This window comes from Cryobacterium sp. TMN-39-2 (assembly GCF_004402745.1).
Lineage (GTDB): Bacteria > Actinomycetota > Actinomycetes > Actinomycetales > Microbacteriaceae > Cryobacterium > Cryobacterium zongtaii.
Genome location: NZ_SOFX01000047.1, coordinates 1 through 111,996, shown reverse-complemented (window position 1 = coordinate 111,996; position 111,996 = coordinate 1). Strand labels below are relative to the sequence as shown.

Sequence of the window (111,996 nt, the reverse complement as noted above, 5' to 3'; positions counted from 1 at the left end):
AACGCCCGGTTGGACGACCGGGAGGTGCGCAGCGGAGCCACCACACTGTACGGGGTGCCGCTGGTCGGCAGCGACGCCGAGGGGTCACCGGGGAAGCTGATCCCGGCGAGTGCGGCGGCGTTCGGGACCTCGGCCACCGGGCGGCCGAAGAGCCAGCCCTGCCCGTAGGTGGCTCCGAGCGCGCGAGCGGTCACCCGGTGTTCCTCGGTCTCGATGCCCTCGGCAAGCACCACGGCCCCGGTGCGTTCGGCGTGCGCGGCGACGGCGCTCATCACCCGGGCGGCGTCCTGGTCGGGACGCTCACGGATGAGCGCCATGTCGAGCTTGATCAGGTCGGGCGCCAGCAGCGGCAGCAGGGCGAGCGAGGCCGGATCGGCGCCGAGGTCGTCCACGGCGATGCGGTAACCCATCGCCCGGGCCCGGGCGATGGCGTAGAACAGTCCGGCCGGGTCGTTCATCAGTGCGCGTTCGGTGACCTCGAGCACAGCGGGCGCCGGCGGATGCGGTGCAGTGGTGAGGTCGGCACGGCGCAGCGATCCCGGCTCCACATTGACGAAGAGCGTGTGCGGAGTGGTGAAGCCCTGTTTGGTGGCGGTGTGCACGCTCGACAGCCAGCAGGCCAGGTCGAGATCGCCGACCCGGCCCAGCTCGTGGGCGCGGTCGAAGAGCGCGGCCGGATTGTGGAACACGGTGTCGACCGGACCCCGGCTGAGGGCCTCATAGGCGACGACGGTGCCGGAGTCGAGCTCGACAATGGGTTGGAACCTGCTGCTGATCAACCTGTCGGCGAGAATCTCGCTAAACAGGGCGTCGGACTCGCGCTCGCTCGTCGTCGTGCCCACAGCATCCCCCATCAGCGCCGGGGCGCATCGTTCTGGCAGTCTACCGACGCGCTGAGCCCCAGGCGCCCTGACCCGCAGATCGCCGCCGCCGGCATCCGCTCGGCTCAGGCGGGTGGCGGCGCGTCGGGCGCGAAACGGTAGCCCATACCGGCCTCGGTGAGCAGGTAGCGGGGCCGGGATGGGTCGGGCTCGAGCTTCTTCCGCAGCTGGGCGAGGTAGAGCCGCAGGTAGCCGGTGTCGGTCATCTTGTGCTGGCCCCAGACCTCGGCGTAGAGCGCCTGCCGGCTCACCAGTTTGCCCGGTGTGCGCAGCAGCAGCTCGAGGATCTGCCACTCGGTGGGGGTCAGCCGCACGTGTTCCGGCCCGGCGGCCGTGGCTCGGGTGATGGTCTTGGCCGGCAGGTCCACCGTGATGTCACCGAAGGTGACCACCGGTTCGTCGCCGCTGGTGGGCATCCGGCGGGTGAGGGCCCGGATGCGCGCCAGCAGCTCGTCGATCGAGAACGGCTTGGTGACGTAGTCGTCGGCGCCCCGGTCCAGGGCCTCCACTTTGTCGGAGGCACCGCTGCGGCCGCTCACCACCAGGATCGGCACGCTGTTCCAGGCGCGGACAGAGTCGATCACAGCGAGCCCGTCGAGGTTGGGCATGCCGAGGTCGAGCATCACCAGATCGGGGTGCTGCTCCACGATCGCGGCCAGCGCGGTACGACCGTCGTGTGCGGTGACGATCTCGTAACCGCGGGCGCCGAGAGTGATGCGCAGGGCCCGCAGGATCTGCGGGTCATCGTCGGCGATCAGGATCTTCATGGGCTGACCTCGTTGCTGGCAGGGACTGCGGTGGACGTGACGGCCGGCAGGGTGATCACCATGGTGAGCCCGCCGCCGGGGGTGTCATCGGCTTCGAGGGTGCCGCCCATGCCCTCGACGAATCCCTTAGACAGGGCCAGGCCGAGACCCAGGCCGGTGGCGTTGTCGGTGTCACCGAGCCGCTGGAACGGCACGAACACGTCGCCCCGCCGGTCGGCCGGGATGCCGGGTCCCTGGTCCATGATGCGCAACTGCACGGTGTCGGCGAACCGGCTGGCTGACACCCTGGCGGGTGTGCCGGCCGGCGAGAAGCGGATGGCATTGGTGAGCAGGTTGACCACCGCGCGTTGCAGCAGGCCGGGGTCTGCGAGCACCGGTGCGGTCTCGACCGGCAGGTCCAGCTGCACGGTGTCCGGCCCGAGGCCGAGCTCGTCGAGGGCCGGCAGCACCACGTCGGCGAGGTCGACGGGCCCCAGCGCCACGGCCAGCGCCCCGGCCTGCAACCGGCTCACGTCGAGCAGGTTGGTCACCAGCGAGGCGAGGGTGTCCAGGCTTTCGCCGGCCGTGGCGAGCAGCTCGGTGCGGTCGCTGTCGGTGAGGGTGATGTCGGTGGCCCTGAGCCCGCTGATGGCCGTGGTCGCGGCGGCGAGGGGCCGGCGCAAGTCGTGACCGACGGCGGCGAGCAGGGCGCTGCGCATCCGGTCGGCCTCTTCGAGCGGGCCGAGTTCGCTGGCCGTCTGGGCGAGATCGCGGTGCTCGAGGGCTGCATCGATCTGGCTCGCGATCACGCTGAGAAGCCGGCGTTCGGATGCGGCAAGGTCGGGTCCGGAGAGCTCCAGGGTGGCCCGGCTGCCGATGGGCACCATCGTGGCCGGGGGTGCCGGAACGTCCGAAGCGCCCGGCGCCGCCGCATCCGCCGCGCTCGCCTCGACCAGCACCGCGCCGCCGGCGAGCAGCCGCACCCTGTCGAGGCCGAACGCCTCCCTGGTGCGGGTGACCAACGCCTGCAGGGCGTCCTCCCCGCGCAGCACACTGCCGGCCACGGTGGCCAGCAGCTCGGATTCGGCCGCCGCCCGCCGGGCCGTACGGGTGCGTCGGGCCGCCTGGTCGACGACGTAACTCACCAGCAGGGCGTTGACGAGGTACAGCGAGAGGGCGAAGAGGTGCAGCGGTTCGGCGACGGTGACCGTGTACAGCGGTTGCACCAGGAAGTAGTCCAGGGTGAGGCCGGACAGCAGGGCCGCGAACAGGGCCGGCCAGAGCCCGCCGACAAGCGCGACGACCACCACGAGCAGCTGGTAGCTGAGCACGTCGCTGGTGATCGACTCCTCGCTGCGGAAACTGACCAGCAGCCAGGTCAGCAGCGGCCCGCCGATCAGGGCCAGGGCGAAGCCGGCCAGGCGCCGCCGCACGGTGAGCGACCCGCCGAGCCTGGGCAGCACGAACTTCCCGCCGGCCGCGGAGTGGGTGACGATGTGCACGTCGATATCGCCCGATTCGCGGGTGATGGTGCTGCCGATGCCCGGCCCGGACAGCGCCGCGGTGAGCCGGTTGCGTCGGCTCACGCCGATCACGAGCTGGGTGGCATTGGCGGCGCGGGCGAACTCCACCAGCGCACGGGGGATGTCGTCGCCGACGACCTGGTGGTAACTGCCGCCGAGCTCCTCCACCAGCGCCCGCTGTGTCGCGAGCGCGCCCGGATGCGTCGCGGCCAGGCCGTCCTGGCTGATCACGTGCGCGGCGACGAGCTCACCGCCGGCCGAGCGGGCCGCGATGCGGGCGCCCCGGCGAATGAGGGTGTCGCCCTCCGGCCCCCCGGTGAGCGCAACGACCACGCGTTCGCGGGCCTCCCACTTGGTCGAGATACCGTGCTCTGCCCGGTAGCTCTGCAGGGCGGTGTCGACCTCGTCGGCCAGCCAGAGCAGCGCCAGCTCACGCAGGGCGGTGAGGTTGCCGAGCCGGAAATAGTTCGACAGGGCCGCGTCGATGCGGGCCGCCGGGTACACATTGCCCTCGGCGAGCCTGTCGCGCAGCGCCTGCGGGGCCAGGTCGACGACCTCCACCTGGTCGGCGGCGCGCAGCACCGCATCCGGCAGGGTTTCGCGCTGCGGCACCCCGGTGATCTGCTGCACCACGTCGTTGAGCGATTCGATGTGCTGGATGTTGACGGTCGAGATCACGTCGATGCCCGCCGCCAGCATCGCCTCCACGTCCAGGTAACGCTTGGGGTTGACCGAGCCGGGCGCGTTGGTGTGCGCGAGCTCGTCGACCAGGGCGATCTCGGGCCGGCGGGCGAGCACGGCCGCCAGGTCGAGTTCGCTCAGCTGGATGCCGCGGTGCTGCACGAGCATCCGCGGCACCACCTCGAGTCCCTCAGCCAGGTGCGCGGTGGCCGCGCGGCCGTGGGTTTCCACGATCGCCACGACCACGTCCGCGCCCTCGCCCTGTAGTCGGCGGCCTTCTTCGAGCATACTGTAGGTCTTGCCGACGCCGGGGGCGGCGCCGAGCAGCACGCGCAATCGACCGCGTTTCATGGGTTACCTCACCTACCGGAATCGAGCGTTGCGAGCTCGAGGTTCAAGTTGAGCACATTCACGGTCGGTTCGCCGAGATAGCCGAGGTCACGGCCCTGTTCGACGGCTTCGACCAGGGCGCGCACCTCGGCCTCCGGCAGGTCGCGGGCCGCCGCGACCCTGGGCACCTGCAGCAGGGCGTAGGCCGGGCTGATGTGCGGGTCCAGGCCGGACGCGGACGCGGTGACGGCATCCACGGGGATCTCGTCGGCCGGCACCCCGTCGAGGTCTTCGATGGCGGCCTGCCGGTCGCCGATCGCCTGGATCAGGTCGGGGTTCTCCGGCCCCCAGTTGCTGCCGCTGGAGCTGTGCGCGTCGTAGCCGTCTCCGGCCGCGGACGGGCGGGACTGGAACCACTCGGGCAGGGCCGCGCCGTCGGCATCCGTGAAGGACTGCCCGATCAGGCTGGAGCCGACCACGGGTGACCTGTCGCCGGCTGAGACGAGCGAGCCATTGGCCTGCCCGGGCATGCCCAGCTGGCCGACCAGGGTGATGCTCAGCGGGTAGGCCACGCCGAGCACGACGGTGAAGACGAGCATGGCCCGCAGGGCCACCCAGTAGGGCCGGGCCAGGGTGCCGGTGCGGGGTCGGGAGGCGCTCATGAGGTGATCCGTTTCGGTTGGTAGGGCAAGGAGAACGAGAGCATGGTGGTCAGAATCCCGGCAGCAGCGACACAACGAGGTCGATCAGCTTGATGCCCACGAACGGGGCGATCACTCCGCCGAGCCCGTAGATCAGCAGGTTGCGGCCGAGAACGCTCGACGCGCTCGCCGCCCGGTACTTCACGCCGCGGAGCGCCAGCGGGATCAGCACGACGATGATGATCGCGTTGAAGATGATGGCCGACAGGATCGCCGAGGCCGGTGAACTCAGCTGCATGATGTTGAGCACCGCCAGGCCCGGGAACACCCCGGCGAACATGGCCGGGATGATCGCGAAGTACTTGGCGAGGTCGTTGGCGATCGAGAAGGTGGTCAGCGCCCCGCGGGTGATCAGCAGCTGCTTGCCGATCCGCACGATGTCGATCAGTTTGGTGGGGTCGGAGTCGAGGTCGACCATGTTGCCGGCCTCCTTCGCGGCGGAGGTGCCGGTGTTCATCGCCACCCCCACGTCGGCCTGAGCCAGCGCGGGCGCGTCGTTGGTGCCGTCGCCGGTCATCGCCACGAGGTTGCCGCCCTCCTGCTCCCGGCGGATGAGGGCGAGCTTGTCCTCAGGGGTGGCCTCGGCGAGGAAGTCGTCGACGCCGGCCTCGGCCGCGATGGTGGTGGCGGTGAGGGCGTTGTCGCCGGTGACCATGACGGTGCGGATGCCCATCGAGCGAAGCTCCGCGAAGCGCTCCTTGATGCCCTCCTTGACGATGTCCTTGAGGTAGATCACGCCGAGCACGGTGCGCTCGCCGGATGCTGCGGGGGTTTCTGATGCGCCGGTGGCGACCACGAGCGGGGTGCCGCCCAGCCGGGAAATGCGCTCCACCTCGAGGGTCAGCTCGGCTCTCACGCTCGCCGGCACCGGGCCGGCCTCGCCCACCCAGGCCAGCACGGCGGAGCCGGCGCCCTTGCGGATCTGCCCGCCACCAGCGCCGTCACCAGCCAGGTCGATGCCGCTCATGCGGGTCTGCGCCGTGAACGGCACGATGTCGCCGGCCAGGCTCTCCGGCCGGTGGAAGCCCCGTTCGGCGGCGAGGTCCACGATCGACTTGCCCTCCGGGGTGGGGTCGCTCAGTGAGGAGAGCGCGGCGGCCCGCACCAGCTCGGCCTCGGTCACGCCGGTCAACGGCGCGAACTCGCGGGCCTGCCGGTTGCCGTAGGTGATGGTGCCGGTCTTGTCGAGGAGCAGGATGGTGACGTCGCCGGCCGCCTCGACGGCCCGGCCCGACATGGCTAGGACGTTCCGCTGCACGAGCCGGTCCATGCCGGCGATGCCGATCGCCGAGAGCAGGGCGCCGATGGTGGTGGGAATCAGGCAGACCAGCAGGGCGATGAGCACGGGCAGGCTCACGGTGGCGGCGGAGTAGCTCGCGATCGGGTTGAGGGTGAGCACCACCACCAGGAACACGATGGACAGGCTGGCCAGGAGGATGTTCAGCGCCATCTCGTTGGGGGTCTTCTGTCGGGCCGCACCCTCGACGAGGGCGATCATTCGGTCGACGAAGGTCTCACCGGGCTTGCTGGTGATGCGCACCACGATCCGGTCGGAGAGCACTCGGGTGCCGCCGGTGACGGCGCTGCGGTCGCCGCCGGATTCCCGCACCACGGGGGCGGATTCGCCGGTGATCGCGGATTCGTCGATGGAGGCGATGCCCCAGACGATGTCGCCGTCGCCCGGCACGAGTTCGCCGGCGGTGACGATCACGGTGTCGCCGAGGCCGAGGTCGGCCGAGGAGACGGTCTGCACCCTGGCGCCCTCGGCGCCGGGGTTGGTGTCGGGCTGGTAGTCGAGCACCTGGGTCGCGTTGGTGCTGGTGCGGGTCTGCCGCAGGCTGTCGGCCTGCGCCTTGCCGCGGCCCTCGGCCACGGACTCGGCCAGGTTGGCGAAGATCACGGTGAGCCAGAGCCAGAAGGCGATGCCCACGGTGAACGAACCGGGCACGGCGGAGCCGCCGGAGTCGCCCGGGCCGCCGAGGAACGGTTCGGCCACCGCGAGAACGGTGGTGAGCACCGCGCCGATCTCGACGATGAACATCACCGGGTTCCGCCACATCAGGCGCGGATCGAGCTTTCGCACCGCGCCGGGTAGCGCGGCCACGAGCTGGCCGGAGCTGATCGCCTTTTTGGGTGCCGGCTTGTGCGACGGCTGAGTGGGGGTGTCTATGAGAGTGGTCATGGCTTACTGCAGCCCTTCCGCCAGGGGACCCAGCGCGAGTACGGGGAAATAGGTGAGAGCGGTGATGATGATCGTCACGCCGAGGAGCAGGCCCACGAACAGGGGCCGGTTGGTGGGCAGGGTGCCCGCGGTGGCCGGCACCCGGTCCTGCGCGGCGAACGAGCCGGCCAGGGCCAGCACGAACACCATCGGCAGGAAGCGGCCGAGCAGCATGGCCACGCCCAGCGCGGTATTGAACCAGGGCGTGTTCGCGGTGAGGCCGGCGAACGCGGAGCCGTTGTTGTTGGCCGCAGAGGTGAAGGCGTAGAGCACCTCGGAGAGCCCGTGCAGGCCGGGATTCCAGATCGACGTGGCCTCCACATCCGCTCGCACGGCGGGGATCGCAAAGGACAGCGCGGTGCCGGCGAGCACCAGGGTCGGCGTGATCAGGATGTACAGGCTGGCCAGTTTGATCTCCCGCGGGCCGATCTTCTTGCCCAGGTACTCCGGGGTGCGGCCCACGAGCAGGCCCGCCACGAACACCGCGATCACGGCGAGGATGAGCATGCCGTAGAGGCCGGAGCCGGTGCCGCCGGGGGCGACCTCGCCGAGCATCATGTTGAGCATCGGCATCATGCCGCCGAGCGCCGTGTATGAGTCGTGCATCGAGTTGACCGCACCCGTGGAGGTGAGGGTCGTCGAGGTGGCGAACAGGGTGGAACCGAGAATGCCGAATCGGGTCTCCTTGCCCTCCATCGCACCCCCGGCCAGCCCGGGGGCGGTGCCGGCGCCGTTCAGTTCGAACAGGGTGAGGGCGGTGAGCGAGACCACGAAGATCGTGGCCATGGTGGCCAGGATGGTGTAGCCCTGCTTCTTGTCGCCCACCATGGTGCCGAAGGTGCGCGGCAGGCTGAACGGGATGGCGAGCATCAGCACGATCTCGAACAGGTTGGTGAAGCCGTTCGGGTTCTCGAACGGATGCGCTGAGTTGGCGTTGAAGAAGCCGCCGCCGTTGGTGCCGAGCTCCTTGATCGCCTCCTGGGAGGCCACCGGGCCGCCGGGGATCGACTGGGTGGCCCCGGTCAGTGTCGTGACATCGGTGAATCCGGTGAGGTTCTGGATGACGCCGCCGAAAAGCAGCACGATCGCGCCGATCACCGCCAGCGGCAGCAGCAGCCGCAGCACCCCGCGGGTGAGGTCCACCCAGAAGTTGCCGATGGTGCCCGAGCGGCGCAGCATCAGGCCCCGCACCAGGGCGATCGCCACGGCCAGGCCCACGGCGGACGAGACGAAGTTCTGCACCGCCAGCCCGGCCAGCTGCACCGTGTAGCCCAGGGTGACGTCGGGGGAGTAGGACTGCCAGTTGGTGTTGGTCACGAACGACACCGCGGTGTTGAACGAGAGGCCTTCCGGCACCGCGTCGAAGCCCAGCGAATAGGGCAGCACGGCCTGGGCGCGCTGGAGCGCGTAGACGAACAGCACTCCCACCAGCGAGAACGCGAGCACACCGCGCAGGTACGCCGACCAGGTCTGCTGGCCGCGCGCATCCACCCCGATCAGCCTGTAGAAACCGCGCTCGACGGCGAGATCCTTGTGCGAGGTGTAGATGGTGGCCATGTAGTCGCCGAGCGGGCGGTGCAGCACCACGAGAACGGCCACGAGGGTGAGGGCCTGCAGGATGCCCAGCCAGAGCGCCATTAGAACCGCTCCGGTTTCACGAGGGCGAAGACCAGGTAGACGATGGCGCCCACGGCGAGTACGGCGGCCACGATGTCGAACACGATCACAGTTTCGCCACCCCCCAGGCCACAAGGCCGATCAGTGCGAACACGGCGATCACGCCGAGCACGTAGACAAGGTCGAGCATGCGATTCTCTCCATCCGTAGGCCGCCGGTGTACCGGTCGGCATCCGCGCTCCGCACGAGCACGAACCGAGTAAACACCCGTGCCGTGCCGCCCCACTGTTTCCTAACGAACCCCTAACGCCCGGCCTGCATCCGGCCGACACCGGCCGGTGTGCGCGGCCCGGCCACGTCCTGACCGTTCACCCGACGCCGGCCCGGCATCGGGCATAACTCCTGATGGATTGCCCCGGCCGGGCCGAACAGGCCGTTTGGTTCACCTCCCGGATCTAGGGTGGGGGCATGAGGATGCCCAGAACGGTGCGGAGGGGCGGCGCGGGGTTGGTCCGCACTGGGTTGGTCCGCACTGGGTTGGTCCGTGCAGGGTCGGTCTGCATCGGGCTGGTCTGCGTCATGGGCGTGGCCGGCTGATCGGCGTCGATCGCCGCGTCCGCGTACGACGGGATGCTGCCCGACGAGGCGATCACGACGCCCGCGCCGGCAGATGAGGAGGCCAACCTGCTGGCACCGTTCCCCACCGCGGGTTGGCTCGATGGCGGCGACCGGTTCGCGATCGTCCTGGGTGGCAGCTCGAGCTGCCCCAGCTACCCGGTGTCGATGGTCGTCGATGACAGTCGCACCCTGAGCATCGAGATCGGGCAGAGCGGCGGCCCGACCTGCACGGCCGACATGAAGCTGCGCACCCACGTGCTCACGACACCGGCCGGGCTGGACCCGACCGGGGAGATCACCATCCGCTACAGCGAGTCGGAAACCGCGGTTCTCCCCGCGCTCTGAGCCCCTGCCTGGCGGGCGGAGGCGCCCGGGCGTAAAAAAGCCCCGGCACCGCTCACGCTTTGGGGGAAAGGGAGCTGGCACCGGGGCCAATCGTTGGAGTGGGGGAACTCCAGGTGTAACCGTACGCCCTGTGCGCTGAATGTGCGCTGCACGCCGCCTTAGAGTTTTCTATGTGCCGGCCGTGGGCGGCACTGCTCCGGCGGTGTTCCCCGGTCGGGTGGGGCTAAATGCCGGTGCCGGCGAGTGAGCCGGTGGTCTTGTTCTCCGCCATGGCGAGGCAGAGAATTTCTCGGTCTCCGCTGTCCCAGCTGCCCTCGCTGGGGGAGAGGTAGTTGAAGTCCAGGGTGGATTCTTCGTAGGACTTGCCGATAAAGGTGGCGAACTCGGCGACACAGCGTTCCTCCGCGATCTGGGCGAGGGCCTCGTCACCGGGGAAGGCGCCATCCTCGCTCACGTCGAAGGCGAAGTAGGCCTCGAAGTCATGGGCATCCGCACACGGAATGGCCGTTACGCTCTCGACCGCGTCGGCGTCCTGGTCGTTGAAGCAGTCGCCGACCGCCAGCGAGAAGACATCGGCCTCACCGGCCTCGCTGATCTCCTGAGTCTCGGCATCCCGTGCCGCTTGCTGGGGAAACAGGTCGCTGATCGCGGTGCACCCGGAGAGGGTCAGCGCGCCGACCGAGAAAGCGGCGATGATTAAACCGGTGCGCAGGCGTGCGGTATTGCGGGACATAGTGGTGCCTTTCAACCGATGCTGGGGTCCAGAGCGCAGGGCGGTGTGCGCACACAGTCAGAAAATGCCACCCGGTGCGCGAACCCCAAGAAAATTGGCACTGGTGGCGCCTCCATCTTGGCCGACGCCGAAACACCAGCGCAAGCCACACCCGCGGCGCTGACTCGCAGGAATCGCCGAAGCTCTCATCGCAAAAGCCCCGAAAACCCCGGCCGGAACCGAGAGCGTCCTGAGTCGCGGTTTTGTCGGCGACCGCTGCTAGTGTGTGCTCTCAGAACAGGCGGGGCATCGGCCGACCATTCGGCCGAAATCCATTCCCGCCGGTGACGAAGGGAATTCCATGAAGGCATCCGCAGAACTCGGCAGCAACCTGCAGTCGGTCCTGGTCGACCTGATCGAACTGCACGTCCAGGGCAAGCAGGCGCACTGGAGCGTCGTGGGAAAGAACTTCCGCGACCTGCACCTGCAGCTCGACGAGATTATCGACGACGCCCGAATCTTCACCGATGAGCTGGCCGAGCGGATGCGCGCCCTCGACGCCCTGCCCGACGGCCGCACGGAAACCGTCACCAAGACCACGCACCTGCCCAAGTTCCCCGCTGGCGAGGTCGACACCACCGAAACCGTGGGCCTGGTCACGGCGCTGCTCACCGCTACCGTCGACAACATCCGTGAAATTCACGAGGCTGTCGATGAAGAAGACCCGGCCAGCGCCGATATCTTGAACGGCTTCATTCTGAAGCTCGAGCAGTACATCTGGATGGTCAGCGCGGAGGACCGGAAGCCCCGGAAGCCCACCGCGAAGGACTCGACCCGCCCGGTCGGCAAGGCGTAAGTCGCCTCCGGCGGCCGGATTCGGCTAAGAATTCGGCCGCCGCCGTGACGAATGGGCGCGTGAATGCGTCATAGGTAAGACGAACACATCGCACTACCCAGTCCGCCCACCCGGCTGTGACCCGTCCGCCAGACCTGATCGGCGAGACCGAGTCATGATCGGTAAGACGGGGCGCCCGCTCAAGGAATAGAGGATGAATCCCGTGACCCAGGTAATCGAGACAATCGACGTAGACGTTCCCGTGCGGACCGCGTACAACCAGTGGACCCAGTTCGAGTCTTTCCCGCACTTCCTCGACTTCGTCGAGAGCATCACGCAACAGGACGACACCCACACGCACTGGAAGGTGAAGATCGGCGGAGCCGAACGTGAGTTCGATGCTGAGATCACCGAGCAGCACCCCGACGAGCGCGTCGCCTGGAAGAGTATCTCCGGTGACGAGAAGCACGCCGGCGTGGTCACCTTCCACCGACTCAGCGACACGACGTCCAGGGTCACCGTGCAGCTGGACTGGGAGGCCGAAGGCTTCCTCGAGAAGGTCGGTGCCGTGTTCGGCGTCGACGACCACGTGATCCGCAAGGACCTCAAGCAGTTCAAGACCTTCGTGGAGAACCCGGCCAACCAGGCCGGCGGCTGGGGCGGAGACGTTTCGGTCTGACCCACCCGCGGTTCGCTCCATCGTCGACCCTCTGGCCGCGGTTCCCCCGCCAGACTATGCTCCGTGCGAGAGGCCTAGCAGCAAGCTAGATTCCCTCTCGAGCCGTGCAACGGATGGGCCGACCGGTGACCGAACTGCAGCACACGACGGGCATTGCCCGGCATGGACGACTGAAGAGGCCCCACGCCGTGACGGGGGTGCTGAGCGCGGTGGCCCTGGGCCTGGCCGTGCTCCTCGTCAGCGGCGGGGCCGTCACGGCGTTCGCGCTCTGGCAGTTCCGCAGTGCGGTGGTCGCCAACTCGATCGACATCGACGGTCCCGACGCCGACGCCGATCCGCCCCCGGGGATCGGCAGCTACGAGAACGGTTTCAACCTGCTCATCGTCGGCGTCGACAACGACTCGGCCCAGGGCGCGACGTACGGCGTGCGGGAGACCACCCTCAACGACGTGAACATCCTGGTGCACGTGTCAGCCGACCACAGCAACGCCGTGGTCGTGAGCATCCCCAGAGATCTCGTGGTGGCGCATCCCGAATGTATCGATACCGCCACCGGCGCGGTGGTCGGCGAACTGGCTGCCGCCCCGGTGAACGAGGCGATGGGCCGCGGCGGTCTGCCCTGCGTGGTCAGCACCGTGGAAGAACTCACCGGGCTGGAGATCCCCTACGCGGGACTGACCTCATTCGCCGGTGTGGTTCGACTCAGCGATGCCGTCGGCGGCGTGCCGATCTGCCTGTCCGAACCCGTCGACGACCCGAAGGCGGGCCTCTCCCTGCCCGCCGGCACCAGTGTCGTGTCCGGCGATACCGCCCTGGCCTTCCTGCGCAGCCGTCACGGCGTCGGCGACGGCAGCGACCTGGCCCGTATCTCGTCGCAGCAGCTGTACCTGGCCTCGCTCATGCGCACGGTGCGGGGCGACGGCACCTTGACCGACCTGCCCAGGCTGTACACCCTGGCCAATGCGGCGGCCGGCAATATCAGTCTCTCCACGAGCCTCGCCCACACCGACACCATGGTGTCGATGGCGCTGGCGTTGGCGGACATCGACCTGGACAGGCTGGTCTTCGTGCAGTATCCGGGCACCACGGAGGATCCGGCCTTCCCCGGCAAGGTGGTTCCGCTGCAGGGCCTCGCCGACACGATGTTCGCCAAGATCGCCGCCGACGAGCCGTTCACCCTCGGTGCAGCCCCGCCCACCGACGAACCGCTCGTCCTCGGACCGCCGGCCGAGACCCCAGAGGCCCCCGGCGAAACGGATGCCGCGGCGCCGCCCGCGACACCGACGCCGCCTCCCGTGGCGTTGGACGGTCTCACCGGGCGCACGGCCGACGACGAGTCCTGCGCAGAAGTGAACGGCGGCTGAGCGACTATCTCAGTTCGGCCGGCTGCACGTGGTCCATGTCGTCGAAGGCCTTGTTCTCGCCTGCCATCGCCCAAACGAATGAGTAACTGCCGGTGCCGAATCCGCTGTGCAGTGACCAGCTCGGGGAGATGATCGCCTCGTTGTTGGCCACGACCAGGTGACGGCTTTCGGTCGGTTCGCCCATCAGGTGGATAACGCGGTGTTCCGGAGCGAGGTCGAAGTACAGGTAGCACTCGGTGCGACGGTCGTGGGTGTGGGCCGGCATGGTGTTCCACATGCTGCCGGTGCTCAGCACCGTGACGCCCATCACAACCTGGCAGCTCTGCACGCCATTGGCGTGGATGTACTGGTTGATGGTGCGCTCGTTGGAGGTGGTGGCGTCGCCCAGCTCGCGCACGGTGCCCTGGCCCTTGCCGACCAGCGTGGTCGGGTACGCGGTGTGGGCGGTGGCGGAGAACAGGTAGAACGCGGCCGGTGCGGCCCCGTCGGCGCTGGCGAATACCACATCCCTCACTCCGCGCCCGATATAGAGGCACGCTCCCGGCTCGAGGTCGTAGGCGGTGCCGTCGACCGAGATGGTGCCGGCGCCGCCGACGTTGACGATGCCCGCCTCGCGGTTTTCGAAGAACGTGTCAGTGCGGAGCGCGTCGTATCTTCCGAGCGTGATCGGGCCGGTCACCGGGCGGGCGCCGCCGAGCACGATGCGATCTTCATGGGTATAGGTGGCGCGGAACTCGTCATCGGCGAAGAGGTCGTCGACGAGGTAGTTCTCGCGCAGGGCCGCGGTATCGAAACTGCGGATTTGGGCGGGATTGGTGGAATGACGCAACTGCATTGTTTTTCTCATTTCCTCTGGAGGTATGGGTCATCTGCTGGCGGATGCCGCGGCAGAGCCTGACGTTCCGTCTCGCGGAACAACCTACCAGTATTTAACCGGGGAGCGGAACTCTTTTTGCGAAAATAGGACTTTAGTCCCGTTTGAATCAGGCGTAGCACACCTACTCTAAGTCTGTACCACGGCCATGCGTTCCGCCCAGCGGAATCCGCTTCTTGGCACTGAAGCTCAACGAGGAGGAACCAGTGAACGCGCACGCATCCACGCCCACCTCGCCGGCGCTCGGCGCCCGCACCAGCTTCGGCTGACCACGTCCTCCCTGCTGCCCCGGCCACGCCGGCGGCCGCGCCTGGAACCCTTCCGGCCTGCCGCTCACGGCAACGTCGCCCGCACTACCCACTGATTGCAACCGAAAGAGTGATAGCGCCCCATGAGTATCCAAGACAACATTGACGTCGTCCCGGACGCAGCGCCCGTCGTCGCAGCTGATGAGGCTGAAGGAACCCTGACCGGGAAGGAGAAGGTGGCTTACGGGGTCGGTGACCTCGGTAACGGGTTCATGTTCGACCTCGGCCAGGTCTATCTGACCAAGTTCTGGATCGACACGGCCGGCATCGGCCCGGCAGTTGTGGCGCTGATCTTTGTTCTGGTCAAGCTCTTCGACGCCGTGATGGACACCGTCGCGGCGCTCTTCATCGACGGCCGCAAGGTCGGCAAGCGCGGCAAGTTCCGCCCGGTCATGATGGTCTCCGCCTGCATCCTTGCCGTGATGACCGTCGTCACCTTCACCATGCCCGACGTGTCGCTGGGCTGGAAGATCGCCTTCGCCGCCGGTTCCTACGCCATCTGGGGCGCTACCTTCTCCTTCGCCAACGGCCCGTACGGTTCGCTCGCCTCGGTGATGACCCGCAACATCAAGGAACGCGCCCAGCTGGCCACCTCCCGCCAGGCCGGTTCGCTCGGCGCCCAGTGGATCTGCGGCATCGCCTTCATCCCGATCATGATGATGCTCGGTGGCATGACCTCCCGGAACTATATGTGGGCCGCCGTCGTCATGGCCGTGCTCGGCATCATCTGCTTCTGGATCTGCTACAAGGGCACCAAGGAACACGTCGTCGTGAACCGGGAAGCCAATAAGGAGAAGACGAGCCTCAAGGACTACGGCCGCGCCGTGCTCACCAACCGCCCGCTTCTCGGCCTGGTGTTGATGAGCCTGTTCACCATCTCCTCGATGAACGTGAACAACATGATGATGATCTTCTTCGCCGAGTTCAACCTGGGCAACATCGCCCTGATGGCCGTGCTCAACTTCGTGATGATCGGTGCCTCCATCGTGGGCATCATGTTCATCCCGAAGCTGGTCGTGCGCTTCGGCAAGAAGCGCACCGTCATGGTGAGCTTCGCCGTCGCGGTTGTCGCCAACGGCTTGAACTTCATCATCCCGACCAACCTGTGGACGTTCATGATCCTCGTCACCATCGGGTACGTCGCGCTGTCGATCCCGAACGGCATCACCTGGGCCTTCGTCTCCGACACCATCGACTACGGCGAGTGGCACACGGGCGTGCGCCGCGAAGGCATGACCTACGCCGCCTTCAGCTTCTCGCGCAAGGTCTCCCAGTCCCTCGCCGCCCTAGTCGGTGCCGGCATGCTGGCCGTCTCGGGCTATGTCGCCCAGGCGACCAGCCAGTCGGAGGGGACACTGCTCGGCATCAAGGCCGTGATGACGCTGTACCCGGCCGTCGCTCTCACCATCGCCGCCGTCATCGTCTACTTCGTCTACAACGTGAGCGATGACAAGTACCGTCGCATCGCCAAGGACCTGAACGAGGGTCGTTGGGAACACGGCATCATCGGCGAGAGCACCCGCGCCACGCTCGCCACGAAGTAACCCAGCACCCATAGGAGGGGCGCCGTGTGCACGCACGGCGCCCTGTTCGTCTTTTCACTCCTCTTTCGGAAAGTAGCTCATGCGCATCGCCAGGCTTGACACCCCCGCCGGCCCCCGTCACGCAGTCGCCCTGGGTGACCGCTGGCACGTGATCGCCAGCCCATTCGCCGCGCCCCTGGTCTACACCGGGGACTCGATCCCGGCCGACGAAGCCGTGCTCCTCGCATCCGTCGACCCGCGCGTGGTGGTCGGCATCGGCCACAACCAGCCGGGCCACCCCCTGCCCATGCAGGCCTGGCACAAGTCGGTGCACTCCGTCGCGGGCTCCGGCGACGACATCTACGCGGTGCGGGACGTGGGCACCGTGAACATCGAGGGCGAGCTCGCCGTCGTGATCGGCACCTCGGCCACGAACCTCACTCTCGAGAATGCCTTCGAGGCCGTACTCGGCTACACGGTGGCCAATGACGTCACCAACGTGGATCAGTGCCCGATCGACCAGCGCAACTTTCAGGGCAAGAGCGGCAAGAACTACACCCCGCTCGGCCCGTGGATCGAAACCGAACTGGCCGACCCGGAGAACGTCGCCACCGAGGTGGTCATCAACGGAGCCGTCGTGGCCAACTCGGGCTCGTTCAACCTACCCTCCTCGGTCGCTGCCACTCTCGTCTACGTGACGAAGTGGCTCACCCTCGAGCCCGGCGACGTGGTGCTCACCGGAGCCCCCGGCACCGACCTCCCCGTGCAACCGGGCGACACCGTCGACATCACCCTCGCCGGCATCGGCACCCTGAGCAACACCATCGCCTGAGCCAAAAAACCCAACTTGCCTGCCGATTCAGCGGGCGACAACAATAAGGAGCACACATGCCCAATATCACCGTTCAACTACTCGCGGGCCGCGACATCAACCAGCGCCGGGCTTTTGTTCAAGACGTCACCAACAGTGCCGTTCTGACCCTGGGCGCTCGTCGCGACGACGTCCGGATCGTTTTCGAGGAGATCACGCCGGACATCGTCGCGAACGGTGGAGTCTTCGCCAGCGAAGACGAAAGCCGCGCAGAGGTCGTCAGTCGTTTCGTCCCCGAGGCCAGCTCGTAGCAACACCCGCCGGCGACGAGTCCTGCGCTCAGGCCTACAACGGCTGAGCGGACCCGCCGCCGCGAGATCGCTAGCCGGTGACGACCGCGATCTCGTTCGGCGTGGTCGGCAGCTCCACAGAGGTGACGACCTTTCCGGTGGTGAGGTCGACGGCGTGCAGCGAGTTCGTGGCCGGTTCGGTCACGTAAGCGGTGCTGCCGATCACGACGAGCGCCGGGTGGGCATCCTGCCACTCGACAGGGCTCTCCCAGGCACCGATCACCGGGAAGGAATCGCCGAGCTCGCCGGTCTCGGGGTCAAGCACGTAGAGCGAGCCGTCCGAGGCCAGGATCAGGGCCTCGTCGTTCGGGCCGCGGGAAACGCCCCGCCAGGTGTATTCCACGCCGGTCGGCAGGTCGATCACCGTGGAGGTCTTGGCCACGGTGTCCACGAGCACCAGCTCGCTCAGCAGGTAGCCCTCGGAGTCGGGGTCGGAGTTGTAGTCACCCACGGCAATGGTGGAGGTCTCGGAAACGTACATATTGCCGGTGCGGCCGTAGGCGTCCGGCGCCGCGATCTTGCTGATCTTGCCGTCGTCGTAGACCAGCACGCCGTCGCTGCAGCCGAACACGGCCACCTCGTTCGCGGCCGCGCCTTCGCCATGTACCGAGGGGCACTCGGCGTTGCGGGCGGTCTCCTCCCGGTCGGCGTTCAGCACGCGGATGCCGGTGCGAGCCTCCGAGGTGCCGACCGTGCTGAGCAGGGTGCCGTCTTCAAGCTCGATGGACACGCCGTGGTGCGCGGCTTCGGCGGGAATGACCTCGGTGGCCGGCAGTTTGTCGGGGGCTTCGAGCAACGCTGTGGTCTCGAAGATCGTGGTGTCGCCGGTGCCGTCGGCGTAGAGGATGGTCTTGTCGCCGTGCCTGACCACATGCCCGGCGGCCGGAGCCTCGAAGACCAGGTCGGTGAGCGCGGGGTCCGCGGTCTGGGCATCGCCGGAGGAATCGGTCCAGGTGCCGGTGTCGAGCACCCGGAAACCGTCGGCGGTGGTGACCAGCACGTGCCGGCCGTCCCCGGCGGTGTTCAGTCTGTTGAACCCGGCCAGGGGCAGGTCGGCTTCGAGGTCCAGGGTGTCGCCGTCGAGCACGTAGAGCCCGCCATCGTAGGTGAGGGCGACCCGGGGTTGCGCGGCGGTCGTGGTGGTGCCGGTGGCCGAGCCGGAGTCTCGCGGGGCGGCATCCGTGGAGGCGCAGGCGGACAGGAGGACGGCCGAGGCGGCGATGACGGCTGCGAAGGCCGTGCTGCGGTGCTGTGTTCTCATGTTTTCTTTTCTGTGTTGGAGGGCGCCCGATTAGGGGGAGAGCCCGGTGGTGATGCGCTCGGTGTTGGTGCGCATCATGGTGAGGTAGCTGTCGGCGCCCGCCCCCGGTTCGCTGAGCGATTCGGTGAACAGTTCCACCACGGCCACGTCGAGGCCGGCCTCGTCGGCGAGCACTTGCACGAGCCGGTCGGGCTGGGAGGACTCGGCGAAGATGGTGGCGACGCCGGCGGTGTCGATCGCGTCGACGAGGCTCTGCAGGTCTGAGGCGCTCGGTGCGGCGAGGGTGGAGCCGCCCGGGATCACGGCGCCCACGACGGTGAAATCGAACCTGTCGGCCAGGTAGCCGAAGACGTGGTGGTTGGTGACCAGGTTGCGGCGCTCGGACCCGATGGTGGCGAAGGCCGTGGTCATCTCGGCGTCGAGGGCCTGCAGCTCGGTCGTGTATGCCGCGGCCTGCGCCTCGATCAGGGCGGCATCGACGCCCGCCACGTCGGTCCGCACGGCCGCGGTGACGGCCTCGACGACCTCGACCATGCGGGCCGGATCGGTCCAGAAGTGCGGGTCGGCCGTGTCGCTGCCGGTGCCGCTGGCGTAGGGCAGCGGGTCGATCACGGTGCCCGCGGCAAGCATCGCCACCCCCGCCGTATCCGCCGCGTCGAGCTGCTGTTGCAGGCCCTCCTCGAGTCCGAGACCGTTGGACACCACGAGGTCGGCGCGCAGGATGCGCGCGGCCTCCTGTGCGGAGATCTCGAACGAGTGCGGGTCGGAGTTGGGGCGCATCAGGGTGAGAACCTCGGCCTGGTCGCCGACGATGTTCCCTACGACGTCGCCGAGGATGTTGGTGGTCACCACGATGAGCGGCCGGTCGCCGGCCGGGGCGGCGCAGCCGGATAGGGCGCCGAGGCCGACGGCCGCGGCGAGGGCCAGGGAGAGGGAGCGGATGGAGCGCATCGGTCTACCGGCCCGTCTCGGCGAGGAAGCGTGGTTCGCCGTCGATGGGGAAGGTGCGGGCGATACGCGCGCCGTCGGCGTAGTCGATCTCGTAGACCAGCCCGTCGGCTGGGGCGTTCAGGTAGGCCCGGCCGGCGTCCACGGTGAGTTCGACGCCGGCGAGCAGCGCCTCGGCACCGGCGGCGGCGAGGGTAGCGGGCAGCAGCGGCTCGGTCGCGGCAAGGGTGCTGCCGGTCGCCGCCTCAAGAACGAGCACCCGCCCGTCGTCGGCGAGGGCCACGACGTGTTCGGCGGAGTCGTCGACCGCCGACACCTGCAGCAACGGGGTGTCGGTCACCAATGGCGACCAGCGGCGCTCCCGGGTGTCGAGCAGCCAGGCGCCGGTGTCGCCGGCGACGGCGGCCACGGTGGGCCGGCCGGCGCGGTTGGCGAACTCGAGGGCCCGGTCGGTGGCGGCGACGCCGGCGGGGTACGGGATGCGTTCGAAGGTGATCGTGGACTCTGCCGCCCCTTCGCCTGCGCTGGCGGTGTCCGCCGTGGCTAGCAGGGCTCCGTCGGAACAGCCGAACACCACCCCGACGGCAGTGCTGATCGTTCCGGAGAGCTCGGCGCAGTCCGCGGTCGCCCCGGCGATCGGGGCGCCGGACGACGTGAGCACCTGCACGGCGTCGATGCCGTTCGTGGCGCTGCCAGGCGCATCCGTACGCCCGGCGATCACCCGGTCGCCCACCGGCACCAGCATGCCGGGGCCTGGCTCGACATCGATTCGGGCGAGCTCGGTGATCGTGCCGTCGCCGAGGTCGCCGGTGTCAAGGATCACGGCGGTGCCGGAGTCGGCGAAGCGCACCGTGGTGAGGGTGCCGCCGCCGGAGGTGACGCCGGCGCCGCTGCCGGTGACGGTGCCGACCACGGCAGGATCGGCCCGGTAGTAGTGCTGGTGGTCTTCGTGGTCCACGGTCCAGGCGCCGCTGTCGACGATCGTGACGGCGCCCTGCTCGGCGGCCGCGGCGAACACGAAGCGACCGTCGGTGGAGACGCCGCTCACCTGGTCGAGGGTGGTGACCGAGGTGGAGGTGCCGTCGAGCAGATCGAGCAGGTCGAGGCGGCCGGCGGAGTTGACCGTGGCGAGGTGCAGCTGCGGTTCGGCCATTTCGGCGGCGCCGGCCACGTATCCGTGCGGAGCGGTGCTTGCAGTTGGCGCGGGCGCTGGGCTCGCGGCTGGGCTGGAGCAGGCGGTGATGCCCAGCAAAGCGGCGGCGCCGAGCACGGATGCGACGGTTCGGGTGGTCAGGGGAGCGGTTGTCAGGGAACTACTGGGAGGCACTGGCGACTTTCTGGTCGGGCATGGAGGGGGCGATGGCCGGCCGTGCGGCCGTAGGGAAGGCGGAGTGCGCACGAACGAGGCTGACGAGCCGGCGCCCGGCTGCCGAGACGGCGACGAGGCCCACGGATGCGGCGGCGATCGTGGCGCCGGCTGCGGTGCCGGCATGCCAGGAGACGAGGAGCCCGACGACCACGGCTGCCGCGCCGAGCAGGGCGGCGAGCAGCATGATCGCGGGGATGCGGCGTAGCCAATGTCCTGCGGCGACGGCGGGCGCGAGCAGCAGGCCCACTACGAGCAGGGAGCCGACGGCGCCATAGGAGGCGACCACGGCCAGGGTGACCAGGCCGACCAGCACCAGCTGGGCCAGGCGCGGTCGGAGGCCCAGGGTGCGGGCGAGGCGCGGGTCGAAGGCCAGCGCCACGAAGGCACGGTGGAACAGAGCGGCCAGGACCACGGTGACGGCGAGGGCGATGGCCAGCCCGGCCAGGTCGCCGGCCTGGATGGCGAGCACGTCGCCGAACAGGATCGCGGTGAGGTCCACCGCGAAGCTGCGCGAATGCGACACGATGATCACACCGAGGGCGAGCATCCCCACGAAGAGCAGGCCGATGCTGGTGTCGGAGGAGAGCCGCCCGCGGCGGGTGATCAGGCCGACACCCAGGCTCATCACCAGCGCACTCACGGCGGCGCCCACGATCACCGGCAGGCCCAGCAGTGAGGCGAGAGCCACACCGGGCAGCATGCCGTGCGCCATCGCCTCACCGAGGAACGCCATGCCCCGCACGACCACCCAGGTGCCCACGACGGCGCAGATCGCGGCCACGAGCACACCACCGAGGAGGGCGCGCAACATGAAATCCGCTGAGAGCGGGTCGGTGAGCCAGGTCATGACAGCGACTCTAACTGATAATGGTTCTCATTATTGATAAGGTGGGTGCATGCAACCCACCCGGACCTCCCCTCAGATCCCCGTGAATCCGCCGCGGATCACCGTCCGGAACATCCGGGTGACTCATGGGCACACTGTTGCCCTCGACGGCGTGTCGGCCGCTATCGAGCCCGGCCGGGTGACCGCTCTGGCCGGCGCGAACGGGTCGGGCAAGTCCACCCTGCTCGGGGTCCTGGCCGGAATCCAGCCCTGGCAGGCAGGCGAGCGCCACGCGGTGGGCGCCGGCCGGATCGCGATGGTGGTGCAGCGGAGCGCGGCCCCCGACACGCTGCCGCTCACCGTGTTCGAGACCGTGAGCATGGGGAGGTGGGCACGCCGGGGCCTGTGGCGGCCGCTGTCCGGCGAGGATCGCGCCATCATCGCCGACAGCATCGGCGCCCTCGGCCTGACCGGGCTCGAGCGGCGCTCGCTCGGGGAGCTCTCCGGCGGCCAGCGCCAGCGCGCCCTGGTGGCCCAGGGGCTTGCCCAACGGGCGGATGTGCTGTTGCTCGACGAACCTGCCGCCGGGCTCGACGGTGACGCACTGCTGCTCATCGACCTGGCCATCCGCGCCGAGGCCGACCGGGGCGTCGCCGTCGTCTGCGCCACCCACGACCCTGCGGTGATTCGCCGAGCCGACCGGGTAATTCGGTTAGCGGCGGGTGTCGTCGTCAGCCACACAGCCACGGGAGAGCTTGGCGAGAGGAGTTGACGCGACGGCGCTCAGCCGGCCTGAGCCCAGGCCTCGCGCAGGCAGGCGAGCACGCCGGGTTCGAGATCGTCCGCGGAGTGCAGCTCGAGATGGTGCATGAAGTGGTTGAGCGTGGGCTCGACCACCTCCTTCCACCGCGACGAGGTGTCGAACCGGTCCAGGTCGACCGTGAGCACGAGCGGGGCCACGCTGCCGGAGAGGTACTGGCCCGGTAGCCAGGTCCACGCGAAGGAGCGTTGCCGGCGGAATGCGATCTGGCTCGTCGTCACGCGGACCTCGGCGTCACCGATCGACAGGACGGCCGCAGAGACCGCATCGAAGAGCGTCCGCGCGAGCGGATCGCGGCCCGCGAAGTACTGCTCGAGCGGGATGGTCTTCGCCAGTGCGGTCATGTGCGCCAGGGTAGCCCCGTCCGCCCGGTTGCGCCCGAACCGCCGGTTGCGCCAGCACCCGCACCTCTGGTTGAGCTTGCACCCGCTGGTTGCGCCTGTCGAAACCGGGTGAGTTGCCCGCCCTGACCCGCCACGGGCGCCCCGACGGGAGTAGCTTGGCCGCGGTAGGGCCGGCGGCCCGGCGCATCCGGGCAGAGCGGGTGCGCATCCACTAGCTGAGGAATGACCCGCCATGTTGCGAAAACTGGGCGTGAGCGTCGCCCGCCACCGTCTCATCGCCCTGCTGTGCTGGGCGGTGGCGCTCGCCGCCTGCCTGGCCACGGCCCTGCTCGGGGTCACCGGGGAGAGTCTCTTCCAACGGCTGTCCAGCGCAGGCCCGTCGGTGGACGGTGAGGCCCAAACCGCCACCGACCTGATCGAGGGCCCGGCCGACCAGCAGACCGAATCACTCTCCTTGCTTGTGCACCCCACCGACCTGGCCTCACCCGACCTCGCCGCGATCCTCGACTCCGCCACCCTGCGACTCGAACAGGTCGACGGGGTCGCCCAGGTGGTCAATCCGCTCGTCATCCCGCCGCTGCCCGACGGAAGCCCCAACCCGGCGGCCGCGCCACTGCTCTCCGCCGACGGCGCGGGGATGCTCCTGACCGTGGCCATGGACACCACAGACGGAACCGTCAGCGATCCGCTGCTCACCTACGTTCAGCGCCGCCTCCAGGTGGCCGCCGACGAGATCGGCCAACTGGACCCCAACGCCCAGGTGGAGGTCGGCGGAGCGCCCCTGATCGTGGAGTCCCTCGTCGCCGTCGCCGAGTCAGACCTGCAGAAGGGCGAACTGATCGCGCTGCCGATCGCTCTGCTGGTGATGCTGATCATCTTCGGCGGTTTCCTCGCCGCCGGCATCCCGCTGGTCGGTGCGATCGCGTCGATCATCGGGGCGCTCGGGATGCTCTACGCCTTCACCTACGTGTCGGACATCGGCATCACGGTGATGAACGTGATCACCGTGATCGGGCTCGGCCTGTCCATCGACTACGGCCTGCTGATGGTCAGCCGGTTCCGGGAGGAGTTCCGGGCCCGGGTGGGCGGCGGCGGCCCCGGCGCCCCGCCGGGCCCGCACGGCGAGCCGTTCGCGGACCTGCCGCCGCTGAAAACCGGGGAGCTGGCCACCCTGCCGCACCACCGGCACAGTCGTCACGAATTGATGCTCCAGGCCGTTGGCGCCACGGTCAACACGGCCGGACGCACCGTGTTGTACTCCGGGCTGACCTTCGCGATCGCCACCGCGGGGCTGCTCGTGTTCGAACCGTCGATCATCCGGGCCATCGCCATAGGCGCCATCTGCGTGGTGCTCATCGCCATCCTCACCGCGCTGGTCCTGGTGCCGGCGCTGCTCGGCTACCTCGGCGAACGGCTGGTGCAGCCCGGCCTGCTCACCCGAATCCCCGGAGTCGGCCGGTGGCTCACCCGCTTCGGTGACATCGCGCCGGCGGAAGGCGTCTTCTCCAAGCTGGCCCGGCTCGTGCAGCGGGCGCCGGTGCTCGTCGCGCTCGGCGGCACCGCCGTGCTCCTTCTGCTGAGCAGCCCCGTGCTGTCGATGACGGTCGCCAACAGCGCCGGCGACGCCATCCCGCCCTCGTCCACCCAGTACGACTTCATCACCACCCTGAACGAGGAGTTCCCGCTGGCAACCGCGCCGCGGGTGCTGCTGGTGTCGAACACCGACGAGGCCGCAGCGGTCGCCTGGGCGACCGAGGTCGCCACCCTGCCCGGGGTGACGGATGTGGCGCCGCCGGTCGACCAGAACGGCTACTGGGTGTCCAGGGTGGAGGTCGACACCCACCAGGGTGACGACGTGGTGCGCCAGATCCGCGCCGACCGGCCGGCTTTCGACAACTGGGTCGCCGGCGCCGACGCGCAGGCCGTCGACTACCTCGACTCGCTGGCCGGGGGAGCGCCCTGGGCGGTGCTGATCATCGCGCTCGCCACCTTCGTGCTGCTGTTCCTGATGACCGGATCGGTGATCATCCCGCTCACCGCCCTGGTGATCAGCGCGATCTCGCTGGGCGCGGCCGCCGGCGTCCTGGTCTGGGGGTTCCAGGAGGGCAACCTGTCCGGCCTGCTCAACTTCGACCCCGTCACCATCTCCGGCGTCGACGCCCTCGTGCTCACCCTGGTGCTCACCTTCGGGTTCGGTCTCGCCATGGACTACGAGATGTTCCTGCTCGCCCGGATCAAGGAGCACCACGACCGCGGCGAGAGCACCCGCTTGTCCATCGAGACCGGCCTGCAGAGCTCTGGCCGTATCATCACCTCGGCCGCGCTGATCATCGTGCTGGTCTTCGCGGGCTTCGCCACCGGGGAGCTGATGCAGATGAAACAGATCGGCACGGCCCTGGCCGTGGCGGTGCTGCTGGATGCGACGCTGGTGCGGATCGTGCTCGTGCCCGCCGTGATGACCTCCCTCGAGCGAGTCCTCTGGTGGGCCCCGCGCTGGACCGCCCCCATCCACTCCCGCTTCGGCCTCAGCGAATAGCAACACGTGCCGCGCCCGGGCCCGGGCAGGCCCGGCCGGGCCGGCGTGGTTGACTTGCGGCATGGGTACTCGGGGGCGCACGGCGCAGGACCGCGCCCCGGGCGGTGCCGGTCCGTTCGCCTTCGCGCCGTTCCGCTGGCTGCTCACCGCCCGCACCATCGCCACCCTGGGCAACGCCGCCGCCCCGATCGCCCTCGCCTTCGCGGTGCTCGACCTCACCGGGTCCGCGGTGGACCTCGGCATCGTCGTAGCCAGCCGCTCCCTCGCCAACGTGGCCGTGCTGCTGTTCGGCGGGGTGATCGCCGACCGGCTGCCCAAGCACCTGCTGCTCGTGGGCACCTCCCTCGCGGCCGCGGCCACCCAGGCCGTGGTGGCCGCGCTCGTCCTGTCGGGCTCGGCCACCATCCCGTTGCTCGTGGTCCTCAGCATCCTCAACGGGGCCGTGGCCGCCGTCAGCTTTCCGGCCTCGGCCGCGATCGTGCCGCAGACCGTGCCGGTCACCGAGTTGCGCCCGGCCAACGCTCTGCTGCGGCTGAGCCTCAACGGCGGCGCGATCCTCGGTGCCAGCCTCGGCGCGATCCTGATCGCGGCGGTCGGGCCCGGCTGGGGACTCGCGCTGAATGCCGCATCCTTCGCCCTGGCCGGCATCGTCTTCGCGTTCGTTCGCACGCCCAACGCACAGCGCACCGTCGCTACCGGCGCCGCCGCGCCCCCTGCCAGCGTCTTCCGGGAGCTGCGGGAGGGCTGGCAGGAATTCTCCAGCCGCACCTGGGTGTGGGTGGTCGTGGCCCAGTTCGCCCTCGTGAACGCCGCGTTTGTGGGAGCGATCGCGGTGCTCGGCCCGCTCGTGGCCGACGAGAGCTTCGGCCGCGCCGCCTGGGGCCTGATCATCGCCGCCGAAACCGTGGGCCTCGCTCTCGGCGGGATGCTCGCGCTGCGCTGGCGACCCCGGCACGCCCTGGGCATCGGGGTGGGTCTGGTCGCGGTGACGGCCTTGCCCATCGTGGGACTCGCGCTGGTGCCGTTGGTGCCGCTGCTCGTCATGGCCTTCCTCATCGGCGGGGTGGCCATCGAGCAGTTCGGGGTGGCCTGGGACCAGTCGCTGCAACAGAACATTCCGCAAGGCAAGCTCGCCCGGGTGTACTCCTACGACGCGGTCGGCTCGTTCATCGCCATCCCGGTGGGGGAGATCCTGGTGGGACCGCTCGCGCATGCCTGGGGCACCACGCCGGTGCTGCTCGGCTGCGCCGCGGTGATCGTGGTCGCGAGCCTCGCGGCGCTCTCCGTCCCCAGCGTCCGCCGGCTCACCGTCGGCGTGCCCACGGCCGATGCCCCGCCCGCCCAGGCTGCCGGCACCGATGCTGCTGTGCCTGCCGACCCCGCGCCAAGCCAGCCTTAACTGTTCCCGTTGCGGACATTTGCACCCGGTACGCCGGGTGCAAATGTCCGATTCGGCAACAGTTGCCACCGAGGTCGGCGGGCGGGCGGCAGCAGCGGGGAGGTCGACGGTCAGTCGCCGATGCCCAGGATGCTGACGCCGGCGTCGCGCAGGCCGGCCAGAGTCGGATCGTCGGCCGCGGTGTCGGTGACGAGGCCCGCGATCTCGTCGAACGGCAGCACCCGGTAGGGCGAGGCCACCCCGATCTTCTCGGCACTCGCCAGCACGTAGGTGTCGGCCGCCCGGCCCGCCAGCGCCCGCTTCATCGCGGCCTCCTCCACATCGCCGGTGGTCAGGCCGGCGGTGGGATGCACCCCGGTGACGCCGAGTAGGAACAGGTCGGCGGTGATCGCCTGGGCGGCCTCGACCGCGGCGGCGCCACAGGTCACCGCGGAGTGCTTGAACAGCCGGCCGCCGAGCAGGAAGACCTCGACGCCGTCGTGCGGCACCAGCGCGGCGGCGATGGTGGGGCTATGGGTGATGATCGTGCAGGTCAGGGTCGAAGGCAGCGCCTGCACCACCGCGAGGGTGGTCGTGCCGCCGTCGAGGATCACGGTGCTGCCCGGCATGATCAGCCGGGCCGCACGCGCGGCGACGCGGTCCTTGCTGTCGGGTTCCACGAGCCTGCGCTCGGCATACTGCGCCAGTGCGGGCGACACCGGCAGGGCACCGCCGTAGACCCGCTGGCATAAGCCCGCGGCGGCGAGTTCGCGCAGGTCGCGGCGCACGCTGTCGTCGGAGAGGCCCAATTCCGCGGCGATCTCCTTGGCCACGACCTTGCCGTCCCTGGCGAGGCGGTCGAGCAGGAGGGCCTGGCGTTCCGCAGCGAGCATTTCACGTTCCTTCCGAGTTATGCATGTTTCTGCACGTTGTATTACTGTAGCGGACATGACCAGCTCCCTGATGATCCTGATCGCCGGCCCCTACCGTTCGGGCACCGGCGACGACCCCGTGCTCCTTCGCCAGAACCTCGCCCGCCTCGAGGAGGCGGCCTGGCCGATCTTCCAGGCCGGCCACCTGCCGATGATCGGCGAGTGGGTGGCGCTGCCGGTTCTCGCCAGCGCCGGGGTGACGGATGTGGCCCACCCGCTGGCCGCCGACGTGATGTATCCAACGGCCGAGCGCCTGCTCGAGAGGTGCGACGGCGTGCTGAGGCTGCCCGGCGACTCCCGCGGCGCCGACCAGGACGTCGCCATCGCCCGGCGCCGGGGCATCCCGGTGTACACCAGCATCACTGAGATCCCGGGCCTCGTCGAAGCATCGGCGCACCGGTGACCCCGGTCGCACTCGGGCGGCTCGGCGTCGACCTGCCGGACGGTCGGGGGCGTACCGGCCTGGACCAGGCCGGCACCGGCCTGCATGGCAACCCGGCCGTCACGGTCGAGCGGGTGGAGGTGACCTCCGACGGATGGCATGTGCTGCGGCGCACCACCTTCGGTTACCGGCGGCGCAATGGCCAGGTCGTCACCGAGCAGCGGGAAACGTACGACCGCGGCAACGGCGCCACCATCCTGCTCTATGACCCGGACCGGCGCACCGTGCTGCTCACCCGGCAGTTCCGCTACGCCGCCTACGTCAACGGCCACGCCGACGGAATGCTCATCGAAACCGCGGCCGGGCTGCTCGACGACGACGCCCCCGAGGTGGCGATCCGCCGGGAGGCCGGCGAGGAGTTCGGCGTGAGGGTCGGCGCGGTGCGGCACGTCTTCGACCTGTACATGAGCCCGGGCTCGGTCACCGAGCTGGTGCACTTCTATCTGGCCGGGTACGGGCCGGCCGACCGGGTCGACTCCGGGGGCGGTCTCGCCGAGGAGGGCGAAGACATCGAGGTGCTCGAGGTGCCCATTGACGACGCCCTGGCCATGGTGGCCGACGGCCGCATCGTCGACGGCAAGACAGTCATCCTGCTGCAGTGGGCGGCACTGGCCGGCATCTTCCAGGCCTGCGCGAACCCGGCGTCCCGTACGGTGGCGAGGTCCGACTAGTCGGCCGGATGCTGACCGCGCGTGGCCACCTCGGCCTCGGCGAGCTGGGTGAGCTTCTCGAGGCTCAGGGGCCACTGTTCGCCGAACATACCGGCCCACTCATCGTCCACGTCCACATCCACCGTCAGGGTGGTGACCCCGTCGGCCTCGGTGAAGGTGTAGTTCTCGTGGGTGCCGATCAACCGTTTGGCGGCGTCACTGGTGGTGTCCTCGATGCCGTTCACGATCTGCCCGCGGTACTCGATGGAGAGGAACTCGTGCGGGCGGTGCTCGACGATCACCCCGACCATGCCGCCCTCGTCCCCGTCCTCGTCGCTGCCGAAAAACCGGATCTCGCTGCCGGGCAACCAGCTGCCGAGGAAATATGACCCCGGGTTGAACACGCTGGTCCACTGCCGGTAGGTGGCGTCGTCGAGCATCGTCTCCCAGACGATTTCGGCCGGGGCATTGATCTGGGTTGAGAAATGCATGGTTTCCATGGCGGGAGTGTAGCTCCGGTCACGCGTCCGCGCAGCCGGTTCGGCTGCCCGCTGCGCCCAGGCTGCCTCTGCCAGACCCTTGAGCTTGGCCAGCCCCTTTGGCCACAGCTCACCGAACAGTTCGGCGTAGGTGTCCGCGGTGTCCACGTCGATCGTCACCGTCGTCACCCCGTCGACCTCGCTGAAAGAGTAGGCCTCGCGCGCGCCGATCAGTTGCCTGGCCTCCCGGCTGGTGGTGTCATCGACGTCGTTCACGATCTGGCCCTGGTACTCGATCAGCACGAACTCGTACGGACGATGTTCGGTGATCACCCCGTACATGCCGTTCAGGCCGTTCAGTTCACCGCCGGGATTGCTGCCGAGAAACCGGATCTCGCTGCCGGGCAACCAGTCACCCTCGAAGTAGGAGTCCGGGTTGAACACGCTCGTCCACTGCCGGTAGGTGGAATCGTCGAACATCGTCTGCCAGACGATGGCGGCCGGTGCATTCACCACAATTGAGAAATGCTGCGTTTCCATGCGGTGAGTGTAGCTCCGGCCGCATCGCGCTCCTAGGGCTCGGCACCGGGCCCGAATACCGGGAGTACGAGATTGTTCGAAAGTACTTTCCCATTCCAACCTGTGGATAACCCTGTGGACAGGGTGTGGAAAACCCCGGAATCACCGCGCTGAGGCTGTGGATTGGGCTGTGGAAAAGCTGGGGAGAGAGCTGTGCACTTCTCCGAAACGGTCCGGCGCGGCGAAGTCCGCCACACGCCTCCCGCGTGCTAGCACTCTCGAAAGCGGATTCGTCTGCGCGCGGTTCGGGGGCCGCCCGGAATTTCGTGGTCACGGCCGGAGGCGTGGAAGGTCTAGCCTGATCCTCAGCGGCACTGTGGCCGCGGGGGGCACGCACCGGCGCGGAGGCCCCGGAAAGCGGCCAGTGAGTTCGACGGATATGACACGATCGGCGGAATTCGATGCCTTCGGCCCCTGGGTGGACCGGGTGCACGACGCCACAGAGGTCCCCGGCCTGTACCGGGACTACCCGGTGGATTTTGTCACCAGCCGGCTTGTGCTCAAGGTGCCCCGCAACATCAGCCGGCGCGATGCGCTGCCCACGATGGACCTGTACGACCACCTGATCATCGCGGCCCCGGAGACGCTCGTCGTGCTGAGCCGTGCGAACGCCGACACCAGCGGGAGCCCCCGCGGCTACACCGAGAGGACCCTCGGCTACGGCGACGTCGCTGCGGTCACCGAAACCATCGACATGGTGGACGGCCGCCTCGACATCCTGGCCCGCACGGGCGAGACCCTCACCGTGCCGTACAACGGGTCGTCGCAACAGGTGATCACCCGCCTCATCGACGTGCTGAGCGAACTCACGCTGGCGGCGCTGCGGCCCACGCCCGCCGTGACGATCCCCGAAGCGGATGCCCCGCCCGCCGACCTCGATCTGCTCGACCTGGGCAAGGAAGATGTGGGCCTGGTCACCTCATACTTCGACGTGATGCGCCACGAGCTCGGGGCGATCCTGCTCGCCGCCCACGGCCGGATGGTCTTACCGCCCCGCGGCGGCCTGGTCAATCGGGCCGTGCACGCTTTCTACCCGATGACCCTGCACGGAGCGGTGCTGTGCCGCACCGACCGTGAGCTGCACATCGTCGGCCGCAAGGGCTGGCTGGTGCGCGGAAGCACCCCCGATCTGTCGCGCTCGCACACGAGCATCCCGTTGGCCGCGATCGATGAGATCGTGCTGGCGCCGCACCCGACCTACCTGGGCGCATCCGTCGTCACCGTCCGTCTGGGCGCGGCGCGGATCGACCTGGTGCTGCCCGAAGGATCGGCCGCCGTGCAGGCGCTCGTCGGGTAGCAGCTGCCCGGCCGAGGTCATTCCCAAGACCCCGCCGCGCGGTTATCGTCGGTGGCATGAAGCTCATCACCTACGCCGGTGGCACCATCCTCACCGGCGACGACGTCGCGGAAGCCTTACTCGACTACGTCACCGCGCACTCCCAGGGTGAGGAGAGCATTGCGGTGGAGATCCAGGTGCTCGAACCCGACGGCAGCACCCGCACGCACACTCTCGTGCTCGGCCCGGCCACCGAACTGAATGTGGCCGATGTCGCGGAGGACTCGCTCGCGGGTGAGATCGCGCTCTTTCCCCTGCCGGTCTTCCCGCCCAGCCACATCCTCGCGGTGAAGGAGCCATCGGCCGAGACCGAGGCAGAGGCCGAGGAGCACGCCGCGGACTTCAACAGGGCAGTCGAGGAAATCGACCAGGGCAGCGACGGGTTGTTCGACCGGTGACGACCGGCGGGTGCCGAGTGTCATAGCCAGCGAAGCCACCTCGGCCTACACTCCGTCGTGAGACAGCAGTCCGCGCCGGTCCTCGCATCGTGCGGGCCCTCCGGTCACAACGAGGAATGTGCAAAACGAGGAATGTGATGGGCAAGTTCATCTACGGGACGCCGGCGATCTCGGTAGAGATCGACGACCGCACACTCGCGCACCTCAAGGTCGTGATCGTGGCCAAACTGCGCCGGGGCGAGAGTTTCGCATTCTCCTGGGAACGGTCCAAGGACTCGGGCAGTGGCCACAGCTCCATCTGGCTGAACCCCGCGGTACCCCTCGATTTCGAGTTCTCCGGCAAGCGGGAGCCCACGCTCAACCGCACCTGGATCGATGAACTCGTGCAGGTGGCGAACACCCCGGCCGGCCTGCGCATCCTCCCCGAACCGCCAGAGCGGACCCCGCGAGCCGAGTGACCCACGCGCCTCAGGTGAGGTCGTCGAAGTCGCCGCGCACCCAGCCCCAGTGCCGGTCGGCCGATCGGCGCACCACGGCGCGGGCATCCGCCGCGATCACGGTGTCGAAGTTGCCGTACAGCCGGTCGAAGGTCAACCGCTCGAGGGTGCGGGCGATCCGCTCCACCACCGGACCCGACAGCGGCAACCGGTTGGGGTAGCTGCGCATGAAGCTCACAGAGGTGCGGTCGGGGTTGGCGAACACTGTGTCGCCGCTGAGCAGCACGCCGCGCCCCGCCGCGCCGGCCGCCCAGTGCAGTACCCCGCTGCCGGGGAAGTGGCCGCCCACCTGCATCAGCGTGACGCCGGGCAACAGGCGCACCTCGCCCGACCATGCCCGGATCACCGGGTCGGGTCGGGCCACCCAGGCCAGGTCGGCCTCGGCCACCAGCACGGGCACACCGCCGAGCGCCCTACTCCACTCCACCTGCAGGCCGAACATGTGCGGATGGCTGGCCACGATCGCGCGCACCGGCCCGCGTTCGAGCACCCGGCCGGCGATGTCGTCGTCCACGAAGCCGATCGGGTCCCAGAGCACGCTGCCCGTGGGGGTGCAGAGCAACTTGGTCTGCTGGCCGATGCCCACGGTCGGGGTGCTCTCGATGCCGAACAGGTCGGGTTCGAGCTCGAGGAGCTCGGCCCGGTAGCCCGCCTCGTACAGGTCGGCCAGCGTGGTCCACCGCTGGCCGTCGGCCGGCACCCACTGCCGTTCATCGGCGCAGATGGCGCATACGCCGGTGTTCTCGGCGTGCTCGACGCCACAGGTGGCACAGATCCAGAAGCTCACGGGGTACCTTCCGCAGGTGTCACAGACGGATGTTGCCGTCAGTATGCCGCCGCGGCACCGGGTTGCCCACCCGCGGACGAGCAGCCCCGCCCCACCATGTTGCCGTCCGTCTGGCCGCTCAGCGCGGGGTGAACGCCGCGTGGAAGAGACCCCATGCCCGCCGGGCCACATCCGGGCGGTCGGCGGCGTCGCTGCGGGCCAGCACCCCGGCCAGCATCGACACCGCGAGGATCACATCGGCGGTACCGACGTGTTCGCCGATCCGGCCGGCCGCCTGCTCGCGCACGAGGAGACGCGCCACGACGATGTCGAGCCGGTCGGCCAGGTGCACCGCGCGGGGATCGTGGGCATCCGCCATCACCAGGTCGATGAGCGCCGTCGAGGCCAGCGCCTGTTCGATCACCCGGTCCAGCAGGTCGTCGAGGGTGCTCTCCGGCCGGTCCACGAAGGTCTCGAGCGCCGCGAGGTTCTCGTCGAAGATGGCGATCGCCAGGGCGGTGCGATCGGGGAAATGCCTGTAGAGACTGCCCTGGCCCACGCCGGCCCGGCGGGCCACCGCGCTCAGCGGCGCGGAGAAGCCGTCGGCGGCAAAGACCTCCCGCGCGGCGGCGAGGAGCGCCCGGCGGTTTTCGGGTCCGGCACTCGGCCCCCGATTCGCTTTGGAATTTGTGCCCACCGAGGTAGGTTACATCCGGACAGTGTTGTCCGGATCGAGGAGGAGTCATGACCGCCCACTGGGATCGCGAAGTTGACGTACTTGTAGCAGGATCGGGCGCCGCGGGATTGACCGCCGCCATCACCGCCGCCGACGCTGGACTCACCGCCCTCATCGTCGAGAGCACCGGCCGCTGGGGCGGCACCACCATGCTCAGCGGTGGCGGCCTGTGGATGCCGAACAACCCGTTGATGAAGAAGCTCGGCATCCAGGACTCCCGCGCCGACGCCCTCGCCTACATGGCAGCGGCAATCGGTGACGCCGGCCCGGCCAGTTCCATCGAGCGTCGAGAGGCCTTCGTGGATGCCGTGCCGCGGGTGTTCGGCCTGCTCGCCGGCCTCGGTGTGCGCTGGTGCGCGGCGAAGGACTACCCCGACTACTACCCGGACCGGCCCGGCGGCAGGGTCGGCCGTGGCATCGAGGTGCAACCCTTCGATGCCAAGCGCCTGGGCGACTGGGTGAAGTCCTCCCGCGCCGATGAGGGCATCCCGGCACCGTTGAAGACCGACGACGTCTGGCTGCTGTCCAGGGCCTGGTCCACGCCGAGCGGCTTCGTGCGCGGCGCCCGCTTCGTCTTCCGCACTCTCGGCGGCATCGTCACCGGCAAGCGCCTGCACGGGCTCGGCGGCGCCCTGGTGATGTCGCTGATGGAGATCGTGCGCAGGCAGGGCACCGAGGTGCTCCTGGACTCCCCGGTCACCGAGCTGGTGCTCGAGGACGGCCGCGTGGTCGGCGCGATCGTCACCACCTGGGCCGGACCGGTGCGCATCCGGGCCCGGGCCGGCGTGGTTCTCGGCGCCGGCGGCTTCGCCCAGAACCAGGAGTGGCGCCAGAAGTACCACGGCATGCCCGGCAACAGCTCGGCGGCCGCCGGCGACCAGGGCACCGCCATCGACGTGGGCGTCAAGGCCGGCGGTGCGCTGGCGATGATGGACGACGCCTGGTGGGGCTCCGCCGTGCCGATGGTCGACGGCACGGCCCAGTTCATGCTCTCCGAGCGGTCGATGCCCTTCGGGATCATCGTCGACCAGGCCGGCTCCCGGTACACCAATGAGTCCGAGAGCTACATCGACTTCGGCCACGACATGATCGAGCACCACCGGCACACGCCGACGATCCCGTCATGGTTGATCGTGGACGTGCGGCACCGCCGCCGGTACCTGTTCTCGCCGCTGCTGATGGGCGGCAAGGCCCTGCGGGCCAACGGCATCGTCGTCACCGCCGACACCCTCGAGGAGCTCGCCGACCGGCTGAACATCGACCCGGGAGCGCTGCGGGCCACCGTCGAGAGGTTCAACGGCTTCGCCCGAAGCGGGGTGGACCTGGACTTCGGCCGCGGCCGAACCGTCTACGACAACTACTACGGCGACCCGAGCGTCAAACCCAACCCCAACCTCGGCCCGCTCGAAAAAGGCCCGTTCACGGCGGTCAAGGTCGTGCCGGGTGACCTCGGCACCAAGGGCGGCCTGCTCACCGACGAGAACGGCCAGGTGCTCACCGAGGCCGGCACCCCGATCCCGGGACTCTACGCCGCCGGCAACACCACGGCCTCCGTGATGGGCCACACCTACCCGGGTCCCGGCTCCACAATCGCCCCCGCCATGGTGTTCGGCTACCTCGCCGCCCTGCACGCGGCCGCAACTTCCGTCTCCGTCAACCCCGCGGAGACGGTCATCCCGAAAGAAAAGGAACCACTCGCATGACCCAGAGCATCCTCACCGCCGATTCCTCCGTAGGCTCCTGGCTCGACGACCCGATCGGCGGACCCATCCTGCGCGACCTGCTCGCCCAGGGCGGCCAGAGCGCCGACGCGCTGCGCCCGGTGCGCAAGCTCGCGATCAAGCGTCTGGTCAAGCTCAGCAAGGGTCAGTTCCCGCCCGAGCTGATCGACGACCTGGTGCGCCGGGTCGCGGCCGGTGACGTGCCGGCCTCCGCCGCGGCAACGGATGCGCCGCCCGCCGCCCCGGCAACCGCCGGCCCCGCCGCCGTCGAACGCCCCGAGTGGGTCGAACGCATCGACGCGGGCCGGTTCACCGGCAAGACCGTCATCGTCACCGGAGCCGGTTCCGGCATCGGCCGGGCCACCGCCGCCAGGGTCGCCCGGGAGGGCGGCCGGGTGATCGCCGTCGACATCTCCGGGGAACGCCTCGACGATTTCGTGGCCGAGCTCGCCGGCGCCGACATCGTTCCGGTGGTGGCGAACATCACCGACGACACCGCCATCGCCGCGATCGTCGAAGCCGCCGGCGGCCAGATCGACGCCCTCGCCAACGTCGCCGGCATCATGGACGACATGACCCCGGTGCACGAGGTGACCGACGCCGTCTGGCAGCGGGTGTTCGCGATCAACGTGGACGGCAGCATGAAGCTCATGCGCGCCGTGGTGCCCGGAATGCTCGAGCGCCAGTACGGCTCCATCGTCAACGTGGCCTCAGAGGCGGCACTCCGCGGCTCTGCGGCCGGCGTGGCCTACACGGCGTCCAAGCACGCCGTCGTGGGGCTGACCAAGAGCAGCGCGTACATGTACGGACCCAGCGGCATCCGGGTGAACGCGGTGGCCCCCGGCCCCGTCATCACCAACATCGAGGCGAAGTTCGCGTCTGAGCTCGGTGCCCAGCGGGTGCGCGCCGGCATGGCGGTGCTGACCGACGCCGTCGAGGCGGATGCGCTCGCCGCGTCGATCACCTTCCTGCTCAGCGACGACGGCGTGAACGTGAACGGCCAGGTGCTGGCCAGCGACGGCGGCTGGTCGGTGGCCTAGCCGCCAGGTCTCGACAAACTCCACCGGACTGGTCGTGACCCCGGATACGTCGCCTGTGGGCGGTCAGGCGGACGCGACCAGCCCGGCGGACACGTCCCACAGCCGGCGGGCGGTGTCGGGGTCGAGCGCGTGGGGGAGCACCCCGTGGATGCCGTCGACGATGGCGGGCACCACGGCCGCCGGGTGGCAGTCCTCGTAGTAGCCCGGCGTTCCCGCCCCGAGCGTCGCCCGGGTGGCTACGAACACCGAGGTCGCGGCTCCCTGCGCAGGGCTCTTGCCCGGATACCGGCTCGTCATCCCCGCCAGCACCTCGGGGTCCCAGTGCCGCTGCAGGTTCGTCCAGATGCCGCCCGGCATCAGGGCGGCTGCGGCGATGCCGTCGTCCGCCCACCTCCGGGTGGCCTCGAGGGCGAACAGCACGTTCGCGGTCTTCGACTGCCCGTACGCCAGCGATGAGTCGTAGGCATCCCGCTCAAAGAACAGGTCGTCGAACCGGATGCCGCTCGAGCCGTGCCCGCTGGAGCTCACCGCCACGATCCGGGCCCCGTCGGCGGCGGCCAGCGCCGGGTGCAGCGCCGTCGCGAGAGCGAAGTGGCCCAGGTGGTTCACCGCGAACTGCATCTCCCACCCGGAGAGCGTCCGCAATTCCGGGGTGTGCATGATGCCGGCGTTGTTGACCAGGATGTGCAACGGGCCCGACCACCCCGCCGCCAACGCCCGCACCGTGCCCAGGTCGGCCAGGTCGAGGTGGGCCACCCGCACGGCACTGTTGCCGGTGCTCGAGCGGATCTCCTCCGCGGTGCGGGCGCCGGCCGCCAGATCCCGCACCGCGAGGGTGACGCTCGCGCCCGCGGCGGCCAACGCCCGCGCGGTCTCCACCCCGATGCCGGAACTGGCCCCGGTCACCAGGGCGGAGCTTCCGCCCAGGTCGAGGCCGCGCACCACGTCGAGTGCGGTCGATTCGGCCCCGAAGGGCGATCGGGAATCGGGGGACAGGGGCTGGGGCCGGGGCTGGGGCTGGAGTTCACTATTGGACTTCACGGTCCATTCGTACCACACCCTGGACCGTGCGGTCCAGTACGCTACGATCGACGCATGGAGGAGACGAAGATCACCGCGCGGGGCCGGGCCACCCGCCAGCGGATCATCGAGGCCACCGGAGAGCAGATCCTCGCCGCGGGCATCGGCGGCACCACCCTGGACACCGTTCGCGCCGCCACCCTCACCAGCAAGAGCCAGCTCTTCCACTACTTTCCCGGCGGCAAGACCGAACTGGTGCGCGAGGTCGCGACCTGGGAAGGCCAGCAGTTGCTCGCGGCGCAGGAGCCCTACATCCACGACCTGAGCACCTGGGAGTCTTGGAACGCGTGGCGCGCCGCGCTGGTGGATTACTACCTCGGCCTCGGCCGGTGGGCGTGCCCGATCGGGTCGCTGGCGACGCAGGCCGCGATGACCGACCCCGACCTCGAAGCCTTCTTCAGCGCCAGCATGGCCCAGTGGCGGGACACCCTGGCAGCGGGCGTGACGAAAATGCAGGCCGGCGGGCTGATCGACCAGGCGGTCGACCCCCAGCGCATCGCCGTGGTGATCCTCGCCGCGATCCAGGGTGGTCTCGTGCTCAGCCAGCCGATGCGCTCGGCCTGGCCGCTGGAAGCGGCCCTCGACTCCGCGCTCGAGCCGTTGCATCAGGCGGCAACCTAGTCCGGCCTCCCGGTGCCGCGTCGACGCCGAGTGGTCGCACAGTGCCGCATGGTGAGCGTCCAAGGGGCGCTTCGCCCGAAGTCGCCGAGCGGAATCTTCGCCAGTTGCCGAAAACACCTCGTCGGGCGTCCCGAACGGGGAATGTGAAGCAACTCGGGGTGGCGCGCGAACCGGCAGCGTTACCTCGCTGAGCCGGCACCGACGGTGCTCGAGCGGCGGAGCCGGTACCGGCCCGAGAGCACGCCGATCAGCCACTCGATCGGGCCCTTGCCCACAAACCGCCACCAAAGGATCCCCACGATCGGCACGCCGATCACGAGCACAAGCCAGGCGACCGGGTCGGTGCTGCCGTAGCTGATCCCGTTGCCGGCCATCCACCCCACCACGGCCACCTGGAACACATACAGCGACAGCGAGATCGAGCCGATCGCCTCGAACGGCAGGAACACCGCACGCACCACGGCCGCGGTTCGCCGCCCCCGCAGCGACGCGAGCAGCATGATCACGCCCAGCACCCCGAGCACCAGCCCGGCATCGTGCAGGGTGTCGAGGTAGCTGCCCGACGGGCTGAACTCAGCCCCGGTCGCGCCGCGCCAGAGCGGCCCGAGCCACCAGGCGGGCACGGCGATCGCCATCAGAATCCAGCCCGCCCGGCGGCCACCGAAACGGATGCGGAACAGCAGGGCCCCGAACAGGAACCAGGGCAGCAGATTGGTCACCCGATAGTGCGGGCTGAGGAAGAGCCACTCGAGGAGGAAGCTCGCCGGGGTGCGCTCACCCAGGGTGATCAGCGGACCGGTGGCGGCCAGCATCAGCTCATTGAGGGGGGCACCGAGCACCAGCACCGCCGCCAACACCGCGACCAGCGCCCGGGTGCCCAGCAGCACCAGTGGGGTGCCGATGGCGAGCACGATGCCCAGGAAGGAGAGCACTATCGCGATCCAGCTGCCCCAGGTGGACAACAGCAACCCGAGCAGCACCAGGACGGCGCCCCGGATGACGTTCTGCAGGATCACCGTTCGTTGGGCGGACGCGGTGCCGGCCTTGGCGAGCACGATCGCCGCGGCGGCGCCCATGGTGGTGGCGAACAGTGGGGAGGCCACATCGTTCAACTGGCCCTGCAGGAAGGCCGTTGCGGCGGGCTGGTCGAACATCAGCGGGCCGGCGTGCGCGATGAGCATGGCCAGGATGGCGACGCCGCGTGCCACATCGGGCACCAGGAACCGGTCCCGCTGCAGACGGGGCGCGACCGGGGTGACTACGGCGGAACCGGCCATCCGTTCACCTCTCGAGTGTGGTCGTTCGGGAGAACACGCCAACGCGGTCCCGATTGCATGTGCGTTCACCGTACTGCAGGTTGTGGCCCGTGGCCCGAGGTCGCTGGCAGGACCCGAGAGCACCTGCTCCGACAGAGCCTGCACCGATGCCGCACGCGGGCTGTGGCTGGAGACACCAGGGCCACCTCGACGGCGTAGTGATCGCTCCGCCGCGGCTGTTCGCGGCACGGTTTATGCCCGGCGGCAGGGTTTATGCCCGGCGGCACCCGCTAGAGCGCGTGCCGCGGGGACGAGCGCGTGCCGCGGGGACGAGCGCGTGCCGCGGGGACGAGCGCGTGCCGCGGGGACGAGCGCGTGCCGGGCCGGGCCGCCCGAGCGGGCGAGGTCAGCCCAGCGCGACGAGCACCGTGAGGCCGGCCAGCACCGCGCAGAGGGGCGCCATGGTCCACCGCTCCGGCCGCGACCGTGAGGCGGCATTGAGCACGATGCCGAGCAGGAAGTAGCCGGCCAGGACCCAGGTCGCAACGATGACGAACCCGGGCCACGGGATGATGTCGGCCAGTCCGGCGCGCTGCACAACGAGCACCCCGAAGATCAGGTAGAGACCGATCGACGTGGCACTGCCCAGGCGCTTCCGGATGGGCAGCACCCGGTCCTGCCCGCCCCAGGCGAACTGCCCCAGTGGTGCCCCGGCGATGAGTGCGGCCTGGAAGACAATCAGACTGGCCATGAGCACACAGAACAGCACGGCCGCGCCGGTCACCACCCCGGCGCTCACCGGGGCACCCCCGTCGGCCCGGCCCGTGGGCCTTCTCGCTCACTGAGCGCCAGAAGCAGCGTCAGACCGAACAGCACGGCCGTGAACGGGGCCCAGCCGAACCGTTCCCAGGGGCTGGATGAGGCCAGGTTCATGAGCACGCCCAGCGCGAGATACCCCACCAACACCCAGGTGCCCCAACGGCTCAACGCGGGTGGCACGCGCATCCCGAGCCCACCCCGAGCGAGCACGATGACCGCGGCGACAACCCAGATCACCGCGCTCACGGCGCTGACCATCCGCAGCTCGGCCGGCAGGGTGCCCGCATTCGCGCCACCGAGCGCGGCGGCGCCGAACGGTGCACCGAGCATCAGGCTGATCTGGAAGATCACGACAACGAGGAACCCGAGTGCGACGGCAATCGCGGTTCGCCGCCGTGGGAAAAGACGGCGCGAGACGGTCGAACCGGCGCTCATGAGTGCTTCCGGGCGGGGGTGGCGGCGGAGTTGGCAGCGGGCGGGGCCGCCGACGCCAGGCCGTCGAGAACACCCAGCGCCTCATCCGCCCAGGCGAGCGAGGCGCGCGCGGCATGCTCGCCGGCCAGCACGGTGAGGAGAATGTACGGCGCATCCGGTCCGGTGTCGGCCTCCAACTCCTCGCGGATGCGGCACATCCCGGCGAGTTCGGCCTCGGCGGTGGCCCGCGTGTCCGCCACCAGTTTCCGGCAGGCCTCCTGACCGAGTTGGCGCCCGAAGAACAGCCGCAGCAGCACACCGTTTCGCGGCTTCACCGGCTGAGGGGCCTCGGCGAGCAACTCGCGCAGGCGCTCAGTGCCCAGCGGGGTGAGGGCGAACGTGGACGAGCCGGCGCGGAGGGCCGCCTGGCGCTCGATGAGCCCGTCGCGCTCGAGTGCGGTGAGCGCGGGGTAGATCTGCCCGAAGCTCTCCGCCCAGAAATGCCCGAGGGCATCCCGGATCTGCTCACGCAGGGCGTACCCGGTCATCGGCGCGATGCTCAGGCCGCCGAGGACGGCCATCCGGGTCTGGTCTGTCGTAGCCATCAATGGACTCCTTATATCTTCTAGTTATATCTATCAGATAGTCGGGCCGAAAACCAGCTTCCGCCGCACATCGATACACTCGTCATAACGTTACGAGCCGTAACGTTATTAGGGAGATACGTGATGGCACCGGACGACCTGGCCGCCCGACCGCAACGAGGGTCGGCGCGGGAGCGCGGGCGCCCGCGGCATCCCGATGTCGACGCGGCCATCATCGCCGCGGCCCTCGATCTGCTCGGTGAGGTCGGCTACGCCGGCTTCACCATCGCCGGGGTAGCCAGGCGGGCCGGGGTGGGCAAGCCGACCGTGTACCGACGGTGGCCGCACAAGTCCCAGCTCGTCGTCGAGGCGATGGCCACGCAGATGCCGGGGGAGACCGGCGTGCGCGTCGGCAGCGTCGCCGAACAGCTGCTCGATTACGCCACCCGGCTGTCGGTGACGCTCACACACGCGCCGCTCGGTCGGGTGCTGCCCGGACTCGTCGCCGAGATGGCGACCGACCCTCAGCTCGCCACGAGCTATCGCACCCTGATCATCGAGCCCACCCGACGGCTGTGGCGGGATGCCGTCCAGCGCGGCATAGCCACCGCTGAACTACTGCCGGACACCGATGTCGAGTTCGTGCTCGACGCGCTGGCCGGTCCGCTGTACGTGCGGGCGCTCATCACCGGGGCACCCGCGAACCCCGATGCGCCACGGCTCGCCGTTCAGCTTGTACTCGCCCGCTACGGGATGGCGCCGGCCCACGGCGCGCCCCGGCACCCGTTCCGCACCGCGAACGCCGGGGCCACGCCGTGACGGCCAACCACGTGCCGGGCGAAGCCCGGCAGGTGAGCGAGGCGTGGCGCCAGCTGGCCGCCCGCCCCAACCCGACCGAGGCCTTCGCGCCTGAGCTCGTGGCGCAACTGCCCGAACCCGCACGGCGCTGGCTCACTCACGCCATCCCCACGGGAACGCCCCTCTCCAGCTCGGTGCAGCTGACCATGCGCGGCGAGATCAGGCTCGGCGTCTGGCGGAGGTTCTCCGCCCGTCAGATCCTCGCTCCCGGCATCGGCTACATCTGGGCGGCCACGGCCTGGGTGGCCGGGCTGCCCGTGCGCGGCTTCGACCGGTTCACCACCGGCACCGGGGAGATGCGCTGGCGGATGCTCGGGCTCTTTCCCGTGGTCACCGCCGTCGGCGCCGACGTGGCCCGCAGCGCCGCCGGGCGACTGGCCAGCGAGATCGTGCTCGCCCCCATCGGCTTCCGCACGGCGGTCTGGACGGCCGGCCGTTCGGCAGATCACGTCATCGGCACGTGGCAGGTCGACGGCGAAGCGGAATCCGCCGAACTGTGCATCGGGCCGCGCGGTGAGGTGCAGTCCGTGTCCCTGTGGCGCTGGGGGAACCCCGGCGGGGCGCCTTTCGGACGATATCCCTTCGGCTGCACCGTGCACAGCGAGCAGGAGTACGCGGGTCTGACGCTGCCGGCCACGTTCACCGCCGGGTGGTGGTGGGGCACCGGTCGGCAAGGTGAGGGTGAGTTCTTCCGCGCCCGCATCACCGCGGTGGTGCTGGGCTGACGCCGAAGACGGTGAACCTCGGCCTGAACTCGGCCAATGATCCGCATTCCCTTGCATTCCCGGCGAATTCCAGTAGCGTATGACGTCAGACGTTCTACATCCCACTGACGAGAGGCGAAAATCATGCTTGCAAACCTCACCGGATGGCACATGGTCATCATCCTGGCGATTGTTCTGCTGTTGTTCGGCGCCCCCAAGCTCCCGGGCCTGGCCCGCAGCGTCGGCCAGTCGATGCGCATCTTCAAGAGCGAAGTCAAGACCCTGAAAGACGACGACGGCACGGATGCGCCCGACCCGGCCGCCGAGCTGACCCACCCCGGCACCCCGGTTGCCGAGCCCATCCCGCTCCCGACGCGCGCCTCCACCCGGATCTGACCCATCGTGACCACCGTCACGAAGGTGAAGTCCGCCCGGGACGGGAAGATGACGCTGGGCGGACACCTGATCGAGCTGCGCAAGCGCATCACCCGGGCGGCTATCGGAATCCTGTTGGGCGCCATCGTGGGCTGGATGCTCTCCGAGCCTGTGCTCGACGCGCTTCGTGTTCCGATCGGCAACATCGCCCAGGCCCAGGGCCGCGCCTCCGAGCTGAACTTCACCACCATCTCCGAGGCGTTCGACCTGCGGATGCAGATTGCGGTCACCGTCGGCGTGGTGATCTCCTCACCGATCTGGCTGTACCAGATCTGGGCATTCTTCATGCCGGGCCTGGCGCGCCGGGAGAAGCAGTTCGCGATCGCCTTCGTCGCCTCCGCGGTGCCGCTGTTCCTGGCCGGCTGCTCGGCGGGCTGGTTCGTGCTGCCCAACATGGTGGCGCTGCTGACCTCGTTCGCTCCGGAGGACTCGGCGGCGATCATCAGCGCCAAGGGCTACTACGACTTCGTGCTCAAGCTCGTGGTCGCGATCGGCATCGCCTTCGTGCTGCCGGTGTTCCTGGTGCTGCTCAACTTCGCCGGTGTGCTGAGCGCCACGTCGATCCTCGGCTCGTGGCGGATCGCCATCGTCGTCGTGATCATCTTCACCGCCGTCGCCACCCCCGCCGCCGACGTGATGTCGATGTTCATGCTCGCCGTGCCGATGATCCTGCTGTACTTCGTGGCCGGTTTCATCGCCTGGATCCACGACCGGCGGGCCCGAAAGGCCGCCGACCGGATCGACCAAGAACTGGCCGGCCTTCGATGACCGGCCGGTCGACAGCAGCGAAGGAGTTCCCGCCATGTTCGGATTGACGTTCGACAAGCTCATCATCATCGCGATCATCGCCGCGTTCCTGCTCGGCCCCGAACGCATCCCGCACTACGCCGCGATGCTCGGCCGGTTCGTGCGCAAGGCCAAGGAGATGGCCGACGGCGCCAAGGACCGTCTCAAGGACGAGATGGGCCCGGAATTCGACGACATCGACTGGAAGAAGCTCAACCCCCGCCAGTACGACCCGCGCCGGATCATCCGCGACGCCCTGCTGGACGAGTCCCCGCACGACCCCGCCACACCCGCCACACCCTTTATGAAAGGCTCCACCCCGTGAAGATCGCCCGCACCAGCACCCCCGGCCTCGTCGTAGGCATCGGCCACAACGCCGATCCGCAGGCGACCCTGCCCGTGCAGGCCTGGCTCAAGTCGGTGCGCACCGTAGCCAACGACGGTGACCAGATCGTGCTGGCGGCGGATGCGGGCACCGTTGTGGCCGAGGGCGAGCTCGCGGTCGTCATCGGCCGCACGGCCAGCCGGCTGACGGTGGAGAACGCCCTCGAGCACGTGCTGGGTTACACGATCGTGAACGACGTGACCAGTGCCGAGCGCAACGCCGTGGACAACAAGAACTTCGAGAGCAAGGCCGGTACCAACTACACCCCGCTCGGCGCCTGGATCGAGACCGAGATCGCCGACCCCGAGAACCTCGAGATCATCGTGGAGGTCAACGGCCAGGTCGTGGCCAGCTCCGGCACCTTCAACCTGCCCTCCCGGGTGGTCGACACCCTCGTCTACGTCACCCGGTGGATGACCCTCGAGCCCGGCGACGTGGTGATGACAGGGTCGCCGAACACCGCGGCCGAGCTCAGCGCGGGCGACGAGGTGGCGATCACCATCCCCGAAATCGGCACCCTGCGCAACACGGTCCGCTGAGAGCGCCCGCATGCTGTTGGACCTGCCCGAAGCCGAGCTGCACGACTACCGAAGCGCGCAGGTGAACCCAGACGATTTCGACGAGTTCTGGGCCGAGACCCTGCACTCCTCCCGCCGGCATCCGTTGGCCCTCGAGGTGCAGAAGATCGACGCCGGCCTGGCCACCCTCGACGTCTACGACCTCACCTTCTCGGGCTTCGAGGGAGAACGGATCAAGGCCTGGCTGCGGGTACCCGCAGGCACGACGGATGCCCTGCCCACGATCGTTCAGTTCCACGGCTACGGCCGCGGCCGCGGCGATGCCATCGAGAACCTGCTCTGGGCCTCCGCCGGCTACGCGCACCTGGAGCTGGACACCCGAGGACAGGCCTGGAGCGGCTCGCGGGGGAGCACCCCGGACAGGGCGGGCTCTGGGCCCCAGGTTCCCGGGTTCCTCACCCGGGGCATCGACTCGCGGGAGACCTATTACTACCGACGCCTGATCGTGGACGCCGTGCGCCTGGTCGACACCGTGACCGAGCTGCCGACCACGGATCCGGACCGGGTGATGGTCACCGGCATCAGCCAGGGCGGCGGGCTGGCCCTGGCCGTCGCCGGCCTCGTTCCCGGCCTGCGGGCCGTGGCCGCGCGGGTGCCGTTCCTGTGCGACTTCCCGCGGGCGATCATGATCACCGACTCCGACCCGTACAAGGAGATCGCCAACTATCTGTCCTGGTATCGGGGTAAGGCCGACGCCGTGCTGCACACCCTGTCGTACTTCGACGGGGTCAACTTCATCACCCGCGCCACCGCGCCGGTCTGGCTGTCCGCGGCGCTGATGGATCCGATCTGCCCGCCGTCGACGGTGTTCGGTGCCTACAACGCCTACGAGGGCCCCAAGGAGATCACGGTGTGGCCGTTCAACGGCCACGAGGGCGGCGGGGTCGACGACGAGCAGCTGGTGCTCGATATCGCCCGCCGGAGCCTCTCCGGCGACTAGCGGGCAGCTAGCCGGCGACGGTCTGCAGCGCCGCCTTCTCGAGGGAGCGACGCAGCGGTTGGTAGTGCGCGATGACCGCTTCGCGATACGCGTCGAGGTCGCCGGCCTTGGCCGCATCCAGCATCGCGCCGTGCGCACGCGCCGTGTCGTCGATATCGGTGGCCGGGGCGATGCCGAGCTTCGGGTACAGCACGGTGTTGATCTCCCAGAACGCCGTGACCAGCTGGCCGACCAGGGTGTTGTCCAGGTAAGCCAAGAGCCGGGTGTGGAAGGCCAGGTCTTCCTCGGCGAAGGACTCGCCGGTCGCGCTCTTGGCGACCATGGTGGCCACCAGGCCCTCGAGGATCTCGTCGGTTCCGCCGTGCAGCGCATCGATGATCTGCTGCGCCATGACGGTGTCGAGCGCCTCGCGCACCTCGATCACCTCGCGGAGCGCCGCGAAGTCGTCCTGCGGGCGGAGCACGCCCCGGAACACGAGCCCCTCCACCAGGGGAGCCAGCGACAACTGGCCGACATAGGTGCCGTAGCCGTGTTTGACTTCCACGATGTCCAGCGCAGCAAGGGTCCGAATCGCCTCGCGAACACTCGACCGGCTAACTCCCAGTTCAGCGCAAATTTCGGTTTCGGTGGGCATCAGGTCGCCCGATTTGAGCCCTTTGGTCAAGATAAAGTCTTTGATCTGGTCGGTCACGGAACTGCGTTTCCGCGACGTTTCGGATGCGAAAACTCCTGATTTCGACTTGTCATGATTTGGCATCCGATGCTTGACCTTTCACTCGAGTGTGTATAACTTCAGTTTATCACGTAGGACGTCTGACGTCTGATTTAGCTTTCCGAACACAAAAAAACGAGAGGCAATCTGATGCTCCAAGAATCACTTCAGGGGAAGACTAGCCGTAGGGTCTTCCTCCAGGCCGCAGGCGCCATGGGTTTGGTGGCGACACTCGCCGCCTGCAGCGGCCCCGCGTCTACCAACAGCGTGGCACCGACCAGCTCCGAGGGCCCCGGCATTGACAAGAACGGAACCATCGAGGCGGGCATCTCCTACGCCCTCTCCACCGGTTTCGACCCGATGACCACCACCGGCGCCGTCACGGTCGCCGCCAACTGGCACGTGCTCGAGGGCCTGGTCGAACTCGACCCGGTCACCCGCGAGGTGTACGCGGCGCTCGCCGCCGACCTGCCCACAGTGAGCGGCAAGACCGTCACCGCAAAGCTGCGTGACGGCGCTGTCTTCCACGATGGCACTCCGGTAACAGCAGACGATGTCGTCTTCTCGTTCCAGCGTGTGCTCGACCCGGCGAACGCGTCGCTCTACCTCACCTTCCTGCCGTTCGTCGACTCGATCGCCAAGGTCGACGCCAGCACTGTGAAGATCACGCTCAAGCAGGAGACCGCCCTCGCCCTGGAGCGCCTCTCGGTGGTCAAGATCGTTCCCAAGGCACTGGTGGAGGCCGACAAGGTCGCCTTCGACTCCCTGCCGACCGGAACCGGTCCGTACAAGATGCTGTCGGCCGTCAAGGACGACAAGATCATGTTCGAGCGCTTCGACGCCTACACGGGCGCCCGCCCGGCCCTGGCCGCCGCGATGACCTGGAACCTGCTCTCGGATGCCGCAGCCCGCGTCACCGCCGTGCAGTCCGGTCGGGTGCAGGCCATCGAGGATGTGCCGTACATCGACGTCGCCTCGCTGAAGGACGCCACCGTGGAGTCGGTGCAGTCGTTCGGCCAGCTGTTCATGATGTTCAACACCTCGGTCGCCCCGTTCGACGACAAGCGCGTTCGCCAGGCGTTCCGCTATGCCATCGACTACGAGAAGCTCATCAACACGGGCATGCTCGGCCAGGCCACCGCGGCCACCAGCTACCTGCAGAAGGAGCACCCGTCGTACCAGAAGGCCAAGACGGTCTACACGTACGACCTGGCCAAGGCCAAGAAGATGCTCAAGGCCGCCGGGGTCGACGGGCTGTCCATCACGCTGCTGGCCACCGACACCAGCTGGGTGAAGGATGTGCTGCCGCTGATCAAGGAGGACCTCGACGCCGCCGGCATCGCCACCACCATCGACTCCAACCAGTCCGGTGCCCAGTACAAGACCGTCGACGAGGGCAACTACACGGTGATGGTCGCCCCCGGCGACCCGTCGGTGTTCGGTAACGACGCCGACCTGCTGCTGCGCTGGTGGTACGGCGCCGCGACGGTCTGGCCCACCAAGCGGTACCGCTGGGCCGACTCCGCGGAGTTCGCCACGCTGACCGGCTACCTCGACGACGCCATGGCGACGTCGGATGCCGCCGAGCAGAAGAAGCTGTGGGGCAAGGCCTTCGACCTCATCGCCGACGAGTGCCCGGTCTACCCGCTCGTGCACCGCAAGCTGCCGACGGCTTGGAACGAAGACGCCATCACCGGCTTCAAGCCCGTGGCCTTCACGGGCCTGTCCTTCCTGGACGTCGCGCGCACCGCAGAGTAATCCACCCGGGGGCCGGCCGGTGGCCGGCCCCCACCCCATTTTCTTTCTAGAGGAGACAATTGTGACCGCGTTGCTCAGGCTCATGGCCCGACGAATCGCCGTGCTCCCGATTATGATCCTGGGCATCACCGCCCTCGTCTTTTTCGTTATGCAACTCGCGCCGGGAGATCCGGCCATCAACGCTCTCGGGGAGAGCTCGTCGGAGACCGCCAGAGAGGCCTATCGCGAAGACGCGGGTCTCAATGACCCTCTGATCGTGCGCTACCTCACCTTCCTGGCCAACCTGGTGCAAGGCAACCTCGGCGTCACCGTTCCGCCGGCGAGCAAGGTGACCACCCTGATCGGGTCGGCCTTCCCCCTCACCGTGCAGCTGACCATCATGGGCCTGCTGATCGCGGTGGTGCTCTCGCTCACGCTCGGCGTGACCGCGGCGCTGTACCGCGACCGCTGGCCCGACCAGCTCATCAGAGTGGTGTCCATCGCCGGCATCGCGGTGCCGTCCTTCTGGCTCGCCATCCTGCTCATCCAGAACTTCGCCCTGGGCCTGGGCTGGCTGCCCACCGGCGGGTACGTCAACATCAACGACTCCTTCACCGGCTGGCTGGGCACCATGATCCTGCCGGCGATCTCGCTCGGCATCCCCGTCGCCGCCTCCCTCACCCGGGTGGTGCGCACCTCGATGGTCGAGGAGCTCGACCGGGACTACGTGCGTACCGCCATCGGCAGCGGCCTGCCGCGCAGCGTCGTGGTGAGCCGGAACGTGCTGCGGAACGCCCTCATCACCCCCGTGACGGTGCTCGGCCTGCGGGTCGGTTACCTCATCGGAGGGGCCGTCATCATCGAGGTCATCTTCGACCTGCCCGGCATGGGCAAACTCATCCTCAACGGTGTGACCAACAACGACATCAACCTGGTGCAGGGCGTCACCCTCACCGTGGCGCTGGCCTTCGTGGTCGTCAACATCGTCGTTGACATGCTGTACCTGCTCATCAACCCACGGATTCGGACGGTGTAACGATGCGTCGATCACTCAACGCGCGACTGAGCGTGCCGGCCCAGCGCTTCGGCGCCATGCCGCTCGGCTCCAAGGTCGCCCTCGCCTTCTTCGGTCTCGTGGTGCTGCTCGCGGTCCTCGCGCCGGTCATCGCCCCGTTCGACCCGCTCAAGTCGGGCATCCCGGCGCTGCCGCCCTCGTTCGAGCACCTCTTCGGCACCGACCGCAACGGCCGCGACATCTTCTCCAGGCTGCTCTACGGCGCCAGGTTCTCCCTGGCCATCGGCCTGGGGGCCACGTCGCTGGCTCTCATCGCCGGTGCGATCATCGGGTCGATCGCCGCCACCGCGTCCAAGTGGCTGAGCGAGACCATCATGCGCATCCTCGACATCATCATGTCGTTCCCCGGCATCGCCCTGGCTATCGTCTTCGTTGCCGTCTTCGGCAAGGAGCTGCCGATCCTGATCTGCACGATCGCGTTCCTCTACGTTCCGCAGATCGCCCGGATCGTGCGCGCCAACGTGATGGCCCAGTTCGGCGAGGACTACGTCTCCGCCGAGCGGGTGATGGGTGCCCGACTGCCGCACATCCTGTTCTGGCACGTGGCCCGTAACTGTGCGGCCCCGATCATGGTGTTCGTCACCGTGCTGGTGGCCGACGCGATCGTCTTCGAAGCGAGCCTCTCGTTCATCGGCGCCGGCGTGCAGGACCCCGCCCCGTCCTGGGGCAACGTGATCTCCTCCGGCCGGAACCTGCTGCTCAGCGGCGGTTGGTGGGCCACCTTCTTCCCCGGCATGCTCATCCTGATCACGGTGTTGTCGCTGAACATCCTCGCCGAGGGCCTCACCGACGCCCTGGTGAAGCCGGCTGCGAAGAACGCCAAGGCCGTTGCCGCCGTGTCCGCTGCCGACAGCGCCACCACCACGACGGTGTCCGTGGTGGAGACCGCCGCGGCATCCGTGCCCCTCGAGATGCACCTCGCCCAGCTGCGGCTGATCGAATCGACCCGCACCGACCGGCTGGTGTACACCGGTGATGCGGCCCCGCTGCTCGAGGTGAAGAACCTGAGCATCCGCTTCCCGAACCGGCACGGTGACATCGCCATCGTCGACAACGTGAGCTTCTCGGTTCGGCCCAGCGAGACGATGGCCCTGGTCGGCGAATCCGGCTGCGGCAAGAGCATCACCAGCCTCGCCATCATGGGGCTGCTGCCGGACACCGCCGAGATCACCGGGCAGATCCTCTTCGAGGGTCGCGACCTGTTGACCATGCCGCGCAAGGAGCGCCAGGCGCTGCTCGGGCACGAGATGGCGATGGTCTACCAGGATGCGTTGAGCTCGCTCAACCCGTCGATGCTCGTCAGCACCCAGCTGGGCCAGCTGATCAAGCGCGGTGGCACCCGCAGCGCCACCGAGCTGCTCGAACTCGTGGGCCTGGACCCCGTGCGCACGCTGAAGAGCTACCCGCACGAGCTGAGCGGCGGACAGCGCCAGCGGGTGCTGATCGCCATGGCGCTGACCCGGGACCCCAAGCTGATCGTGGCCGATGAGCCCACCACCGCGCTGGACGTGACGGTGCAGGCGCAGGTCATCGACCTGCTCAACGACCTGCGCGAGAAGCTCGGCTTCGCGATGGTGTTCGTCAGCCATGACCTTGCCCTGGTCGCGGAGCTGGCGCACCGCATCACCGTCATGTACGCCGGCCAGGTGGTGGAGTCCGCTCCGACCACGGCGCTGCTGATGAGCCCTCGCCACGAGTACACCCGGGGCCTGCTCGGTTCGGTGCTGTCCATCGAGGACGGCGCCACCCGGCTGCACCAGATCCCCGGCACGGTGCCCTCGCCGCGTGACTTCGCCACCGGCGACAGGTTCGCGCCACGGTCGAGGAGCGGCGACGCGATCCGGGCCACCCGCCCGGAGCTGCGGCCGATCACCGGCACCCTGCACCTTGTGTCCACCCACAACGATGCCCTGCTGGCACCGGATGACGAACTGGAGACCACGCGATGAGCACCGGCACTGAGATTCTGCGACTCGACGACATCCACGTCATCCACACCGCCCGCACCGGAACGCTGTTCCGCCGGGACAAGGTGCACGCCGTCAACTCGGTGAGCCTCACCCTGAACCGCGGCGAGACCATCGGCATCGTGGGGGAGTCCGGCTGCGGCAAGTCCACCCTCGCCCGGGTGATGGTTGGGCTGCAGGAGCCGACCAGCGGCACGGTGTCGTTCAAGGGACGCAACATCGTCAAGCGCGACCGGGCCACCGCGAAGGCGTACGGCAAGGCGGTGTCCATCATCTTCCAGGACCCGTCCACCGCCCTGAACGCCCGCATGAGCGTGCACGACGTGCTGATGGACCCGCTCCGGGTGCACGGCATCGGCACCCTGGCGCAGCGGGAAGCGCGGGTGCGGGAACTGCTCGACCTCGTCGGGCTGCCCGCCTCCACCAGCGATGTGTTCCCCGGTCAGGTCTCCGGCGGCCAGCGCCAGCGGGTGGCCATCGCCAGGGCGCTCGCGCTCGAACCTGACATCATCATCGCCGACGAACCGACCAGCGCCCTGGATGTGTCGGTGCGCGCCCAGATCCTCAACCTGTTGAGCGACCTGAAGGTGGGCCTCAACCTCGGCATGGCGTTCATCTCGCACGACATCCAGACCGTGCGCTACGTGTCCGACCGGATCGTCGTCATGAAATCCGGACGCGTCGTGGAGGAGGGACCCGCAGAGCAGGTCTTCACCACCCCGAGCGATCCGTACACCCGCACCCTCCTCGGTGCGGCCCCCAGCCTTCTCATCCATAACTAAAGAAATCAGGAGCAACAACTATGTCAGCACCCACCTTCGGCGGAGTCGTTCCCCCTCTCGTCACCCCGCTCACTGCAGACGGAGCCGTCGACCTCGAGTCCTTCGAGCGTCTGGTCAACCACCTCATCGACGCCGGCGTCGACGGCCTGTTCGTCCTGGGGTCCTCCGGTGAGGTCGCCTTCCTCTCCGACGCGGACCGCACCGTCGTCCTGACCGAAGCCGTGCGCATCTCCGCCGGCCGGGTCAAGATCATGACCGGCGTCAACGACATGACCCCGGCCCGCGTCGTGGCGCAGATCCGCCTGGCCGAGGCCGCCGGCGTCGACGCCATCGTGGCCACCGCCCCGTTCTACACGCTGCCGAACCAGGCCGAGATCGAGACGCACTTCCGACTGCTCGCCGCCGCGACCACGCTGCCGATCTTCGCCTACGACGTGCCGGTGCGGGTGCACAACAAGCTCAGCCTCGACATGCTCATCCGTTTGGGCACCGAAGGCATCATCGCCGGCGTCAAGGACTCCAGCGGCGACGACGTCGGATTCCGCCGCCTGGTGATGGCCAACCGGGCCGCCGGCAGCCCCCTGGTCGTCTTCACCGGCCACGAGGTCGTCGTCGACGGCGCTCTGCTGCTCGGCGCCGACGGCGTGGTTCCCGGCCTCGGCAACGTCGACCCGAAGCGCTACGTCGACCTGTTCGCCGCGTCGAAGGCCGGCGACTGGGAGGCCGTGCGCCGCATCCAGGACGAACTGTCCGAACTGTTCGAGATCGTCTTCCAGGCCTCCGGCGTCAGCGGCGAAGCCGCCGGCCTCGGCGCGTTCAAGACCGCCCTGGCGCACCTGGACATCATCTCGACCAACCGGATGTCGCCGCCGGTGCCCGCCCTGGCCGGCGAGACCGTCGAGCGCATCCAGGCGATCGTCGACCGCGCGGGCCTTTTGGTGCGATGACCTTCACACTCGGCGTCGACCTCGGCGGCACCAAAATCGCGGCGGGACTCGTCGCCCCCGGCGGCGTCCTCACCCGGCGGATGTCGGCGCCGACGCCGGCCACCGAAGGGCCGGAGGCCATCCTCCAGACCATCGTCGACCTCGCCACCAGCCTCACCGCATCCGCACCCGGCGCCGCCATCGCCGGGTGCGGGATCGGCGCGGCCGGCGTTATCGACCCGGTGAGCCGCACCGTGCAGTTCGCCACGAACTCCCTGCCCGGCTGGACCGGAACCCGCCTCGGCGCCGAGATCGAGCGCCGGCTGGGTGTGCCGGTCGCCACCGTCAACGATGTGCACGCGCACGCCATCGGCGAGGCCGTGCACGGCGCCGGCCGGGGCGAGCGCACTGTGCTCGTCATCGCCGCCGGAACCGGGATCGGCGGAGCTCTCGTGATCGACGGCGTGCTGCAAGCCGGTCGCCACGGGGCCGCCGGCCACTACGGGCACGTCCCCGCCGCGGAAGCCGCGGGACTGGCCTGCACCTGCGGCGGGGTCGGCCACCTCGAGGTCATCGCCTCGGGACCCGCGATTCTGCAGGCCTATCTGCGCCGCGGCGGAAGCGTGCCCAGGGACACCCAGGAGATCTTCGCCAAGGCCGACGCCGGCGATTCGGTGGCGGCGGAGGTCATCGACGTCGCCGCCACCGCGCTGGGCAGCTCGATCGGCGGCCTGATCAACAGTCTGGACCCCGATCTCGTCATCGTCGGCGGCGGTCTCGCTTCCGCAGGCCCCCGCTGGTGGAACACCGTAGAGAGCCAGGCCCGCGCCGAAGCGATGGGCCTGCTGGCCGGCTGCCGGATCGTGCCGACCTCCCTGGGCGCGGACTCGGCCATCGTCGGCGCGGCGTCCCTGATCACCAGCTCCACACTTCTGACACCACAATCACTTTGAACTCTTTCTGAACGGATACCCGGAATGACGCATCCCTACCTCGCCGCGCTCGAAGGCGGCCTCATCGTGTCGTGCCAGGCCTACCCGGCTGAGCCCATGCGGCACCCCGAGACCATGACCCAGATCGCCGAGGCCGCCGTGCGCGGCGGCGCCGTGGGTATCCGGGCCCAGGGCATCGCCGACATCCGCTCGATCCACGATCGGGTGGCCCTGCCTCAGATCGGCCTGTGGAAGGACGGCGCCGATGACGTGTTCATCACGCCGACCCTCGAACACGCCCTGGCCGTGATCGCCGCCGGCGCACAGATCGTCGCGATCGACGGCACCCGCCGGGCCCGGCCAGACGGCCTGACCCTGGCGGAGACCATCGCCCGCATCCACGAGCAGACCAGCGCCCTGGTGATGGCGGATGTCGGCTCTGTCGCCGACGGTATCACCGCTCACGAGGCCGGCGCCGACTGTGTGGGCACCACCCTGTGCGGCTACACGGGGGAGCGGCCGAAGTCTGTCGGACCCGACCTCGAGGTGCTGCGCGAGCTCGCGTCGACGCTGCCGATCCCCGTGATCGCCGAGGGCCGCGTGCACACGCCGGCCCAGGCGTCGGCCTGCATCGATGCCGGCGCGTTCGCGGTTGTCGTCGGCACCGCCATCACACATCCGACGACCATCACCACCTGGTTCGCGGATGCCGTTGCGCGGTAGCGCGACATAAAGGGGTGCCGGGCCTACAAGGGTGCCGGGTCGGCGTCGGCCGTGGGTTCCGCCAGGCTCCTGGGCGAGCCGGTGAGGTAACTCATGCCGCAGCCCGCGAGCAGCGCGCCGGCACCTCCCCAGACCAGGTCGCCTATCGAGTCGTTGTAGCCGACGAAGATCTCCGGATCGAGGTAGGTGTGCCCGAACCACTCGAAGACCTCCCAGAGCACGCCCAGCGCCAGCCCCAGCGTCGTCGTCACCACGGCTGCCGAGAGCATGGGCCGGGGCAGGGTGTCGGCGTCGGCCAACACCCTGAACTGCACGAGCACGATGTAGAGCAGCGCGGCGCAGAGTCCGTTGGTGAGGAAGTGCACTGGCAGGTCCCACCAACGGGTGGTGAGGTAGATCCCCAGCACGCTGCTCCAGACCGCCACGAGCACCACCACGCCGAACGCGATGTCGACGCTCGGTCGCAGTCCCAGCAGCCGGGGGAGCAGCATCCCGCCGGCCACGAGCGCCAGGCTGATCCCGGACAGCGGGCCCCAGCCGACGCCGGCGACCACGATGCCGACCAGGGCCAACGCCCGCAGCGCGTCGGCGGTCGCCTCCGCGAGGCCGGACGGTCGCCGCAGCAATGTGTGGATCATGGCCAGCACACTAGCCGGATCGGCCGCCGGCAGTAGAGCTTGCCGGGCGCAGAACTGCCTGCACGGGCTCGTGGTCGGAGCCGGACCGACCGTCGAACCGTGCCGCGTTGATGCCCGTGCTCGCCACCTCGACGCCCGGCCCCACCAGGACGAAGTCGATGCGCGCCCCGCCCCGGCGCAGGCGCCGATAGCCCGAGAAGGTGCCCCACTGCGGGGTCAACCGTTCGGCGGCCGCCAGCCAGGCATCCCGGAGCGCACCCTCGCCAGTCAGCCGGCGGTAGACGAAGGAATCCACGGTGGCGTTGAGGTCGCCGGTGACCACGATTACGGCGTCGGGTTCCGCGGCGTGGGCGGAATTCACCAGGGTGATGATGAACGCCGCCGAGGTGAGCCGGGACCGCCAGGAGAGGTGGTCGAAGTGGGTGTTGAAGGCCAGCAGCCGGGCGCCGGTGGCGAGGTCGGTGAAATCGGCGGACACCACCACCCTGCTGGTGAGATTGCCCCAGGAGCGCGACCCGTGCACGTGCGGCGTGGCCGACAGCGCCCGTTGCTGCCAGGCGGTGAGCTGCAGGCGCCGGCTGTCGTAGAAGATCGGGTTGTGCTCGTCGCGCCCGGTGGCGTGCCGACCGCGGCCCACCCAGCGGTAGTGCGGGCCGAGGGCGGTGGCCACAAAATGCACCTGGTCCACCAGCGCCTCCTGCGCGCCGAGCAGTGTCGGCTGCTCGGCGACAAGCAGGCGCTTCAACAACAGCTTGCGGTTGTCCCACCGGTCGGCGCTGCCCCGCCGCAAAGTGGGCACCCGGCGACGGATGTTGTAGGTCATCACGTGCAGGTCGGGCGCGCTCACCGCACCGATCAGCGCCGCATCCGTCATGGGGCCCACGGTACCCGCGCGGTGGGGAAAGTGCGCCAGAGGAGGTGGCTGTCCGGTGGTTATCTCGCGGCTATGTGGCTGCTATTTGGCGGCGAGCAGCCGGGCCACGCGGGGCTTCACCTCGGTGGCCAGCAGGGTGAGCGACTCGTGCAGGTGCTCCGGCGGCAGACCGCCGAAGTCGCCCTGCAGGAAGTGCCGCATGTGGCCCAGGTAGCCGTGCAGGTGCACGATGCGCTCGGCGACGTCGTCGGGATCGCCCACGTAGTAGGCGCCGGGCGCCGCGACCTGGGCGTCGAACTGTCGGCGGTCGGGGGCGCCCCAACCGCGCAGCCGGCCCATCTCCACGTTGAGGGTGTGCCAACCGGGGTAGAACCGCTCCAGGGCCTCCGCCTTCGAGGGGGCGACCAGACCGAACGTGGCCACCGAAACCTTCACGTTCTCGGTGTGGTGCCCGGCCTGCGCGGCCGATCGGCGGTAGAGCTCCGTCAGCGGTGCGAACCGGTGCGGTTCGCCGCCGATGATGCCGTAGGAGACGGGTAGGCCCAGCCGTCCAGCCCGGGCTGACGACGCCGCGTTGCCTCCGGTGGCCAACCAGATCGGAAGCCGGCCGTTCACCGGGCGGGGCACCACGGCCAGGGCGTCGATCGCCGGGCGTACGCTGCCCGACCAGCTCACCGTCTCGGTGGGGCTGTTGTTGATGGTCATCAGCAGGTCGAGCTTCTCGGCGTAGAGCCTGTCGTAGTCGGCCAGGTCGTGTCCGAACAGCGGGAAGGTCTCGACGGAGGATCCTCGCCCCGCGGTGATCTCCACCCGGCCGCCGCCGGAGACGGCGTCGGCGGTGGCGAGCTGCTGGAATACCCGCACCGGGTCATCCGTGCTGATGATGCTCGCCGCGCTGCCGAGGATGATCCGGTCGGTCGCGGCGGCAGCGGCGGCGATGAGAGCACCGGGGGAAGACGCGGGCATGCTCACGGTGTGGTGTTCGCCGATGCCGAAGTAGTCCAGCCCCACCCGGTCGGCCAGGACGATGGCGTCGAAGAGGGTGCGGATGCCCTCCGCGGTGTTGCGGAAGCTGCCCTCGGGGTTCAGTGGGGTGTCGCCGAAGCTGTATGCGCCGATTTGCATGGGTCTGTCCGATGTCTGGTGGAACGGGGTGTCTGGTGGAACGGGGTGTCTGGTGGAACGGGGTGTCTGGTGGTGCGGGGTCTGGCGGAACGGGGAGCCTGCGGAACTGTGCCCGAACGGACATCTGCGCCCGGTGTGCCGGATGCAGATGTCCGCACCGGGAACAATTAGGCGGCGTCGTCCGCTGCGGCGGCGAACTCCAGCTCGGCCGTCAGCTCGGCCGCGGTGTGCCGGCCGCCGAACGCTGTCGAGCCCGGCTCGAACGCCGTCCCGGCCTCGAGCGGGCCGGCGTAGACGGCGTCGAAGCCGAACCGCTCGATGACCTCGGCCACGACGGATGCGGCCTGCGGTTCGCCCGCGATGGCCAGGGCGTGCCGGTCGGGATGCCCGGCCGGCCGGGCGTCGGTCTCCAGGTCGTGGTAGCCGATGTGGTTGAGGGTCTTCACCAGCCGGGCCGTGGCGAAGTGGTCGGCGACGATCTCGCTGCTTCCGCGGGGGTCGGTGGCGACCTCGGGGAGTTCGCCGTCGATGGGCTGCCAGTAGTTCATGGTGTCGATCACGATGGCGCCGGCCAGGGTGGCCGGGTCGACCGAGCGAAACTTGTGCATCGGCACGGCGAGCACCACGAGGTCGGCGGATGCGGCCACCTCCGCCGCCGACATCGCTGAGGCACCGGGGATGACGATGTCAACGATGAGCTGGATGTCGGCCGCGGGCCCGGATCCGGCGATGGTGACCGCGTAACCGGCCTTGAGCGCGGTGCGGGCGATGGCGGAGCCGACGCGGCCCGCCCCGAGGATGCCGATCGTGGTGACCATTGAGGGCCTTTCTGCGGGTGTTCACGGCGCCCGAATTCGCGCCGACATCCCACGATGCCAAACTCCGTCACCATTCGCCATCCGGAGGTAAGCTGCTAATCAATAGTTAGTGAGTCGGTCAGTAAGGAAGCGCAGCCAGTGAAACAAGACGTCAGCGAATCGACCTTCGCCCTCGACGAGGAAGAGTGCCGTCGGTTCCAGATCTCGGTGGAGTTGGCGGGCCGCAAGTGGAGCGCCGCGATACTGATGGCCGGCGCCCGGGGCGCTCGCCGCTTCTCCGAGTACCGCGCCCTCGTCGAAGGCATCTCAGACCGGGTGCTCGCCGCCCGGTTCAAGGAGCTCGAGCAGGAGGGCCTGATCGAGCGTGACGTGCAGCCCACGACGCCGGTGTCGATCAGCTACAGCCTGACGACGTCCGGCCGGCAGCTGATCTCGCTGCTGCATCCGCTGGTCACCTGGAGCCGCACCCGCCAGGGCACGGACACGCCGTAGCCGCCTCGCTGCCGCAACTACTTTGCGCGGCGCACCAACGCGGCCGTCGACCAGAGTGCCCAGGCGATCAGCAGCGGCTGTCCGAAGAGGCGGCCGATCCGCTTGGCGTCGGTGTCCAGCCCGAAGGCATCCTTGTGATGCACGGCCTGGGCGATGTTGCCGGGGAAGATCGCGGTGAAGAAGGCGGCGGCCAGCAGCCCGACCTTGCCGCGCAGGCCGGTCGGGGCGAACAGCAGCGCACTGCCGAGCGAGATCTCGGCGACTCCCGAGAGCAGCACCGTGGTGTCCTCGGGGAGCGGCACGAACTCCGGCACCTGTGCCCGAAAGTCGTCCCGCGCAAAGGTGAGGTGGCTGGTGCCGGCCAGGACCAGGATCGCGCCGAGCGCGATCCTGCCAGCGGTGCGGGCGGTGGAGGCGGGTGTGCTGGTCATGCGTGCTCCTTGTCGATACGTCATGGCCCGGTTCCGGGCTAGCGAATCCCGGCGATCCGCTCCAGGCCGGCGCGCAGGATGAGTTCTTCGGGGTCGGCGAGCAGGTGGTGGTTGAGGTAGAGCCCTTCCAGCCACTCGAGCACCTCTGCCTCGGGCAGGCCCACAGCGTCCCAGTCCACCCGGGGGCGGGCCGAGACGGCCGGCTGGCCGCTGGCCGGGTCGGTCCAGGCGGTGGCCAGGGGCAGGTCGGGCTCCTCGTGCTGCGCGTTCCAGAGCAGCGCGATCGGGTGGTTGGGCCCGTCGATGTGGTCGTGGCCCACGTGGCCGGCGCCCAGCCAGGGCAGCATCATCTGTTCGCCCTCGAGTTCGAGGTCGACGACCTCCAGCTGTGTCGGTTCGGGCGGGCTGGTGGCGTAGACGGTGAGGCCCAGCGCGCTCCACTCGGCAGCTTCGGCGGCATCCATGGTCAGTTCCTCGAGCAGCTCGCTGACATGACGCACGAACGGGCCGGCCCAGGCCAGCAGCTGCGCGGTATCGGCAGCCGGCCACGGGCTGATGTCACTGTCGACGCCGTCGACGTTGTGGAAGTGGTGCTCAATGCCCCGTTCCGACACGTCGAAGTGCAGCTCGCCCTCCTCGAAGCCGATGTAGATCGCGGCCCCGTCCTCGAGCCACTGCGCATCCAGCACCGGCAGGGCGAATCGCGTCGGCAGAGGGGGCGCCACCAGGGGCAGAACGCCGAGGTTGAGCACCGCGCAGAACTGCGTGTTGGGCAGGCGAAGGCTGGGGTCTGACACCGGTCTCATCTCCGTGGATCGTGGCGGGCGGGTGCCCATATCCAAGTATGGGGCAGGCTGCCGACTCCGGGCGATGCCCTCACGGCTGAGCCGGCGAGGTGCCGGCGCGCAACACCGCCTGCACAGGCTCGTGGTCGGAGGCCGCCAGGCCGTTGAACCGCATCGCGTTGATGCCGGTGCGCAGCACGGTCACACCTGGCCCGGCCAGGATGAAGTCGATGCGCTTGCCGCCGGGTGTCGGTCGTTTGTAGTGGCCGAAGGTGCCCCACTGCGGGGTGAGCCGATCGGCCGCCGCGAGCCAGGCGTCGCGCAGGGTGCCATCGATGGTCAGCCGCCGGTGCAGCGCCGAGTCCGCGTCGGCGTTGAAGTCGCCGGTCACCACGATCGCGGCGGCCGGCTCCGCACTCTGTGCCGCGCGCACCAGCCCCAACAGGGCGTCGGCGGCGCGCAGCCGGGAGCGCCAGGAGTGGTGGTCCAGGTGGGTGTTGAACGCGAGCACCCGCCCATTGGTAGCGAGATCGGTGAACTCGGCCGACACCAGCACCCGGCGCACCCGATTGCCCCAGGACCGGGAGCCGGGCACGTCCGGCGTGTCGGACAGTGCGCGTTGGGTCCAGTCGGTGAGCTCGAGGCGTCGGGAGTCGTAGAAGATGGTGCAGCGTTCGTCTCCTCCGTCGGCGTTGCGGCCCCGGCCCACGCCGCGGTAATGCGGCCCGAGGGCGCCGGCCAGCCATTCCACCTGGTCTGCCAGAGCCTCCTGCACGCCGAGCAGCGTGGGCTGCTCGGCGACCAGGATGCGCCGCACGAGCGGCTTGCGGCTCTCCCAGCGGTCAGGATTGCCGGGCAGCAGGTGGGCGAACCGCCGGCGGATGTTGAAGGTCATGACGTGCAGCTCGGGTGCGGCCACCGGGCCGATCAGTGCAACATCCGTCATCAGGCCAGCGTACGTCGTGTCCGACCCGCCAGTGCCGCGACCTGCGGCCCCGCACCTTCTAACGCGCAGCCTCTAACGCGCAGCCTCTACCCCGCGATCTCGACCTCCCCGGCCCCGCCCACCACGGTGCGGTCCCCAAGCGGCTGGGTCGGCCGGGCGTTGTGGTCGTGCGCGCCCGCGAGGGTGTCGATCTGCTCCGCCGACATCGAAATCGGTGTGCCCATCACCACCCACTGCACGTCCTCGGTGCACGGCGGGGTGGTCAGGCTGCCCGAGTACTCGTAGTTCTCCAGCGACGCCGGCAGAACGGCGGCCACATCCAGCGTCACCTCGTCCTCGTCGGCCAGGTGGCTGGCCGCCTCGATGAACGGCGTCAACGCGTCGGATGCCGCCCCCTCGGTCACCAGGATCCCGAGCACCAGCAGGTTGCCGTCCGCATCCGCGTGCACCAGGTGCAGCTCGGCCGCGGCGGGCTGTCCCGCCACGGTGTGCTCCGACGGCACGTGCGCGTGCAGTTGCTGCAGGCTGTAGTCATCGTCGGCGAACGTGAGGATCTCGCCCTCTCCGTCGGTCTCGATCTCCACGGCGTGGCCGCTGTCGAAGACGTCCCCCTCCGCTTCTTCGGCGCTCAGCTCGATGCTGGTGCTCGGTGCCGGAACGGCCGCCGGCAGGTCGATCGGGGACTGGTCCGTGCCGGCCTCGCAGGCCTGGAAAGCGTCGTCCAAGCCGGCCCAGGACTCCGGGCCGCTGTCTCCGTCGTACGACCAGTGGGCCGGCTCGGTCACTGGCCTCTCGGTCGGCGCAGTCTCGGCCGGAGCGGCCTGTGCGCAGCCGACAAGGGTGACGGCGGCCACCGTGAGAGCTGAAGCGGTGAGCCAGGATCGTGCGGACATGGGAACTCCTCGTACTGAGTGGACAACGCCACACCGAACATGTGGCGTGGCCGCCCTCTTGCGAGAGCCGCCTCCCCGAATGATCCTCTCGACGCGCACCGCCTGCCGCCGCTGCGCAGGGCCTTCCGACCTACCGCGCCGGGTTCCTTCCTCGTCGTGCAGTGAGCGCGCTGCTCGGGCTTTCGCCGCCGTGACCTACGCGCCGTGAACTACACAGCGGCGAGCTCGGCGCGGGTGGGCGGGTCGGCCCCGGGGCGAGACACCGTGACGGCGGCCGCCTCGGCGCTTCGCCGCATGATGCTCTCCAGTGCCCCCAGCGGCACGTCGCGGAGCGCCGCACGACGGTCGGCCCCGATCAGGTCCGCGTCGATCAGCCCGTCGACGAGAGCGCCCATGAAGGTGTCGCCCGCGCCGACGGTGTCGACCACCGTCACCCGGGGCGCCGACGTCCACACCCGTCCCTGAGCGGTGAGCGCGAACGCGCCCTCCCCACCCTGGGTGACCACCACCACGGCGGGCCCGGCGGTCAGCCAGGACGCGGCAGTGTCGGCGAGTTCGCCGTCGGGGTGTAGCCAGAGCAGGTCTTCGTCGCTGACTTTCACGACGTCGGCGAGGCGCACAAGCTGCTCCACGCGCGACCGGGCGGCCGCGGCATCGTCGATCAGCGCCGGCCGGATGTTCGGATCGAACGTGATGGTCGCCGTTGCGCGGCGGGCCTCTACCAGGCGTGCCACGTCGGACGCGCCCGGCTCGAGCACCGTGGCGATCGACCCGATGTGCAGCACATCGGCCGGGCCCGCCAGCGCCACATCCACGGCCCAGGCCAGGTCGAACTCGTAGGTGGCCGCCCCCGCGGCATCGAGCAGTGCCGTCGCGGTGGAGGTGTGCGCCCCTGTCGCGCTCCCCGCAGACACCTGTACCCCCGAGTCCTCGAGCCAGGTCCGCACCGCGTGGCCGCGGTCGTCCTCGCCCAGGCTGGTGAGCAGCTGCGGATGCCGGCCCAGCCGCCCCAGCGTCAGCGCCACGTTGGCGGGGCTGCCGCCGGGCGCCTCGTCCCGGGTGCCGTCGGCCCGTTGCACCAGGTCGATCAGTGCCTCGCCGACCACCAGCACTCGGCGCTCGGCCCGGTCGGCGCCGGTCGCCGCGGCGCCGCTCACAGCACCGCCGCTCACAGCACCGCCGCTCACAGCACCGCGGCGGCGAAGGCCGGCGCCTCGGCCGAGTCCAGCACCGGCCGGTGCACAAGCCCCCGCACCGGGTCGGCCGTGACCGGGATCGGGTCGCTGAGGGTGCCGACGAACTCGCCGTCGACGATGTTGATGAAGCCGAGCAGCACCCAGCCTCCGTCGGCATCCTGCAGCAGCCGGGCGGCGTAGAGGTCGGTGCGGTCGAACAGCACCGAGCCGGTGAAGTCCACCTGCTCCAGCCGTGCATCCACGGCCACGCTGTAGACGCCGCCCACCTCGCCGGCCGCCTGGCGCTCGGGCGAGAGCTCGGAGACACCGCAGCAGAACAGCAGGATCGGCACCCCGTCGACGATCTCGAACTGGAACACCTCGAGCTGGCCGAAGCCCTGGCCGGGCTGGCTGAGTGGCGGCTGCACCGTCCAATTGAGCAGGTCGGAGCTGGTGGCGTGGCCGAGCACGCCGCGCACCCGCGGGTCACCGGATGCCGCACGGGCGGTGATCAGCATCTGCCAGGTGCTCTCGCCGGGGAAGCGGAAGACCCACGGGTCGCGCCAGGCCTGGTCGTGCCAGACGGACAGGTCGAGCGTCTCGTAGAACGCCGGGTCGGCCTCCACGAGCGGCTCGGTCGACACCTTGGTCCAGGTGAGCAGATCGGGGGAGGTGGCGGCGCCGATGCGCTGCACCATGGTGTTCTCGGCGCGGGAGGTGCCGGTGTAGAGCATCCACCAGAGCCCGTCGTCGGCCTGGACCACCGAGCCGGTCCAGGTGGTGGCGTCGTCGAAGGCGGGGGCATCCGAGATGATCAGGGCGTCTTCAACGACGGTCCAGTTGGTGAGGTCGGTGCTGACGGCGTGGCCCACGATCGGGTGCCGGTGCCGGCGTTCGGGGTCTCCGAGGGCCTTGCTGGCGTGCAGGTAGTAGGCGTGCGTGAGACCGTCGACCTGAACGTACCAGGAGTCCCAGATCCACTTATCGGGCAGTTGGAGCGACATAAAACCGGCCTAACCTTTCACACCGCTGGACGCGATGCTGTTGACGAATGAGCGTTGGAAAGCGATGAACAGGGCCACCACGGGCAGCGTGATCAGCGTGGAGTACGCCATCACCTCGCCCCAGGAGACGTTGAGCTGGAAGAAGTACTGCACGCCCACCATCACCGGGCGCAGCTCCTCGGTTTGCACCACCATCAGCGGCCAGAGGTAGGAGTTCCAGGCGGGCAGGAAGGTGAGGATGGCGACGGTGGCGATGGCGGGGCCGGAGAGCGGCATCACCACCTGCCGGTAGATGCGGAACCAGCCGGCGCCGTCCATCCGGGCGGCCTCGTCGAGTTCCTTGGGGATCGATTCGAAGTACTGGTGGAACAGGTAGATCGAGAAGGCGTTGGCCACGAACGGGATGATCTGCACCTGGTAGGTGTCGATCCAGCCCTTGCTGAACATGAAGCCCAGCTCGGTCAGCTCGAACGAGGGCAGCTGGTTCACCCACCACACCAGCGGCAGCGCGAGGGTCTCGAACGGCACGATCAGGGTGGCGATGATCAGGGTGAGGATGACGGTCTTGCCGCGTACCCGCATCCGGCTCAGCGCGAACGCGGCGAGGCTGTTCACCAGGATGCCGGCGATGACGGTGATCGCCGAGATGCCGATCGAGTTGACCAGGAACCGGGCGGCGGGCACCCGGTCGAACACGGCGGCGTAGTTGTCCATCGAGATGTTGCCGATGGGCAGGAACGCGGCGATCGACGACAGGTCACCGAAGATCTGCTGGTCGGGCTTCAGCGACGAGACGAACATGAACAGGATCGGGAAGAGGAACAGCACGGCCAGGCCGATCCGGAGGATCCAGCCGCCGAGGCCGATCACGCGCTTCTTGCGGGCCGTCTTCTGGCCGAGCACCACGTGCGGGGCGGATGCCGGCGCGACGTCTGCGATGGCCGCTGGCGCTGTAGAGATGTGGGGAATCGCCATGATCAGGCCTTCTCTCTGCTGAGGAAGCGCTGCACGACGGAGATCAGCAGCACGATGACGAAGAACACGAGGGAGATCGCCGAGGCGTAGCCGGTCTCCTGCTGGGCGAAGCCGGATTCGACGGCTTCGTAGACCACGGTGGTGGTGGAGTTGAGCGGGCCGCCCTGGGTCATGACGCTGATCTGGGTGAACAGGCTCAGCGCCTGGATGGTGATGGTCACCAGGATCAGGCTGCGGGTGGCGGACAGGCCCGGCCAGGTGATGTACCTGAATCGCTGCCAGGGTGAGACGCCGTCGAGGTCGGCCGCTTCGTAGAGGTCGGCGGGGATGGTCTGCAGCCCGGAGAGCCAGATGATCATGTGGAAGCCCACGCCCTGCCAGACCGACATCAGGATGATCGCCGGCATCGAGGTGGTGGTGTCGTTCAGCCAGTCGGGCCCGGTGACCAGTCCCATCGTGACCCGGTCGATGATCACGTTGATCAGGCCGTCCTGGCGGTACATGAACAGCCAGAGCAGCGACACGACCACCATCGAGGTGACGACCGGGAGGAAGTACACGGTGCGGAAGAACGTGGTGCCGCGCACCTTCTTGTTCACCAGGATCGCCATAACGAGGGCGAGGCCGGCCTGCAGCGGCACGACGACCAGGGCGAAGTAGCCGACGTTGATCAGCGCGCGGAAGAATGCGGCATCCGCGAACAGCCTGACGAAGTTGTCGAGGCCGACGAAGGTGGCCGGGTAGGGCGAGATGAGCCGGGCGTTGGTGAACGCGAGCCCGAACGCGAGGATCGCGGGGACGAAGATGAACAGGGCCAGCAGCAGCACCGCGGGCGTGAGCATGGCCAGTCCGGCGAGGTTTTCGGTCTTGCTGGTGCGGTCCCGCTTGGGCCGGCTGGGCCGGGCCGGGCGGCCGGCGGCGGGGGCCGCCGGGGGTCGTTCGATCGTGCTGGTCATGAGAGTCTCCCTGAGCGAGGGCGGGGGCGCAGCGTCAGCCGCGCCCCCGCGGTCGACTACTTCTGCGTGTAACCGCCGTTGGACTTGATGTTGGCGTCGATGGCCGTGACCGCCGCGTCGAGGGTGTCTTGCGGGTCGCCGCCGTTGATGATGTCCTGGGTGGCCTTGGTGAACTCCGTCGCGATGAACGGGTACGCCGGGGTCTCGGGGCGGAGCACCGCGCTCTGGGCGGAGAACTCGCGGAAGATGGCGAGGTTGCCGCCCTCTTCGAAGCCGGGCACCAGGGCGGCGGCGGCATCCGTGGCGGGGATGGTGGCGGTGGCCACTGCGACCGCCGCGATGTTCTCGGGGGAGAGCGAGTAGGAGAGGTAGTCCATGGCTGCCTCCGTGTCGGCGCAACCGGTGGTCACGCCCCACTGCCAGGAGCCGCCGCCGATCTTGGTGCCTTCGCCGAGGTCGACGGAGGGCATCACGGCCAGGTCGTCGCCGAGCGCGGCGGCGTTGTTGGCGGCCGCCCAGCTGCCGCCGTACTGGATGGCGGTGACGTTGTTCTGGAAGTCGAGGGCGGAGTCGGCGCCGCTCTTGGTGGCGATGTAGCCGTCGGTGGCGAGGGACTGCATCCACTCGGCCCACTCGAGGGCCTCGGGACCGTTGAGAACGCCCTCGGCCGACTGGTACTCGTCACGCTCGATGAGGTCGCCGCCGAAGGACTGCAGCAGCGGGGAGAACGCGTAGGGGTACCACTCGCCGACATCGCCGGTGCCGATGTCGAGCGGGTTGGTCCAGGTGCCGGTGGCCTTGAGCTTCTCCAGGGCGTCACCGAACTCGGCCTGGGTCCACGGCTGGTCGATGGTGGCCTGGCGGATGCCGTTCTCGGCGAGCACCGACTTGCGGGCGAACATCGCCAGCGCCACGTCGTAGTAGCCCACCGAGTAGGTCTCGCCGTTCCAGATGCCCAGGGTGCTGGGCAGGTTCTCGTCCAGGTCCACGCTGAGGTCGAGCGGGGTGAGGTACTTGGCCCAGGCCCAGTTGGGCACGTTGGGGCCGTCGATGTCGACGATGCAGGGCAGCTTGCCGGATGCCGCGGCCGCGATGACCGAGTCGTTGTAGGAGGCCTGCGGGAACGCCTGCAGCTTCACCGTGGTCTTGTCCTGGCTCTCGTTGTAGCCGTCGACGATGGCCTGCACCGCGGCGAGCTCTTCGACGTTGCCGCCGTTGTGGGTCCAGACGGTCAGTTCGCCGTTGTTGCCATCGGAGCCGCCGCCAGCGGTGCCGCTGGCGCAACCGGCCATCGTGGCAACGAGACTCGTGGCGACTAAACTCGCTACGATCAGGCGCTTCTTTGCGTGTCGCATCTTCATTCCTTCTTATCGGTTGGGTTGGGGGTGTTTCGGCGGAGGCGCCGATCGTCGCGGCCGTTCCAGCGGTCGCGAAGTAGAGGAGGTCGGCTCGTCGCCGTGTTATCGCGGGGGCGGGCCGACTGACTGCCGCTGAACCAGTGGGCAGTGCATGCGGATCTGCTGCGGTGCCGACTCGGCGTCGCCGGCCAGTTCGGCCGCGAGCCGCTCGATGGCCCAGCGGCCCATCTCGTAGTGCGGCAGCGCAATGGAGGTCAGTCCGGGCAGCAGTGCGTCGGCCAGGACCTCGAAGTTGTCGATGCTCACGATGCTCAGGTCGTTTGGGATCGCCAGGCCGGCCAGCTGCGCCGCCTGGTACGCGCCCATGGCGATGCGGTCGTTGAAGCAGAACAGCGCGGTGGGCCGGTTGGGCTGGGCGAGCATCCGGCTGGCGGCGTCGCGGCCCGGTGCGGTCATCGACTCGCTCATGGTGACGAGGGACTCGTCGAAGGCGATGCCGTGTTCGGTCAGGGCGGCGCGGTACCCGGCCAGGCGGCCGCGGGTGGCGGGGATGTCGTCGATGTTGCCCAGGTAGCCGATGCGGCGGTGCCCGGCCTCGATGAGGTGCTCCATGGCCGTGTGGGCGGCGCCCTCCTCGTCGGGCACCACCGAGGACAGGTCGGTGCGGTCGCTGGATGCGTCGAGCAGCACGGTGGGGATGCCGCTCAGCGCTGCGGGAAGTTCAACGGCCTGGTGGTACATGCGGGCGTAGATGATGCCGTCGACCCGGTGCTGCAGCAGCGCTTCGATGCCGAGGTCTTCGACCTTGGAGTTGCGGTTGGAGTTGACGACCATGAGCACCTGGTCGTTGGCCGCGGCGGCTTCTTGAGCGCCGAGCAGAACGTTGCCGGCGTAGGGCGTGGTGGAGATCTCGTCGCTGACGAAGCCGATGATCTGCGAGCGCTTGCTGCGGAGGCCGCTGGCCAGCCGGTTGGGTGCGTAGTTGAGGCCCTCGGCCACCGACTTCACGCGTTCCCGGGTGGCGTCACTGAGCTGTCCGCCGCCGCTGAGCGAGTGCGACACGGTCGTCACGGAGACGCCGGCCGCGGCCGCGACCTCTCGAATTCCCACACGCTTGCTCATCGTTGAACCCATTCCCAAAAACGTTTTTGTTGATGTGGGTGAGAGCTTACATAAACGTTTTTGTGAATGTCAAGTGCGCAGGGCACAACATTCGATTTGATTGTGCAGGCGGTGGACCCGATGCGACGAACGGCCCCAGCCGGACCCCACTGCCCTCACCGTTCTGCGCGGTGAATTCAGGTCGGAGCTACGTCTGGGGCCGGCTAGGCGGCAGTGAATCAGTCGGTGCCGTGACTGCCGAACCACACAGTGGCCTCGCCCGGCAGCGAGCCCGCCTCGAGGGCGCGGCTGGCGAGCGCAACGTCGTCACGGTCGACCGGGTACGGCTCAGTGCCGAAGTTGGTCACGATCTCCCAACCGTTGGGCCGGCGGTAGCGCAGCACGTCCGAGCGCCCCGTGGGAATCCACTCAAGGTGCTCACCGGTCTGCAGCGTGCGCCGCAGCGAGAGGGCGCTGCGGTACAACTCGAGTGACGACAAGGGATCTGTGCTCTGTGCGGCAACGGAGTAGTCCCCGAACCACGCCGGTTGCGGCAGGTGCGACCCGCCGGTGCCGAAGCCGAACGCCGAACCCCCGTCGTGGCCGGTTTCCCACGGCAGGGGAACGCGGCAGCCGTCGCGGCCGAGGTCGGTGCCGGCGCTGCGGAAGAACGTGGGGTCCTGCCGGTCGCCCGCCGGGATCTCCGCGACCTCGTGGAGCCCGAGTTCCTCGCCCTGGTACAGGTAGCTTGAGCCGGGCAGGCCCAGCATGAACAGGGTCGCGGCGCGCGCTCGCCGCTCGCCGGCCGGCCGGTCGAGCACCGGCGTCACCCCGCCGGAGATCACCCAGTCGGCGCCGTGCTTGCGTGCCGGACGCCCGGAATCGTCCCGTGCAGGCTGCGGAAGTCCGTAACGGGTCGCATGCCGCACGACGTCGTGGTTCGACAGCACCCAGGTGCTCGACGAGCCTGACGTTTCCGCCAGGGTGAGGTTGTCGCGCACCACGGTCTCGAACTGGCCGGCGTCGAAGTCTGCTTCGAGTAGGTCGAAGTTGAAGGCCTGGCCCAGGCCATCGGGGCTGGCGTAGAGCGGCACCCGGGCCTTGTCCACCCAGGCCTCCGCCACCGCCGTGCGCGGCGGGTCGTAGGAATTGAACACCTGGCGCCACTCGGCGTAGACCTCGTGCACGTCGTCGCGGTCCACCATCGGATGCATGCCGTCCCGGGGGAGAGCATCCAACTGGGCTTGCGACGGCAGCGGCTCGGTGAGGTCCTTGGTGAGCATGTGGGCCACGTCGATCCTGAAGCCGTCGACTCCGCGGTCCGACCAGAACCGCAGGGTTGTCAGGAAGTCGGCGCGCACCTCGGGGTTGGACCAGTTGAGGTCGGGCTGCTCGATGGCGAAGTTGTGCAGGTACCACTGGCCGTCGGCCACCCGTTCCCACGATGAGCCCCCGAAGGCTGCGACCCAGTCGGTGGGCGGCAGCGCGCCATCCGGCCCGCTGCCCTCGCGGAAGATGTAGCGTTCCCGCGCAGACGACCCTCGACCGGAGGCGAGCGCTTCCTGGAACCAGGCGTGCTGGTCCGAGGTGTGATTGGGCACGATGTCGACGACGACTCGAATGCCGCGCGCGTGCAGGGCGTCGAGCATCGCGTCGAAGTCAGTCAGGGTGCCGAGTCGCGGATCGACGTTGCGGTAATCCGCCACGTCGTATCCGCCGTCAGCCAGCGCCGACGGGTAGAACGGACTCAGCCACACCGCATCAATGCCGAGGTCGTGCAGGTAGTCGGCTTTCGAGGTGATGCCGGGAAGGTCACCCAGACTGTCGCCGTTGGCGTCGGAAAAGCTACGGGGATAGATCTGGTAAACCGCGGCCTGGCGCCACCAGGGTGCCGGCTCGCTGATCGGATGCTGGGCGGGCGCCTGAGCGACGTCGACAATGCTCACGGGTTCTCCTTGTGGTCGAGGTTGGGTAGGGCTGAAGCGGTAGGGGTGGTCCTGGCGGGGTGGGAATTCGGGAGGGGCGTCAGCCCTTCACCGCGCCCTGCGTGACGCCTTCCATCACCCAACGCTGGGTGAAGAGGTAGACGATGATGGCGGGCGCCATCGCCATCAGGTACGAGGCGAAGGAGACGTTGTAGTTGTTGCTGAACTGGGTCTGGAAGATGCTCTGCACCACGGGCAGCGTCTGCAGCGCGGGGTTGGAGGTGATCAGCGACGGCATCATGAAGTCGTTCCAGGAGGCCAGGAAGGCGAAGATACCGACCGTGGCGCTCATCGGTGCCAGCAGGGGAAAGATCAGTCGCCAGAAGGTCTGCCAGGTGGTCGCGCCGTCGAGGCGAGCGCTTTCTTCCAGTTCGGACGGGATCGAGCGGAGGAAGGCCGTGAACAGCAGGATGCTGAAGCTCAGCTGGAACATGATGTGCAGGATCGTGACCCCGACGGGGTTGTCGAGCCCGAGCAACCCGGTCAACTGAATCTGCGGAAGCGCCACCACCGGGAACGGAATGAACATCGCCGCAAGCAGATAGAAGAACGAATAGCGAAACAGCTTGCGGTCCCAGTTGCGCGAGATCGCGTACGACGCCAGAGCGCCGAGCAGGACAGTTCCGATGACTGTTCCCGCCGTGACGACCACGGAGACGCCGAATGCCGCGGGGAAGTTCGTGAGATTCCACGCGGTGACGAATCCGTCCACGCTGAACGGGGCGGGCAGCGAGAAGGCATTGCCGTCGACAGCCTGCGCCTGGGTTTTGAACGCCATCGAGACGGTCACGTAGAGCGGAACGACGACCGTGATGGCGCATAACAGCAGCACGATCATGAGGGACATGCTGGGCTTGTTGCCGCGGCTCCGCACGGCCGAGGCGGGTCTGCGTCGCGCCTTGCCGTCCTCGAGTGTTGCGGTGGCTTCAATGCCCTCGGCGATGAGGGCAGGCTGCGTCGACATTAGATTGCGTTCCTTCCACGAGTGATCCGGAGCTGGAGCAGTGAGATCACCACGACGATGACGAAGAACATCGTTGCGTTGGCCATCTGGTAGGCGTAGTCGCCTCCGGTGAAGCCCGTGACGATTGTCATCGGGATGCTTCGGGTGGCGGTGCCCGGACCGCCGTTGGTAAGACCGACGATGACGTCGTAGGCATTGAGGAAGTTCTTGAAGCCGAGCAGCACGTTGATGATCACGTAGCCGACCACCAGCGGGAGCGTGATCCGCAGCAGCTGCTGCCACTTACTCGCGCCGTCCAGATCGGCCGCCTCGTAGACGTCCCCTGGTACGGCCAGGAGCCCTGCGATGTAGATGAGGAGCGTCCCTGGGATTGCCTGCCAGGCGGTGACGATGACGATGCCGATCCAGGCCAAATCCGGGTTGGCGAGGATGCTCTCGCTCAGGACGCCGATTCCGGTCGCCTGCCCGAACGCCGGGAGCGAATTGGAGAAGAGGAAGTTGAAGACGTAGGCGATGATGATGCCAGACACCACCATGGGGATCACGAACACCGTGCGGAGCGCTGTCTTCAGCCTGATCTTCGCCGTCAGGCCGACCGCGAGGAGAAAAGCGATCGCGTTCACGAGCACCACGGTGACGGCGGCGAAGCCGAAGGTGAAGAGGTAGCTCGACAGGATGGCGGGGTCGGAGAACATCGCGATGTAGTTGATCAGCCCAACGATCTCCCACTCGCCGAAACCGATCGAGTTGGTGAAGCTGAAGAAGATGCCGATGATGGCCGGCACCGTGATGGCGAGAGTGAAGAGCAGAAGACTCGGCACCAGAAAGGCGTAGTAGATGCCTTCAACCTTGCGCCTCGGACGCCGGGGCACAGTCGTCGTTGTCATGGCCAGTTCCTTATCTGTCGGCTAGCGGCGGAGCGCTAGTCGCGCCCAGTCGGCGTCGAGGGTTTTGAGGGTGCTCTCCACGCTGCTGCCCAGGGCGATGCCCTGCAGGTAGTTCTCCGTGGGAATGGTGAGTGGGATCGCTCGTGACGCTCCCTGGTAGAAGTCGGCGGCCTCGTAGTACTCCTTCATACCGACGATGCGCGGGTCGGTGACCGGCGCGGCATCGGTCGTGGTGCCGTAGCCGAGTTGAGCCGAGTTGTAGGCATCCATCACGTCCTGCTGAAAGAGATAGCTGAGGAACTCGCGGGCGGCTTCCTGATGCTCCGACGCCTCGGGGATCCAGGCCGCGAGGTCGATGTTCACCCGCACCTGAAGGTCTTCGGGGTCGTCCGTCATCGGCAGGGGGAAGGTTCCGAGTTCCAGGTCGGGGGACGTCTTCGCGATCTCGCCGAGGGCCCACGGTCCCTGCAGGTACATCGCCGCTTCTCCCTTGGCGAAGGCGAGGTTGCCGTCGCCGTAGCCCTTGCTCGCCGCATTCGCGTTGGCATAATTGTCGATGAGCAGCTTCATCCGGTCGACGGGGTCGGCGAGTGTCTTCTGGAACGAGACCGGCGACTCTGGACCGACCTCGGTGCCGAGCTCGTTCATCTCCTCGTAGAAGTCGGCCACGTCGACCTCGCCACCGACGGTGTAGTCGAACCAGCCCTGCGCCACGGTCCACGGATCCTTGAAGGTGCCGTAGAACGGGGTGATCCCCGCGGCCTTGAGCTGGTCGCACACGGCGATCAGCTCGTCATAGGTCTCGGGGACCTCGAGTCCCTGTTGCTCGAACATCTCGGTGTTGTAGATGACGGATGCCGCCATCACGGAATACGGCAGAACACTGGTGCGACCCGGGTAGGTGGCGTACTGGCCGACGAGGTCTTGAACCTCGGGAAGGATGCGCTCCGCTTCTGGCATGTCGGACAGGTCGCTCAGGGCGCCACGTTCCATGAAGCGGGCCATCTCCATGTTGTAGTTGAGCAGACCCAGGTCGGGCGGGTTGCCGCGGAGGAACCCGGCCTGCAGGTTGGACGACGCGTCGAGGATGACCTCGACGTCATCCTGCGAGGCGTTGTATTCCTTGATCAGTTCCCGGAAGTACGGGATCGCTTCGGGCTTCGTGAGGTGAAAGCTCACGGTCTCGGGTGCATCGCCTGGCGCGCAGCCCGTGAGCGTTGCCCCAGCCAGCAGCAGACCAAGGGAAGCAGCGAGCACCCTGGGTGTGCGGCGAGTGGTTCGGTCCACGTCATCGTCCTTTCAAAAACCGTCATTGGTCATCATTCGATTAGTTGGACTATTAGATTTAGCTATCAAATCAATAGGACTGCCACAATAATGCAACAAAGGAATATGAGAGTCAAGAGGTTTTTCGCCATGTTGAACGCCGTCGTCCCGGAGTCACGCGCCAGCCTGCACGCGATGCTCGACTTCGCCTGGGCCGCCGGCGCCTTCGTCAGCACCGACGCCATGGAGGCGACCGGGCTGACGCGGTCAACGGCCATCGCTGCGCTCGACGAGCTCATCAACTTCGGCCTGCTTCGCGAATTACCCAACTCCCGCGCCGTCGGCCAGTACAGCAAGGGGCGGCCAGCGCGCCGATTCGAACTGAGGCCCGAGGCCGCCGTGGTCATCGGCATGGATGCGGGCCGATCGCATCTCACCACGACAGTGGCCGACCTTCGCGGTGTGCCACTCGCCCAAGAAACCACTGAGTTGACCGCCGCGAATGAGGGCACCCACGAGCGCCGAGCCGCCGTGGTCGCCGCCATCGACTCGGCGTTGATCGCTGCGGGTCGCTCCCGCACCGAAGTGCTCGCCGCCTGTGTCGGAGTTCCGTCGCCGGTGGACTCTCACGGCAGGTCGCCCGAGCAGCGTGAGGGCTTCTGGCGCCGTATGAACCCGGACCTGCGCGAGCTGCTCGAGGAATGGGTGCCGATCGTGAGGGTTGAGAACGATGCGTCCCTTGCCGCAGTGGCCGAGGGTGCGACCGGAGCTGCCGTCGGGCTGGAGAACTTTGTGGTTTTGCTGGCCGGTGACCGCTTGGGCGCCGGCGTGGTCGTCGACGGGCATCTGCTGAGAGGCGCGCACGGCGGCGTCGGTGAGATGAAGGCGTTCGACTTCGTATTCGGAGTCGAGTCGGCTGCGGGAATCGGCCTGAAACTCACCGACTGGGTGGTGCAGGCTGCAACCTCCGGCCACATCCCGCCGGGGCATCCACTGACCGACATTCCCACCGAGCAGCTCACCGGTCGCGCCGTCCTGGATCTGGCCCGGCAGGGGGACCCGTGGTCCAGAGGTCTGGTTGAACGTGCGGGAGCCTTGCTGGCCCGTGTCACGGCGGTCTTCGGCAGCCTCTACGATCCCGAACGGGTGATCGTGTCTGGGGCGGTAGCGGATGGACTCGCCGAGGTGATCGAGGTGGCGCGTGCTCGGTTGCCAACCGAGTTGGACCTCCCCGCGCCCGATCTGAGGCAATCATTGCTCGGCGCATCCGCGGTCGCCACCGGAGCGGTGTCGGCTGCGCTCGAGGCGGCCCGTACGGACGTCCTCCGGCTCAGCGCCGAGGAGCTCCGCTGGCGCGAAGCGGCCAGCTAGGGCTTTCGTGTAGGGCCCTCGAATTAGGCGCCGCCGACGGTGCCGGCTCGTGCACCCATAGTCCGTGGAGAATATAACTATGTATGGGTAACGCGTCGCCAACGCGATATTTGCTGTGTTCGCGGACCGCACGCCGGGGGGATGGGGACGCCGCAGACCCCGACTTCTGGGGGCCCAGGCGAACGAAAAACCCTCGTACAATGATTCGCTGTGGGGGATTCGTCGTTTGAAGAAGAGCTGCGTGCTGCGCTGAGCGAGCAGGCGTGGTCCGCCGCAATCGACTCACTCGAGACGCACTGGGTAGCTCTTACACAGACGAATCAGGCCCTCCTCCTGGAAGTGATTAATGCGCTCCCGGCCGAGGTCCTTGCCGATAACCCGCGGCTCGTTGCGGCGAAGACCTACGTGAACTACCTGCCGGTGAGCGGCGATCGCCGCCCGCTTCGGTTCCAGCATCGGGTGGCACCCGTTCCCCGTGGCCTGCTCGACATCCTCGTCGACCTCACGAGTCGGAGCGTGTCCTCACGGTTCCAGGGCAACATGGCCGAAGCGGTGGCTTTGGTGCGCGAGGCGCACGGGATGATCGCCGACGTCTCCGACGAAGCGATCGCATCCATCCGACCGGTGCTCCCTGACATTCGGCTGCAATGGGCGATCACTCTCGAACTGGGAGGCGAGCTGATCGATGCGAACCGTGCCTACGAACGCACCTTCGATGAAGCGTTGACCTTCGACAACGAGCGGATTGTCACGGAGGCGGCGGGTTCGTTGGCGCTCAACTACGCGCTCTCCGGCAACCGAGGCGTCGCTGAACAGTGGTTGAGTCGCCAGCCGGGAGCCGGGCGTGAGACTCGAGATGGTCCAGCGGAAGCGACGGCCGTTGACACTGTATTGACGGCGGGCGCACTCGCGCGCGCCCTTCTGGCCGTAAATGATCTTCGTTTCGAAGATGCGCAAGAGGCATTGGATGCCGCGCCATCGGCCGACATCGACCGGGAGTCTTGGGCGTTCAGGCTCTTTGTCGAATCCGCATTGGCCAGAGCCTCCGGTCAAACTCAGCAGCAGCTCGCCCGTGTCGGCGCGACACTGTCAACCCAGCCAGAGCGCCTGCGTTCGAGCGGCCTGAACGGGTGGCTGTCCACGATGGCGGTCGCCGAGTTGCAATTGGCGCTTGGCGATATCGGCTCGGCGACTCAGACGATGTCGCAACTCGACGGTGTCACCCTTCCCGCCGCGATCGATCCGGTGCGCCTCGTTCGTGCGTGGGCTGCTCTCCGGCAGGGAGACGCCCGGGGGGCTCTCGTGCTCGCAGCGCCGGGGCTGTCCCAGACGCTGATCAGTCCTCGCATCACCGTCGAACTGTTGGTGCTCGTCGCCGCGGCGAAGCTCGAGCTCGGCCAAATCGAGGAGGCACGCGGGCACTTCGCAGCGGCAATCGACCTCGTGGCCTCTGAAAAACTTGGCATCGTGCTGCTTCGCCTGACCGCTTCCGAACAAGCGACCCTGCTTTCCAAGCACCGGCCGGCGCTCGAACCGCGCATGCTCCGCGAACTCGACTCTCGAACAAGTGCGGTAACGGCACCTCCGGCCGTGCACCTGAGCGAGCGCGAACGAGTCGTGTTCCGCCACCTCGTGCAACGGCGAAGCGTCGCGGCGATCGCTGCCGCAGAGCACCTGTCACCCAACACGATCAAGACCCAGTTGAAATCGATCTATCGAAAACTCGACGTGAACGACCGGGACGGCGCCATCCGAGTCGCTACGACGGCACCCCACCTGCTCGCCTGACCACAAACCGTCAACCGCACCGAAGAAGGCAAGCGCAGCCAAGCCGAATCTCTTGGTTTTGGGCATCGACAGCGCCATGATTCCGAGCTCAGACGCTGGGGCGACGAGTCGATGAAGGCCACCCCGCCCGGTTCGCCAATGGCCGCTGTGCCGCTATCGGCGCCTGTTCTGGCCTGTGTCGAGATAATTGCCGCCTCATCAGCCAGATCGCAGATTCCGCGCCCCCAAAGGGGAGGTGTCCGGCCGCGATGCGCGCCACAGACCGCCTGCTGGGCGAAGGGTGAAGTGGCGGGTGATATTCGCAGATTCCGAGCTTGCGCGGGCGAGGGAGAGGCGAGCATTGGGCGGCAGTAACCCAGCTGCCAGGCATGGCCGTTCTCTGTATGTGCTGTGCCATCCGATCGACCATGGAGACCCCGATCACATGAGACGACTACGTCCTGATTCATCCGCACGACACAGAAATAGGCGACATGTCGCGCGCGGGGCGGTGGCGGCAACCCTCGCCTCGGTACTGGCAATCAGCGGTGCCTCGGCAGCATTCGCAGTACAGTCCGCAGTGCCTGCGGCCCCGAACCCGGCCATGGCGGCACAGTGCGAAGTGGATTTCGCCATCAGCCTGGACCTGTCCAACTCGGTAACCGACCCGCAGCTTCAGCAGGCACGTGAAGAGCTCGCCGAGCTCGCGAACGCGCTCGAGGGCTACCCGGTTCGCTTTGCGGTCACCAACTTCGCGTCGAACGCGCCGGCCACCAACGGTGGAGCCAACGCGCCGCTGCCGCTGACGTCTGTGGCCGACGCCGCCGGCGTCGACGCGATCGTGTCCTACGTCAACGGCCTGCAGCGTCCGGTTCCCGCCCAGGGCGGCACGAACTGGGACCGCGGTCTCGCAGCCATTGCCGGGTCGACCGAGACCTACGACGCGCTCTTCTTCCTCACCGACGGCAATCCCACCCAGTACGCTGACCCCGTCCAGGGCCCGGGAAACAGCACCAATCAGGCGACCATCGACGCTGCCGTCCGCAGCGCAAACGTGGTCAAGGGCGAGGGCACCCGGATCGTTCCAATTGGTGTGAACGACAACATCGCGGGCGGTCAGCTGGCGACGTTCCGCGAGCACATCACTCAGATCTCCGGACCGGTCGAGGGCGACGACTACCACCTCGCCGGATTCGCCGCGCTGGCGAGCACTCTCATCGGCATCGTGAACACGAACTGTGCGTCGATCGATCTGGAGAAGACCGGAACCCTCGTGGACGGCGCCACCGGCGCGGTTGGCGACACCGTGGACTATGACTTCACCGTCACCAACACGGGGACCGTTGCCCTCACCGACGTGACGCTGGCCGACCCGAAGCCTGGTCTGTCCTCCATCGAGTTCGGCATCTGGCCCGGCGCTCCGGGTGTTCTGGAGCCGACACAATCGGTGACCGCGACCGCGAGTTACACCCTTACAGAAGCCGATGTCACGGCCGGAGAAGTGTCGAATACTGCGACTACCTCGGGCATCCCACCGGCCGGAACGGCCGTGACCGATGAGGCTCCGGCCCTCGTCACTTTGCCTGAACTCACTCCGGGAATCTCCCTGGAGAAGACTGGTGTGCTGGCTGGCGACACGATCGCCTACTCGTTCACCGCGACGAACACCGGCAACGTGACGTTGACTGCGGTGTCGATCGCCGACGAGCTCGAGGGCCTGTCGCAGATTGCCTACGGCGCGTGGCCGGCCGCTTCGGGCGTTCTCGCCCCGGGCCAGTCGGTCACTGCCACCGCTTCGTATGCGATCACTCAGGCCGACCGTGATGCGGGCACCGTGGATAACGCCGCCACCACCACGGGAACGCCGCCGAGCGGTCCGCCCGTTTCTGACGAGGACGACTTCGACCAGCCCCTGGCTGGTGCACCTGCGCTGAGTCTGGTGAAGACCGGCGTGCTCGCTGGCGACACCATCGCCTACTCGTTCACTGCGACGAATACCGGCAATGTGACGTTGTCGGCGGTGACAATTGCGGATGAGCTCGATGGCCTGTCGGAGATTTCTTACGGCGTATGGCCGGCCGCTTCGGGCGTTCTTGCCCCGGGCCAGTCGGTGACCGCAACTGCTTCATACCTGGTGACCCAAGCCGACCGTGATGCGGGCACCGTGGACAACACCGCAACGACGACGGGAACACCGCCGAGCGGTCCATCCGTTTCTGACGAGGACGACTTCGACCAGCCCCTGGGAGCTGCCCCGGCAATCTCCTTGGTCAAGACCGGCGCGCTTGACGGCGACACCCTGGACTACGGGTTCATCGTCACCAACACCGGCGACGTCACCCTCAGCGGCGTCACGATCGTGGATGAGCTGAACGGCCTGTCGGAGATTACCTACGGTGAGTGGCCCGCTGCTGCAGGTGTGCTCGCTCCCGGACAGTCGGTGACTGCATCGGCATCCTATTCGGTGACGACCCCGGACCGCGATGCGGGTCTCATCAGCAACACCGCCACGACAACCGGAACACCGCCTCGTGGACCGGACGTTTCGGATGACGACGACTTCGACCAGCCCCTGGACTCGAACCCGGGAATCTCATTGGTGAAGATCGGCGCTCTCGACGGGGACTCCATCGAGTACTCGTTCACGGCCACGAACACGGGCCGTGTGACGTTGTCGTCGGTGTCGATCGCTGATGAGCTCGAGGGTCTGTCGGAGATTTCCTACGGTCAGTGGCCGTCCGTTGAGGGTGTTCTTGCCCCGGGTCAGTCGGTAACCGCGACCGCTTCGTACGCTGTGATGCAGGCTGACCGGGATGCGGGCAGCGTTGACAACACCGCCACCACCACGGGAACACCGCCGAGTGGTCCTCCTGTTTCTGATGAGGACGACTTCGACCAGCCCCTCAGCAGCGCTCCTGCGCTGAACCTGGTGAAGACCGGTGTGTTGAAGGGCGACACCATCGCCTACACGTTCACCGCGACGAACACCGGCAACGTGACGTTGACTGCGGTGTCGATCGCCGACGAGCTCGAGGGCCTGTCGGAGATTTCTTACGGTGCGTGGCCGGCCGCCGAGGGAGTTCTGGCTCCTGGCCAGCAGGTGACCACAACCGCAACGTACGCGGTGACGCAGGTGGATCGTGATGCCGGCACCGTGCACAACACGGCGACGACAATGGGCACCCCGCCCGGCGGCGGCACCGTCACAGACGAGGACGAGTTCGACCAGCCCCTCGGCGGGACTCCCTCGGTGTCGCTGGTGAAGACCGGCGTGCTCGACGGAAACACGATTACCTACACGTTCGTTGCGACGAACTCGGGCACCGTAACCCTGACCTCGGTATCCATCGAGGACGCCCTCGACGGGCTGTCGGACGTGTCGTACGGCGCCTGGCCGGCTGGCTCCGGTGTGCTTGCACCTGGACAGTCGGTGACGGCCACGGCCAGCTACACCCTGACGCAGGCAGACCTTGACGCCGGCATCGTGTCCAACACGGCCGACGTGACGGGCACGCCGCCGCATGGGCCGGTGGTCTCCGACAAGGACACGTTCGATCTGCTGCTCGTCGACGGCCCGGCGATCTCGTTGGTGAAGACCGGTGTGGTTCACGGTGACACGATCACCTTCACCTTCGTCGTGACCAATACGGGCAACGTGTCGCTGACATCCGTTTCGATCGCGGATGAACTGCGCGGCCTGTCGGCGATTAGATACGGTGCGTGGCCGAGCGCCCAGGGTGAGCTTGCTCCGGGTGCGTCCGTGATGGCGACCGCTACCTACGCCGTTACGGATGCGGACAAGTCGGCGGGCTTCGTGAGCAACGAGGCGAGCGTCACCGCGACGCCTCCCACGGGGCCGGAGATCACCGACCGTGACGACGTGAGAGTGAACCTGAAGTCGGTGGGTGCACTCGCGCACACCGGGGTGGACTCAGACCGTCTGCGCGGGGCTGCACTCTTCAGCCTGTTGACCATACTTGTCGGTGCCGCCGCCATGTTCATGGTGCGTCGCAAGCGCACCTGATCTGACGGCACAGAAGCGCCCCCGCAGCCAGCTCCCCAGCTGGCTGCGGGGGCGCCTCCGCGTGTGCTGCGGCGGAAGTGCGCGTGCGATCACCGTGCGCGAGCCGGCACCATGACTGAAGCCGTGACCCTCTGCGTGTACCTAAGTGCTGGAAGAGAGCGCGGCGATGTCCAGTCCAGGTCGGGCGCCGCCGAGAATGCGGTGACCCGCGCCGCGCCGCGCTGGGTGAAGACCGGCGGAACCAGCTCGAGAAGTTCCTTGGGGTCGGCGACCTCCACAGAGCCCACCGGCACATGGTCCAGCTGGAACTCGGCGCTGGTTTCCACCGTGCTCTGCTCCGTAGTGGCCACACCGCAACCGAATCGACCGTAGATCGACGCCTCCGACGCTGTGAGGGTGGCGATCGTGATGCCCTTGCCCTGTGGCCGGCTGGCCGGTTTGGTTTGTCCTAGGCTGCTGCTTCCGGATAACCGGGCTCGCCGGGGGCTGCCGGCTTGAACCGGCGGATCTCGTGACCTCCTGCGCGGAGCGAGTGCGCCTAGACCCGAACCTGACGCCCGCTACGTTGCGACAGAGACCTGCGGGGTGCGGGCGCGTGAACGATAGCTCAGCGGAGATTCACCGACGCGACGCTTGAAGGCGGTGCTGAACGCGCTTTCGGACGAATAGCCGACCTGAAGGGCGAGCGCACGAATCTGAGTGTCCGAGGTGCGGAGTTCACGCTGAGCCAGCAGCATCCGCCAGTTGATCAGGTACGACAGGGGTGGCGTGCCCGCAGCGTCGCGGAACCGCCCTGCGAAAGTGGTGCGAGACATGGACGCCGCGCGCGCCAGGTCCTCCAGGCTCCAGCTCTTGGCGGGTTGTTCGTGGATGAGCGCCAATGCCGGCCGAAGTCGTTCGTCGGTGAGCACCTTCAACCAGCCGGCTGGCATGTCGGGGTCGTGCAGGTATCCGCGGATGAGGTCGAGCAGGAGTAATTGGCCGTACTGGCGGATTGCGAAGTCGGACCCGACGCGGTCGGCCATGATTTCTTCGAATAATCGTTGGATGTGGCCGCGCAGCGCAGCGCCGACGGGGCTCGCCAGACCGACGTGCAGAACCGGCGGCAACGTGCGCAGGAGCAACTCCCGGCCGGTGGGGTTCAGGTCCACGCGCCCGCCGATGAGCACGTCCGCACCATCCGCATTTGCGTCTTCGGCAGACATCACGGAGCCCGCCGACGGCGGTCGCACCTGGATGGGTTCGCCGTCGCCGACCCCGCCCTCGAGCGCCAGCCACGATCGCCCGTTCAGGATCACGACATCGCCCGCGTTGAGCTCGAGGGGCGCGGGCAGGCCATCGGTCGTCAACCGCGCTCGGCCCCGAACCACCGCGATGAACTTGAGGTCGTCGTCGATGTTATTGCGGGTCTGCCAGCGGCCGCGCACGGCCGAACCACCCGACACCACGCTCCTCACCTCGATGAGATCGAGGATGTCAGAGAGCCGGTCGGTCGCCATATCCGAACTATAGGGCAAATAAACCGGACATCACGTTATTCCAAATCCAGCATCCGGTCGGCAGGCTGGGCTGTGCCGCACAAATCGTTTCGGCACTGAAGGAGTACCCATGACCGATCCCATGACCAACCCCATGATCACCCTCGTCACCGGCGGCAACAAAGGAATCGGGCGCGAAATCGCCGCCCAGCTCGCCCACCTCGGCCACACCGTGGTCATCGGCGCCCGGAGCCTTGAGCGAGGCGAAGCGACCGCTGCCCAGCTGCGTGCAACTGGCGGCGATGTCACCGCGGTTGCGCTTGACGTCACCGACCCGACATCGGTCCAGGCGGCAGCCGAGACCATCCAGAGCAGGTTCGGGCGCCTCGACGCCCTGATCAACAACGCCGGCATCAGCCACCGGCCCGGCGCGGATTTCGCCGGCCAGATGCCTCAAACCGCCGATCTCGACCATGTGCGCTACGTCTTCGAGACGAACGTGTTCGGTGTCATCACCGTCACCAGCGCGTTCCTGCCGCTGTTGCGCCGGTCATCAGCCCCTCGAATCGTCAACGTGTCCAGCAGCGCGGGCTCGCTGGCGGCGATTTCCGACTTCGCGAACACCGATCCCATCGCTCTTGGCTACGTACCCTCGAAGACCGCGCTGACCGCCGTCACCATGATGTATGCCAGGGCCCTCGTCGCCGAGCGCATCCTGGTCAATGCCGTCTGTCCGGGCTTCGTCGCGACCGACCTGAACAACCACCGCGGCGTACTCACCCCCGCCGAGGGCGCACGATCGGCCGTGCGCATGGCCACGATCGATGCGGACGGCCCCACCGGCACGTTCACCGACGTTCAGGGACCCGTCGCCTGGTAGCGTCCTTCGGGCCGAAGGCGGATCCGGGTGCGGCTGCCCGGGTTCGCATCCGCTTGCTCGAACCCGCCGCGCCGCGCCTGGTTTGCCTGCCGTACACGCCGTCGTCGCCTGCGAGACTCCCGCGGGTCATCCGTAGGTCGCCCGTCGCCACCAGGCTCGGTGAGCATCTGTGAATGAGTGCAGACCACGTTCGTGACCCAGGGGAAGCCATGCCGATTTCGAGACCAGCCCGCCGCGCCACCCTGATCGTGGGGGCCGCCCTCATGGCCAGCTGCGTGGTCGTCGCACCGGCGGTCGCTGCGGCGCCGGCCCCGACCTCCTCGGCGTTCCACCGCACCGCCACCTACCCCGTCTACCTCAACGCCCCCGCGGGAGCCGACGCGGCTGCCGCCACTGCCGCGGAGATCTCCGGCGTCACCGACGACGGCAATACCGTGATCTACACGGATGCCCCGGGCAAGCGGATCGGCTTCCTCGACATCACCGACGTGAACAACCCGGTCGGCACCGGCAGCATCTCCCTGGCTGACCTCGGCCACGCTGATGACCAGCCCACCTCCGTGGCCGTGTACGGCGACTACGTGCTCGTTGTCGTCGACGAGAGCGGCGGAGACTTCGTGTCGCCCTCCGGCCGGCTCGACGTGATCCGCATCAGCGACCGCAGCCTGGTCACCAGCATCGACCTGGGCGGCCAGCCCGACTCCATCGCCATCGGCGCCGACAAAAAATACGCGGCCATCGCGATCGAGAACCAGCGCGACGAGGAATTCACTCCCACTGCCGGTAAGAAGGGCGACCTGCCCCAGCTGCCCGCCGGGTTCGTGCAGGTCATCGACCTGAACACCGACCCCACCAGCTGGGTGACCACCCCGGTTCCGCTGGTTGCCGCCGACGGCGCCGCACTGGCCTCGTTCGTGGCCGCGGGCCTGGACTCGCCCACCGACCCCGAGCCCGAATACGTGACCATCAACAGCGCCAACCAGCTTGCGGTCACCCTGCAGGAGAACAACGGCATCGCACTCATCGACCTGCCCACCAGGGCGATCACCAAGGTCTTCAGTGCCGGCACTGCCACGGTCACCGGCATCGACACCAAGAAAGACAAGGTGATCAACCTCACCGGTCAGATCACGAATGTCCCGCGCGAGCCCGACTCGATCGCCTGGGTCGACGACACCCACCTGGCCACCGCCAACGAGGGTGACTGGAAGGGCGGCACCCGCGGCTGGACGATCTTCGACGCCAGCACGGGCGACGTCGCCTGGGACGCCGGCAACTCCTTCGAGCACCTCGCTGTGGCCAATGGTGTGTACGCCGACAGCCGCGCCGACAAGAAGGGCAGCGAGCCCGAGGGACTGATGGTCTCCACCATCGACGGCACCAGGTACGGCTTCGTCGCCTCCGAGCGCAGCAACTTCGTGGCTGTCTTTGACCTCTCCGACCCTGTGAAGCCGGTCTATCAGCAGATGGTGTTCGCCACCAACGGGCCAGAGGGCCTGCTCGCCGTGCCGAGCCGCAACCTGCTCGTCGCCTCAAGTGAGACCGACGATGCCGGCGTCGGCGTGCGCGCCTCGGTGGCCCTGTACCAGCTCGGCGTCGGCACGCTCGGTAACGCTTCGGCGGGCCAGCCGAGCATCGTCTCCGACGACGTCGACGGCCTGCCGATCGGCTGGCAGGCGCTCGGCGCGCTCAGCGCCAAGCCCGGCGACACCGCCCACATCTACACGGCGAGTGACTCCGCCGTCTCGCCGAGCACGATCTTCACGGTCGACGTGACCGCCGCGCCCGCGCGCATCGACGACAGCCTGGTGGTCACCGAGAACGGCAAGCCGGCCGTGCTCGACATCGAGGGCCTGCACGCGCGCGAACAGGGCGGTTTCTGGCTCGCCGCCGAGGGCGCCACCGGCCCTGGCAACGCGCTGTACCGAACGGATGCCGCCGGTGCGGTGCAGGAGAAGGTGTCGCTGCCCACGGAGATCTCCGACCACATCTCCAAATGGGGCTTCGAGGGCGTCACCGCGACCACCGACGCGGCCGGAAACGAACAGCTCTACGTTGCCGTGCAGCGTCCGCTCTGGGCAGACCCGGCCGACCCCACCACGACCGTGGACGGCGAGGGCGTCACCCGGATCGGTCGTTACGACGTAACCGAGCAGAGCTGGGCCTGGTTCGGCTACCAGCTGGAGGCAGCCGCCGGAGGCGGCGACTGGATGGGCCTGTCCGAGATCGTCGCGGTCGACGAGAACACCCTTGCCGTCATCGAGCGAGACAAACTCAACGGCCCTGCCGCCGCCGTGAAGCGCATCTACACCGTGACCGTTCCAGAGGCAGACCCGGCCGCAGGCACGCTGCCTATTCTGTCCAAAACGCTCGCCTACGACGTGCTGCCTGACCTTGCGGCCACCAACGGCTGGACCCAGGAGAAGCTCGAGGGCCTCACCGTCGGCGCCGACGGCAACGTCTACGCGGTCACCGACAACGACGGCCTCAAGGACGCCACCGGCGAAACGGTCTTCCTCAACCTCGGAACCGCGCCCGAGGTCTTCGGCCTCGTCACGCCAACACCGACGCCCACCGCCACCCCGGTTCCGACGGCGACGGCGACACCGACCCCGGCTCCGACCGACACCGCAACGCGTAAGCCATCCGTCGCTCTCGCAGACGCCGACCTGCGGGTGGTCGCGGGCAGCACCGTTGGCGTCTCCGGTCGCGACTTCACCGCTGACGCCGAGATCACTGTCGTGCTGCACTCGGCACCGGTGCGACTCGGTGCTGTCACGGCGGATGCTGCGGGCGCCTTCAGCAGAACCGTCACCATCCCGGCCAACACCGAAGCGGGCGTGCACCGCATCGTCGTGACGGCCGCAAACGGAGAGACCGCCGAGATCGCCTTCACCGTGGTGGCGGCCAAGAGCGCCACCGCGGCCCTGGCCAACACCGGGGTCAGCTCGCTGGCCCCCATGATCGGCGGCGCACTCGCGCTCCTGGCTGCCGGAGCCGGCACTCTGCTCATCCGCCGCCGCCAGCGGGCCTAAACCGCACCGGTTGCCGCGCGGCCAGATCGTCGAGGAGGTGCACCGATACGACGGGGCACCTCCTCTGCCTCGTTGTGGGTCGTGCGGGGAACCCGAGAGAATGGCCCCATGACTGAAGCCGTTTCAACCCGCGAGGTGTACCGCAACGCCTGGATGACAGTGCGCGAAGACATCGTGCGCCGCCCGGACGGGTCGCAGGGCATTTATGGCGTCATCGACAAGCCCGATTTTGCCATCGTGGTGCCGTATGTCGACGGCGGGTTCTGGCTGGTCGAGCAGTTCCGGTACACCGTCGGGCGGCGGGCCTGGGAGTTCCCGCAAGGCTCCTGGCCGGGTGAGAACGACGGCAGCCAGGAGGACCTGGCCCGCGCCGAGCTGCAGGAGGAGACCGGGATGCGCGCCGGCGAGGTGCGACACCTGGCGCACTTCTACAGCGCCTACGGGCACAGCAGCCAGGGCTGCGACCTGTATCTGGCCACCGAGCTGACCCCCGGCCCGCCGGAGCGGGAGATCACCGAGCAGGACATGGTGCACCGCTGGTTCAGCGAAGACGACTTCCGGCGCATGATCCGAACGGGCGACATCGTGGATGCGGCGACCATCGCGGCCTACACCTACGTGCTGCTTGACCGGCAGGCCTGACCCGCTAGAAGTGCGTCAGGCAGTGGGCGGGCCGCTCGACGGCGAAGAGCCTGGCGGCCAGGAACGCTGCACCCGACGTGTGTTCGCGCACCCTGTTCGCCGCCGCCAGCGACACGGGGTTCACCGCGCCCAGGTAGATCGAGGAGAGCGCGGCGATGTCCAGTTCCAGGTCGGGCGCCGAGGCTGATTCGGTGACCCGCGCCGTACCGCCCTGCACCTCCAGTGCGAAGGTGCCCGCCGTGAGACCCAAACCGTCGGTGACTCTCAGCACCACGGCGCCGTCGGTGGCGAAATGGCGCGCTTCGAGGGCCTGGCGCACATCGAGGATGCGCAACCAGAGCAGGTCCCGCGGGTTCGTCGCAGACACACATCGCGGATCAGTCAAGGCCCAAGTGAGCGGGTTGTCCGCCGGCGCCTCGTTCCAGGTGACGCGCTCCACCAGATCGATGGCCGCCAGATACTGCCAGAGCTCCAGGTAGCCCGCCGGGGTGGCGGCCACCAGATCCACAATCTCCATCGTCGCGGGCGTCTTGTCCCAGCCGCCGAATCGGTACGAGACATAGCCGTCGACCGAACCGTCGGGCGCGTAGTGCAGGGCCGCCTTCACCTTGGCATCGGGGCCGCCCTCGCGGCTCGACGCCCCGGCAGCCAGCTGGCGGTAGAACTCCTGACGTCCGATGGACCCCGGCTGTTCGCCGTGCAGCCGGGCGAAGACCTGTGGCGCCAGCTCGAGAAGGACCTTGGGGTCGGCGACCTCCACAGAGCCCACCGGCAGGTGGTCGAGCCGGAACTTGGCGCTGGTATCCACCGTGATGCTCTGCTCCGAAGTGGCCACACCGAAACCGAAACGGCCATAGATCGACGCCTCAGACGCGGTGAGGGCAGCGATCGCGATGCCGTTGCCCTTGGCCAGGGTGAGGTCTTCGGTCATCATGCGGCGGAGCAGCCCGCGACGACGGTGGGAGGTGCGCACTGTCACGCCGGTGATCAGATGCGCATCCAGCAACCTGCCGAACCCGATGTTGAGCGTGCTCGGCTGGGTACCGAACGTGGCCACCGGCACGTCGCTGCCCAGCGAGTGCGGGGCCGGCTGGCCGGTTTGGTAGGCGCCCGTGTAGACGGCGCCGTCCACACGGCTCCTGGCGATGGACTCCTGCACCCGCTCGTCGCTGCTGCGCTCCTCATGGAATCCGAACGAGACTGCGCTGTCCCAGGCTGTCGCTTCGGGGTATCCGGGCTCACCTGGGGCTGCCGGCTCAAACCGACGGATCTCGTAATCTGCATTGATCAAGGACATGGATCCGAGTCTAGGGATACCAGCCTTGGGCCACTCGGTGACCGCTTAGAACGGTGGGTTCTCGGGCACCGGTGGGGTCGGCTTCCGACTCGGTCGCTGCCGGGGCATCAGGTAACTCTCGTCGGCGGGCCGCTTCCGGGTTTTCGGCCCCACGACCGGTGGCCGGGGTCGGGGTGGTCCCATCGGGTTGGCCGGGTCGGTGCGGTAGCTGCGTTTGCCGGGCGAGGTCCAGTGCAGGATCCCGCCGGGTTCCTGCGTGACTCGCCACTGGCTGAGGTGTTTGAGCCGGTGGTGGGGTTCGCAGAGGTGGGCGAGGTTGTCGCAGTCGGTGTTGCCGCCACCGGCCCAGGGGTCGGTGTGGTCGACGTCGCTGGTCACCGCGGGTCGGGAGCAGCCCGGGAACTGGCAGGTTTCATCGCGCACCCGCAGGTATTTCTTCATGGCCTTGGTGTTCTTGTGCTGGGTCTTGCCCAGCGAGAGCACCACCCCGGTCTCCGGGTGGGTCAGCAGCCGGGTGAAGCTCGGTGCGTGCCCGGCGATCTCCCGCGCGACCTCCGGCGAGATCGGCCCGTACCCCTCGAGGGTGCCGGGTTCCTCGTCCAAGCCCAGCAGGGTCAGCACGGGCACGGTGACCATCACCGTGCCGCGGATGCCGGCGCCCATCCCGTCGGGCGTGATGCCGTCCAGGAGTAGGGCGGCGGTGATGTCGGCGCGGAGTTGGTCGAGGGTGCGGGTCGGGTGGTCCTCGGCAGGGTCCGGCGCGATGCCGAAGGCGGCGCCGTTGCTGCCGGCGTCATCCGTTTTCGGTGCGGGGTCGCCGAGGTGCGTGAGCTTCACGGCCATGCCGTTGATGCGGTCGTAGGCGGCCTTGGTGTCGTGGGCGGTGCCGTACCAGTGCAACCAGCCCATCCCGTCCGGGGCGGCCTCCCACCGGCTGTGCCGCTCGGTCAAGGCGTTCGTGCTGCGGGCCACGATCGACTCCGGGTGCAGCCGCTCCCGCAACCGGCGGGCCTTGTCGCTGAACCGGGACACCGGCAGGCGCTTGGCCTCCGGCAGCACCTTCTCTTCGAACGCCGCCTGGTCCTCCATCGGCAGGGTGCGCATCTGATCGACGAGCACGGTGGCGTGCCGGTAGCTGATCTCTCCGGCGGAGAGGGCCTCGAAGGTCGCCGGGGCGGCCATGAGCCAGAGGGACTGATCCATCAGGTGCTCCACGGTGCGCTCGGACAGGCGCAGCAGGCAGGCGGTCTCACTGACAATCGTGCGGCGGGCCACATCCCGGTCGTCCCACCGGTTGTAGGCGGCGGCGCGGGCCTGGTCCTCGGTCAGGGTGGCCGCGTTCACGTCGGCCAACCGGATGCTCTCCGGGTTGCCGTGCAGGCGGGAGGAGACCTGCGGGTCCTCACTCCAGCCCTGCAGGGCGACGAGTAACTCGGCCTGCCGGGCCTGCGCGATCGCGATGGCGCGGGCCTCGACCGCGATCAGCTCGGTGCGGCGGGCCAGCTCCGAGCAGACCAACTCGTCCAGCGCCAGATTGGGGACGTACGGCTCGAAAGCGGCGGGTTCGACTCCGGCGGGCTCGGCTGCGGCAGGTTCGGTCGCGGTGGATTCGGGCGAGCTGGTTTCCGTCGACCCGGGTTCGGTGGGGTCGACAGGGGAGGGGGTGGAGCCAGGTGGAGCGGACCCCGGAGAGTGGTGGTCATCATCCGGAGCGGGCGGTACTGCCTGGTCGGGGTTACTCATGATGAGATCGTCTCACCTACCACCGACACTGCCGAAGGCTCCGCGAGCTGTGAGAAAAGCCCCAGAAATCTCGAGATTCTGGGGCTTGACTCCCAGTTCGCGAGAGGGCGTCAGGGGGTCAAAACGACCTTGATGCACCCGTCGTCCTTGGCGCTGAAGGTCTCGTACATCTCCGGGGCGCGATCCAGCGGCACCCGGTGGGTGACGAGGTCCATCACGCCGAGCGGGTCGGTGGGGTCCTCCACCAAGGGCAGCAGATCGCCGACCCAGCGCTGCACGTTGCACTGGCCCATCCGCAGCTGGATCTGCTTGTCGAACATGTTCATCAGCGGCATCGGGTCGGCCACACCGGAGTACACGCCGCTCACCGAGACCGTGCCGCCGCGGCGCACGAGGTCCAGCGCCATGTGCAGCGCGGCCAGGCGGTCAACACCCACCGTGGTGAAGACCTTCTTGGCCACCGCATCCGGCAGCAGCCCTGCGGCGTACTGGGTGAACGCGGCGGCGGGGTTGCCGTGCGCCTCCATTCCCACGGCGTCAACGACGGAGTCCGGGCCGCGACCGTCGGTCGTCGCCCGCAGCATCGCGACGATGTCGTCGTCGAGGTCGAACACCTCCACACCGTGCCGGGCGGCCATCTCGCGGCGCTCCGGCACCGGGTCCACACCGAGCACCCGGAAGCCCAGGTGGCGTCCGATGCGGCTGGCGAACTGGCCCACGGGGCCCAGGCCGATCACGGCGAGGGTGCCGCCGGCGGGCACATCCGCGTACTGCACGCCCTGCCAGGCGGTGGGCAGGATGTCGCTGAGGAACAGGTAGCGCTCGTCGGGCAGGTCCGCGCCGACCTTGACCGCGTTGAAGTCCGCGAACGGAACCCGCAGGCGCTCGGCCTGGCCGCCGGGAACCGATCCGTAGAGCTCGCTGAAGCCGTAGAGGCTGGCGCCGGTGCCGGAGTCGCGGTTCTGGGTGGTCTCACACTGGGTGGTGAGGCCCTGGTTGCACATGAAGCAGTCACCGCAGGCGATGACGAACGGGATGACGACCCGATCGCCCACCGAGAGGGTGGTTACCGCGGCGCCGACCTGCTCCACGATGCCCATGTTCTCGTGGCCGAGAACGTCGTTCTTGGCCAGGAACGGCCCCATCACGTTGTACAGGTGCAGGTCTGAACCGCAGATGGCCGCTGACGTGATGCGGATGACCACATCCGTGGGCTTTTCGATGACGGGATCGGGGACCTCGATGACCTCTACCTTTTTGGTGTTCTGCCAGGTGAGTGCTTTCACGGTGTCCTCTTCTTTGTACGATCGGGCCGCGGTTGCGGTGCCGCCCGGGTGGGGCGAATCTCACCAGCCTTGTTCAGGCAGAGGAGAAACTCAAGGAAGCTGGACGTATCTCCAGGCTTGGCGCCGAGGCGTGACGAATCGGGAAATTCCCCGTCGCACCAACGGGTGTGCGCGGCCGCAGCCGGGCAGAGGTCGCTTCCATCCCTATACCTAGAACTGCTAGGGTTCATGCATTGCAGCTCTAGGTATAGGAGGCGCCATGCGCATCGAGAAAGACCTGGTCGCCGCCGCGGCCACCCCGCTGGTGCTGGGGATTCTGATGGACGGCGACCTCTACGGTTACGCCATCCTCAAGCGGGTGAGCGATCTCAGCGGCGGCAGCATGCAGTGGACCGACGGGATGCTCTACCCGTTGCTGCACCGCCTCGAACGGCTCGGCTACGTGACCTCGCTCTGGGGCACCTCCGACGCGGGCCGCCGGCGCAAGCACTACGCCATCACCGACCTCGGCCGGGAACAACTGGCCGAGCGGCAGGAGCAGTGGACCGTCGTGGCGGATGCCCTCCGCCAGGTCTGGCAGGACCGGCCCCGGCCGACGGCCGTGACGGAAGGGTGGGCCTGATGAACCTCGACGCCGACCTGGAAGCCCAGATCGATAGCTGGCGCGGCTACGTGCAGCGACGCCAGGCCATCGCCACCGCCGACGTGGAGGAGCTGGAAGATCACCTGCGCGAGCAGATCGAAGACCTGCTGGCCACCGGGCTCGACCACGACGAGGCCTTCCTCGTGGCGATCAAGCGGCTGGGCAACCTCGACGCCGTGTCCCGCGAATTCGCCAGGGAACACTCCGACAGGCTCTGGAAACAACTCGTGCTCCTGCCCGACGCCGCCGGCGACAGCCGCGCGCCGGCCTGGCGGGAACTTGCCGTGGTGGTCGGTTTCGCCCTCGGCGCGGGCCTGGCCGTCAAGGCCGGCCTCACCTGGTCCGACGGCGGCACGGGCCTGGTCCGAAACCTCGGCCTGCTGGTGTTCCCGTTCCTCGCCGCCTACTTCGGCTGGAAGCGTCGGCTCACCGTGCCCGTCGCGGCAACCCTCGTCGTCTCGTTCGCCGCCCTCGCGGTGCTGCTCAACGTCTACCCGTTTGCCGCCGGCGGCTCCACCGAGTTGCTCGCCGCGCTGCACGCCCCGGTGCTGCTCTGGATGCTGGTCGGGATCGCCTACGTCGGCGGCCGCTGGCGCTCCGACGCCCGACGGATGGACTTCGTGCGGTTCACTGGCGAGCTCGCGATCTACTACACGCTGCTCGCCCTCGGCGGAGCCGTGCTCATCGGGCTCACCGTCGCGGTGCTGTCCGCCGTGCGCGTCGATCCCGGCCCGGTGCTGACCGGCTGGATCCTGCCGCTCACGATACCCGGCGCCCTCGTCGTGGCCGCCTGGCTGGTCGAGGCCAAGCAGAACGTGGTCGAGAACATCGCCCCGGTGCTCACCCGGGTGTTCACCCCGCTGACGATCATCATGCTCCTGGCCGTGCTCGCGGTGCTGGCCACCGCCGGCGGGCTGGGCACCGTCGACCGCTACCTGCTCATCCTGATGAACGCCATCCTGGTGCTCGTGCTCAGCCTGCTGCTCTACTCGATCTCCGCCCGCGATTCCCTCGCCCGGCCCGGCGTCTTCGACGTGCTCCAGCTGGTGCTGGTGATCGTGGCCCTGGCTGTCGACGCCGTGATGCTCACCGCGATGCTCACGCGCATTACCGAGTTCGGCTTCAGCCCCAACAAGATCGCCGCGCTCGGCCTCAACCTGCTGCTCCTCGTGCACCTGGTGCGTGCGGCCTGGCTCGCCATCGGGTTCCTGCGCGGGCGACACCCGTTCGCGGCGCTCGAACACTGGCAGACCCGGTACCTGCCCATCTACGGGCTCTGGGCGCTCGTCGTGGTCGCGGTCTTCCCGCTGGTCTTCGGCTTCGCCTGATTCCGCGTTAGGCGGTGCGGGTGACCGGGCTGGATGACCAGCCGGAGACATGGAGGCGCTCGAAGCCGTCCAGGAGCAGGTCGAGGGCGAATTCGAACTCGAACCTGTCGTCACAGCCGTGCGCCACGACCGAATCGTCGTGGGCCGCCGCAGTGCTGATCTGCAGGATGTGGGGATACCGCTCCGCCATCGCCTGCATTCGGGCAGCCTGCACGGCGGGGTCGACGGGTGGCCGGGCCGGGTCGGCGGATGCGTCGAAGAGCTCCTGGGTGAACCCCCACATGCGGCTGCCCAGGGCGTGCATCACGTGGTGGGTGAGGTCCGCCGAGAACCCGCCGGCCAGGAACATCCCGATCGTCGACTCCAGGTAGTCCAGCACCGCCGGGGTGTGTGTGGTGCGCGACTCGAGCACCGACCGGGCCCATGGATGCCGTAACAACATCTGGCGGGCCGAGAGCACCCGCAGTCGCACCGCGGCCTTCCACTCGGTGTCCGGGGCCGGCGGGTCGATCTCGGCGACGATCACCTCGACCATGCCGTCGAGCAGCTCGTCCTTGTTCGCCACGTGCTTGTACAGAGCCATCGGCACAACGCCGAGCTCCTCGGCCAGCCGGCGCATGCTCAGCGCCTCGATGCCGGCCTGATCGGCCAGCCCGACGGCGGCCTGCAGCACCCGATCACGGTTGAGGCGCACCCGCGGGACCACCAGAACTTGAGCCATGTGAGCTCCCTATGAACGAGATCAGTCCTGCCCATTGACAGGAGTACAGCGTACACCTTAGAGTCGCTGCATCCGAGTGTACGCCGTACACCTCAACCGTGAAGGAGCTCTCATGTCTCCCATCCGCCGAACCGCAATTCTCGCCGGTGTACTCTTTCTCCTCACCGAAGTCGGCGCGATCGTCGGTCGTCTGCTCTATGCCCCGGTGCTCAACACGCCCGGTTATGTCCTCGGTACCGGCCGCGACCCGATGGTGGCCGTCGGCGTGCTGTTCGAGGTCGTGCTGGTGATCGCCGTGGTCGGCACCGGGGTGGTCCTTTATCCGGTGCTCCGCCGCCAGAGTCCGACGCTGGCGCTGGCCTACGCTGCCGCGCGCATCCTCGAGGCCGCGATCATCCTGGTGGGCACCCTCAGCCTGCTCACGGTGCTGATGCTGCGGCAGCAGCCGCCCAGTGTCGATGCCAGCGCGCTCGAGGCCGTCGCCGCCGCGTTGCTGGCCCTGCAAGACGGCACCCTGCTGTTCGGTCCGGGCTTCGCGCTCGGCATCGGCTCGATCCTGCTGGCCTCCCTGATATTCACCTCCCGCCTCGTGCCTCGCGCCATCGCGGTACTCGGCCTGGTGGGCGGGGCCATCATCACCATCTCGACGGTGCTGGTGATCTTCGGCCTATACGGCCAGTTCTCCCCGAGCGGGCTGCTCGTTGCGCTGCCCGTGTTCGCTTGGGAGGTGTCGCTCGCACTCTGGCTGATCCTCAAGGGCTTCAACACCGCCGCCGTCGAGCGGATGCCGCAGCGCCGAGTCGGCGCCGACCCGGTTGGGGTGACCTCGTGAGGGCCGCGGTCTACCGGCGGTTCGGCCCCGCCGACGTTGTCTCGGTTGAGGAGATCCCCACCCCGGCGCCCGGGCCCCAGGAGGTGCTCATCCGGGTGCTCGCCAGCACCGTGAGCGCCGCCGACCACCGGGCCCGCTCCCACGACGTGCCGAAGGGACTCGGCCTCCTGGCCGGGGCCGGCCTGGGGTTCTTCAGGCCCCGCCGGCGGGTGCTCGGCATGGACGCCGCCGGGGTCGTCGCAGCGGTGGGGGAGAAGGTCACCAGGTTCGCGCCCGGCGACGAGGTCATCGCCATGCTCGGCGCGAAGTTCGGCGGCCACGCCGAGTATGCCCGGATCGGGCAGGACGGACCGATCACGGCCAAGCCGGCCGGCCTGGGCTTCGACGAATCCGTCGCCCTCGTCTTCGGCGGCATCACCGCGCGGGTCTTCCTGAACCGCGCCGACATCCAGCCGGGCGCGCGGGTGCTGGTCAACGGGGCATCCGGAGCCGTCGGCACCGCGGCCGTGCAACTGGCCAAGAACCTCGGTGCGCACGTGACCGCGGTCTGCGCGGCGCGGAACGCCGCCCTGGTCACCGACCTGGGCGCCGACAGGGTGATCGACTACCAGAGCTCGGACTTCACGACCGGATCCGACACCTACGACGTGATCATGGACTGCGTCGGCAATGCGTCTTTCGACAGGGTGCAGCGGCTGATCACCCCCGGCGGAGCCCTGTTGGCCGTCATCACCGACCTCACCGGTCTCCTGCGCGCGAGGTCCCGCACTCGCAGGAGCGGCAAGCTGGTCAGCGCCAGCGGCGTCGACTACCGGGCCGAGGACCTTCGGTTTCTCGTGGGCCTCGCGGAGCAGGGCGAACTGCGACCGGTCATCGACCGCAGTTACGACCTTGACGAGATCGTGGCCGCGCACCGCTTCGTCGACGCCGGCCACAAGCGGGGCAGTGTTGTGCTGCGCATCGCCGGATCAGGCTAGACCGGCCTCAGGCCAACGCGCTCGGGCCAACGCGCTCAGACCAATGCGGCCAGGGCCTCGCGGGCGCGTTGCATCGACGAACTGAGCCCCCACCTGGCCGACAACTGCTCCAGCTCGGCATTCTGCTCGGGTGTGCTGGGGCGGATGCGGGCGTCGAAGTCCGGCAGGTCCAGGTCACGCACGACGTTCACCACGGTCGGGGCCACCGTGAGGTAGTCCGCGGCGGCGAGGATCTTGGCGCGCACGGAGGCGCCCAGCTTCACATCGGGGTCGGCCGCCGCCGCCACGATCCCGTCGAGGTCGCCGTACTCGGCCAGCAGCGTGGCCGCGGTCTTCTCGCCCACCCCGGCCACGCCGGGAAGGCCGTCGGAGGCGTCGCCGCGCATGGCGGCGAAGTCGGCGTACTGCGCCGGGGTGACGCCGGTCTTGGTCGTCAGCGTCGCGTCGGTCAGAAGCTCCAGCCGGGCCATGCCGCGGCCGGTGTAGATCACCCGAACGTCGCGGGTGTCGTCGACGAGCTGGAAGAGGTCCCGGTCGCCCGTGATGATGTCCACCGGGATCGACGAGTGCGAGGCGAGGGTGCCGATCACATCGTCGGCCTCGTGCTGGGCGGCGCCGATGATCGGGATGCCGAGCGCGGTGAGCACCTCGCGGATGATCGGCACCTGCGGGGTGAGCAGGTCGGGCACAACCTCGATTGCGGGGTCGGCAGCCACCGAGGGCTCGGCGGCGACCCGATGGGTCTTGTAGGTGGGGATGAGATCGACCCGCCACTGCGGCCGCCAGTCGTCGTCCCAGCAGGCCACGATCTCGGTGGGCTGGAACTCGGTGGCGAGTCGGGCGATCATGTCGAGCAGCCCGCGCACGGCGTTCACCGGTTCACCGGTGGGTGCGCGCATCGAGTCCGGCACGCCGTAGAACGCGCGGAAATACAGGGAGGCGGTGTCAAGGAGCATCCGGCGCTCGGGTTGAGTGGTCACGGCCGCATCTTGCCACACCTGAGGAACCGGCGCAGTGGCCGGCCGCGCCGCTAGCGCGCCTGGGCCACCAGTGCCTCGGCGGAGATGCTGCGGTTCACCACACCGGCCGCCGCAGCGCGCAGGGTGACCGCGTGCGTGCGGGCGTAGTCGCGGAGGGCGTCGAAGGCCTCGCTCATGGTGCAGGAGCGCACCTCGGCGAGAACCCCCTTCGCCTGCTCCACCAGAATCCGGGTGTCCAGAGCGAGGTGGAGCTGCGCGGCCACGACCTCGGGCTGCCGGAAACTGCGCTCGTGCAGGATGCCGACTGTCGCGACATCCGCCAGGGCCTGGGCGAGCTGGGCGTCGCGGTCGCTGAGCGCGCCGGCCTCCGTGCTGAGCAGGTTCATCGCGCCGATGACCTCGCCGTGCAGCCGGAGTGGGGTGGCGTGGGCCGCCCGAAAGCCCTGGTCGAGGGCGGTGCGGCGGAACCGCGGCCAGTCGCGGGGGTCGGTTTCGATGTCGGGAACGCTCACCACCGCCCCGGTCTGGTAGCAGTCGATGCATGGGCCGGCGCCGGCGGCGACGATCATGACCTCGACGATTTCAGCCTCTTCGCTGGTCGAGGCGACCAGTTCGAGCATCCCCGTGCCATCGGCCAGGAGGATGCCGCCTGCCTGTACGTCGAGAAGCTGGGTGCAGGTGTAGACGAGGGTGGACAGCAGATCGACGATGTCGTAGTCGGCGACCAGGCTGCCGGCCACGCGCACAAACGCGTCGTTGATTCTTTCTTCACGGGTGTTGTCAGCCGCGTGGTCTATGGCGTGCATGTCATACCTACTCTGGGAGCTCTGCGAAATTGAGGCGCCGGCTGACGACGGCGTGGGCAATCTCTTGGACGGTATATCCGCTAGAAAAAGCGTAGGCCCGGATTCGTGAGAAAGCATCCGTTGCGTTGATATCCAGCTGGCCGAGAACCATCCCGGTGGCCTGGTGGATCTCCCGCCGGGATTCGATCGGTGCCTCATCGTCGGATGATTCGTGTTCGGCGAGGACTATCGCACGGCGGAAGGCGGGCCCGGCGATGGCGCGACACAGGGAGGTGCCCAGTGCGGCGGCCTGGTCATCGAGGGCCCCGGGGGTGGTGCGGTAACAGGTGACAGTGCCGGTGCAGGCCGCTCCCAGCATGAGGGGAAAGGTGAAGACGGCGCCCACGGTCAGCTCGGCAGCGCTCCGCAGGAATGCCGGCCACCGGTCGGTCAGCGCGAGGTCGGGAACCGATATGAGCGATGCGGTCCGAAACGCATCGAACTGGGGACCTTCACCCAGATCGAATTGCATTTCCTCCAACCGGGCGGCCGTGGGGTCGGTGGCGTGGATCAGTGAGGCGCGGCGGTCCTGATCCATCACCGAAATGGCCGCACCCGTGATCGGCAGGAGTTCCAGGAACGGGGAAGCCAACTGCCCGCCCGTCATTCGGGGTGTCCCCGAGACTTCACTCATCAGCACCGCCAGCCGTGTCCATAGTGTCAAAAGGGCACGTGTCATCGAAACGAGTCCGAACCTAAGGTCAACGTTAGTCCTGTCTGGCCCGGCTCGACCAGTCCGAACCGGCTGCGATCCCGGATGCCCGGCGGTACTCTCGTGAGTCCCGACCCACGGCGGCCGATGCTGCCGCTTCTCTTCACGGAAGGTTCAGCCCATGTCGCACTCCTCTCCGGTTCCGGACGTACCCGGCGGCGCCCCCGACGGTCGCGGCGAAACCCCGAATGAGCGTCTGGACCGCAACTGGAATGAGCTGCTCCAGGAGCTCAGGGTCATCCAAACTGGAACCCAGATTCTCACCGGCTTCCTCCTGGCCGCGGTCTTCCAGTCCCGGTTCGAGGACCTCGATGCGTTTCAGCGCGACATCTATCTGGTCCTGGTCGCGACCTCGGTTCTGACGACCCTGGTGGGCCTGGCTCCGGTGAGCCTGCATCGAGTGCTGTTCCGCAAGCACGCGAAGAGCCGCATCATCCGATACACCGACTATTTCGTGCAGGCCACGCTCGCCGGGGTCGCCATCACGGTCGCCGGCATCGGGCTGCTCATCTTCGATCTGGTGCTCGGCCGGGCGTGGGGTGTGGCCTTCGCGGCGTTCATCCTCGTCGTTGTCGCGCTGCTCTGGATTGTGGTGCCGCGCATCATCCGTCGTTCGGCCTGACATCCTGGCCGTTCGGCGCCACGAGCGGTACGGTCGAGCCATCATGAGACTAGGACCGCACCTTCACCGCATCGGCAACGACATCGTGGCCGTCTACCTCGTCGACACTCCCGAGGGGGTGACCGTGATCGATGCCGGACTCGCCGGCCAGTGGCGGGACCTCGTCGCCGAGCTGACCGGCATGGGGCGCACCCTCAGCGACGTCAAAGGCGTCATCCTCACGCACGGTGACGGCGATCACGTCGGCTTTGCCGAACGGCTCCGGCGTGATCACGGCGTGCCGGTCTACGTTCACCCGGGCGACGCGGCTCGCGCGAAGGGCGGCCCCAAGCCGGCGAACGGTCGCCAGTCGATGAAGCTGGGCGCCACCCTGGGCTTCGCGGCGTACTCCCTGCGCAAGGGCGGGATGCGCACCACCTACCTGACCGAGACCGTGGACGCGAACGACGGAGACACGCTGGACCTGCCCGGTGCGCCCCGAATCATCGGCCTGCCCGGGCATTCCGAGGGCAGCATCGCGATCCATGTGCCGATTGCAGACGCCGTTTTCGTGGGCGATGGGCTCACGACCCGTCACGTACTCACGGGCAAGACGGGGCCTCAGCCGGCGCCGTTCACGGATGAGCCGGAGCAGGCGATCGCATCGCTTCGCGCCATTCTCCCCACGGGGGCCACCTGGGTGCTGCCCGGACACGGCACCCCGTGGAACGCCGGCGTTGCGGCGGCCGTCACCGCCGTAGAGAAGGCCGCCCGGGTCTGACGCCAACTCAGACACCACCAATGCTTGACGTGACACCATCGTGGTGTCATGATGGTGGCATGGAACTTGGACCGTACGTCAATGACCTTCAGCGTCAGCTGGTGGATGCCGCGGAGAACGGTGCGGAGGACACTCGCGCCGTCGCCGAGCGCCTCGCCGCCGGGCTGGATGCAGCGGCGCGGCTCGTGCTCCTCGATGTGCTGTCGGCCGCGGTGGGCGAAATTACCCGCGACCTCGCCCCCGGCTCCGTCGACCTGCGGCTGCGCGGCCGCGAGATCGAGTTCGTCGTCACTGCGCCGAACACCGAGCCGGAGAGCGACGAGCGGCCCGCCGCATCCGTCGACCTCGACGAGGCGAGCACCTCTCGCACCACCCTCCGTCTGCCGGACGCTCTCAAGGCGCGGGTGGACGAAGCGGCGGCGGCCGACGGTCTGTCGGTGAACACCTGGCTGGTGCGTGCGACGGCGGCCGCTCTGCAACCCAAGCAACGCCGTTCCGTGCAGCGCACCCTGCGCACCGGCGACAACTTCGCGGGCTGGGCGCGCTAACCCGCCCAGCACGCTGAATACTCCAACCACGCGCACCCGCGGGGTCGGTCCGTCGTACCCACATTGCACAGCCCACATTGCACAGCCCACAGAGAGGGACGCATCAGCATGCCCACCTACAACACCCCCAACCCGATCGACCTCGCCATCCATCTGCCGGTCGGCGCAATCGACGTCGTCGCCAGCGACCGAACCGACACCGTCGTGACGGTGTCACCCACCAGCCCGGCCAGGGCAGTCGACCGCCGCGGTGCCGAGGAGACCAGAGTGGACTTCGACGGCCAGCGTCTCACCGTCACCGGCCCGAAGCCCCGCTTCAGCATCATCGGCCCCAGCGAGTCGGTGGACGTGCTCATCGAGCTGCCGATGGGATCGCGGCTCACTGCCGAGATTTCATCGGGCAATGTGCGCGCAACCGGACGCCTCGGCGCCACCCGGATCAAATGCTCGAACGGTGCGGCGGAGGTCGATACCACCGGCGACCTGTGGCTGCGCGCCGGCAACGGCAACGCCACCGTCGGCGCCGCCGAGGGAGACATCGAGATCACCGCCGATCACGGTCAGCTCCGGATCGGCACTGTCACCGGCAACGCGATCCTCAAGGCATCGCACGGCAACATCTCGGTGGGGGAGTCCGGCGGCGATCTCGACGCGAAGCTCTCCTACGGCGACCTCGAGATCACCCGGGCGCTCGCCGCCGTGTCGGCGAAAACCGCCTACGGCAGCATCCAGCTGGGAGAGATCTCGAGCGGGTCGGTGCAGGTCGAGAGCGGCTTCGGCCAGGTCAGCATCGGTGTGCGTCCCGGCGTTCCCGCCTGGCTCGACCTGGCCTCCAAGAACGGCCGCCTGCGCAACGAGCTCGACGGCGACAGTGCCCCAGACCCGTCCGAGCAGACCGTGGCGGTGCGTGCGCGCACCGCGTTCGGCGACATCGGCATCCACCGCGCGCGCTGAGTGCGCGCACCGAAGCGAAGGGTAGAACATCATGACCACCACCGCGATCGCCGTGCAGGGATTGCGTAAGTCCTACGGCAGCAAGACCGTTCTCGACGACGTCGACCTCACCGTGAAGGCGGGCACCGTGACCGCGCTGCTCGGCCCGAACGGCGCCGGTAAGACCACCACCGTGCACATCCTCTCCACGCTCGTGCGGGCGGATGCCGGCACCCTCACCGTCGCGGGATGCGACGTTTCGCGCGACCCCGACGGTGTGCGCGCGGCGATCGGACTCACCGGCCAGTTCTCCGCGGTCGACGGCCTGCTCACCGGCGAGGAGAACCTCCTGCTGATGGCCCGGCTGCGTCACCTCGGCGCGAAACGCTCGAAGTCGCGGGTGGCCGAACTGCTCGAGCAGTTCGACCTCGTCGAGGCCGCGCGCAAGCCACTCGCCACCTACTCCGGCGGCATGCGCCGCCGCCTCGACCTCGCGATGACCCTGGTCCAGGCGCCGAGCGTGATCTTCCTTGACGAGCCCACCACGGGCCTGGACCCGCGCAGCAGGCACACCATGTGGGACATCGTGCGTGGCCTGGTGTCGGAGGGCACCACGGTCTTGCTCACCACCCAGCACCTCGAGGAGGCGGACCAGCTCGCGGACCACATCGCGGTGCTCGACGGCGGTCGCATCGTCGCCGACGGCACGCCCGACGAGCTCAAGAGCCTCGTACCGGGCGGTCACATCCGGCTTCGCTTTGCGGATGCCGCGGCGCTGGACAGCGCCGCCCGCCTGCTCAATCAGTCGGCTCGCGATGGCTCTGCTCGTGATGACGCCGGACTGGTGCTCACCGTGCCCAGCGCCGGCGGCGTCGGCGCGCTGCGCGCCGTGCTGGACCGCCTCGACGCGGCCCATCTCGAGGTCGACGACCTCAGCATCCACACCCCGGACCTTGATGACGTGTTCTTCGCGCTGACCGGCACGAAGGAATCGTCCGGCCGGGCCGATTCGAAGGGAACTTAAGTCATGACCACCATCACCGCCCCGCGCCCGACCGTGCAGGGCAGCCGTCATCGGTCCTATGTCGTGACCGACGCGATCACAATGCTGCGCCGCAACCTGCTGCACATGATTCGCTACCCGGGCCTGTCAGTGTTCACCATCGTGGGTCCGGTGGTGATCCTGCTGATGTTCGTGTTCGTCTTCGGCGGCACCCTCGGGGCCGGCCTGCCGGGCGTGGACCCGGCCGGCGGGAGGGCGGCGTACCTCGCCTACGTGATGCCGGGCATCCTGGCGATCACCATCGCCGGCACCGCCGGCGGCACCGCCACGACGGTCTCGATGGACATGACCGAGGGCATCACCGCGAGGTTTCGCACCATGGCGATCTCCCGCGCGGCGGTGCTCGCCGGGCACGTGCTCGGCAACACCATCCAGGCGATCATCGCCGTCGCGCTGGTGCTCGGCGTCGGTGTCCTGATCGGGTTCCGGCCCACCGCCACCCCCATCGAGTGGCTCGCCACCTTCGGCCTGATCGCGCTGATCGCCTTCGCGATCACCTGGATCGCCGTGGGGATGGGCATGCAGGCCAAATCGGTGGAGACGGCGAGCAACCTGCCGCTCCTGCTGGTTTTGCTGCCGTTCCTCGGCAGCGGCTTCGTACCGACCGAGTCGATGCCGGCCGGGCTGCAGTGGTTCGCGGAGTACCAGCCGTTCACGCCGATCGTGGAGACCCTCCGCGGGCTGCTGCTCGGCACCCCGCTCGGTTGGAACGCTGTGCTCGCGGTCGGCTGGTGCGTGGTGATCACGGTCATCGGCTACGCCTGGTCGATGATCATCTACGAGCGCAAGTCGGTGCGTTCCTAGTCACGCCGCCCGGGCTCTCGCGAGTTGACTTGCGGATCGCGATGAACCGCCCCAGTAACCTGGGCCCATGTCGTCCCTCACTCCAGTGTCGCCCGGCGATACGGCCGACCTGACCGACTTCCTCCGCGAGGTAGATCTGACGCTGAGCGGGCTTGACGCTCCCACGGTGCACCTCTGGATCGAACGGGATGCGGTCGGCAGCATCGTGGCGTGCACGGGATTCGAGCTCAGCGATGACCAGGAGCACGCGCTCATTCGGAGCGTGGCGGTTCATCCACTCACCCAGCGAACCGGCGAGGGCACCCGGCTGGCCCTGTTCGCCCTGGCGCGGGCTGCTGAAAGCGGAGCGCAGCGGGCGTGGCTGTTCAGTCGACGGTCCGGGCCTTTCTGGCAGAAACTGGGCTTCGAGGCTGCCGACCGCGACGACCTCGCCAGGGCGCTCGCCGGTACCCACCAGGTGCAACACTTCGTCCAATCCGGCCAGCTCAGCCGTGAGGTTGCGTGGTCTCGCCCGCTCCGAGCCGGGTAGGGACCGGCAAAAATCCGCACCGGCTGTGGCACATCGAGTCGCCAAGCGGCCGTGCCGTAGCCTGAGCGGATGAGCAGAGCATCCGCTGGGGGCGCCATCGGCGCGGGTCACATCGTTGTATGCGGACCGGTGTCGTGGAACACCCTCGTCTACCTCGACCAGCTGCCGGAGCCGCGCCCGCACGTCACGTTCGCCCTCGAGGATTTCCAGACCGTCGGTGGCACCTCCGCGGGAAAGGCGCTGCACCTGACCGGGCTCGGGCGGGCTGTCGAATGCCAGACCCTGCTCGGCGACGACGACACGTCAAGACGGGTGCGTTCCGTTCTCGAGGCGGCGGGAATCCAGGTGACCGCGTCGGTGGTGCCGGGTGCCGGCGAACGACACCTGAACCTGATGACCCGGGCGGGGGAGCGGGTCTCCGTGTACCTCTCGGTGCCGGCGTTCACCGAACCCGACGTCGCCCAGTTCACGGCGTTGAGCCGGGGCGCCGCAGCCCTGGTGATGGACCTCTCCCAAACCTCCCGAGCCCTGCTCCCCACGGCTATCGCGGCCGGCGTCCCCGTCTGGACCGATGTCCACGACTATGACGGCCGGTCCGAGTTCCACGAGCCCTTCATCCGGGCGGCCGACTACATCTTCATGAATGCCGACGGCATGAGCGATCCGTCGGCGTTCATGCGGGCCCGTGTGGCGGCCGGCACCACGGCCGTCGTGTGCACGCTCGGCGCAGAGGGCGCCATGGCCGTCGACGCCGAGGGCCTGCACCGGGTGGCTGCCGTGCCCGTTCAGGTGCGGGACACGAACGGCGCCGGCGATGCATTCTTCGCGGGTTTTCTCGACGCCACCCTGTCAGGCGCCTCCACGGAGGCGGCGCTCGCCGCGGGCGCCGACCAGGCGACAGTTGCTCTGCGCACGAAACACCTGCACCCGGCGTTGGAGACGCTGTTTCCCTAGCTCGCGGGGTCAGGGGGCGATGCGCCTACTCCTTCGAGAAGGCGTTCGGTTCGAGGCCCGCGATGCGACGGGCGTGCTCCTGAAGCGCCTCGTCAGTCACCTGGTGGCCGCCGTCGGCGAAGCGTTGGCGTAATGCAACCAAGACCTGGGCCTCGTCGTGACCGGCCAGGTCCGCTTCCTGCTGCAACAGGATGCCCGCCACTTTGTCGTCCTCGGTTGTGCTGTGCTGGGCCTGAATCGGTTCGTCCTGGGTGTCGCCGGGCATGCTGTCCTCCGTTGGCAGAAACTCGTGGGGACCATTGTGCCTCACGAAGCTCCGAGCGGACGCAGGATTGTGCACCATGACACAGCCAGGCCCATCGACGGAGGTGTGCGAGGATCGACGAAGAGTGCTGAACCGCGGCACGTGAAGCGGGATGGAGGCAGCATGGCAAGGCCACCAGGCATGGTTGATGTCGCCCGGCTTGCCGGTGTCTCCCATGTCACAGTGTCCCGTGTCCTGAACGGGTATCCGCCGGTGCGGCCGGAGACCCGCGAACGAGTGCAGGCCGCCATCGACGAGCTCGGTTACCGTCGCAACAGCATCGCCCGCGCCCTGAAGAGCGGACGGTCGGCGACGATTGGTGTGGTGATCGCGGGCTCAGAGCTCTTCGAGCTGCCCCGGGTGCTGCTCGGCATCGAGACCGAGGCCAAGGCGGCCGGATACTGGGTCAATCTCGCCAGCTGGCACGGTGGCGACACGGCCGACCTCGAAGAGGCGCTGAGCCGGTTGACCGACCAATCCGTGGAGGCGATCGCTGTGATCGCCGACCGTCCGGTCGCGGTGGAGGCGCTCGAGAACGTGAAGATCACCGTTCCGACCGCCGTCGTGATGTCGGGTCAGGTGGAACGGGCCGGTCTCGGCTTCGTGGAGCTCGATCAGCAGCTCGGCGCCCGACTGGCCGTTCGTCACCTGCTCGATCTCGGTCACACCGACGTCGTGCACCTCAGTGGAGCGCTACGTACCTACGACGCCAGGGCGCGCGTCGAAGGCTGGCGGGACGAGCTGGCGAAGGCCGACGTCGCTGCCCCTGTGGTTCTCGAGGGCGACTTCACCGCCGAGAGCGGTTTTCAGCTGGCCAGTCAACTTGTCGAGCGTGGCGGACCACTGCCGACGGCCATCTTCGCCGGCAACGATCAGATGGCCATGGGCGTGCTCGCAGCATTCGCTCAACACGGCATCCGCGTGCCCACCGACGTTTCCCTGGTCGGGTTCGACGACATGGCGGGGGCCGGCTTCCTGGTGCCGGCGCTCACGACAGTGCGTCAGGACTTCGTGACCCTCGGTGCCCTCTCCATCCGGATGCTCATGGGCATGCTCCAGGGTGAAGCGCCGGCGATCGAGCGGATCCCGCCGGATCTGATCGTGCGCGCCAGCACCCTGCCGCCGTCCCGCTAGCAAGCTCCGGTGTAGGTGAACCCGGTGAACCGGGCGGACGCGATCGTCGGTTGCCCGTTCGACGTGGCGTACGGGCCCAGCACGACGCCCACAAACCCGCCCACACGTTCCGTGCTGAGGTGCCGCCCGTCAACCCGCCCTAGTGGGCGCGGTTCCAGGTCATCGACGGTCGCGAACTCCACGACGTAGCCCAGCCCTACGGCGCCGACGACGATTCGCACGGCACCGTCGGGCACGCTCACCCGGTTGCACTCCGTGCGCACGCTTCCGGCGACCACCGTGAGTACGATCTCGCGCCCATCCTGACCTCGCTGCACCGTGACGGTGGCGTACCCGGTTGCCCCCTGATGGATTGCGTAGCCGGCTTCCTCGCCGGTCGCGGTCGGCTCGAAATCGACCACGAGCGACGAGGTGAACTCCGGATGCGCGTGCCGCCGCCCGAGGAAGGCCGGCCGGCCGACGCCAGCCAGGGTGTCGGGCCGAAGCGCGAGGGTGAAATCGCCGGTGGGATCCGCCACGGCGGGCAGTTCACGCAGCGAGACCCAGCCCAGGCCAGGGCGGCTCGGGGCCGATCGAACCGCCGTCACGGCGGCATCCGGTCCGGCCGCCAAACTGATGCGGGGACGTTCGTCGACGCTGCGCACTTCCCCGATTCCGGGCGCGAAGACCGGGCCCCACGGGGTCCAGTCCACGCGTACCAGGAAGACCTCCCGGCCCAAGAGGTGGTAGCCGGAGACCGGGCGGGTGGCGAGGAGTACCGCCCAGGTCTCGCCATCCGCGGTGTCGACGAGGTCGGCGTGACCGACGTTCTGGATGGGCGTATCGGGGGCCAGGTGACGATGCGTGAGCAGGGGATTGCGGGGGTCACCGAGGTAGGGCCCGGTCACGGTCTCGGCGCGGGCCACGGTGACGGCGTGGTTGCCCTCGGTTCCGCCCTCGGCGGCCACCAGGTAGTACGCGCCGTCCCGCCGGTAGAGGTGCGGGGCCTCGACCCAGGCGCCGCGCATCGCGCCGTGCCACAGGATGTGACTGGGCCCCACCAGCCGCAACGTGGTGAGGTCGAGTTCCCGCATCCAGAGCTCGCCGGGGCCCGTGACCGCCGGTTCGGCCGCATCGCGGCAGCCAGTGAACCAACACCGACCGTCATCATCGAAGAAGAGGGAGGGATCGATGCCCTCGGCCTCGAGCACAACCGGGTCGGACCACGGCCCGTCCGGTTCGGCGGCCGTCGCGAGGATGGTCGTGGCCCCCTGCCGACCGCGGGTGATGGTCGTGACCACGTAGAAGAGCCCGGCATGATGGCGGATCGTCGGCGCCCACAGGCCGTCCGAGACGTGGAGGCCGGCGAGGTCGATGACGCCAGGCCGGTCGAACACGTGACCGATCGGCTCCCAATCGATCAGGTTCGTGCTGTGGAAGATCGGGATGCCTGGCAGGAACGTGAACGAGGAGACCGCGAGGTAGTAGTCGTCGCCCACCCGGCAGACCGAGGGGTCCGGGTGGAAGCCGGAGATGACGGGGTTCGAGAAGACAGGCATGGGTTCCCTTGGGAGACAAAAAGCAGGCTTGACAGAATGACAACGTTAACATCACTATAGATCTCGGCACCACAAGCCACCCAACGCATCCGGCATCCGTCGGAGCGATGACACGTCGAAGGAGATGTGGGATGTCTACTGCCCAGGCCCAGGGATTGAATGCCCGGAGCGGAATCCGGCCCCGCCGCGCGCTCACAATCGGCGGGATCGTGGCGACCGCCGCGCTCGCATTCACGCTGTCCGGCTGCTCCAGCGCCGCCGAGTCCCCCTCGGACGGACCGGTCACATTGGAGTTCTGGACCTACAGCCTCAAGGGCGGTGACCCCGCCGCGGAGGCCATCATCGACACCTACGAAAAGGCCAATCCCGGCGTCACCATCAAGCTCTCTGAGGTCGGCGGAACCGCCGAGACCTCCTCCAAGCTGCTCGCCGCCGACCGCGCAAACGAGACCCCCGACGTCGTACAGGTCGAGTACCGCGCGCTGCCGTCGCTGGTTGTTGCCGGCGTTGTGAAAGACATCACCGCCGACGTCGCCGACTCGAAGGATGCCGTCGACGAGAACGTGTGGGAGCTCACCACCCTGAACGAGCAGGTGTACGGCGTGCCGCAGGACATCGGGCCGATGATGTTCACCTACCGGGCCGATCTGTTCGAGCAGTACGGGGCCAAGGTCCCGACCACTTGGGCCGAGTACGCCGAGGCCGCGGCAGTGATTCGCGCCGCGGACCCGACCGCCTACATCGCGAGCTTCTCGGCGACGCAGTTCGAATTCTTCGCCGCCCATGCCGCCCAGGCCGGAGCCGAGTGGTGGACCAACGACGGCGAGTCCTGGACCGTCGGCATCGACAGCGAGGAGTCCCTGGCCACCGCCGACTACTGGCAGGACCTCGTGGATAGGGATCTGGTCATCGTCGAGCCGCTGCTCACCCCGGAGTGGAACGCTCAGGTCAACTCGGGCAAGATCCTCAGCTGGGCAGCCGCGTCGTGGGTGCCGAGCGTCATCTACTCCGTCGCACCCGACACCGCAGGCAAGTGGGAATCCGCGCCGCTGCCGCAGTGGACGCCCGGCGATGCGGCCGTGTCGTTCCAGGGTGGATCCACCTTCCTCGTGCCCGAGAAGTCCAAGAACGCCAAGGCGGCCGCAGAGTTCGCGGCCTGGCTCGGTGCCTCAGACGAAGGCTCGGAGCTCCTGTTGAGCCTGGACATCTACCCGGGCGGAAACGCCGGTCGAGAAGCGACACTTACCGCCGATCCGCCCAAGCTGATGCCGCAACAGACCGACTTCTACGCGGTCGCCGACCAGGTCATCACGGACACAACCATCCCGGTGACCTGGGGACCGAACGTGAACGTGGCCCAGACGGCGCTCGGTGACGCACTCAATGCCGCCGCGCTGAACAAGGAATCGTTCCGTGACGTGTACAAGGCCACCCAGGCCACCGTGGTCGAAGACCTCGAGAAGCAGGGCTACACAGTCTCAGAGTGATCCGGTTCCGGGGGCGGGGTCACCGCCCCCGGAACCACCCGCAGCTGCCGCCTCCAACCCCAGATCAGGACCGACTATGACCGTCACCGTCGCCCGGACCCCACCGCTCACCGACCGACCGAAGCCCGCACGCCGGCGCTCCCACCGCAGCTCCCTGGTGCCGTGGATGTTCGCCGTTCCGGCGATCCTGTTTTTCGTGGTGTTCCTGATCATCCCGATCGGGTACTCCATCTACCTCAGCTTCCGCGGCTTCCGCGTCGAGGGCGGCGGGGCATTCGGCCGCCGCGTCGAGACCTGGATCGGCTTCGACAACTACGCCGCGGCCCTCACCGATCCCGAATTCGTGGCAGGGCTCGGCCGGGTTCTCATTTACGGCGTCATCGCCATCCCGAGCGTGCTCGGGCTGGCCCTGCTGTTCGCGCTCCTCCTCGACACGCCCCGAGTGCGCGCCCGCAGCTTCTCGCGCACCGCGATCTTCATCCCGTACGCCGTGCCTGGGGTGATCGCGAGTCTGCTGTGGGGCTTCCTGTATTTGCCCAGCACCAGCCCGGTCAACTTCATCGCACGCGAACTCGGTGCCGGGCCGCTGGACTTCTTCGGCTACCCCGCCCTGTATTTCTCCCTCGCGAACATTGCGCTGTGGTCGGGGGTGGGTTTCAACATGATCATCATCTACACCTCGCTGCGTGCCATCCCGTCGGAGATCTACGAGGCTGCCCGCATCGACGGAGCCAACGAGCTGCAGATCGCCTGGCGCATCAAGGTGCCGCTCGTCTCTCCCGCGCTCGTGCTCACCGGGCTGTTCTCGGTGATCGGAACCCTCCAGCTCTATAGCGAGCCCGCGACGCTGCGCCCGATGACCACCACCATCTCGTCTACCTGGGTGCCACTGATGAAGATCTACCAAGAGGCGTTCATGAACGACAACCTCGGCGGGGCGGCAGCGGCGTCGGTCGTGCTGGCGGGCGGCATCCTGCTGTTCTCGCTCGTCCTGCTCCGCTTCTTCCAGCGTCGAACCTTCGGAGAAAACTCATGAGCACCCTCACTCGCTCCCGCACTGCCCCACCACGGCCAGGCTCCCGCCGCATTGATGGCCGCGGCACGGTCAAGCGACGCGCGTCCACCCCGCGGCTGGCCACCACGGTGCTGCTGCTGGGCGCGCTGTACTGCCTGATCCCCGTCGCGTGGGTGGTGATTGCCTCTTCCAAGTCGCCCCGTGAACTGTTCACCACGTTCTCGTTTTCTCCGGGCAGCGGCTTCATCGACAACCTGGTCAGCCTGAACGACTACGCCGGCGGGCAGTTCTGGCAATGGGGCCTCAACAGCCTGCTCTACGCCGGCGTCGGCGCGCTCGCGTCGACCCTCGTCTCGGCGATGGCCGGCTACGCGCTCGCGAAGTTCCGCTTTGCCGGTCGCGACCTGCTTTTCGCGGTCATCCTCGCCGGGGTGCTGGTGCCCGGCATCGTGCTGGCGGTGCCGCAGTACCTGCTTCTGGCCAGCGTCGGAATCGCCGGCTCGTATTGGTCGGTCTTGCTGCCCGTCATCATCAACCCGTTCGGGATCTTCCTCTGCCGGGTATTCGCCGCGGCGGCCGTGCCCGACGACACCCTCGAGGCAGCCCGACTCGACGGTGCCAGCGAGGTGCGGATCTTCGGTGCGATCGCGCTGCCGATGATGTCTCAGGGGCTCGTGACGGTGTTCCTGCTCCAGTTCGTGGGCATCTGGAACAACTTCCTGCTCCCGTTCATCATGCTTTCCGACCAGAGCAAGTACCCCGTCACACTCGGTCTGTACACGTTCCTTTCCAAGGGCGCGGGCGACAGTGACCTCTACCCCCTGGTGATCATGGGCTCGGCGGTCTCGATCATCCCGCTGATCATCCTGCTTCTGGTGCTGCAGCGATTCTGGCGGGCGGACCTCCTGGCCGGCGGCCTCAAGGGTTGAGCAGTCGCTCCTACCAGCGGTTGCGCACGTCTTCCGCCCAGCCCAACAGATCGTCGACCCGGATGCGTCCCAGGTCGGTGTCGACCCAGCCTGAATAGTGGCCGAAACACTGGTGACCGCGGCTGCCGAAGACCAGAAGCTCGGTCTTGCTGGCATGGTCCCAGAACGGGTCGAAACGCAGGTCGAGGCTCGCTCCGTGAATTCGCCACGGGGCGAGCCAGTCGGCTTCGTCGTAGACCCAGTCGAGTTCATCGCTGACCTTGTGGAGCGTTCCGTCGATGAGCACCGCGTTCTCGGTCGAACCGGTTCCGTCCGTCGACGATTCCCGACGCCGCGCCCCAATTCCAGGTCATCTTGTACGGCCAGCGACCGCGGCCGTGGTCGAGCACCGCCCAACTGTCGCCGGCCGGAAGCTCAAACCGGTCACCCTGGACCTCGACCCAGCCCTCGGCCGGACGGGCCACGTCTTTGACGGTGAACTGGAAGCGGCTCTGGGACCACGGAACCACGACGGCCAGCGCCTCGTGGCCGGCCGGACGCACGGCGGTGATGTCGAAGGCCACCCCCGCGGCGCGACCGCGCAGGCGGGTGCCGCCGGGTACCTCGTCGATGTCGATCGTGAGCGACCGGGTGCGCGCCCGGGCGGAAGAGGTGCCGAGGGATGCCGGCAGGGTGGCACTGGATCCCAGCGGTGCGACGGCGCCGCGTTCCATCGTCGTTCCCGATACGCGGTCGTAGATCAGGATGTTGTGCACCGCTGCGTAGTCGAGCGAGGACACGGTCAGAGTCACGATGTGGGTGGGCGTGGTGACGCCCCAATACTCCCAGCGCTTATTGCGGCCCCAGCTGCTGCGGCCGTCGATGCCTGCAGTGTCGTGCAGAGGCCTTCTGCTCCAACCGACGGCGGCGGGGTTGAGCCGCCCGTCGGGCAGGCACAGCGAAACCGACTCGGTGATCTCGCGCTCGACGATCGTGCGACTCATGGCGTTTCTCGCGCCAGAGCGGGCTGTCCCAATTCCATCGACACGTCTACTTTTAGGGCAGGGATAAAGGGAATCGCGATCTTCGGATTGACTATTCGGGTGCGTGCCCGCACCACCCCGACGATGGACACAACGAGGTGTCCGATCACAGCCGCCCACAGCAGCAAATCTGCCAGAAGAAGGGTGGGCGACGGCCCGCTCTCGCTTTCTCCAGTCAGAACGAGCCCGATGATCCCGTCGAATACCACAATGGCCGCCCCGATCGCTGCGACAAGCGTCACGGTCAGCACCCAGTTCGCTGCCCATCGGGAATTCTCCCGCACCAGCGAGTCCGGGTGCCGGCGGTTCTGAGCTGCGAAAATGCCAAGCAGAACCGGAGCAAGCAGCGCGCCGAACAACGGAACAAACCAGAGGAAACCGATTCCCCAAAAGCGGCGGCCGGACGCGTCCGGAACGGCCGAGTGCGCGAGTGGGATGTGCTCAGGAGGAAGAGTGCTCATGCCGGATTCTATTGGGCCGACCGAAGTTTGGAGCGGATGACGGGAATCGAACCCGCGCTATCAGCTTGGGAAGCTGAAGTTCTACCATTGAACTACATCCGCGCAGCTAAATCACTGCGATCCAGCCGGTCTGACGTGGCTAGAGTAACCGAGATTTGCACTTTATTC

108 protein-coding genes, 1 tRNA gene and 2 pseudogenes (1 of these 111 only partly in view) are annotated in these 111,996 nt (G+C 68.3%); 55 read left to right on the top strand and 56 right to left on the bottom strand.

Features of this window, described 5'->3' with window-relative positions:
- From E3O57_RS18350 to kdpF, 7 genes are all read right to left on the bottom strand, one after another.
- A protein-coding gene (locus tag E3O57_RS18350; protein WP_103480040.1) for an EAL domain-containing protein crosses the window boundary here: on the bottom strand, positions 1-854 show its 5' portion. The gene continues 451 nt to the left of window position 1, outside the view; the window shows 854 of its 1,305 coding nt (coding positions 1-854); it begins with the start codon at positions 852-854; its stop codon lies off the left edge, out of view.
- Between the two features lie 92 nt (positions 855-946).
- On the bottom strand, positions 947-1,648 hold the full coding sequence (locus E3O57_RS18345) for a response regulator (protein WP_103460188.1): 702 nt from the start codon (positions 1,646-1,648) through the stop codon (positions 947-949).
- On the bottom strand, positions 1,645-4,182 hold the full coding sequence (locus E3O57_RS18340; RefSeq protein WP_103480039.1) for an ATP-binding protein: 2,538 nt from the start codon (positions 4,180-4,182) through the stop codon (positions 1,645-1,647). Before E3O57_RS18340 ends, E3O57_RS18345 begins: the two co-directional genes overlap by 4 nt.
- Positions 4,183-4,190: 8 nt before the next feature.
- Entirely contained in the window at positions 4,191-4,823 is a 633-nt protein-coding gene (gene kdpC / locus E3O57_RS18335; RefSeq protein WP_103480038.1) for a potassium-transporting ATPase subunit KdpC, read from the bottom strand.
- Positions 4,824-4,872: 49 nt separating this feature from the next.
- A complete protein-coding gene (kdpB, locus tag E3O57_RS18330) occupies positions 4,873-7,044 on the bottom strand; it encodes a potassium-transporting ATPase subunit KdpB (protein WP_103480037.1) in 2,172 nt (723 codons plus the stop codon).
- Positions 7,045-7,047: 3 nt separating this feature from the next.
- Entirely contained in the window at positions 7,048-8,721 is a 1,674-nt protein-coding gene (kdpA, locus tag E3O57_RS18325) for a potassium-transporting ATPase subunit KdpA (protein WP_103480036.1), read from the bottom strand.
- A complete protein-coding gene (gene kdpF, locus E3O57_RS18320) occupies positions 8,721-8,810 on the bottom strand; it encodes a K(+)-transporting ATPase subunit F (RefSeq protein ID WP_103460193.1) in 90 nt (29 codons plus the stop codon). Before kdpF ends, kdpA begins: the two co-directional genes overlap by 1 nt.
- 520 nt (positions 8,811-9,330) lie before the next feature.
- Here kdpF and E3O57_RS18310 point away from each other — a divergent pair.
- A complete protein-coding gene (locus E3O57_RS18310) occupies positions 9,331-9,663 on the top strand; it encodes a hypothetical protein (protein ID WP_103480034.1) in 333 nt (110 codons plus the stop codon).
- A 223-nt stretch (positions 9,664-9,886) separates the two neighbouring features.
- Here the strand turns inward: E3O57_RS18310 and E3O57_RS18305 are convergent, their stop codons facing one another.
- A complete protein-coding gene (locus E3O57_RS18305; RefSeq protein WP_103480033.1) occupies positions 9,887-10,396 on the bottom strand; it encodes a septum formation family protein in 510 nt (169 codons plus the stop codon).
- A gap of 340 nt (positions 10,397-10,736) precedes the next feature.
- Between E3O57_RS18305 and E3O57_RS18295 the strand changes: the two genes are divergently transcribed.
- The 3 genes from E3O57_RS18295 (at position 10,737) to E3O57_RS18285 (ending at position 13,253) form a co-directional block, all read left to right on the top strand.
- Entirely contained in the window at positions 10,737-11,231 is a 495-nt protein-coding gene (locus tag E3O57_RS18295; protein WP_088457703.1) for a Dps family protein, read from the top strand.
- Positions 11,232-11,433: 202 nt separating this feature from the next.
- Entirely contained in the window at positions 11,434-11,889 is a 456-nt protein-coding gene (locus tag E3O57_RS18290; protein ID WP_103480074.1) for an SRPBCC family protein, read from the top strand.
- A gap of 125 nt (positions 11,890-12,014) precedes the next feature.
- Positions 12,015-13,253 (top strand): LCP family protein, encoded by a 1,239-nt coding sequence (locus tag E3O57_RS18285; protein ID WP_241990500.1) that lies wholly within the window; start codon positions 12,015-12,017, stop codon positions 13,251-13,253.
- A gap of 4 nt (positions 13,254-13,257) precedes the next feature.
- Here E3O57_RS18285 and kduI read toward each other — a convergent pair whose 3' ends face one another.
- On the bottom strand, positions 13,258-14,088 hold the full coding sequence (gene kduI, locus E3O57_RS18280; RefSeq protein ID WP_103460198.1) for a 5-dehydro-4-deoxy-D-glucuronate isomerase: 831 nt from the start codon (positions 14,086-14,088) through the stop codon (positions 13,258-13,260).
- 430 nt (positions 14,089-14,518) lie between these two features.
- Between kduI and E3O57_RS18275 the strand changes: the two genes are divergently transcribed.
- The 3 genes from E3O57_RS18275 (at position 14,519) to E3O57_RS18265 (ending at position 17,080) form a co-directional block, all read left to right on the top strand.
- On the top strand, positions 14,519-15,979 hold the full coding sequence (locus tag E3O57_RS18275; RefSeq protein WP_103460199.1) for a glycoside-pentoside-hexuronide (GPH):cation symporter: 1,461 nt from the start codon (positions 14,519-14,521) through the stop codon (positions 15,977-15,979).
- A 79-nt stretch (positions 15,980-16,058) separates the two neighbouring features.
- On the top strand, positions 16,059-16,790 hold the full coding sequence (locus E3O57_RS18270) for a fumarylacetoacetate hydrolase family protein (protein WP_103460200.1): 732 nt from the start codon (positions 16,059-16,061) through the stop codon (positions 16,788-16,790).
- 56 nt (positions 16,791-16,846) lie between these two features.
- Entirely contained in the window at positions 16,847-17,080 is a 234-nt protein-coding gene (locus E3O57_RS18265) for a tautomerase family protein (protein WP_103460201.1), read from the top strand.
- A 70-nt stretch (positions 17,081-17,150) separates the two neighbouring features.
- Here the strand turns inward: E3O57_RS18265 and aztD are convergent, their stop codons facing one another.
- The 4 genes from aztD to aztB are packed head-to-tail and all read right to left on the bottom strand — an operon-like array spanning position 17,151 to position 21,544.
- The gene (gene aztD / locus E3O57_RS18260; protein ID WP_103480031.1) at positions 17,151-18,380 is read right to left on the bottom strand and encodes a zinc metallochaperone AztD; all 1,230 of its coding nucleotides are present in this window, start codon (positions 18,378-18,380) and stop codon (positions 17,151-17,153) included.
- Between the two features lie 30 nt (positions 18,381-18,410).
- Complete coding sequence (aztC, locus tag E3O57_RS18255) at positions 18,411-19,331, bottom strand: zinc ABC transporter substrate-binding protein AztC (protein ID WP_103460203.1); 921 nt, start codon at positions 19,329-19,331, stop codon at positions 18,411-18,413.
- Positions 19,332-19,335: 4 nt separating this feature from the next.
- A complete protein-coding gene (locus E3O57_RS18250; protein ID WP_241990499.1) occupies positions 19,336-20,655 on the bottom strand; it encodes an ABC transporter in 1,320 nt (439 codons plus the stop codon).
- Positions 20,642-21,544 carry a zinc ABC transporter permease AztB gene (gene aztB / locus E3O57_RS18245; protein ID WP_103460204.1) on the bottom strand — a complete coding sequence of 301 codons (903 nt, stop codon included), beginning with the start codon at positions 21,542-21,544 and terminating at the stop codon, positions 20,642-20,644. Before aztB ends, E3O57_RS18250 begins: the two co-directional genes overlap by 14 nt.
- Positions 21,545-21,593: 49 nt before the next feature.
- Here aztB and aztA point away from each other — a divergent pair, with 49 nt between their 5' ends.
- Entirely contained in the window at positions 21,594-22,295 is a 702-nt protein-coding gene (gene aztA, locus E3O57_RS18240) for a zinc ABC transporter ATP-binding protein AztA (RefSeq protein WP_103460205.1), read from the top strand.
- 11 nt (positions 22,296-22,306) lie between these two features.
- Here aztA and E3O57_RS18235 read toward each other — a convergent pair whose 3' ends face one another.
- Entirely contained in the window at positions 22,307-22,687 is a 381-nt protein-coding gene (locus E3O57_RS18235; RefSeq protein WP_088457692.1) for a DUF5655 domain-containing protein, read from the bottom strand.
- 232 nt (positions 22,688-22,919) lie between these two features.
- Here E3O57_RS18235 and E3O57_RS18230 point away from each other — a divergent pair, with 232 nt between their 5' ends.
- Together E3O57_RS18230 and E3O57_RS18225 are read left to right on the top strand one after the other, a co-directional pair.
- A complete protein-coding gene (locus tag E3O57_RS18230; RefSeq protein ID WP_103480030.1) occupies positions 22,920-25,223 on the top strand; it encodes an MMPL family transporter in 2,304 nt (767 codons plus the stop codon).
- Positions 25,224-25,284: 61 nt separating this feature from the next.
- Positions 25,285-26,622 carry an MFS transporter gene (locus tag E3O57_RS18225; RefSeq protein ID WP_103480029.1) on the top strand — a complete coding sequence of 446 codons (1,338 nt, stop codon included), beginning with the start codon at positions 25,285-25,287 and terminating at the stop codon, positions 26,620-26,622.
- A gap of 110 nt (positions 26,623-26,732) precedes the next feature.
- Here the strand turns inward: E3O57_RS18225 and E3O57_RS18220 are convergent, their stop codons facing one another.
- The gene (locus E3O57_RS18220) at positions 26,733-27,494 is read right to left on the bottom strand and encodes a DeoR/GlpR family DNA-binding transcription regulator (RefSeq protein WP_103480028.1); all 762 of its coding nucleotides are present in this window, start codon (positions 27,492-27,494) and stop codon (positions 26,733-26,735) included.
- Between the two features lie 55 nt (positions 27,495-27,549).
- Here E3O57_RS18220 and E3O57_RS18215 point away from each other — a divergent pair, with 55 nt between their 5' ends.
- Both E3O57_RS18215 and E3O57_RS18210 read left to right on the top strand, forming a co-directional pair.
- Complete coding sequence (locus E3O57_RS18215) at positions 27,550-27,936, top strand: DUF4406 domain-containing protein (protein WP_241990498.1); 387 nt, start codon at positions 27,550-27,552, stop codon at positions 27,934-27,936.
- The gene (locus E3O57_RS18210; RefSeq protein ID WP_103480027.1) at positions 27,933-28,646 is read left to right on the top strand and encodes an NUDIX domain-containing protein; all 714 of its coding nucleotides are present in this window, start codon (positions 27,933-27,935) and stop codon (positions 28,644-28,646) included. Before E3O57_RS18215 ends, E3O57_RS18210 begins: the two co-directional genes overlap by 4 nt.
- Here the strand turns inward: E3O57_RS18210 and E3O57_RS18205 are convergent.
- Entirely contained in the window at positions 28,643-29,644 is a 1,002-nt protein-coding gene (locus E3O57_RS18205; protein ID WP_103460210.1) for an SRPBCC family protein, read from the bottom strand. The two genes, E3O57_RS18210 and E3O57_RS18205, sit on opposite strands and share 4 nt — an antisense overlap.
- Positions 29,645-30,062: 418 nt before the next feature.
- Between E3O57_RS18205 and E3O57_RS18200 the strand changes: the two genes are divergently transcribed.
- From E3O57_RS18200 to E3O57_RS18190, 3 genes are all read left to right on the top strand, one after another.
- Entirely contained in the window at positions 30,063-30,980 is a 918-nt protein-coding gene (locus E3O57_RS18200; protein WP_103480026.1) for a hypothetical protein, read from the top strand.
- Between the two features lie 56 nt (positions 30,981-31,036).
- Complete coding sequence (locus E3O57_RS18195) at positions 31,037-31,417, top strand: hypothetical protein (RefSeq protein WP_088457685.1); 381 nt, start codon at positions 31,037-31,039, stop codon at positions 31,415-31,417.
- A gap of 137 nt (positions 31,418-31,554) precedes the next feature.
- Positions 31,555-31,875 (top strand): ATP-dependent DNA ligase, encoded by a 321-nt coding sequence (locus E3O57_RS18190; RefSeq protein ID WP_088457684.1) that lies wholly within the window; start codon positions 31,555-31,557, stop codon positions 31,873-31,875.
- A 10-nt stretch (positions 31,876-31,885) separates the two neighbouring features.
- Here E3O57_RS18190 and E3O57_RS18185 read toward each other — a convergent pair whose 3' ends face one another.
- Together E3O57_RS18185 and E3O57_RS19170 are read right to left on the bottom strand one after the other, a co-directional pair.
- Entirely contained in the window at positions 31,886-32,701 is an 816-nt protein-coding gene (locus tag E3O57_RS18185) for an MBL fold metallo-hydrolase (RefSeq protein WP_103460212.1), read from the bottom strand.
- 118 nt (positions 32,702-32,819) lie between these two features.
- On the bottom strand, positions 32,820-33,377 hold the full coding sequence (locus E3O57_RS19170; protein WP_103460213.1) for a TetR/AcrR family transcriptional regulator: 558 nt from the start codon (positions 33,375-33,377) through the stop codon (positions 32,820-32,822).
- Positions 33,378-33,424: 47 nt separating this feature from the next.
- On the opposite strand from E3O57_RS19170, the gene E3O57_RS18175 reads away from it, so the two are divergent.
- Positions 33,425-35,119, top strand: coding sequence for an FAD-binding protein (locus E3O57_RS18175; RefSeq protein WP_103480025.1), 1,695 nt, complete (start codon positions 33,425-33,427; stop codon positions 35,117-35,119).
- On the top strand, positions 35,116-36,177 hold the full coding sequence (locus E3O57_RS18170; RefSeq protein WP_103480024.1) for an SDR family NAD(P)-dependent oxidoreductase: 1,062 nt from the start codon (positions 35,116-35,118) through the stop codon (positions 36,175-36,177). The genes E3O57_RS18175 and E3O57_RS18170 overlap by 4 nt, the downstream gene beginning before the upstream one ends.
- A 63-nt stretch (positions 36,178-36,240) precedes the next feature.
- Here E3O57_RS18170 and E3O57_RS18165 read toward each other — a convergent pair whose 3' ends face one another.
- Positions 36,241-37,218 carry an SDR family NAD(P)-dependent oxidoreductase gene (locus E3O57_RS18165; RefSeq protein WP_241990497.1) on the bottom strand — a complete coding sequence of 326 codons (978 nt, stop codon included), beginning with the start codon at positions 37,216-37,218 and terminating at the stop codon, positions 36,241-36,243.
- A 54-nt stretch (positions 37,219-37,272) separates the two neighbouring features.
- Here E3O57_RS18165 and E3O57_RS18160 point away from each other — a divergent pair, with 54 nt between their 5' ends.
- Complete coding sequence (locus tag E3O57_RS18160; RefSeq protein ID WP_103460216.1) at positions 37,273-37,878, top strand: TetR/AcrR family transcriptional regulator; 606 nt, start codon at positions 37,273-37,275, stop codon at positions 37,876-37,878.
- Positions 37,879-38,057: 179 nt separating this feature from the next.
- Here E3O57_RS18160 and E3O57_RS18155 read toward each other — a convergent pair whose 3' ends face one another.
- The 4 genes from E3O57_RS18155 to E3O57_RS18140 all read right to left on the bottom strand — a co-directional run bounded on the left by E3O57_RS18155 (position 38,058) and on the right by E3O57_RS18140 (position 40,972).
- Positions 38,058-39,155 carry a hypothetical protein gene (locus E3O57_RS18155; RefSeq protein ID WP_103460217.1) on the bottom strand — a complete coding sequence of 366 codons (1,098 nt, stop codon included), beginning with the start codon at positions 39,153-39,155 and terminating at the stop codon, positions 38,058-38,060.
- Between the two features lie 385 nt (positions 39,156-39,540).
- A complete protein-coding gene (locus E3O57_RS18150; protein WP_103480070.1) occupies positions 39,541-39,885 on the bottom strand; it encodes a hypothetical protein in 345 nt (114 codons plus the stop codon).
- 44 nt (positions 39,886-39,929) lie between these two features.
- A complete protein-coding gene (locus tag E3O57_RS18145; RefSeq protein ID WP_103480023.1) occupies positions 39,930-40,388 on the bottom strand; it encodes a hypothetical protein in 459 nt (152 codons plus the stop codon).
- Positions 40,385-40,972, bottom strand: coding sequence for a PadR family transcriptional regulator (locus tag E3O57_RS18140; protein WP_103480022.1), 588 nt, complete (start codon positions 40,970-40,972; stop codon positions 40,385-40,387). The genes E3O57_RS18145 and E3O57_RS18140 overlap by 4 nt, the downstream gene beginning before the upstream one ends.
- A gap of 123 nt (positions 40,973-41,095) precedes the next feature.
- On the opposite strand from E3O57_RS18140, the gene E3O57_RS18135 reads away from it, so the two are divergent.
- From E3O57_RS18135 to E3O57_RS18105, 7 genes are all read left to right on the top strand, one after another.
- On the top strand, positions 41,096-41,770 hold the full coding sequence (locus tag E3O57_RS18135) for a TetR/AcrR family transcriptional regulator (RefSeq protein WP_103480021.1): 675 nt from the start codon (positions 41,096-41,098) through the stop codon (positions 41,768-41,770).
- Complete coding sequence (locus E3O57_RS18130) at positions 41,767-42,534, top strand: DUF6544 family protein (protein ID WP_103480020.1); 768 nt, start codon at positions 41,767-41,769, stop codon at positions 42,532-42,534. Before E3O57_RS18135 ends, E3O57_RS18130 begins: the two co-directional genes overlap by 4 nt.
- Before the next feature lie 123 nt (positions 42,535-42,657).
- Positions 42,658-42,909 carry a Sec-independent protein translocase subunit TatA gene (tatA, locus tag E3O57_RS18125; RefSeq protein WP_103480019.1) on the top strand — a complete coding sequence of 84 codons (252 nt, stop codon included), beginning with the start codon at positions 42,658-42,660 and terminating at the stop codon, positions 42,907-42,909.
- 6 nt (positions 42,910-42,915) lie between these two features.
- On the top strand, positions 42,916-43,716 hold the full coding sequence (gene tatC, locus E3O57_RS18120; RefSeq protein ID WP_241990496.1) for a twin-arginine translocase subunit TatC: 801 nt from the start codon (positions 42,916-42,918) through the stop codon (positions 43,714-43,716).
- A gap of 34 nt (positions 43,717-43,750) precedes the next feature.
- Entirely contained in the window at positions 43,751-44,059 is a 309-nt protein-coding gene (locus E3O57_RS18115) for a Sec-independent protein translocase TatB (protein WP_103480018.1), read from the top strand.
- Positions 44,056-44,658, top strand: a complete 603-nt coding sequence (locus E3O57_RS18110; protein WP_165788001.1) for a fumarylacetoacetate hydrolase family protein — start codon at positions 44,056-44,058, stop codon at positions 44,656-44,658. The genes E3O57_RS18115 and E3O57_RS18110 overlap by 4 nt, the downstream gene beginning before the upstream one ends.
- Positions 44,659-44,668: 10 nt before the next feature.
- Positions 44,669-45,637, top strand: coding sequence for an acetylxylan esterase (locus tag E3O57_RS18105; protein WP_103460225.1), 969 nt, complete (start codon positions 44,669-44,671; stop codon positions 45,635-45,637).
- Between the two features lie 7 nt (positions 45,638-45,644).
- Here the strand turns inward: E3O57_RS18105 and E3O57_RS18100 are convergent, their stop codons facing one another.
- Complete coding sequence (locus E3O57_RS18100) at positions 45,645-46,328, bottom strand: FadR/GntR family transcriptional regulator (RefSeq protein ID WP_241979902.1); 684 nt, start codon at positions 46,326-46,328, stop codon at positions 45,645-45,647.
- A 288-nt stretch (positions 46,329-46,616) separates the two neighbouring features.
- Between E3O57_RS18100 and E3O57_RS18095 the strand changes: the two genes are divergently transcribed.
- From E3O57_RS18095 to E3O57_RS18065, 7 genes are all read left to right on the top strand, one after another.
- Entirely contained in the window at positions 46,617-48,107 is a 1,491-nt protein-coding gene (locus E3O57_RS18095) for an ABC transporter substrate-binding protein (protein ID WP_341476145.1), read from the top strand.
- A 61-nt stretch (positions 48,108-48,168) separates the two neighbouring features.
- Complete coding sequence (locus tag E3O57_RS18090) at positions 48,169-49,122, top strand: ABC transporter permease (RefSeq protein ID WP_103430889.1); 954 nt, start codon at positions 48,169-48,171, stop codon at positions 49,120-49,122.
- Positions 49,123-49,124: 2 nt separating this feature from the next.
- A complete protein-coding gene (locus E3O57_RS18085; protein ID WP_103430888.1) occupies positions 49,125-51,110 on the top strand; it encodes a dipeptide/oligopeptide/nickel ABC transporter permease/ATP-binding protein in 1,986 nt (661 codons plus the stop codon).
- Complete coding sequence (locus E3O57_RS18080) at positions 51,107-51,910, top strand: ABC transporter ATP-binding protein (protein ID WP_103430887.1); 804 nt, start codon at positions 51,107-51,109, stop codon at positions 51,908-51,910. The genes E3O57_RS18085 and E3O57_RS18080 overlap by 4 nt, the downstream gene beginning before the upstream one ends.
- 20 nt (positions 51,911-51,930) lie before the next feature.
- Positions 51,931-52,857, top strand: a complete 927-nt coding sequence (locus E3O57_RS18075; RefSeq protein WP_103430886.1) for a dihydrodipicolinate synthase family protein — start codon at positions 51,931-51,933, stop codon at positions 52,855-52,857.
- Entirely contained in the window at positions 52,854-53,789 is a 936-nt protein-coding gene (locus E3O57_RS18070) for an ROK family protein (protein WP_103480016.1), read from the top strand. The genes E3O57_RS18075 and E3O57_RS18070 overlap by 4 nt, the downstream gene beginning before the upstream one ends.
- Positions 53,790-53,813: 24 nt before the next feature.
- Positions 53,814-54,491 (top strand): N-acetylmannosamine-6-phosphate 2-epimerase, encoded by a 678-nt coding sequence (locus E3O57_RS18065; RefSeq protein ID WP_103480015.1) that lies wholly within the window; start codon positions 53,814-53,816, stop codon positions 54,489-54,491.
- A 23-nt stretch (positions 54,492-54,514) separates the two neighbouring features.
- Here E3O57_RS18065 and E3O57_RS18060 read toward each other — a convergent pair whose 3' ends face one another.
- The 4 genes and pseudogenes from E3O57_RS18060 to E3O57_RS18045 all read right to left on the bottom strand — a co-directional run.
- Positions 54,515-55,129, bottom strand: coding sequence for a hypothetical protein (locus E3O57_RS18060; RefSeq protein ID WP_133159847.1), 615 nt, complete (start codon positions 55,127-55,129; stop codon positions 54,515-54,517).
- A 10-nt stretch (positions 55,130-55,139) separates the two neighbouring features.
- Complete coding sequence (locus E3O57_RS18055) at positions 55,140-56,003, bottom strand: endonuclease/exonuclease/phosphatase family protein (RefSeq protein WP_103480013.1); 864 nt, start codon at positions 56,001-56,003, stop codon at positions 55,140-55,142.
- Positions 56,004-56,084: 81 nt separating this feature from the next.
- The gene (locus E3O57_RS18050; RefSeq protein WP_103480012.1) at positions 56,085-57,128 is read right to left on the bottom strand and encodes an LLM class flavin-dependent oxidoreductase; all 1,044 of its coding nucleotides are present in this window, start codon (positions 57,126-57,128) and stop codon (positions 56,085-56,087) included.
- A gap of 167 nt (positions 57,129-57,295) precedes the next feature.
- Positions 57,296-57,952 (bottom strand): annotated as a pseudogene (locus tag E3O57_RS18045) (NADPH-dependent F420 reductase); the annotation flags it as partial.
- Positions 57,953-58,084: 132 nt separating this feature from the next.
- Between E3O57_RS18045 and E3O57_RS18040 the strand changes: the two are divergent.
- Positions 58,085-58,438, top strand: coding sequence for a helix-turn-helix domain-containing protein (locus E3O57_RS18040; protein WP_241990495.1), 354 nt, complete (start codon positions 58,085-58,087; stop codon positions 58,436-58,438).
- Positions 58,439-58,455: 17 nt separating this feature from the next.
- Here E3O57_RS18040 and E3O57_RS18035 read toward each other — a convergent pair whose 3' ends face one another.
- The 14 genes from E3O57_RS18035 to E3O57_RS17970 form a co-directional block, all read right to left on the bottom strand.
- Positions 58,456-58,869, bottom strand: a complete 414-nt coding sequence (locus E3O57_RS18035; RefSeq protein ID WP_103460236.1) for a MauE/DoxX family redox-associated membrane protein — start codon at positions 58,867-58,869, stop codon at positions 58,456-58,458.
- A gap of 38 nt (positions 58,870-58,907) precedes the next feature.
- The gene (locus E3O57_RS18030) at positions 58,908-59,666 is read right to left on the bottom strand and encodes a hypothetical protein (protein ID WP_133159846.1); all 759 of its coding nucleotides are present in this window, start codon (positions 59,664-59,666) and stop codon (positions 58,908-58,910) included.
- Between the two features lie 79 nt (positions 59,667-59,745).
- Positions 59,746-60,600, bottom strand: a complete 855-nt coding sequence (locus E3O57_RS18025) for an endonuclease/exonuclease/phosphatase family protein (RefSeq protein ID WP_103460238.1) — start codon at positions 60,598-60,600, stop codon at positions 59,746-59,748.
- An 86-nt stretch (positions 60,601-60,686) separates the two neighbouring features.
- Positions 60,687-61,493: a carbonic anhydrase gene (locus tag E3O57_RS18020; RefSeq protein ID WP_103480010.1), complete on the bottom strand. Its 807-nt coding sequence runs from the start codon at positions 61,491-61,493 to the stop codon at positions 60,687-60,689.
- Between the two features lie 209 nt (positions 61,494-61,702).
- Complete coding sequence (locus E3O57_RS18015) at positions 61,703-62,665, bottom strand: carbohydrate kinase (protein ID WP_241990494.1); 963 nt, start codon at positions 62,663-62,665, stop codon at positions 61,703-61,705.
- An 11-nt stretch (positions 62,666-62,676) separates the two neighbouring features.
- Complete coding sequence (locus tag E3O57_RS18010) at positions 62,677-63,672, bottom strand: glycosyl hydrolase family 32 (protein WP_103460240.1); 996 nt, start codon at positions 63,670-63,672, stop codon at positions 62,677-62,679.
- A 9-nt stretch (positions 63,673-63,681) separates the two neighbouring features.
- Positions 63,682-64,473, bottom strand: coding sequence for a carbohydrate ABC transporter permease (locus E3O57_RS18005; protein WP_240632520.1), 792 nt, complete (start codon positions 64,471-64,473; stop codon positions 63,682-63,684).
- A 176-nt stretch (positions 64,474-64,649) separates the two neighbouring features.
- The gene (locus E3O57_RS18000) at positions 64,650-65,603 is read right to left on the bottom strand and encodes a carbohydrate ABC transporter permease (RefSeq protein WP_103480009.1); all 954 of its coding nucleotides are present in this window, start codon (positions 65,601-65,603) and stop codon (positions 64,650-64,652) included.
- 56 nt (positions 65,604-65,659) lie between these two features.
- Entirely contained in the window at positions 65,660-66,958 is a 1,299-nt protein-coding gene (locus tag E3O57_RS17995) for an extracellular solute-binding protein (protein ID WP_341476144.1), read from the bottom strand.
- Positions 66,959-67,063: 105 nt separating this feature from the next.
- The gene (locus E3O57_RS17990; protein WP_103460243.1) at positions 67,064-68,083 is read right to left on the bottom strand and encodes a LacI family DNA-binding transcriptional regulator; all 1,020 of its coding nucleotides are present in this window, start codon (positions 68,081-68,083) and stop codon (positions 67,064-67,066) included.
- 218 nt (positions 68,084-68,301) lie between these two features.
- Positions 68,302-70,008: an alpha-amylase family glycosyl hydrolase gene (locus E3O57_RS17985; protein WP_103480007.1), complete on the bottom strand. Its 1,707-nt coding sequence runs from the start codon at positions 70,006-70,008 to the stop codon at positions 68,302-68,304.
- A gap of 79 nt (positions 70,009-70,087) precedes the next feature.
- Positions 70,088-71,011 carry a carbohydrate ABC transporter permease gene (locus tag E3O57_RS17980; RefSeq protein ID WP_165788000.1) on the bottom strand — a complete coding sequence of 308 codons (924 nt, stop codon included), beginning with the start codon at positions 71,009-71,011 and terminating at the stop codon, positions 70,088-70,090.
- On the bottom strand, positions 71,011-71,898 hold the full coding sequence (locus E3O57_RS17975) for a carbohydrate ABC transporter permease (protein WP_103430860.1): 888 nt from the start codon (positions 71,896-71,898) through the stop codon (positions 71,011-71,013). The genes E3O57_RS17980 and E3O57_RS17975 overlap by 1 nt, the downstream gene beginning before the upstream one ends.
- A 21-nt stretch (positions 71,899-71,919) precedes the next feature.
- Complete coding sequence (locus tag E3O57_RS17970) at positions 71,920-73,185, bottom strand: ABC transporter substrate-binding protein (protein WP_103430859.1); 1,266 nt, start codon at positions 73,183-73,185, stop codon at positions 71,920-71,922.
- A gap of 129 nt (positions 73,186-73,314) precedes the next feature.
- Here E3O57_RS17970 and E3O57_RS17965 point away from each other — a divergent pair, with 129 nt between their 5' ends.
- The 3 genes from E3O57_RS17965 to E3O57_RS17955 all read left to right on the top strand — a co-directional run bounded on the left by E3O57_RS17965 (position 73,315) and on the right by E3O57_RS17955 (position 80,326).
- Positions 73,315-74,535, top strand: coding sequence for an ROK family transcriptional regulator (locus tag E3O57_RS17965; RefSeq protein WP_103480006.1), 1,221 nt, complete (start codon positions 73,315-73,317; stop codon positions 74,533-74,535).
- A 210-nt stretch (positions 74,536-74,745) separates the two neighbouring features.
- Positions 74,746-76,323: a LuxR C-terminal-related transcriptional regulator gene (locus E3O57_RS17960; protein ID WP_103480005.1), complete on the top strand. Its 1,578-nt coding sequence runs from the start codon at positions 74,746-74,748 to the stop codon at positions 76,321-76,323.
- A gap of 601 nt (positions 76,324-76,924) precedes the next feature.
- Positions 76,925-80,326, top strand: a complete 3,402-nt coding sequence (locus E3O57_RS17955; protein ID WP_165787999.1) for a VWA domain-containing protein — start codon at positions 76,925-76,927, stop codon at positions 80,324-80,326.
- 89 nt (positions 80,327-80,415) lie between these two features.
- On the opposite strand, the gene E3O57_RS17950 is transcribed toward E3O57_RS17955, so the two are convergent.
- Entirely contained in the window at positions 80,416-80,676 is a 261-nt protein-coding gene (locus E3O57_RS17950; RefSeq protein ID WP_103480003.1) for a hypothetical protein, read from the bottom strand.
- 210 nt (positions 80,677-80,886) lie between these two features.
- Positions 80,887-81,825 (bottom strand): AraC family transcriptional regulator, encoded by a 939-nt coding sequence (locus tag E3O57_RS17945; protein WP_103460250.1) that lies wholly within the window; start codon positions 81,823-81,825, stop codon positions 80,887-80,889.
- A gap of 109 nt (positions 81,826-81,934) precedes the next feature.
- On the opposite strand from E3O57_RS17945, the gene E3O57_RS17940 reads away from it, so the two are divergent.
- From E3O57_RS17940 to E3O57_RS17930, 3 genes are all read left to right on the top strand, one after another.
- Positions 81,935-82,684: an SDR family oxidoreductase gene (locus E3O57_RS17940; protein WP_103460251.1), complete on the top strand. Its 750-nt coding sequence runs from the start codon at positions 81,935-81,937 to the stop codon at positions 82,682-82,684.
- 209 nt (positions 82,685-82,893) lie between these two features.
- The gene (locus E3O57_RS17935; RefSeq protein ID WP_241990493.1) at positions 82,894-85,719 is read left to right on the top strand and encodes an esterase-like activity of phytase family protein; all 2,826 of its coding nucleotides are present in this window, start codon (positions 82,894-82,896) and stop codon (positions 85,717-85,719) included.
- 108 nt (positions 85,720-85,827) lie between these two features.
- Complete coding sequence (locus tag E3O57_RS17930) at positions 85,828-86,361, top strand: NUDIX hydrolase (RefSeq protein ID WP_103480002.1); 534 nt, start codon at positions 85,828-85,830, stop codon at positions 86,359-86,361.
- Between the two features lie 4 nt (positions 86,362-86,365).
- Here the strand turns inward: E3O57_RS17930 and E3O57_RS17925 are convergent, their stop codons facing one another.
- The 3 genes from E3O57_RS17925 to E3O57_RS17915 all read right to left on the bottom strand — a co-directional run bounded on the left by E3O57_RS17925 (position 86,366) and on the right by E3O57_RS17915 (position 90,687).
- A complete protein-coding gene (locus E3O57_RS17925) occupies positions 86,366-87,658 on the bottom strand; it encodes a GNAT family N-acetyltransferase (RefSeq protein ID WP_103480001.1) in 1,293 nt (430 codons plus the stop codon).
- A 45-nt stretch (positions 87,659-87,703) separates the two neighbouring features.
- On the bottom strand, positions 87,704-89,401 hold the full coding sequence (locus tag E3O57_RS17920) for an HNH endonuclease signature motif containing protein (RefSeq protein ID WP_103480000.1): 1,698 nt from the start codon (positions 89,399-89,401) through the stop codon (positions 87,704-87,706).
- A gap of 110 nt (positions 89,402-89,511) precedes the next feature.
- On the bottom strand, positions 89,512-90,687 hold the full coding sequence (locus E3O57_RS17915; RefSeq protein ID WP_103460254.1) for an alcohol dehydrogenase catalytic domain-containing protein: 1,176 nt from the start codon (positions 90,685-90,687) through the stop codon (positions 89,512-89,514).
- Positions 90,688-90,946: 259 nt separating this feature from the next.
- On the opposite strand from E3O57_RS17915, the gene E3O57_RS17910 reads away from it, so the two are divergent.
- A complete protein-coding gene (locus E3O57_RS17910; RefSeq protein ID WP_103460255.1) occupies positions 90,947-91,309 on the top strand; it encodes a PadR family transcriptional regulator in 363 nt (120 codons plus the stop codon).
- Positions 91,309-92,658, top strand: coding sequence for a permease prefix domain 1-containing protein (locus tag E3O57_RS17905; protein WP_103480068.1), 1,350 nt, complete (start codon positions 91,309-91,311; stop codon positions 92,656-92,658). The genes E3O57_RS17910 and E3O57_RS17905 overlap by 1 nt, the downstream gene beginning before the upstream one ends.
- Positions 92,659-92,665: 7 nt before the next feature.
- On the opposite strand, the gene E3O57_RS17900 is transcribed toward E3O57_RS17905, so the two are convergent.
- Complete coding sequence (locus tag E3O57_RS17900) at positions 92,666-93,379, bottom strand: TetR/AcrR family transcriptional regulator C-terminal domain-containing protein (RefSeq protein WP_103460256.1); 714 nt, start codon at positions 93,377-93,379, stop codon at positions 92,666-92,668.
- A gap of 112 nt (positions 93,380-93,491) precedes the next feature.
- Between E3O57_RS17900 and E3O57_RS17895 the strand changes: the two genes are divergently transcribed.
- The gene (locus E3O57_RS17895) at positions 93,492-94,211 is read left to right on the top strand and encodes a DUF4386 domain-containing protein (RefSeq protein ID WP_103479999.1); all 720 of its coding nucleotides are present in this window, start codon (positions 93,492-93,494) and stop codon (positions 94,209-94,211) included.
- Positions 94,208-95,188: an NAD(P)-dependent alcohol dehydrogenase gene (locus tag E3O57_RS17890; protein ID WP_103479998.1), complete on the top strand. Its 981-nt coding sequence runs from the start codon at positions 94,208-94,210 to the stop codon at positions 95,186-95,188. The genes E3O57_RS17895 and E3O57_RS17890 overlap by 4 nt, the downstream gene beginning before the upstream one ends.
- Before the next feature lie 35 nt (positions 95,189-95,223).
- On the opposite strand, the gene E3O57_RS17885 is transcribed toward E3O57_RS17890, so the two are convergent.
- The 3 genes from E3O57_RS17885 to E3O57_RS17875 all read right to left on the bottom strand — a co-directional run bounded on the left by E3O57_RS17885 (position 95,224) and on the right by E3O57_RS17875 (position 97,647).
- Positions 95,224-96,144, bottom strand: coding sequence for a 5'-3' exonuclease (locus E3O57_RS17885; protein ID WP_103460259.1), 921 nt, complete (start codon positions 96,142-96,144; stop codon positions 95,224-95,226).
- Positions 96,145-96,218: 74 nt separating this feature from the next.
- Positions 96,219-96,974 carry a GAF and ANTAR domain-containing protein gene (locus E3O57_RS17880; protein WP_103460260.1) on the bottom strand — a complete coding sequence of 252 codons (756 nt, stop codon included), beginning with the start codon at positions 96,972-96,974 and terminating at the stop codon, positions 96,219-96,221.
- Positions 96,975-96,981: 7 nt separating this feature from the next.
- Positions 96,982-97,647 (bottom strand): GAF and ANTAR domain-containing protein, encoded by a 666-nt coding sequence (locus E3O57_RS17875; RefSeq protein ID WP_134407901.1) that lies wholly within the window; start codon positions 97,645-97,647, stop codon positions 96,982-96,984.
- Positions 97,648-97,846: 199 nt separating this feature from the next.
- Between E3O57_RS17875 and E3O57_RS17870 the strand changes: the two genes are divergently transcribed.
- The 8 genes from E3O57_RS17870 to E3O57_RS17835 all read left to right on the top strand — a co-directional run bounded on the left by E3O57_RS17870 (position 97,847) and on the right by E3O57_RS17835 (position 103,938).
- The gene (locus E3O57_RS17870) at positions 97,847-98,347 is read left to right on the top strand and encodes a DUF6328 family protein (protein ID WP_103460262.1); all 501 of its coding nucleotides are present in this window, start codon (positions 97,847-97,849) and stop codon (positions 98,345-98,347) included.
- 43 nt (positions 98,348-98,390) lie between these two features.
- The gene (locus E3O57_RS17865; protein ID WP_103479997.1) at positions 98,391-99,107 is read left to right on the top strand and encodes an MBL fold metallo-hydrolase; all 717 of its coding nucleotides are present in this window, start codon (positions 98,391-98,393) and stop codon (positions 99,105-99,107) included.
- A 59-nt stretch (positions 99,108-99,166) separates the two neighbouring features.
- Positions 99,167-99,655 carry a toxin-antitoxin system HicB family antitoxin gene (locus E3O57_RS17860; RefSeq protein WP_088457638.1) on the top strand — a complete coding sequence of 163 codons (489 nt, stop codon included), beginning with the start codon at positions 99,167-99,169 and terminating at the stop codon, positions 99,653-99,655.
- A 108-nt stretch (positions 99,656-99,763) separates the two neighbouring features.
- Positions 99,764-100,609, top strand: coding sequence for a DUF4097 family beta strand repeat-containing protein (locus E3O57_RS17855; RefSeq protein ID WP_103460264.1), 846 nt, complete (start codon positions 99,764-99,766; stop codon positions 100,607-100,609).
- Positions 100,610-100,640: 31 nt separating this feature from the next.
- The gene (locus E3O57_RS17850) at positions 100,641-101,612 is read left to right on the top strand and encodes an ATP-binding cassette domain-containing protein (RefSeq protein WP_103479996.1); all 972 of its coding nucleotides are present in this window, start codon (positions 100,641-100,643) and stop codon (positions 101,610-101,612) included.
- 3 nt (positions 101,613-101,615) lie between these two features.
- Positions 101,616-102,455 carry an ABC transporter permease gene (locus E3O57_RS17845; protein ID WP_103479995.1) on the top strand — a complete coding sequence of 280 codons (840 nt, stop codon included), beginning with the start codon at positions 101,616-101,618 and terminating at the stop codon, positions 102,453-102,455.
- A gap of 67 nt (positions 102,456-102,522) precedes the next feature.
- Positions 102,523-102,984 carry a GNAT family N-acetyltransferase gene (locus E3O57_RS17840; protein ID WP_088457634.1) on the top strand — a complete coding sequence of 154 codons (462 nt, stop codon included), beginning with the start codon at positions 102,523-102,525 and terminating at the stop codon, positions 102,982-102,984.
- 69 nt (positions 102,985-103,053) lie between these two features.
- Entirely contained in the window at positions 103,054-103,938 is an 885-nt protein-coding gene (locus tag E3O57_RS17835; RefSeq protein WP_103460267.1) for a carbohydrate kinase family protein, read from the top strand.
- A gap of 25 nt (positions 103,939-103,963) precedes the next feature.
- Here the strand turns inward: E3O57_RS17835 and E3O57_RS17830 are convergent, their stop codons facing one another.
- Positions 103,964-104,203, bottom strand: a complete 240-nt coding sequence (locus E3O57_RS17830; RefSeq protein ID WP_088457632.1) for a hypothetical protein — start codon at positions 104,201-104,203, stop codon at positions 103,964-103,966.
- A 162-nt stretch (positions 104,204-104,365) separates the two neighbouring features.
- Here E3O57_RS17830 and E3O57_RS17825 point away from each other — a divergent pair, with 162 nt between their 5' ends.
- Positions 104,366-105,376 (top strand): LacI family DNA-binding transcriptional regulator, encoded by a 1,011-nt coding sequence (locus E3O57_RS17825; protein WP_103479994.1) that lies wholly within the window; start codon positions 104,366-104,368, stop codon positions 105,374-105,376.
- Here the strand turns inward: E3O57_RS17825 and E3O57_RS17820 are convergent.
- Positions 105,373-106,914, bottom strand: a complete 1,542-nt coding sequence (locus E3O57_RS17820) for a glycoside hydrolase family 43 protein (protein WP_103479993.1) — start codon at positions 106,912-106,914, stop codon at positions 105,373-105,375. The two genes, E3O57_RS17825 and E3O57_RS17820, sit on opposite strands and share 4 nt — an antisense overlap.
- Positions 106,915-107,045: 131 nt before the next feature.
- Between E3O57_RS17820 and E3O57_RS17815 the strand changes: the two genes are divergently transcribed.
- The 3 genes from E3O57_RS17815 to E3O57_RS17805 all read left to right on the top strand — a co-directional run bounded on the left by E3O57_RS17815 (position 107,046) and on the right by E3O57_RS17805 (position 110,345).
- Positions 107,046-108,401 carry an ABC transporter substrate-binding protein gene (locus E3O57_RS17815; protein ID WP_103479992.1) on the top strand — a complete coding sequence of 452 codons (1,356 nt, stop codon included), beginning with the start codon at positions 107,046-107,048 and terminating at the stop codon, positions 108,399-108,401.
- 76 nt (positions 108,402-108,477) lie between these two features.
- Positions 108,478-109,437 (top strand): carbohydrate ABC transporter permease, encoded by a 960-nt coding sequence (locus tag E3O57_RS17810; RefSeq protein ID WP_103479991.1) that lies wholly within the window; start codon positions 108,478-108,480, stop codon positions 109,435-109,437.
- Positions 109,434-110,345: a carbohydrate ABC transporter permease gene (locus E3O57_RS17805; protein ID WP_103460271.1), complete on the top strand. Its 912-nt coding sequence runs from the start codon at positions 109,434-109,436 to the stop codon at positions 110,343-110,345. The genes E3O57_RS17810 and E3O57_RS17805 overlap by 4 nt, the downstream gene beginning before the upstream one ends.
- A gap of 10 nt (positions 110,346-110,355) precedes the next feature.
- Here E3O57_RS17805 and E3O57_RS17800 read toward each other — a convergent pair.
- The 3 genes and pseudogenes from E3O57_RS17800 to E3O57_RS17790 all read right to left on the bottom strand — a co-directional run bounded on the left by E3O57_RS17800 (position 110,356) and on the right by E3O57_RS17790 (position 111,930).
- A pseudogene (locus E3O57_RS17800) lies at positions 110,356-111,328 on the bottom strand (DUF2804 domain-containing protein).
- Positions 111,325-111,828: a hypothetical protein gene (locus E3O57_RS17795; protein WP_103479990.1), complete on the bottom strand. Its 504-nt coding sequence runs from the start codon at positions 111,826-111,828 to the stop codon at positions 111,325-111,327. Before E3O57_RS17795 ends, E3O57_RS17800 begins: the two are co-directional and overlap by 4 nt.
- A gap of 28 nt (positions 111,829-111,856) precedes the next feature.
- Positions 111,857-111,930: transfer RNA gene (locus E3O57_RS17790), tRNA-Gly, on the bottom strand.
- Positions 111,931-111,996: the final 66 nt, after the last annotated feature.

What these genes read in the sequence shown, in the direction of transcription:
- E3O57_RS18345 (WP_103460188.1), bottom strand. Translation starts at nt 1,648, where the DNA reads ATGAAGATCCTGATCGCCGACGATGACCCGCAGATCCTGCGGGCCCTG.
- E3O57_RS18340 (WP_103480039.1), bottom strand. Translation starts at nt 4,182, where the DNA reads ATGAAACGCGGTCGATTGCGCGTGCTGCTCGGCGCCGCCCCCGGCGTC.
- kdpC (WP_103480038.1), bottom strand. Translation starts at nt 4,823, where the DNA reads ATGAGCGCCTCCCGACCCCGCACCGGCACCCTGGCCCGGCCCTACTGG.
- kdpB (WP_103480037.1), bottom strand. Translation starts at nt 7,044, where the DNA reads ATGACCACTCTCATAGACACCCCCACTCAGCCGTCGCACAAGCCGGCA.
- kdpA (WP_103480036.1), bottom strand. Translation starts at nt 8,721, where the DNA reads ATGGCGCTCTGGCTGGGCATCCTGCAGGCCCTCACCCTCGTGGCCGTT.
- E3O57_RS18310 (WP_103480034.1), top strand. Translation starts at nt 9,331, where the DNA reads ATGCTGCCCGACGAGGCGATCACGACGCCCGCGCCGGCAGATGAGGAG.
- E3O57_RS18305 (WP_103480033.1), bottom strand. Translation starts at nt 10,396, where the DNA reads ATGTCCCGCAATACCGCACGCCTGCGCACCGGTTTAATCATCGCCGCT.
- E3O57_RS18295 (WP_088457703.1), top strand. Translation starts at nt 10,737, where the DNA reads ATGAAGGCATCCGCAGAACTCGGCAGCAACCTGCAGTCGGTCCTGGTC.
- kduI (WP_103460198.1), bottom strand. Translation starts at nt 14,088, where the DNA reads ATGCAGTTGCGTCATTCCACCAATCCCGCCCAAATCCGCAGTTTCGAT.
- E3O57_RS18275 (WP_103460199.1), top strand. Translation starts at nt 14,519, where the DNA reads ATGAGTATCCAAGACAACATTGACGTCGTCCCGGACGCAGCGCCCGTC.
- E3O57_RS18270 (WP_103460200.1), top strand. Translation starts at nt 16,059, where the DNA reads ATGCGCATCGCCAGGCTTGACACCCCCGCCGGCCCCCGTCACGCAGTC.
- E3O57_RS18265 (WP_103460201.1), top strand. Translation starts at nt 16,847, where the DNA reads ATGCCCAATATCACCGTTCAACTACTCGCGGGCCGCGACATCAACCAG.
- aztD (WP_103480031.1), bottom strand. Translation starts at nt 18,380, where the DNA reads ATGAGAACACAGCACCGCAGCACGGCCTTCGCAGCCGTCATCGCCGCC.
- aztC (WP_103460203.1), bottom strand. Translation starts at nt 19,331, where the DNA reads ATGCGCTCCATCCGCTCCCTCTCCCTGGCCCTCGCCGCGGCCGTCGGC.
- aztB (WP_103460204.1), bottom strand. Translation starts at nt 21,544, where the DNA reads ATGACCTGGCTCACCGACCCGCTCTCAGCGGATTTCATGTTGCGCGCC.
- aztA (WP_103460205.1), top strand. Translation starts at nt 21,594, where the DNA reads ATGCAACCCACCCGGACCTCCCCTCAGATCCCCGTGAATCCGCCGCGG.
- E3O57_RS18235 (WP_088457692.1), bottom strand. Translation starts at nt 22,687, where the DNA reads ATGACCGCACTGGCGAAGACCATCCCGCTCGAGCAGTACTTCGCGGGC.
- E3O57_RS18230 (WP_103480030.1), top strand. Translation starts at nt 22,920, where the DNA reads ATGTTGCGAAAACTGGGCGTGAGCGTCGCCCGCCACCGTCTCATCGCC.
- E3O57_RS18225 (WP_103480029.1), top strand. Translation starts at nt 25,285, where the DNA reads ATGGGTACTCGGGGGCGCACGGCGCAGGACCGCGCCCCGGGCGGTGCC.
- E3O57_RS18220 (WP_103480028.1), bottom strand. Translation starts at nt 27,494, where the DNA reads ATGCTCGCTGCGGAACGCCAGGCCCTCCTGCTCGACCGCCTCGCCAGG.
- E3O57_RS18215 (WP_241990498.1), top strand. Translation starts at nt 27,550, where the DNA reads ATGACCAGCTCCCTGATGATCCTGATCGCCGGCCCCTACCGTTCGGGC.
- E3O57_RS18205 (WP_103460210.1), bottom strand. Translation starts at nt 29,644, where the DNA reads ATGGAAACGCAGCATTTCTCAATTGTGGTGAATGCACCGGCCGCCATC.
- E3O57_RS18200 (WP_103480026.1), top strand. Translation starts at nt 30,063, where the DNA reads ATGACACGATCGGCGGAATTCGATGCCTTCGGCCCCTGGGTGGACCGG.
- E3O57_RS18195 (WP_088457685.1), top strand. Translation starts at nt 31,037, where the DNA reads ATGAAGCTCATCACCTACGCCGGTGGCACCATCCTCACCGGCGACGAC.
- E3O57_RS18190 (WP_088457684.1), top strand. Translation starts at nt 31,555, where the DNA reads ATGGGCAAGTTCATCTACGGGACGCCGGCGATCTCGGTAGAGATCGAC.
- E3O57_RS18175 (WP_103480025.1), top strand. Translation starts at nt 33,425, where the DNA reads ATGACCGCCCACTGGGATCGCGAAGTTGACGTACTTGTAGCAGGATCG.
- E3O57_RS18170 (WP_103480024.1), top strand. Translation starts at nt 35,116, where the DNA reads ATGACCCAGAGCATCCTCACCGCCGATTCCTCCGTAGGCTCCTGGCTC.
- E3O57_RS18160 (WP_103460216.1), top strand. Translation starts at nt 37,273, where the DNA reads ATGGAGGAGACGAAGATCACCGCGCGGGGCCGGGCCACCCGCCAGCGG.
- E3O57_RS18155 (WP_103460217.1), bottom strand. Translation starts at nt 39,155, where the DNA reads ATGGCCGGTTCCGCCGTAGTCACCCCGGTCGCGCCCCGTCTGCAGCGG.
- E3O57_RS18150 (WP_103480070.1), bottom strand. Translation starts at nt 39,885, where the DNA reads ATGGCCAGTCTGATTGTCTTCCAGGCCGCACTCATCGCCGGGGCACCA.
- E3O57_RS18145 (WP_103480023.1), bottom strand. Translation starts at nt 40,388, where the DNA reads ATGAGCGCCGGTTCGACCGTCTCGCGCCGTCTTTTCCCACGGCGGCGA.
- E3O57_RS18140 (WP_103480022.1), bottom strand. Translation starts at nt 40,972, where the DNA reads ATGGCTACGACAGACCAGACCCGGATGGCCGTCCTCGGCGGCCTGAGC.
- E3O57_RS18135 (WP_103480021.1), top strand. Translation starts at nt 41,096, where the DNA reads ATGGCACCGGACGACCTGGCCGCCCGACCGCAACGAGGGTCGGCGCGG.
- tatA (WP_103480019.1), top strand. Translation starts at nt 42,658, where the DNA reads ATGCTTGCAAACCTCACCGGATGGCACATGGTCATCATCCTGGCGATT.
- E3O57_RS18115 (WP_103480018.1), top strand. Translation starts at nt 43,751, where the DNA reads ATGTTCGGATTGACGTTCGACAAGCTCATCATCATCGCGATCATCGCC.
- E3O57_RS18105 (WP_103460225.1), top strand. Translation starts at nt 44,669, where the DNA reads ATGCTGTTGGACCTGCCCGAAGCCGAGCTGCACGACTACCGAAGCGCG.
- E3O57_RS18085 (WP_103430888.1), top strand. Translation starts at nt 49,125, where the DNA reads ATGCGTCGATCACTCAACGCGCGACTGAGCGTGCCGGCCCAGCGCTTC.
- E3O57_RS18080 (WP_103430887.1), top strand. Translation starts at nt 51,107, where the DNA reads ATGAGCACCGGCACTGAGATTCTGCGACTCGACGACATCCACGTCATC.
- E3O57_RS18075 (WP_103430886.1), top strand. Translation starts at nt 51,931, where the DNA reads ATGTCAGCACCCACCTTCGGCGGAGTCGTTCCCCCTCTCGTCACCCCG.
- E3O57_RS18070 (WP_103480016.1), top strand. Translation starts at nt 52,854, where the DNA reads ATGACCTTCACACTCGGCGTCGACCTCGGCGGCACCAAAATCGCGGCG.
- E3O57_RS18065 (WP_103480015.1), top strand. Translation starts at nt 53,814, where the DNA reads ATGACGCATCCCTACCTCGCCGCGCTCGAAGGCGGCCTCATCGTGTCG.
- E3O57_RS18060 (WP_133159847.1), bottom strand. Translation starts at nt 55,129, where the DNA reads ATGATCCACACATTGCTGCGGCGACCGTCCGGCCTCGCGGAGGCGACC.
- E3O57_RS18055 (WP_103480013.1), bottom strand. Translation starts at nt 56,003, where the DNA reads ATGACGGATGCGGCGCTGATCGGTGCGGTGAGCGCGCCCGACCTGCAC.
- E3O57_RS18050 (WP_103480012.1), bottom strand. Translation starts at nt 57,128, where the DNA reads ATGCAAATCGGCGCATACAGCTTCGGCGACACCCCACTGAACCCCGAG.
- E3O57_RS18035 (WP_103460236.1), bottom strand. Translation starts at nt 58,869, where the DNA reads ATGACCAGCACACCCGCCTCCACCGCCCGCACCGCTGGCAGGATCGCG.
- E3O57_RS18025 (WP_103460238.1), bottom strand. Translation starts at nt 60,600, where the DNA reads ATGACGGATGTTGCACTGATCGGCCCGGTGGCCGCACCCGAGCTGCAC.
- E3O57_RS18020 (WP_103480010.1), bottom strand. Translation starts at nt 61,493, where the DNA reads ATGTCCGCACGATCCTGGCTCACCGCTTCAGCTCTCACGGTGGCCGCC.
- E3O57_RS18010 (WP_103460240.1), bottom strand. Translation starts at nt 63,672, where the DNA reads ATGTCGCTCCAACTGCCCGATAAGTGGATCTGGGACTCCTGGTACGTT.
- E3O57_RS18005 (WP_240632520.1), bottom strand. Translation starts at nt 64,473, where the DNA reads ATGTTCGTCTCGTCGCTGAAGCCCGACCAGCAGATCTTCGGTGACCTG.
- E3O57_RS18000 (WP_103480009.1), bottom strand. Translation starts at nt 65,603, where the DNA reads ATGACCAGCACGATCGAACGACCCCCGGCGGCCCCCGCCGCCGGCCGC.
- E3O57_RS17995 (WP_341476144.1), bottom strand. Translation starts at nt 66,958, where the DNA reads ATGCGACACGCAAAGAAGCGCCTGATCGTAGCGAGTTTAGTCGCCACG.
- E3O57_RS17990 (WP_103460243.1), bottom strand. Translation starts at nt 68,083, where the DNA reads ATGAGCAAGCGTGTGGGAATTCGAGAGGTCGCGGCCGCGGCCGGCGTC.
- E3O57_RS17980 (WP_165788000.1), bottom strand. Translation starts at nt 71,011, where the DNA reads ATGTCGACGCAGCCTGCCCTCATCGCCGAGGGCATTGAAGCCACCGCA.
- E3O57_RS17975 (WP_103430860.1), bottom strand. Translation starts at nt 71,898, where the DNA reads ATGACAACGACGACTGTGCCCCGGCGTCCGAGGCGCAAGGTTGAAGGC.
- E3O57_RS17965 (WP_103480006.1), top strand. Translation starts at nt 73,315, where the DNA reads ATGTTGAACGCCGTCGTCCCGGAGTCACGCGCCAGCCTGCACGCGATG.
- E3O57_RS17945 (WP_103460250.1), bottom strand. Translation starts at nt 81,825, where the DNA reads ATGGCGACCGACCGGCTCTCTGACATCCTCGATCTCATCGAGGTGAGG.
- E3O57_RS17940 (WP_103460251.1), top strand. Translation starts at nt 81,935, where the DNA reads ATGACCGATCCCATGACCAACCCCATGATCACCCTCGTCACCGGCGGC.
- E3O57_RS17935 (WP_241990493.1), top strand. Translation starts at nt 82,894, where the DNA reads ATGCCGATTTCGAGACCAGCCCGCCGCGCCACCCTGATCGTGGGGGCC.
- E3O57_RS17930 (WP_103480002.1), top strand. Translation starts at nt 85,828, where the DNA reads ATGACTGAAGCCGTTTCAACCCGCGAGGTGTACCGCAACGCCTGGATG.
- E3O57_RS17925 (WP_103480001.1), bottom strand. Translation starts at nt 87,658, where the DNA reads ATGTCCTTGATCAATGCAGATTACGAGATCCGTCGGTTTGAGCCGGCA.
- E3O57_RS17920 (WP_103480000.1), bottom strand. Translation starts at nt 89,401, where the DNA reads ATGAGTAACCCCGACCAGGCAGTACCGCCCGCTCCGGATGATGACCAC.
- E3O57_RS17910 (WP_103460255.1), top strand. Translation starts at nt 90,947, where the DNA reads ATGCGCATCGAGAAAGACCTGGTCGCCGCCGCGGCCACCCCGCTGGTG.
- E3O57_RS17905 (WP_103480068.1), top strand. Translation starts at nt 91,309, where the DNA reads ATGAACCTCGACGCCGACCTGGAAGCCCAGATCGATAGCTGGCGCGGC.
- E3O57_RS17900 (WP_103460256.1), bottom strand. Translation starts at nt 93,379, where the DNA reads ATGGCTCAAGTTCTGGTGGTCCCGCGGGTGCGCCTCAACCGTGATCGG.
- E3O57_RS17895 (WP_103479999.1), top strand. Translation starts at nt 93,492, where the DNA reads ATGTCTCCCATCCGCCGAACCGCAATTCTCGCCGGTGTACTCTTTCTC.
- E3O57_RS17885 (WP_103460259.1), bottom strand. Translation starts at nt 96,144, where the DNA reads ATGCTCCTTGACACCGCCTCCCTGTATTTCCGCGCGTTCTACGGCGTG.
- E3O57_RS17880 (WP_103460260.1), bottom strand. Translation starts at nt 96,974, where the DNA reads ATGCACGCCATAGACCACGCGGCTGACAACACCCGTGAAGAAAGAATC.
- E3O57_RS17875 (WP_134407901.1), bottom strand. Translation starts at nt 97,647, where the DNA reads ATGAGTGAAGTCTCGGGGACACCCCGAATGACGGGCGGGCAGTTGGCT.
- E3O57_RS17870 (WP_103460262.1), top strand. Translation starts at nt 97,847, where the DNA reads ATGTCGCACTCCTCTCCGGTTCCGGACGTACCCGGCGGCGCCCCCGAC.
- E3O57_RS17865 (WP_103479997.1), top strand. Translation starts at nt 98,391, where the DNA reads ATGAGACTAGGACCGCACCTTCACCGCATCGGCAACGACATCGTGGCC.
- E3O57_RS17860 (WP_088457638.1), top strand. Translation starts at nt 99,167, where the DNA reads ATGGAACTTGGACCGTACGTCAATGACCTTCAGCGTCAGCTGGTGGAT.
- E3O57_RS17855 (WP_103460264.1), top strand. Translation starts at nt 99,764, where the DNA reads ATGCCCACCTACAACACCCCCAACCCGATCGACCTCGCCATCCATCTG.
- E3O57_RS17850 (WP_103479996.1), top strand. Translation starts at nt 100,641, where the DNA reads ATGACCACCACCGCGATCGCCGTGCAGGGATTGCGTAAGTCCTACGGC.
- E3O57_RS17845 (WP_103479995.1), top strand. Translation starts at nt 101,616, where the DNA reads ATGACCACCATCACCGCCCCGCGCCCGACCGTGCAGGGCAGCCGTCAT.
- E3O57_RS17840 (WP_088457634.1), top strand. Translation starts at nt 102,523, where the DNA reads ATGTCGTCCCTCACTCCAGTGTCGCCCGGCGATACGGCCGACCTGACC.
- E3O57_RS17835 (WP_103460267.1), top strand. Translation starts at nt 103,054, where the DNA reads ATGAGCAGAGCATCCGCTGGGGGCGCCATCGGCGCGGGTCACATCGTT.
- E3O57_RS17830 (WP_088457632.1), bottom strand. Translation starts at nt 104,203, where the DNA reads ATGCCCGGCGACACCCAGGACGAACCGATTCAGGCCCAGCACAGCACA.
- E3O57_RS17825 (WP_103479994.1), top strand. Translation starts at nt 104,366, where the DNA reads ATGGCAAGGCCACCAGGCATGGTTGATGTCGCCCGGCTTGCCGGTGTC.
- E3O57_RS17820 (WP_103479993.1), bottom strand. Translation starts at nt 106,914, where the DNA reads ATGCCTGTCTTCTCGAACCCCGTCATCTCCGGCTTCCACCCGGACCCC.
- E3O57_RS17815 (WP_103479992.1), top strand. Translation starts at nt 107,046, where the DNA reads ATGTCTACTGCCCAGGCCCAGGGATTGAATGCCCGGAGCGGAATCCGG.
- E3O57_RS17810 (WP_103479991.1), top strand. Translation starts at nt 108,478, where the DNA reads ATGACCGTCACCGTCGCCCGGACCCCACCGCTCACCGACCGACCGAAG.
- E3O57_RS17805 (WP_103460271.1), top strand. Translation starts at nt 109,434, where the DNA reads ATGAGCACCCTCACTCGCTCCCGCACTGCCCCACCACGGCCAGGCTCC.
- E3O57_RS17795 (WP_103479990.1), bottom strand. Translation starts at nt 111,828, where the DNA reads ATGAGCACTCTTCCTCCTGAGCACATCCCACTCGCGCACTCGGCCGTT.